General features: G+C 74.7%; 81 protein-coding genes and 3 tRNA genes (1 of these 84 cut by a window edge). 62 read left to right on the top strand and 22 right to left on the bottom strand.

Annotation, left to right across the window (positions count from 1 at the left end; translation table 11 throughout):
* Positions 1–1,501 carry the 5' portion of a glycogen debranching protein GlgX gene (glgX, locus tag ACI79Y_RS01585; protein WP_457156805.1) on the bottom strand. Its footprint begins 674 nt before the window's first position, so 1,501 of the gene's 2,175 nt are visible here — the first part of the coding sequence; the start codon lies at positions 1,499–1,501; its stop codon lies beyond the left edge, outside the window.
* Between the two features lie 62 nt (positions 1,502–1,563).
* Here glgX and ACI79Y_RS01590 point away from each other — a divergent pair, with 62 nt between their 5' ends.
* From ACI79Y_RS01590 to ACI79Y_RS01630, 9 genes are all read left to right on the top strand, one after another.
* Positions 1,564–2,361 carry an ABC transporter ATP-binding protein gene (locus tag ACI79Y_RS01590; protein WP_457156806.1) on the top strand — a complete coding sequence of 266 codons (798 nt, stop codon included), beginning with the start codon at positions 1,564–1,566 and terminating at the stop codon, positions 2,359–2,361.
* Between the two features lie 74 nt (positions 2,362–2,435).
* Positions 2,436–3,221 (top strand): enoyl-CoA hydratase/isomerase family protein, encoded by a 786-nt coding sequence (locus ACI79Y_RS01595; RefSeq protein WP_457156807.1) that lies wholly within the window; start codon positions 2,436–2,438, stop codon positions 3,219–3,221.
* Positions 3,218–3,631 carry a VOC family protein gene (locus ACI79Y_RS01600; protein WP_457156808.1) on the top strand — a complete coding sequence of 138 codons (414 nt, stop codon included), beginning with the start codon at positions 3,218–3,220 and terminating at the stop codon, positions 3,629–3,631. Before ACI79Y_RS01595 ends, ACI79Y_RS01600 begins: the two co-directional genes overlap by 4 nt.
* Before the next feature lie 32 nt (positions 3,632–3,663).
* Entirely contained in the window at positions 3,664–4,776 is a 1,113-nt protein-coding gene (gene cds1 / locus ACI79Y_RS01605; protein ID WP_457156809.1) for an L-cysteine desulfhydrase Cds1, read from the top strand.
* A gap of 105 nt (positions 4,777–4,881) precedes the next feature.
* Positions 4,882–5,661: an electron transfer flavoprotein subunit beta/FixA family protein gene (locus ACI79Y_RS01610; RefSeq protein ID WP_457156810.1), complete on the top strand. Its 780-nt coding sequence runs from the start codon at positions 4,882–4,884 to the stop codon at positions 5,659–5,661.
* A gap of 31 nt (positions 5,662–5,692) precedes the next feature.
* Complete coding sequence (locus ACI79Y_RS01615) at positions 5,693–6,655, top strand: electron transfer flavoprotein subunit alpha/FixB family protein (protein ID WP_457156811.1); 963 nt, start codon at positions 5,693–5,695, stop codon at positions 6,653–6,655.
* Between the two features lie 155 nt (positions 6,656–6,810).
* Positions 6,811–8,001, top strand: coding sequence for a cysteine desulfurase family protein (locus tag ACI79Y_RS01620; RefSeq protein ID WP_457156812.1), 1,191 nt, complete (start codon positions 6,811–6,813; stop codon positions 7,999–8,001).
* Between the two features lie 2 nt (positions 8,002–8,003).
* Positions 8,004–9,077, top strand: a complete 1,074-nt coding sequence (gene mnmA / locus ACI79Y_RS01625) for a tRNA 2-thiouridine(34) synthase MnmA (protein ID WP_457156813.1) — start codon at positions 8,004–8,006, stop codon at positions 9,075–9,077.
* A 48-nt stretch (positions 9,078–9,125) separates the two neighbouring features.
* Complete coding sequence (locus tag ACI79Y_RS01630; protein WP_457156814.1) at positions 9,126–10,184, top strand: methionine synthase; 1,059 nt, start codon at positions 9,126–9,128, stop codon at positions 10,182–10,184.
* A gap of 11 nt (positions 10,185–10,195) precedes the next feature.
* Here ACI79Y_RS01630 and ACI79Y_RS01635 read toward each other — a convergent pair whose 3' ends face one another.
* On the bottom strand, positions 10,196–10,576 hold the full coding sequence (locus ACI79Y_RS01635; RefSeq protein ID WP_457156815.1) for a hypothetical protein: 381 nt from the start codon (positions 10,574–10,576) through the stop codon (positions 10,196–10,198).
* 155 nt (positions 10,577–10,731) lie between these two features.
* Here ACI79Y_RS01635 and ACI79Y_RS01640 point away from each other — a divergent pair, with 155 nt between their 5' ends.
* Positions 10,732–12,000: a DUF222 domain-containing protein gene (locus tag ACI79Y_RS01640; protein ID WP_457156816.1), complete on the top strand. Its 1,269-nt coding sequence runs from the start codon at positions 10,732–10,734 to the stop codon at positions 11,998–12,000.
* Between the two features lie 150 nt (positions 12,001–12,150).
* Positions 12,151–14,319 (top strand): NAD-dependent DNA ligase LigA, encoded by a 2,169-nt coding sequence (gene ligA / locus ACI79Y_RS01645; RefSeq protein ID WP_457156817.1) that lies wholly within the window; start codon positions 12,151–12,153, stop codon positions 14,317–14,319.
* A 10-nt stretch (positions 14,320–14,329) separates the two neighbouring features.
* Here the strand turns inward: ligA and ACI79Y_RS01650 are convergent, their stop codons facing one another.
* Positions 14,330–14,989, bottom strand: a complete 660-nt coding sequence (locus ACI79Y_RS01650) for an ACT domain-containing protein (protein ID WP_457156818.1) — start codon at positions 14,987–14,989, stop codon at positions 14,330–14,332.
* Positions 14,990–15,182: 193 nt separating this feature from the next.
* Between ACI79Y_RS01650 and gatC the strand changes: the two genes are divergently transcribed.
* From gatC to ACI79Y_RS01675, 5 genes are read left to right on the top strand one after another with little or no spacing between them, the layout of a single operon-like run.
* Complete coding sequence (gene gatC, locus ACI79Y_RS01655) at positions 15,183–15,482, top strand: Asp-tRNA(Asn)/Glu-tRNA(Gln) amidotransferase subunit GatC (protein ID WP_457156819.1); 300 nt, start codon at positions 15,183–15,185, stop codon at positions 15,480–15,482.
* Positions 15,482–17,026 carry an Asp-tRNA(Asn)/Glu-tRNA(Gln) amidotransferase subunit GatA gene (gene gatA / locus ACI79Y_RS01660; RefSeq protein ID WP_457156820.1) on the top strand — a complete coding sequence of 515 codons (1,545 nt, stop codon included), beginning with the start codon at positions 15,482–15,484 and terminating at the stop codon, positions 17,024–17,026. The genes gatC and gatA overlap by 1 nt, the downstream gene beginning before the upstream one ends.
* Positions 17,023–17,238, top strand: coding sequence for a hypothetical protein (locus tag ACI79Y_RS01665; RefSeq protein ID WP_457156821.1), 216 nt, complete (start codon positions 17,023–17,025; stop codon positions 17,236–17,238). The genes gatA and ACI79Y_RS01665 overlap by 4 nt, the downstream gene beginning before the upstream one ends.
* Entirely contained in the window at positions 17,235–18,746 is a 1,512-nt protein-coding gene (gatB, locus tag ACI79Y_RS01670; RefSeq protein ID WP_457156822.1) for an Asp-tRNA(Asn)/Glu-tRNA(Gln) amidotransferase subunit GatB, read from the top strand. Before ACI79Y_RS01665 ends, gatB begins: the two co-directional genes overlap by 4 nt.
* A gap of 18 nt (positions 18,747–18,764) precedes the next feature.
* The gene (locus tag ACI79Y_RS01675; RefSeq protein ID WP_457156823.1) at positions 18,765–19,310 is read left to right on the top strand and encodes a GNAT family N-acetyltransferase; all 546 of its coding nucleotides are present in this window, start codon (positions 18,765–18,767) and stop codon (positions 19,308–19,310) included.
* 8 nt (positions 19,311–19,318) lie between these two features.
* Here the strand turns inward: ACI79Y_RS01675 and ACI79Y_RS01680 are convergent, their stop codons facing one another.
* Positions 19,319–20,482, bottom strand: a complete 1,164-nt coding sequence (locus ACI79Y_RS01680; protein ID WP_457156824.1) for a PQQ-dependent sugar dehydrogenase — start codon at positions 20,480–20,482, stop codon at positions 19,319–19,321.
* Between the two features lie 83 nt (positions 20,483–20,565).
* Between ACI79Y_RS01680 and ACI79Y_RS01685 the strand changes: the two genes are divergently transcribed.
* Entirely contained in the window at positions 20,566–21,522 is a 957-nt protein-coding gene (locus ACI79Y_RS01685) for a 2-hydroxyacid dehydrogenase (protein ID WP_457156825.1), read from the top strand.
* Positions 21,419–22,093 (top strand): branched-chain amino acid ABC transporter permease, encoded by a 675-nt coding sequence (locus ACI79Y_RS01690; protein WP_457156826.1) that lies wholly within the window; start codon positions 21,419–21,421, stop codon positions 22,091–22,093. The genes ACI79Y_RS01685 and ACI79Y_RS01690 overlap by 104 nt, the downstream gene beginning before the upstream one ends.
* 28 nt (positions 22,094–22,121) lie before the next feature.
* Here the strand turns inward: ACI79Y_RS01690 and ACI79Y_RS01695 are convergent, their stop codons facing one another.
* A complete protein-coding gene (locus ACI79Y_RS01695; protein ID WP_457156827.1) occupies positions 22,122–22,484 on the bottom strand; it encodes a PH domain-containing protein in 363 nt (120 codons plus the stop codon).
* A gap of 25 nt (positions 22,485–22,509) precedes the next feature.
* Entirely contained in the window at positions 22,510–23,334 is an 825-nt protein-coding gene (locus ACI79Y_RS01700; RefSeq protein ID WP_457084575.1) for a helix-turn-helix transcriptional regulator, read from the bottom strand.
* A gap of 100 nt (positions 23,335–23,434) precedes the next feature.
* Between ACI79Y_RS01700 and ilvD the strand changes: the two genes are divergently transcribed.
* The 6 genes from ilvD (at position 23,435) to ilvC (ending at position 33,849) form a co-directional block, all read left to right on the top strand.
* The gene (gene ilvD / locus ACI79Y_RS01705; RefSeq protein WP_457084577.1) at positions 23,435–25,144 is read left to right on the top strand and encodes a dihydroxy-acid dehydratase; all 1,710 of its coding nucleotides are present in this window, start codon (positions 23,435–23,437) and stop codon (positions 25,142–25,144) included.
* An 89-nt stretch (positions 25,145–25,233) separates the two neighbouring features.
* Positions 25,234–27,165, top strand: coding sequence for a putative bifunctional diguanylate cyclase/phosphodiesterase (locus ACI79Y_RS01710; RefSeq protein ID WP_457156828.1), 1,932 nt, complete (start codon positions 25,234–25,236; stop codon positions 27,163–27,165).
* Positions 27,162–29,927, top strand: a complete 2,766-nt coding sequence (locus ACI79Y_RS01715; protein ID WP_457156829.1) for a putative bifunctional diguanylate cyclase/phosphodiesterase — start codon at positions 27,162–27,164, stop codon at positions 29,925–29,927. Before ACI79Y_RS01710 ends, ACI79Y_RS01715 begins: the two co-directional genes overlap by 4 nt.
* Positions 29,928–30,200: 273 nt before the next feature.
* Positions 30,201–32,135, top strand: coding sequence for an acetolactate synthase large subunit (locus ACI79Y_RS01720; protein ID WP_457156830.1), 1,935 nt, complete (start codon positions 30,201–30,203; stop codon positions 32,133–32,135).
* 96 nt (positions 32,136–32,231) lie between these two features.
* Positions 32,232–32,759, top strand: a complete 528-nt coding sequence (gene ilvN, locus ACI79Y_RS01725) for an acetolactate synthase small subunit (RefSeq protein ID WP_457156831.1) — start codon at positions 32,232–32,234, stop codon at positions 32,757–32,759.
* A gap of 64 nt (positions 32,760–32,823) precedes the next feature.
* A complete protein-coding gene (gene ilvC / locus ACI79Y_RS01730; protein ID WP_457140245.1) occupies positions 32,824–33,849 on the top strand; it encodes a ketol-acid reductoisomerase in 1,026 nt (341 codons plus the stop codon).
* Positions 33,850–33,942: 93 nt separating this feature from the next.
* Here ilvC and ACI79Y_RS01735 read toward each other — a convergent pair whose 3' ends face one another.
* On the bottom strand, positions 33,943–34,686 hold the full coding sequence (locus ACI79Y_RS01735; protein ID WP_457156832.1) for a hypothetical protein: 744 nt from the start codon (positions 34,684–34,686) through the stop codon (positions 33,943–33,945).
* Between the two features lie 174 nt (positions 34,687–34,860).
* Between ACI79Y_RS01735 and serA the strand changes: the two genes are divergently transcribed.
* The 13 genes from serA to ACI79Y_RS01800 all read left to right on the top strand — a co-directional run bounded on the left by serA (position 34,861) and on the right by ACI79Y_RS01800 (position 51,106).
* Positions 34,861–36,474 carry a phosphoglycerate dehydrogenase gene (gene serA / locus ACI79Y_RS01740; protein WP_457156833.1) on the top strand — a complete coding sequence of 538 codons (1,614 nt, stop codon included), beginning with the start codon at positions 34,861–34,863 and terminating at the stop codon, positions 36,472–36,474.
* Positions 36,475–36,920: 446 nt separating this feature from the next.
* The gene (locus tag ACI79Y_RS01745; RefSeq protein WP_457156834.1) at positions 36,921–40,334 is read left to right on the top strand and encodes a S8 family peptidase; all 3,414 of its coding nucleotides are present in this window, start codon (positions 36,921–36,923) and stop codon (positions 40,332–40,334) included.
* A gap of 163 nt (positions 40,335–40,497) precedes the next feature.
* A complete protein-coding gene (locus tag ACI79Y_RS01750) occupies positions 40,498–41,520 on the top strand; it encodes a 3-isopropylmalate dehydrogenase (protein ID WP_457156835.1) in 1,023 nt (340 codons plus the stop codon).
* Between the two features lie 300 nt (positions 41,521–41,820).
* Positions 41,821–43,476 carry a citramalate synthase gene (gene cimA, locus ACI79Y_RS01755; RefSeq protein WP_457156836.1) on the top strand — a complete coding sequence of 552 codons (1,656 nt, stop codon included), beginning with the start codon at positions 41,821–41,823 and terminating at the stop codon, positions 43,474–43,476.
* Positions 43,473–44,687, top strand: coding sequence for an FAD-dependent monooxygenase (locus tag ACI79Y_RS01760; RefSeq protein ID WP_457156837.1), 1,215 nt, complete (start codon positions 43,473–43,475; stop codon positions 44,685–44,687). Before cimA ends, ACI79Y_RS01760 begins: the two co-directional genes overlap by 4 nt.
* A 9-nt stretch (positions 44,688–44,696) precedes the next feature.
* Complete coding sequence (locus ACI79Y_RS01765) at positions 44,697–45,509, top strand: fumarylacetoacetate hydrolase family protein (RefSeq protein WP_457156838.1); 813 nt, start codon at positions 44,697–44,699, stop codon at positions 45,507–45,509.
* Positions 45,506–46,975 carry a glutamate--tRNA ligase gene (gltX, locus tag ACI79Y_RS01770; RefSeq protein ID WP_457156839.1) on the top strand — a complete coding sequence of 490 codons (1,470 nt, stop codon included), beginning with the start codon at positions 45,506–45,508 and terminating at the stop codon, positions 46,973–46,975. The genes ACI79Y_RS01765 and gltX overlap by 4 nt, the downstream gene beginning before the upstream one ends.
* A gap of 128 nt (positions 46,976–47,103) precedes the next feature.
* Complete coding sequence (locus tag ACI79Y_RS01775) at positions 47,104–48,399, top strand: CPBP family glutamic-type intramembrane protease (RefSeq protein ID WP_457156840.1); 1,296 nt, start codon at positions 47,104–47,106, stop codon at positions 48,397–48,399.
* Between the two features lie 85 nt (positions 48,400–48,484).
* Positions 48,485–48,556, top strand: a tRNA-Gln gene (locus ACI79Y_RS01780).
* A gap of 43 nt (positions 48,557–48,599) precedes the next feature.
* Positions 48,600–48,672: transfer RNA gene (locus ACI79Y_RS01785), tRNA-Glu, on the top strand.
* Positions 48,673–48,780: 108 nt separating this feature from the next.
* Positions 48,781–48,853, top strand: a tRNA-Glu gene (locus ACI79Y_RS01790).
* A 221-nt stretch (positions 48,854–49,074) separates the two neighbouring features.
* Complete coding sequence (locus ACI79Y_RS01795; RefSeq protein ID WP_457156841.1) at positions 49,075–50,751, top strand: sodium:solute symporter family protein; 1,677 nt, start codon at positions 49,075–49,077, stop codon at positions 50,749–50,751.
* A 31-nt stretch (positions 50,752–50,782) separates the two neighbouring features.
* On the top strand, positions 50,783–51,106 hold the full coding sequence (locus tag ACI79Y_RS01800) for a hypothetical protein (RefSeq protein WP_457156842.1): 324 nt from the start codon (positions 50,783–50,785) through the stop codon (positions 51,104–51,106).
* 64 nt (positions 51,107–51,170) lie between these two features.
* Here the strand turns inward: ACI79Y_RS01800 and ACI79Y_RS01805 are convergent, their stop codons facing one another.
* Genes ACI79Y_RS01805 through ACI79Y_RS01815 form a run of 3 tightly spaced genes read right to left on the bottom strand, consistent with a single transcriptional unit; the run spans position 51,171 to position 53,229 of the window.
* Positions 51,171–51,980, bottom strand: a complete 810-nt coding sequence (locus ACI79Y_RS01805; protein WP_457156843.1) for a peptidoglycan DD-metalloendopeptidase family protein — start codon at positions 51,978–51,980, stop codon at positions 51,171–51,173.
* The gene (locus tag ACI79Y_RS01810; protein ID WP_457156844.1) at positions 51,977–52,486 is read right to left on the bottom strand and encodes a hypothetical protein; all 510 of its coding nucleotides are present in this window, start codon (positions 52,484–52,486) and stop codon (positions 51,977–51,979) included. The genes ACI79Y_RS01805 and ACI79Y_RS01810 overlap by 4 nt, the downstream gene beginning before the upstream one ends.
* 41 nt (positions 52,487–52,527) lie before the next feature.
* Entirely contained in the window at positions 52,528–53,229 is a 702-nt protein-coding gene (locus ACI79Y_RS01815) for an IclR family transcriptional regulator (RefSeq protein ID WP_457084614.1), read from the bottom strand.
* Between the two features lie 67 nt (positions 53,230–53,296).
* On the opposite strand from ACI79Y_RS01815, the gene leuC reads away from it, so the two are divergent.
* On the top strand, positions 53,297–54,718 hold the full coding sequence (gene leuC / locus ACI79Y_RS01820) for a 3-isopropylmalate dehydratase large subunit (protein WP_457156845.1): 1,422 nt from the start codon (positions 53,297–53,299) through the stop codon (positions 54,716–54,718).
* 19 nt (positions 54,719–54,737) lie between these two features.
* Positions 54,738–55,343: a 3-isopropylmalate dehydratase small subunit gene (gene leuD / locus ACI79Y_RS01825; protein WP_457156846.1), complete on the top strand. Its 606-nt coding sequence runs from the start codon at positions 54,738–54,740 to the stop codon at positions 55,341–55,343.
* Positions 55,344–55,461: 118 nt separating this feature from the next.
* Here the strand turns inward: leuD and ACI79Y_RS01830 are convergent, their stop codons facing one another.
* The 3 genes from ACI79Y_RS01830 to cofC are packed head-to-tail and all read right to left on the bottom strand — an operon-like array spanning position 55,462 to position 59,172.
* Positions 55,462–56,445, bottom strand: a complete 984-nt coding sequence (locus tag ACI79Y_RS01830) for an NUDIX hydrolase (RefSeq protein ID WP_457156847.1) — start codon at positions 56,443–56,445, stop codon at positions 55,462–55,464.
* The gene (locus ACI79Y_RS01835) at positions 56,429–58,504 is read right to left on the bottom strand and encodes an RNA degradosome polyphosphate kinase (RefSeq protein ID WP_457156848.1); all 2,076 of its coding nucleotides are present in this window, start codon (positions 58,502–58,504) and stop codon (positions 56,429–56,431) included. Before ACI79Y_RS01835 ends, ACI79Y_RS01830 begins: the two co-directional genes overlap by 17 nt.
* Before the next feature lie 14 nt (positions 58,505–58,518).
* Positions 58,519–59,172 (bottom strand): 2-phospho-L-lactate guanylyltransferase, encoded by a 654-nt coding sequence (gene cofC, locus ACI79Y_RS01840; RefSeq protein WP_457156849.1) that lies wholly within the window; start codon positions 59,170–59,172, stop codon positions 58,519–58,521.
* 91 nt (positions 59,173–59,263) lie between these two features.
* Here cofC and ACI79Y_RS01845 point away from each other — a divergent pair, with 91 nt between their 5' ends.
* The 7 genes from ACI79Y_RS01845 to ACI79Y_RS01875 all read left to right on the top strand — a co-directional run bounded on the left by ACI79Y_RS01845 (position 59,264) and on the right by ACI79Y_RS01875 (position 67,132).
* Complete coding sequence (locus ACI79Y_RS01845; RefSeq protein ID WP_457156850.1) at positions 59,264–60,685, top strand: serine hydrolase domain-containing protein; 1,422 nt, start codon at positions 59,264–59,266, stop codon at positions 60,683–60,685.
* Positions 60,682–62,220 carry an amidohydrolase gene (locus ACI79Y_RS01850; RefSeq protein WP_457156851.1) on the top strand — a complete coding sequence of 513 codons (1,539 nt, stop codon included), beginning with the start codon at positions 60,682–60,684 and terminating at the stop codon, positions 62,218–62,220. Before ACI79Y_RS01845 ends, ACI79Y_RS01850 begins: the two co-directional genes overlap by 4 nt.
* A gap of 91 nt (positions 62,221–62,311) precedes the next feature.
* Positions 62,312–63,112 (top strand): lysophospholipid acyltransferase family protein, encoded by an 801-nt coding sequence (locus ACI79Y_RS01855; RefSeq protein ID WP_457156852.1) that lies wholly within the window; start codon positions 62,312–62,314, stop codon positions 63,110–63,112.
* Positions 63,109–64,104, top strand: a complete 996-nt coding sequence (locus ACI79Y_RS01860; protein WP_457156853.1) for an NAD(P)H-dependent glycerol-3-phosphate dehydrogenase — start codon at positions 63,109–63,111, stop codon at positions 64,102–64,104. Before ACI79Y_RS01855 ends, ACI79Y_RS01860 begins: the two co-directional genes overlap by 4 nt.
* 45 nt (positions 64,105–64,149) lie before the next feature.
* Positions 64,150–65,322: a cystathionine gamma-lyase gene (locus tag ACI79Y_RS01865; RefSeq protein WP_457156854.1), complete on the top strand. Its 1,173-nt coding sequence runs from the start codon at positions 64,150–64,152 to the stop codon at positions 65,320–65,322.
* A 23-nt stretch (positions 65,323–65,345) separates the two neighbouring features.
* Positions 65,346–66,464 (top strand): D-alanine--D-alanine ligase family protein, encoded by a 1,119-nt coding sequence (locus ACI79Y_RS01870; RefSeq protein ID WP_457156855.1) that lies wholly within the window; start codon positions 65,346–65,348, stop codon positions 66,462–66,464.
* Positions 66,461–67,132, top strand: coding sequence for a hypothetical protein (locus ACI79Y_RS01875; protein ID WP_457156856.1), 672 nt, complete (start codon positions 66,461–66,463; stop codon positions 67,130–67,132). Before ACI79Y_RS01870 ends, ACI79Y_RS01875 begins: the two co-directional genes overlap by 4 nt.
* 78 nt (positions 67,133–67,210) lie before the next feature.
* Here the strand turns inward: ACI79Y_RS01875 and ACI79Y_RS01880 are convergent, their stop codons facing one another.
* On the bottom strand, positions 67,211–67,726 hold the full coding sequence (locus tag ACI79Y_RS01880; protein WP_457156857.1) for a DUF3515 family protein: 516 nt from the start codon (positions 67,724–67,726) through the stop codon (positions 67,211–67,213).
* Positions 67,727–67,828: 102 nt separating this feature from the next.
* Positions 67,829–68,188, bottom strand: coding sequence for an Lrp/AsnC family transcriptional regulator (locus tag ACI79Y_RS01885; protein ID WP_457156858.1), 360 nt, complete (start codon positions 68,186–68,188; stop codon positions 67,829–67,831).
* Positions 68,189–68,190: 2 nt separating this feature from the next.
* On the opposite strand from ACI79Y_RS01885, the gene ACI79Y_RS01890 reads away from it, so the two are divergent.
* The 4 genes from ACI79Y_RS01890 (at position 68,191) to ACI79Y_RS01905 (ending at position 71,240) form a co-directional block, all read left to right on the top strand.
* Positions 68,191–69,192 (top strand): thiamine-phosphate kinase, encoded by a 1,002-nt coding sequence (locus ACI79Y_RS01890; RefSeq protein WP_457156859.1) that lies wholly within the window; start codon positions 68,191–68,193, stop codon positions 69,190–69,192.
* Positions 69,176–69,715 carry a GNAT family N-acetyltransferase gene (locus tag ACI79Y_RS01895; RefSeq protein WP_457156860.1) on the top strand — a complete coding sequence of 180 codons (540 nt, stop codon included), beginning with the start codon at positions 69,176–69,178 and terminating at the stop codon, positions 69,713–69,715. The genes ACI79Y_RS01890 and ACI79Y_RS01895 overlap by 17 nt, the downstream gene beginning before the upstream one ends.
* Complete coding sequence (locus ACI79Y_RS01900; protein ID WP_457156861.1) at positions 69,703–70,329, top strand: cytidylate kinase-like family protein; 627 nt, start codon at positions 69,703–69,705, stop codon at positions 70,327–70,329. The genes ACI79Y_RS01895 and ACI79Y_RS01900 overlap by 13 nt, the downstream gene beginning before the upstream one ends.
* A gap of 125 nt (positions 70,330–70,454) precedes the next feature.
* Entirely contained in the window at positions 70,455–71,240 is a 786-nt protein-coding gene (locus ACI79Y_RS01905; protein WP_457156862.1) for a transglutaminase-like domain-containing protein, read from the top strand.
* Here ACI79Y_RS01905 and ACI79Y_RS01910 read toward each other — a convergent pair.
* A complete protein-coding gene (locus tag ACI79Y_RS01910; protein WP_457156863.1) occupies positions 71,225–72,178 on the bottom strand; it encodes an NAD(+)/NADH kinase in 954 nt (317 codons plus the stop codon). The genes ACI79Y_RS01905 and ACI79Y_RS01910 overlap by 16 nt on opposite strands.
* A 3-nt stretch (positions 72,179–72,181) precedes the next feature.
* Entirely contained in the window at positions 72,182–73,603 is a 1,422-nt protein-coding gene (locus ACI79Y_RS01915; RefSeq protein ID WP_457156864.1) for a dihydrolipoyl dehydrogenase family protein, read from the bottom strand.
* 35 nt (positions 73,604–73,638) lie between these two features.
* On the opposite strand from ACI79Y_RS01915, the gene ACI79Y_RS01920 reads away from it, so the two are divergent.
* The 6 genes from ACI79Y_RS01920 to ACI79Y_RS01945 all read left to right on the top strand — a co-directional run bounded on the left by ACI79Y_RS01920 (position 73,639) and on the right by ACI79Y_RS01945 (position 80,416).
* A complete protein-coding gene (locus ACI79Y_RS01920) occupies positions 73,639–74,157 on the top strand; it encodes a flavin reductase family protein (protein ID WP_457156865.1) in 519 nt (172 codons plus the stop codon).
* Between the two features lie 134 nt (positions 74,158–74,291).
* Complete coding sequence (locus ACI79Y_RS01925; protein ID WP_457156866.1) at positions 74,292–74,834, top strand: sigma-70 family RNA polymerase sigma factor; 543 nt, start codon at positions 74,292–74,294, stop codon at positions 74,832–74,834.
* The gene (locus ACI79Y_RS01930) at positions 74,818–75,912 is read left to right on the top strand and encodes a hypothetical protein (RefSeq protein ID WP_457156867.1); all 1,095 of its coding nucleotides are present in this window, start codon (positions 74,818–74,820) and stop codon (positions 75,910–75,912) included. The genes ACI79Y_RS01925 and ACI79Y_RS01930 overlap by 17 nt, the downstream gene beginning before the upstream one ends.
* A 38-nt stretch (positions 75,913–75,950) precedes the next feature.
* The gene (locus ACI79Y_RS01935; protein WP_457156868.1) at positions 75,951–76,877 is read left to right on the top strand and encodes an ABC transporter ATP-binding protein; all 927 of its coding nucleotides are present in this window, start codon (positions 75,951–75,953) and stop codon (positions 76,875–76,877) included.
* A complete protein-coding gene (locus tag ACI79Y_RS01940; protein WP_457085354.1) occupies positions 76,874–77,707 on the top strand; it encodes an ABC transporter permease in 834 nt (277 codons plus the stop codon). Before ACI79Y_RS01935 ends, ACI79Y_RS01940 begins: the two co-directional genes overlap by 4 nt.
* Before the next feature lie 108 nt (positions 77,708–77,815).
* Positions 77,816–80,416: a bifunctional FO biosynthesis protein CofGH gene (locus ACI79Y_RS01945; protein WP_457156869.1), complete on the top strand. Its 2,601-nt coding sequence runs from the start codon at positions 77,816–77,818 to the stop codon at positions 80,414–80,416.
* 30 nt (positions 80,417–80,446) lie between these two features.
* Here ACI79Y_RS01945 and ACI79Y_RS01950 read toward each other — a convergent pair whose 3' ends face one another.
* Positions 80,447–81,451, bottom strand: a complete 1,005-nt coding sequence (locus ACI79Y_RS01950; protein ID WP_457156870.1) for a class I mannose-6-phosphate isomerase — start codon at positions 81,449–81,451, stop codon at positions 80,447–80,449.
* Between the two features lie 244 nt (positions 81,452–81,695).
* Between ACI79Y_RS01950 and ACI79Y_RS01955 the strand changes: the two genes are divergently transcribed.
* From ACI79Y_RS01955 to ACI79Y_RS01965, 3 genes are read left to right on the top strand one after another with little or no spacing between them, the layout of a single operon-like run.
* Positions 81,696–82,661, top strand: coding sequence for an ABC transporter substrate-binding protein (locus ACI79Y_RS01955; protein ID WP_457156871.1), 966 nt, complete (start codon positions 81,696–81,698; stop codon positions 82,659–82,661).
* Between the two features lie 29 nt (positions 82,662–82,690).
* On the top strand, positions 82,691–84,244 hold the full coding sequence (locus ACI79Y_RS01960) for a sugar ABC transporter ATP-binding protein (RefSeq protein WP_457156872.1): 1,554 nt from the start codon (positions 82,691–82,693) through the stop codon (positions 84,242–84,244).
* Positions 84,241–85,260 carry an ABC transporter permease subunit gene (locus tag ACI79Y_RS01965; protein ID WP_457156873.1) on the top strand — a complete coding sequence of 340 codons (1,020 nt, stop codon included), beginning with the start codon at positions 84,241–84,243 and terminating at the stop codon, positions 85,258–85,260. The genes ACI79Y_RS01960 and ACI79Y_RS01965 overlap by 4 nt, the downstream gene beginning before the upstream one ends.
* Positions 85,261–85,330: 70 nt before the next feature.
* On the opposite strand, the gene ACI79Y_RS01970 is transcribed toward ACI79Y_RS01965, so the two are convergent.
* Entirely contained in the window at positions 85,331–86,173 is an 843-nt protein-coding gene (locus ACI79Y_RS01970; RefSeq protein WP_457156874.1) for an SRPBCC family protein, read from the bottom strand.
* 164 nt (positions 86,174–86,337) lie between these two features.
* Here ACI79Y_RS01970 and ACI79Y_RS01975 point away from each other — a divergent pair, with 164 nt between their 5' ends.
* From ACI79Y_RS01975 to ACI79Y_RS01985, 3 genes are all read left to right on the top strand, one after another.
* Complete coding sequence (locus ACI79Y_RS01975) at positions 86,338–88,017, top strand: DUF885 domain-containing protein (protein ID WP_457156875.1); 1,680 nt, start codon at positions 86,338–86,340, stop codon at positions 88,015–88,017.
* 380 nt (positions 88,018–88,397) lie between these two features.
* The gene (locus ACI79Y_RS01980; protein ID WP_457085013.1) at positions 88,398–88,730 is read left to right on the top strand and encodes a WhiB family transcriptional regulator; all 333 of its coding nucleotides are present in this window, start codon (positions 88,398–88,400) and stop codon (positions 88,728–88,730) included.
* Between the two features lie 47 nt (positions 88,731–88,777).
* Complete coding sequence (locus tag ACI79Y_RS01985) at positions 88,778–89,791, top strand: NADPH:quinone reductase (RefSeq protein ID WP_457156876.1); 1,014 nt, start codon at positions 88,778–88,780, stop codon at positions 89,789–89,791.
* 59 nt (positions 89,792–89,850) lie between these two features.
* On the opposite strand, the gene ACI79Y_RS01990 is transcribed toward ACI79Y_RS01985, so the two are convergent.
* From ACI79Y_RS01990 to ACI79Y_RS02000, 3 genes are all read right to left on the bottom strand, one after another.
* The gene (locus ACI79Y_RS01990; protein WP_457156877.1) at positions 89,851–92,079 is read right to left on the bottom strand and encodes a metallophosphoesterase; all 2,229 of its coding nucleotides are present in this window, start codon (positions 92,077–92,079) and stop codon (positions 89,851–89,853) included.
* A gap of 335 nt (positions 92,080–92,414) precedes the next feature.
* A complete protein-coding gene (locus ACI79Y_RS01995) occupies positions 92,415–93,569 on the bottom strand; it encodes an acyl-CoA dehydrogenase family protein (RefSeq protein ID WP_457156878.1) in 1,155 nt (384 codons plus the stop codon).
* Between the two features lie 6 nt (positions 93,570–93,575).
* A complete protein-coding gene (locus ACI79Y_RS02000) occupies positions 93,576–95,567 on the bottom strand; it encodes an acetyl/propionyl/methylcrotonyl-CoA carboxylase subunit alpha (protein WP_457156879.1) in 1,992 nt (663 codons plus the stop codon).
* Positions 95,568–95,719: the final 152 nt, after the last annotated feature.

The following is a 95,719-nucleotide window of genomic DNA, read 5'->3' on the forward strand; positions in this document are numbered from 1 at the left end:
CGACGCCGCAGTTCCAGTTGCGGTTGTGGCTCTCGCCGTCCCGGTTCTCCTCGCCGTTGGCCTCGTTGCACTTGGTCTCGTAGGTGACCAGGTCGGCCATGGTGAAGCCGTCGTGGGCGGTGACGAAGTTGACCGAGGCGAACGGGCGGCGGCCGTCGGAGCGGTACAGGTCGGAGGAGCCGGTGAGCCGGTAGGCCAGGTCGCGCACCCCCACCCGGGCCCCGGACCACACGTCGCGCACGGTGTCGCGGTACTTGCCGTTCCACTCCGTCCACGGTGGCGGGAAGTTGCCCACCTGGTAGCCGCCCTCCCCGACGTCCCAGGGCTCGGCGATCAGCTTGACCGTGCTGACCACCGGGTCCTGGTGGACCACGTCGAAGAACGCCGACAGCCGGTCGACGTCGTGCATCGAGCGGGCCAGCGCGGAGGCGAGGTCGAACCGGAACCCGTCGACGTGCATCTCGGTGACCCAGTAGCGCAGCGAGTCCATCAGCAGGCCGAGCACGGCCGGGCGGCGGACGTCGAGGGTGTTCCCGCAGCCGGTGTAGTCGGTGTAGCGGGACGGGTCCTCACCGCCCAGCCGGTAGTAGCCACCGTTGTCGATGCCCTTGAACGACAGGGTCGGGCCGGTGTGGTCGCCCTCGGCGGTGTGGTTGTAGACGACGTCGAGGAGCACCTCGATGCCCGCGGCGTGCAGCGCCTTGACCATGGCCTTGAACTCGGTCACCTGACCGCCGCGGGAGCCTGCCGAGCTGTAGGCCGCGTGCGGGGCGAAGTAGCCCAGCGTGTTGTAGCCCCAGTGGTTGGTCAGCCCGCGCCGCAGCAGGTGCGGCTCGCTGACGAAGTGGTGCACCGGCAGCAGCTCGACCGCGGTGACGCCCAGGGAGACCAGGTGCTCGACGAAGGCCGGGTGTGCCAGGCCCGCGTAGGTGCCGCGCAGTGCCGGGGGCACGTCGGGGTGCAGCTGGGTCGCGCCCTTCACGTGCACCTCGTAGATGACCGTGTCCGACCAGGGCGTGTCCAGCCGGGTGTCGCCGTCCCACGGGAAGGAGTCGTGGATGACCACGCCCCGCGGCACGTACGGCGCGGAGTCCCGGGGGTCGGCGAGGTTCGGGTCGTGCCGGTCGTGCCCGAACAGCGCGTCGTCGAGGACGAGCTCGCCGTCGACCGCCCGGGTGTAGGGGTCCAGCAGCAGCTTGGCCGGGTTGTACCGGGCGCCGGACGCCGGGTCGTGCGGCCCGTGCACCCGGTAGCCGTACCGCTGCCCGGGGCCGACGCCGGGCAGCCGCCCGTGCCACACCTGGTGGGTGGTCTCCTGCAGCCGTTGGCGGTGCTCGGTGCCGTCGGCGTCGAACAGGCACAGGTCGACCGCCGACGCGCCGGCCGACCACAGGGCGAAGTTGGTGCCGGTGCCGTCCCAGTGCGCTCCGAGGGGGGCCGGCCGCCCCGGCCACACCTCCGCCGTGCCGCCGGACCACCGTGCCCCCGTCGAAGCGCTCACCCCGAGCATGGTGCCCGACACGGCCACGCCCCGTCCGTCGCGACGCCCGGCGGGTTGGTTGGATGGCCTCCGTGGAGAACGAGGCCGTCGTCGAGATCCGGGGTGTGGACGTCGTCCGGGGCCAGGCGCACCTGTTGCGCGGGGTCGACTGGACCGTCCGGGCCGACGAGCGCTGGGTGCTGCTGGGGCCCAACGGGGCGGGGAAGACCACGCTGCTGCAGCTGGCGGGTGCGCAGATGCACCCGACCCGCGGCGAGGTGCAGGTGCTGGGGGAGACCCTGGGCGCCGTCGACGTCTTCGAGCTCCGGCCGCGGATCGGGCTCACCAGCGCCGCGCTCGCCCAGCGGATCTCCCCGAGCGAGCGGGTCGGTGACGTCGTCGTGAGCGCCGGCTACGCGGTCATGGGCCGGTGGCGCGAGCGCTACGACGTCCACGACCTCACCCGGGCGGCGATGCTCATGCAGCAGTGGGGCATCGCCCCGATGGCGCACCGGCCCTTCGGCACCCTCAGCGAGGGTGAGCGCAAGCGCACCCAGATCGCCCGCGCGCTGATGACCGACCCCGAGCTGCTGCTGCTCGACGAGCCCGGCGCGGGGCTGGACCTGGGCGGCCGGGAGGACCTGGTCACCCGGCTCACCGGCCTGGCCCGCGACCACTACGCGCCGGCCCAGGTGCTGGTCACCCACCACGTCGAGGAGATCCCGCCCGGGTACACCCACGCGCTGCTGCTGCGCGCCGGGGAGGTGGTCGCCGCCGGCCCGATGGCCGAGGTGCTCACCGCGCCGCTGCTGTCGGAGGCCTTCGGCGTCGGGCTCGACGTGCAGCTGGACCGCGGCCGGTTCGCCGCCCGCCGCGCCTGAAGGACCCCCTCGCCCCCCACCGCTCGCACGCTCGCGGCGGGCCCCTGCGAGGGGGCCGGTCGTAAGGTGCGGGCATGAGCGAGCCGGAGTTCGTGACCCTGCAGGTCGACGGTCCGGTCGGCACGATCCGGCTGGACCGGCCGAAGATGAACGCGATCGACGAGCAGGTCCACCGGGAGGTCCGCGCCGCCGCGCTGGAGGCCGGGTCACGGGAGGACGTGCGCGCCGTCGTCCTCTACGGCGGGGAGCGGGTGTTCGCCGCCGGCGCCGACGTGCGGTCGATGGCGGGGCTGGCCGGCGCGAGCATGGTCGCCTGGGGGCGCGAGCTGACCGCGTCCTTCACCGAGGTGGCCCGGATCCCCAAGCCGGTCATCGCCGCGATCACCGGCTACGCGCTGGGCGGCGGGTACGAGCTGGCGCTGTGCGCGGACTTCCGGGTGATGGGCCACGGGGCGAAGGTGGGGCAGCCGGAGATCCTGCTGGGCGTCATCCCCGGTGCCGGCGGCACGCAGCGGCTGGCCCGGCTGGTCGGCCCGGCCAAGGCCAAGGACCTGGTCTTCACCGGCCGGCACGTGGGTGCCGAGGAGGCGCTGGAGATGGGGCTGGCCGACGCCGTCGTCCCGGACGAGGACGTGTACGCCACCGCCGTGGCGATGGCCCGCAAGTTCGCCGCCGGCCCGCCGCTGGCGTTGGCAGCGGCGAAGCGGGCGATCGACGAGGGGCTGGACGGGTCGCTGGCCGCCGGCCTGCAGCTGGAGAGCCGGCTGTTCGCCGAGCTGTTCGACACCGAGGACCAGGCGGCGGGGATGCGCTCGTTCCTGGAGCGGGGGCCGGGCAAGGCCACCTTCACCGGCCGGTGACCGTTCCGCAGCGACTGTCGTTCATCACCCTCGGCGCCCGCGACGTGGGCCGGCTGCGCGCCTTCTACGCCGCCTGGGGCTGGCAGGAGCGGGACGGCGGCAGCGACGCCTTCGCCCAGTTCGACCTCGGCGGCGTGCGGCTGGCCCTGTACCCGCTGGCGCGGCTGCGCGCCGAGGCCGCCCCCGACGCGGCGCTGCCGGAGCCGGGCGGCTGGAACGGGGTGACCCTGGCGGTCAACGTGGCCACCCGCGCGGAGGTCGACGTGGCGTTCGCCGCCGCGCTGGCCGCCGGGGCCGCCACGGTGGCCCCGCCGGTGGCGCGGGACTGGGGCGGCTACAGCGGCTACGTCGCCGACCCCGAGGGCACCCGGTGGGAGCTGGCCTGGCTGCCCGGCCTCCTGGAGGGCTGAGCCGGACGGCGGAGGTGCGGGATCATGCCCGGGTGACCGCACCGGGCCCCGCCGCTGACGTCGACCGCTCCGACCGCGCCGGTCGGGCCTGGGCCGAGCGCGCGGTCGCGCTGGTCGAGGCCGACGCGCACCGCAGCGCCGACACCCACCTGCTGGTGTTCCCGCTGCCGCCGGAGTGGGGGATCGACCTCTACCTCAAGGACGAGTCGACCCACCCCACCGGCAGCCTCAAGCACCGGCTGGCCCGCTCGCTGTTCCTCTACGCGCTGTGCTCCGGCCAGCTGCACGAGGGCAGCACGGTCGTGGAGGCCTCCAGCGGGTCGACCGCGGTCAGCGAGGCCTACTTCGCGCGGATGCTCGGGCTGCCCTTCGTCGCGGTCATGCCGGCGGCCACCAGCCCGGAGAAGATCGCGCTCATCGAGTTCCACGGCGGCCGGTGCCACCTGGTCGCCGACGCCGGCAGCGTGTACGACGAGGCGCGCCGGATCGCCGCGGAGTGCGACGGCCACTACCTGGACCAGTTCACCAACGCCGAGCGGGCGACCGACTGGCGCGGCAACAACAACATCGCCGAGTCGGTGTTCGACCAGCTGGCCCGGGAGCGCCACCCGGTGCCGGAGTGGGTGGTCGTCGGGGCGGGGACCGGGGGCACGAGCGCCACGATCGGCCGGTACCTGCGCTACCGCCGGCTGCCCACCCGGCTGGCCGTCGTCGACCCCGAGGGGTCGGCCTTCTTCGCCGGCTGGCGCGACGGCGACCCGGCTGCCACCGCGCGCGGGTCGCGGATCGAGGGGATCGGCCGCCCGCGGGTGGAGCCGTCGTTCGTGCCGACGATCGTCGACCGGATGGTGTGCGTCCCGGACGAGGCGTCGCTCGCGGCGATGCGGCACCTCCAGCGGGTCACCGGGCGGCGGGCCGGCGGCTCGACCGGCACCAACCTGTGGGGCGCCTTCGGGCTGGTCGCGGAGATGCTCGCCGCGGGCCGCACCGGCAGCGTCGTGACGCTGCTGTGCGACGGCGGCGAGCGCTACGCCGACACCTACCACTCCGATGCCTGGGTGGCGGGCCAGGGGCTGGACCTGGCGCCGTGCACCTGGACGCTCGAGCACTTCACCGCGACGGGGGAGTGGCACCCTCCCACGTGACGGGGACCACCCGTACCGGCGTCGTTACCGATGAGTAACCTCGATGATCGGCGCGAGGCGGGCCCCGCCCGCGCCCCGACGAAGCACCGCGGAGGTCGTCTGACGATGGACATCGTCGTTCTGGTCAAGCAGGTCCCCGACTCCGGCAGCGAACGGAAGCTGGACCCGGCGGACAACACCGTCGCCCGGGCCGCCGCCGACAACGTCATCAACGAGATGGACGAGTACGCCATCGAGGAGGCGCTGACCCTCAAGGAGGCGCACGGCGGCGAGGTGACCGTGCTGACCGTCGGCCCGGACACCGCCACCGACGCGATCCGCAAGGCGCTGTCGATGGGCGCGGACAAGGCGGTGCACGTCAGCGACCCCGCGATCCACGGCGCCTGCGCCCCGCAGACCAGCGCCGTGCTCGCCGCCGCGCTCTCCCGGCTGTCGTACGACCTGGTGCTCTGCGGTGCCGCGTCGACCGACGGACAGGTCTCGGTCATGCCCGCGCTGCTGTCCGAGCGGCTGGGCATCCCGCAGCTGTCCGGCGCCCGCAAGCTCACCGTGGAGGGCGCGACGGCCCGGGTCGAGCGGCAGACCGACGGCGGCTACTGGGAGCTGGAGGCCCAGCTGCCGGCGATCGTCTCCACCTGGGACACGATCAACGAGCCCCGGTACCCCTCGTTCAAGGGGATCATGGCGGCCAAGAAGAAGCCGGTGGAGACGCTGACCCTCGCCGACCTGGGCATCGACCCGGCGACGGTCGGTCTGGCCACCGCCACCAGCGCCGTCGTCGACTTCGCCGGCCGCCCGCCCAAGGGCGAGGGCGTGAAGGTGACCGACGACGGCGACGGCGCCGAGAAGCTGGTCGGCTTCCTCGCCGAGCAGAAGATCGTCTGAGCCGGACCTCGAGGAAGAGGAGCAGCAGAACATGGCAGAGGTACTGGTCCTGGCCGAGCTGGACCCGGCCGGCGGTGGCGCGCGCAAGACGACGCTGGAGGCGCTGACCGCGGCCCGCGCCCTCGGTGAGCCCTCGGCGGTCGTGCTCGGCGCCCCCGGCGCCGCCGCATCGGTGCGCGAGCAGCTGGCCGAGTACGGCGCGGCGAAGGTCTACGTCGCGGAGTCCGACGACGTCGACGCCTACCTGGTCGCCCCCAAGGCCGAGGTGCTGGCGCAGTTGGTCGCCGACAAGCAGCCGGCGGCGGTCGTCATCCCGTCCTCGTCGGAGGGCAAGGAGATCGCCGGCCGGCTGGCTCTCAAGACCGGCAGCGGCTTCCTCACCGACGTCACCGAGATCGCCCCCGACGGCACCGCCACCCAGGTGGCCTTCGCCGGGGCGACGATCGTGCACTCGAAGGTCACGGTCGGCACGCCGATCTACACCCTGCGCGGGAACTCGGTCACCGCCGAGCCCGCCCCCGCGGCCGGCGCCGAGGAGTCCGTGGCGGTCTCGATCACCGAGCAGGCCCGGCAGACCCGCGTGGTCGACCGGGTGGTGGAGCAGAAGAGCAGCCGCCCCGAGCTCACCGAGGCGTCGGTCGTCGTCTCCGGTGGCCGCGGTGTGGCCAGCGCGGAGAACTTCGCCGTCATCGAGGGGCTCGCCGACGCCCTCGGCGGCGCCGTCGGCGCCTCGCGCGCGGCGGTCGACTCCGGCTTCTACCCGCACACCTTCCAGGTCGGGCAGACCGGCAAGACCGTCTCCCCGCAGCTCTACATCGCGGTCGGGATCTCCGGGGCGATCCAGCACCGCGCGGGGATGCAGACCTCGAAGACGATCGTCGCGGTCAACAAGGACCCCGAGGCGCCGATCTTCGAGCTGGCCGACTTCGGTGTGGTCGGCGACCTGAACACCGTCGTCCCGGCCGCCACCGAGCAGATCGCCGCCCGCAAGTAGTCGTTCCAGCATGCCTCTCGCTCGTCGGGCACCGACCTGGGGTCGGTGCCCGACGAGCGTGCGAGGCATCCGCTTTCCACCAGCCGGGCGCCCGGCGACGGGGCCCGTTCCCCGGCGCCTACGCTTGCCGGTGCCATGACCTACCAGGACCAGCCATGACCTACCTGGACCACGCGGCCACCACCCCGATGGTGCCGGCCGCCGTCGAGGCGATGGCGGCACAGCTGGGCCGGGTCGGCAACGCCTCGTCGCTGCACGCCAGCGGGCGCGAGGCCCGGCGGGTGGCCGAGCAGGCGCGCGAGCAGCTCGCCGCCGCCCTGGGCGCCCGCCCCTCGGAGGTGCTGTTCACCGCCGGTGGCACCGAGGGCGACAACCTCGCGGTCAAGGGCCTGTACTGGGCCCGGCGGGGCACCGACGACCGGCGGCGCCGGATCGTGGCCAGCCCGGCCGAGCACCACGCCGTCCTGGACAGCGTGGAGTGGCTGGAGAAGCACGACGGCGCCGAGGTCACCTGGCTGCCGGTCGAGCCCAGCGGCCGGATCACCCCCGGGGCGCTGGCCGACGCCCTCGGCGAGGGCACCGACGTGGCGCTGGTCAGCGTCATGTGGGCCAACAACGAGATCGGCGCGGTCAGCGACGTCGCCGCGCTGGCCGAGGTCGCGCACGCCGTCGGCGTCCCCCTGCACACCGACGCCGTCCAGGCCGTCGGCCAGCTGGCCGTGGACTTCACCGCCAGCGGCGTCGACGCGCTGACCATGACCGGGCACAAGCTCGGCGGGCCGATGGGCGCCGGCGCACTGCTGCTGCGCCGGGACGCCGAGTGCACCCCGCTGCTGCACGGCGGGGGCCAGGAGCGCGACGTGCGGTCGGGCACCCTCGACGTCGCCGCCATCGTCGGGCTGGCCACCGCGACGCAGCTGGCCGTCGCCGACCGGGAAGAGCGGGGCACGCGGATCGCGGCGCTGCGCGACCGGCTGGTGACCGGCGTCGTCGCCCAGGTGCCCGACGCCCAGCTCAACGGCCCGGCGCTGGACGACGTCGTGGCCGGTGGCCCGGGCCGGCTGCCCGGCAACGCGCACCTGTCCTTCCCGGGCGCGGAGGGCGACGCGCTGCTGATGCTGCTCGACGCGCGCGGCATCGAGTGCTCGACCGGGTCGGCGTGCAGCGCCGGCGTCGCGCGCCCCAGCCACGTGCTGCTCGCCACCGGGGCGGACGCCGCCCGGGCGCGCAGCTCGCTGCGGTTCAGCCTCGGCCACACCTCCACCGACGGCGACGTCGACGCCGTCCTCGAGGTCATCGCGCCGGTCGTCGAGCGGGCGCGCCGGGCCGGCACCGGGCGGTCCTGACCGTGCGGGTCATCGCCGCGATGAGCGGGGGAGTGGACTCGGCGGTCGCCGCCGCGCTGGCGGTGGAGGCCGGGCACGACGTCACCGGCGTGCACCTGGCGCTCTCCCCGGACCGCCAGCAGCTGCGGAGCGGGTCGCGGGGGTGCTGCAGCGTCGAGGACGCGCACGACGCCCGGCGGGTGGCCGACGAGCTCGGCATCCCGTTCTACGTGTGGGACCTGGCCGAGCGGTTCCGGGAGGACGTCGTCGAGGACTTCGTCGCCGAGTACGCCGCCGGTCGCACGCCCAACCCCTGCCTGCGCTGCAACGAGAAGATCAAGTTCTCCGCGGTGCTGGACCGGGCGCAGGCGCTCGGCTTCGACGCCGTCGTCACCGGCCACCACGCCCGGCTGACCGACGGCGAGCTGCGCCGCTCGGTCGACGCGGCGAAGGACCAGTCCTACGTGCTGGGCGTGCTGACGCCCGCGCAGCTGGCCGGTGCCGCCTTCCCGCTCGGGGGCATGACCAAGGAGCGCGTGCGCGAGCTCGCCGCCGAGCGTGGGTACGCGGTGGCCGCCAAGCCCGACTCGCACGACATCTGCTTCATCGCCGACGGTGACACCCGCGGCTTCCTCGCCCGCCGGCTGGGCGAGCAGCCCGGGCCGGTGGTCGACGCGCTGACGGGGGAGACCGTCGGCACCCACGCCGGCGCCTACGGCTTCACCGTCGGTCAGCGGCGCGGGCTCGGGATCAGCACCGGCGACCAGCGGCCGCGCTACGTGCTGGGCATCGAGCCGGTGAGCCGCACGGTGACCGTCGGCACCGCCGAGCAGGCCGAGGTCGGCGAGGTGCGCACCGGGGCGCCGACGTGGACCGGACCCGCGCCCGTGGTGCCGTTCACCGCGGAGGTGCAGCTGCGCGCGCACGGCACCCCGGTGCCGTGCACGGTCACCGCGGCCGGCGACGGCGGCCTGCAGATCGAGCTGGGCCGCCCGCAGCGCGGCGTCGCGCCGGGTCAGTCCGCGGTGCTGTACGAGCCGGACCCGGTGCGGGGTGACCGGGTGCTCGGCCAGGCAGCCGTCCGCCGCGCGCAGTGACGACGGCGGTCGGCGGGTGCCCGGGAGGGGCGGGCTACCGTCGGCGCCGTGGCCTCGCCGAGTGACTCCCCGGACGACAGCAGCACCTCCGGCCCGGCCGTGCCGGGCCAGGACGGCCTGACGGCTGGTCCCTTCCCGTGGGGGCCTGCCTCCGGGGTCGGGTCGCTGCCCGGCACCGACCCGGTGGAGGCGATGCGGGTGGTGCTCGGTGAGCTGCCGGACTTCCCGCACCTGCCCGAGCTGCCCGGTCGGGGCGCCGGGGCCGACATGATCGGCCGTTCCGCCGGCCTGCTGGTCGACCTCGCCGTCGACCTGGTCCCGGCCGGCTGGCGGCTCGTCCCGCGCCCCGGCGCCGACCAGCGCCGCGCGCAGGAGCTCCTGGCCCGCGACCTCGACGCCCTGCACGAGGTCGCCGACCGCTATACCGGCCCGTTCAAGGTGCAGGTCACCGGCCCGTGGACGCTGGCCGCCGGGCTGGAGCGCACGCGGGGTGACCGGGCCGTCGTCGACGCCGGCGCCCGGCGCGACCTGGCCCAGTCGCTGGCCGAGGGCGTCGCCGCCCACGTCGCCGCGGTGGTCGGGCGGGTGCCCGGCGCCCGGGTCGTCGTCCAGCTCGACGAGCCCTCGGTGCCCGCGGTGCTGCAGGGTGGGCTGCCCACGGTGAGCGGATTCGGCAAGCTGCCCGCCGTCGAGGCGCAGGTGGTCGAGGAGGAGCTCGCCGACGTGGTGGGCCGCATCGCGGCACCCGTGGTCGTGCACTGCTGCGCCAACCGGGCGCCGCTGGAGCTCTTCCGCGCCGCCGGGGCCGCCGCCGTCTCCTTCGACCTCGGCATGGTGCAGGACCTCGACGACATCGGCACCGCGGTCGAGGCGGGCACCCACCTGCTGGTCGGTGTCGTGCCGGGGACCGACGCGACCCTGGCTGCACCGAAGGTGACCGCCAGCCGGGTGCAGTCGTGGTGGCGGGAGCTGGGTTTCCCGGTCGAGCACCTGCACGAGGCGGTGGCCCTGACACCGGCCTGCGGCCTGGCCGGGGCCAGCCCGGCCTACGCCCGGACGGCGATGGAACACGTCCGGGAGGCGGCGAAGTACCTGCTGCCCGAGTGAGCGGGCTCGGCTCAGCCGAGCCCGCCGACCGGTGACACCACGCCGGTGTCGCGCGGGCAGGCCCACACCGCCTCGCCGTCCTGCAGTGTTGGGGTGAGCGGGTGCGTGGTCGGGTGCCGCGGGCAGGGTGGCCAGTTCGTCGGCCGAGAGCCCCACAGCGCCTCGATGGCCCACTCCTGCACCCGGTCGGCCACCTCGACCACCTGCTCGTCCAGCGGCTGCCCGAGGGTGACAGCCACCCCCTGGCCGCTGCCGTCGGCGCGCCACAGCATGGCGCCGGCGCGGCCGGGGTCACCCGTCCAGTCGCTCGCCTCGATGCGCGGCAGGGGGACGCCGGTCGCGACCAGGTCGGCGAGCACGGGGGCCAGCGCCCGGGTCAACTGCTCGTCCACGGGTCCATGGTGGCCCACTGGTGAACGGTTCGCCCGGCTGTCGTCAAGGTCCTCGTCGCATCTGTGGACGGGCCTTTGACCTGGACATTCGGCTGGTCGATGTTGTCGGTTGCCGGTAGGCTTCGAACACACGTTCGGATTGGTGGGAGGTGTCCGTGAGCCGTTCGGCGACGCTGGACGCCGTTGCGCCGAATGTGGTCGCGGAGCTGCGGGCCGAGGGCCTGAGTGAGCTGGATGCGGCGTTGGCTGCGTTGGCTGGGGAGGGGCTGCACGGGCTGTCCGACGGTCAAGTGTTGGACCGGACGGCGCTGCTGGTGGCGGCGCGGAACCGGTTGGACGCGGAGCTGACCCGCACGGTTCGGCACGCCGAGCTCACGCAGGCCGCGGAGCACGACGGGCTGAAGTCGATGCGGTCGTGGATGATCGGACACGTGCGGTTGGCCCCGGCCCAGGCGTCGCGGATCGTGCGGGCCGGGCGTGCGCTGGAGTCCTTCCCGGCGCTGGCGGCGGGGTTCGCCGCGGGGTCGGTGACCGCGGCGCAGGTGAACGTGGTGGCGGAGGAGGTCGGCCCCGGTGAGGTGGCGCAGGCCCAGGAGCAGGGCATCGACCTTGCGGAGTTCGATCAGACCTGGGCGGTGATCGCCGCCGGTGCGCCGCATGAGTCGTTGAAGGCCGCGGTGCGGCTGTTCGAGGCCGCGCTGGACCCCGACGGTCCCGAGCCCGACCCGACCGAGGGCCGGCGGCTGACGATCGCCAAGCACGCCGATGGTTCGGTGACCGGGCGGTTCGGTCTGGACGCGGTGGGTGGGGAGAAGGTGCAGGCGGCGATCGAGTCGATCCTGCAGGCCGACCGCCCCAGGGGCGATGAGCGGACCCGCGCCCAGCAGCAGGCCGACGCGTTCGTGCAGGTGTGCGACAACCAGCTGGCGTCGGGGAACCTGCCGACGCTGCGGACGGTGAAGCCGCACGTGGTGGTGGGGATCGACCTGGAGGACCTGGTCGACGACACCGTTGGCCCGGGTGTGGCACAGCTCGGGTTCGGGGCGATGATCTCTGCCGCCCGCGCCCGGTACCTGGCCTGTGACGGGAGCATCTCCCGGATCGTGATGGGCCCTGACGGGGTGCCGCTGGACCTGGGCCGGGACCACCGGGTGGTCACCCCGGGGTTGCGCAAGGCGGTGGAGCGCCGCGACAAGTCCTGCGTGTTCGCCGGCTGTGGCGCCCCGACCTGGTGGTGCGACGTCCATCATCTGATCCACTGGCTCCACGGCGGCGAGACGTCACTGACCAACTCCGCACTGTTGTGCGAACGGCACCACACCAAGGTCCACCACGGATTCCGGGTCGAACGACAACCCGACGGGCGATGGCGCACCTCCCGGCCCGACGGCACCGAGATCCTCATCGGACCCCGGCTCACCTGACGTCGACGATCGCCCGCTGCCCCTGCCCGCTGCTCGCTGCCTTGGCAGGGCCGGGCGGCTGCGGGCACCACCGGCGACCGCGCGCACCCGCGCGGGTGACGCGGCGGCGACCGCCGTGTCCCGTCGGACCCGCCGGTTACGGTTTCCTGCGTGAGCACCGAGGCAGGGGTGGAGCAGGACGCGGTGGACGGGCGCGACCAGCCCGCGGTCGAGGCCGCCGTCGACCGGGCGGACCTCACCGAGGTCCCCGACGAGGTCCGCACCCGGCACCGCGACCTGTCCGAGGAGCTCGACCGGTACGCCTTCGCCTACTACGTGCAGGACGCTCCGCTGGTCAGCGACGGCCAGTACGACGAGCGCCTCGCCGAGCTGAAGGCCATCGAGGCGGCCCACCCGGCGCTGGTCACCCCCGACTCGCCGAGCCAGAAGGTCAACGGCGGCTTCGCCGCCACCTTCGCCCCGGTCCAGCACCTGGAGCGGATGCAGAGCCTGGACAACGCCTTCTCCTCCGACGAGCTGTCGGCCTGGGCCGCCCGCGTCGAGCGCGACGCGGGCGCCGGTGTCAGCTGGCTCTGCGAGCTCAAGATCGACGGCCTGGCCGTCGCGCTGCTCTACGAGAAGGGCCGGCTGGTGCGGGCGGCCACCCGCGGTGACGGCACCACCGGTGAGGACGTCACCGCCAACGTGCGCACCATGCGCGACGTCCCGCCGCAGCTGAGCGGTGACGACCTGCCCGACCGGCTCGAGGTCCGCGGGGAGATCTACTTCCCGGTCGCCGCCTTCGCCGACCTCAACGCCGCGATGGTCGAGCAGGGCAAGCCCCCCTTCGCCAACCCGCGCAACGCCGCGGCCGGCTCGCTGCGCCAGAAGGACCCGAAGGTCACCGCATCCCGCCCGCTGCAGCTGATCGTGCACGGCATCGGTGCGCACGACGGCTGGCAGCCCGCGCGGCAGTCCGAGGCCTACGCCCGGCTGCGTGAGCTCGGCCTGCCCACCAGCGGACGGTACGAGGTCGTCGACGACCTCGAGGCCGTCTGGGGTTACATCGAGCGTTACCGCGACCAGCGGCACTCGGTCGAGCACGAGATCGACGGCGTCGTCGTCAAGGTCGACCAGGTGGCCCTGCAGCGGCGGCTCGGCTCGACCAGCCGCGCCCCCCGCTGGGCGATCGCCTTCAAGTACCCGCCGGAGGAGGCCACCACGACGCTCCTGGACATCCGGGTCAACGTCGGCCGCACCGGGCGGGTCACGCCGTTCGCCTACATGGAGCCGGTCAAGGTCGCCGGCTCCACCGTCCAGCTGGCCACCCTGCACAACGCCAGCGAGGTGCAGCGCAAGGGCGTGCTGATCGGCGACACCGTCGTCATCCGCAAGGCCGGCGACGTCATCCCCGAGGTGCTCGGCCCCGTCGTCGCGGCGCGCACCGGCGACGAGCGGGCGTTCGTCATGCCCACCCACTGCCCCGAGTGCGGCACCGAGCTGCGGCCGGAGAAGGAGGGCGACGCCGACATCCGCTGTCCGAACTCCCGCTCCTGCCCCGCCCAGCTGCGGGAACGGGTCTTCCACGTCGCCGGCCGCGGCGCCTTCGACATCGAGGTGCTCGGCTACGAGGCGGCGGTCGCGCTGCTGGAGTCACACCTGCTGACCGACGAGGGCGACGTCTTCTTCCTCGACGAGGAGGCGCTGTGCCGCACCGACTTCTTCACCAAGAAGGACGGCACCCTCTCGGCCAACGGTCAGAAGCTGCTGGCCAACCTGCAGACCCGCAAGGACGTCCCGCTCTGGCGGGTGCTCGTCGCCCTCTCCATCCGGCACGTCGGGCCCACCGCCGCACAGGCGCTGGCCCGGGAGTTCCGCTCGATCGACCGGCTGATGGCCGCCGGTGAGGACGAGCTGGCCGCCGCCGAGGGCGTCGGCCCGACCATCGCCGCCGCGGTCCGCGACTGGTTCGCCGTCGACTGGCACCGCGAGGTGGTGGAGAAGTGGCGCCGGGCCGGGGTCCGGATGGCCGACGAGGGGGAGGACGCCGGCCCCGGTCCGCTCACCGGGGTCACCGTCGTCGTCACCGGGTCGCTGCGCGACCACAGCCGCGACCAGGCGATCGCCGCGATCCAGCAGCGCGGCGGCAAGGTCACCGGGTCGGTGTCGAAGAAGACGGGGTTCGTCGTGGTCGGCGCCGACCCGGGCAGCAAGTACGACAAGGCCGTGCAGGTGAAGGCGCCGATCCTGGACGACGACGGGTTCCAGGTGCTGCTCGAGCAGGGCCCGGACGCGGCCCGCGAGGTCGCCACCATCGGCGAGGGCACCGACCAGGCCTAGGGATCTCGCGTCAGGCCGGGGGCATCCGGGCGACGGTCGCGGCGAGGCCGGTGAGGTGTGCCAGCCGCAGCAGCTCCGAGCGCCGGAACGCCGGCCCGCCGGACCGGCCGAGCAGCACCGCCTGACCGCCGTCCAGCGGGGCGGCCATCATCTCGACCGCCAGCTCCTGCCAGCGGCTCGGCACCCACTCCGCCTCGCTGGGCAGCAGCAGCGGCCCGGTCAGCGGCAGCCAGGGCATCGAGACCCCGTCCAGCGAGGGTGCGGCGTCCGATGCCGCCAGCACCTGCACGTCCCCCGCCGAGCCGGTGAGCACCACCGCCCAGCCGCTGCGGAAGACCCGCGGCAGCTCCGCGGCCAGCGTCTTCGCCGTGCCCTCGCCGGCCGGTGCGAGCGCCTCCAGCAGGTTCAGCTCCCGATGGGTGTCCAGCGGCCCGGCGAACGGGCGCAGCGACTCCACCTGCACCCCGTCGACCGCGGTCGCCGCGGTGATCAGGCTGTCGGCCACCCGGTCGGGCGGGAGCTCGACCACGATGTCGTCGACGGCCACACCGTTGCCGCGTTCCAGGACGTCGACCGAGACGATGTCGATGCCGGCCTCGCCCAGTGCGGTGGCCACCGCGCCGAGGATGCCGGGCCGGTCGGGCACGACCAGCCGCAAGAGGTAGGACACGTCGATCCTCCGGTGCCGTCCGGGTGCGGGCCGATCTCCGTCGATCGCGGGCAGGTGCAGCCTCCCGCATGGAGGGCCCGGGCTCCAAGCCCGGCTCGCACGGGCGCCCGTCGCCTCCCACGTACAGTGGCGGGGTCGTGGACGTGGGCCCCAGCGGGCCCGGCCGGCTGACGGAGTGGGGTCGCAACAGAGCATGAGCAGCATCTCGCGGGACGACGTCGCGCACCTGGCGCGCCTGGCCCGGTTGGCGGTGACCGACGACGAGCTCGACCGGTTCGCCGGCCAGCTCGACCAGGTGCTCGCAGCGGTCGCCCGCGTCGGCGAGGCCGCCGTCGGCGACGTCCCACCGATGACCCACGCCGTGCCGCTGACCAACGTGCTGCGCGCCGACGAGGTCACCCCGAGCCTGCCCCGCGAGGCCGTGCTGGCCGCCGCGCCCGCCGCCGAGGACGACCGCTTCCGCGTGCCGCGCATCCTGGGGGAGAGCGCGTGATGGCAGCCGCAGGAGCATCGCAGGGCGCGCTCACCGCGCTGGACGTCGCGGAGCTGTCCCGCCGGCTCACCGCCGGTGAGGTCAGCGCCGCCGAGGTCACCCGTGCCCACCTCGACCGGATCGCCGCCGAGGACGGCGCCCTCGGCGCCTACCTGCACGTCGACGGCGACGCCGCGCTGGCCGCCGCCACCGTCGTCGACGAGGCGCGTGCCGCCGGCGCCGAGCTGGGCCCGCTGGCCGGTGTCCCGGTGGCGCTGAAGGACCTGGTCGTCACCGAGGGGGTGCCCACGACCAGCGCCTCGAGGATCCTCGAGGGCTGGCGGCCGCCCTACAGCGCGACCATCGCCACCCGGCTCGCCGAGGCCGGCACCGTGCTGCTCGGCAAGACCAACATGGACGAGTTCGCCATGGGCTCCTCCACCGAGAACTCGGCCTACGGCGTCAGCCGCAACCCGTGGGACCGCGACAGGGTCCCGGGCGGCTCCTCCGGTGGGTCCAGCGCCGCCGTCGCCGGCTCCCTGGCGCCCTGGGCCATCGGCACCGACACGGGTGGCTCGATCCGCCAGCCGGCTGCGCTCACCGGCCTGGTCGGGCACAAGCCCACCTACGGCTCGGTCTCCCGCTACGGCCTGATCGCGTTCTCCTCCAGCCTCGACCAGGCCGGGCCGATGGCCCGCACGGTCCTGGACGCCGCCCTGATGCACGAGGTCATCGGTGGCCACGACCCGCGCGACTCGACCAGCATCGACAGCCCGCTGTCCGGGCTGGCCGACGCCGCGCGCGCCGGTGCGGCGGGCGACCTGCGCGGTGTCCGCGTCGGTGTCGTCCGCGAGTTGGGCGGGGACGGGCACGCCGAGGGCTACGACCCCGGGGTGCTGGCCCGCACCCGGGAGGCGGTCGAACTGCTCGCGAGCCTGGGCGCCGAGGTCACCGAGGTCTCCTGCCCGTCGTTCGACCTCGCGCTCCCGGCTTACTACCTGATCGCCCCCAGCGAGGCCTCCAGCAACCTGGCCCGCTACGAGGGCGTCCGGTTCGGGCTGCGGGTCGGCGACGACGGCAGCCGCGACCTCGACGAGGTCATGGCGCTCACCCGGGAGCAGGGCTTCGGCCCGGAGGTCAAGCGGCGGATCATCCTGGGCACCTACGCGCTGTCCAGCGGCTACTACGACGCCTACTACGGCCAGGCGCAGAAGGTCCGCTCGCTGATCGCCCGCGAGTTCACCGCCGCGTTCGCCGGGGTGGACGTGCTGGTCAGCCCGACCAGCCCCACCGTCGCCTGGCCGCTGGGCGCCCGGGTCGAGGACCCGATCGCGATGTACGCCGCCGACCTGTGCACCCTGCCGGCCAGCCTGGCCGGCCTGCCGGCGATCTCGGTGCCCAGCGGCCTGTCCGAGGGGCTGCCCGTCGGCCTGCAGGTCATGGCGCCGGCGCTGGCCGACGACCGCTGCTACCGGGTCGCCGCCGCCCTCGAGGCCGCGCAGGACGCCGCCCGCGGCCACCGCCTGCTCGACGAGCTGCCGACGGCCGCCGGGACCCCGGCGTGAACGGCCCGCTGAAGGCAGCCTGGGGGCTGACCGCCTTCGTGATCGTCGCCGGGATCGTGCTGTGGGCCGTCACCGGCCGCGCGATCTTCGCCGTCTTCATCGGCCTCGGCCTGCTCACCGCGGTCGGCGCCTGGTTCACCGGGCGCACCGCGCCCACCTCGAAGCAGACCCGGGTGCAGGGCGAGCTCAGCTACCCGGAGGAGAAGGAGTGACCGCCACCATGTCGGACCGGCTGGTCGAGTTCGACGACGCCGTCGCCCGCTACGAGCCGGTGATCGGCCTGGAGACCCACGTCGAGCTGGGCACCGCCTCCAAGATGTTCTGCGGCTGCTCGACCACCTTCGGCGCCGAGCCGAACACCCAGACCTGCCCGGTCTGCCTCGCGCTGCCCGGCTCGCTGCCGGTGGCCAACGTCGCGGCGATCGAGGCGACCATCCGGATCGGGCTGGCGCTGGGCTGCCGGATCGCGAACTGGTCGCGGTTCGCCCGGAAGAACTACTTCTACCCGGACATCCCCAAGGGCTTCCAGACCAGCCAGTACGACGAGCCGCTGTGCACCGCCGGCCACCTCGACGTGCAGGTCGACGGGCAGACGTACCGGGTGGAGATCGAGCGGGTGCACCTGGAGGAGGACACCGGCAAGAACCTGCACGTCGGTGGCGCCACCGGGCGGATCCAGGGCGCCGACCACTCGCTGGTCGACTTCAACCGCGCGGGCATCCCGCTGGTCGAGATCGTCACCCGGCCGGTCCCGGGCGCCGGCGCCAAGGCCCCCGAGGTCGCCCGCGCCTACGTCACCGAGCTGCGCGAGATCCTGCTGACCCTCGGCGTCTCCGAGGTGCGCATGGAGCAGGGCAACCTGCGCTGCGACGTGAACACCTCCCTCGCCCCGGTCGGCAGCCTCGAGTGGGGCACCCGCACGGAGACCAAGAACGTCAACTCCCTGCGCTCGGTCGAGCGCGCCGTCCGGTACGAGATGCGCCGTCAGGCCGCCCTGCTGGACGACGGCGGGACCGTGCGCCAGGAGACCCGGCACTTCCACGAGGACACCGGGTCGACCTCGCCCGGGCGCAGCAAGGAGGAGGCGACCGACTACCGGTACTTCCCCGAGCCCGACCTGGTGCCGCTGGCGCCGGACGCCGACTGGATCGAGCGGCTGCGCGCCGCCCTGCCGGAGCTGCCCGCTGCCCGCCGGGCCCGCCTGCAGGAGGAGTGGGGCGTCTCGGCCACCGAGATGACCTGGCTGGCCAACGCCGGCGCCCTCGGCCTGGTCGAGCAGACCGTGGCCGCCGGGGCCACCCCGGCCGACGCCCGCAAGTGGTGGCTGGGTGACCTCGCCCGCCGGGCCAACGAGCTCGGGGTCGAGCTCGGCCAGCTGGCGATCACCCCGGCCCAGGTCGCCGAGCTCACCGGGCTGGTCGCCGCCGGCACGGTGAACGACAAGCTCGCCCGGCAGGTGCTCGACGGGGTGCTCGCCGGCCAGGGCGGTCCGGCGCAGGTCGTGGAGGCGCAGGGGCTGGCGGTGATGGGGGAGTCCGACGAGCTCGTCGCCGCCGTCGACGCCGCCATCGCCGGTGCCCCCGACGTCGTGGAGAAGGTCCGCGGCGGCAAGGTCCAGGCGCTGGGTGCGCTCGTCGGGCAGGTCATGAAGGCCACCCGCGGCAAGGCCGACGCCCCGACCGTCAAGCGCATGCTCGAGGAGCGCGTGCTCGGCTCCTGACCGGCCTACCGTGGCCGCGTGGCGCTGCCGGCCGTGGAGCTGCGCCCGCTGACGCGGGCGGACTTCGGGCTGCTCGGCCGGTGGCTCGCCGACCCGCTGGTCGCCCGCTGGTGGCACCACGAGTGGGGGCCGGACGCCGTGGAGCGGGACTTCGGTCCCTGCGTCGACGGCACGGAGCCCACGCAGGTGCACCTGGGGGTGCACGCCGGCGACCCGTTCGGCCTCGTCCAGCTCTACGCGTTCGCCGCCTACCCGGAGTACGTCGTGGAGCTGTCCCCGGTCTGCCCCGTCCCGCCGGGCGCGCTCAGCATCGACTACCTGGTCGGCGAGCCGGCGGCCCGCGGCCGCGGGCTGGCCGCCGCGATGATCGCCGCCGCGGTCGCCCGCGGGTTCGCCGAGCACCCCGACGCGCAGGACGTCCTGGTGCCGGTGGTGCTGGGCAACACGGCGTCCTGGCGGGCGCTCCAGCGGGCCGGCGCCAGGTGGTACGCGGCGGGTGAGCTGGCGCCGGACAACCCGGTCGACCCGCCGCACCACGTCGTCCACCGTTTCACGCGGCGGTAGCCGGCCGGCTACAGCGGCGAGCTGGCTCCCGACGACGGCGGGGTCACCCGCAGCACCTTGTCGTCGTCCTCGGCGGGCTGACCGATGCCGTCCCGGTTCGAGGTGGTGATCCACAGCGCGCCGGCCGGGTCGACGGCGACGCTGCGCAGCCGCCCGTAGCGGCCCTCCAGGAACGACTCCGGCTCCTCGACCGGCCGGCCCGTCTGGTCCAGCTGCACGATGGTCACCCGTTCGCCGTCCAGCGCGCCGAGGAACACGTACGGCCCGCTGACCGCGCAGCCGCCCAGCCCACCCTCGGCCGCCGGCACCTCCAGCACCGGGCGGGTGCCCTGCGGACCGACGTCGCCGTCGGGGCGCACGGCGTCCAGCGCGTCGGGGCCGGTGGGCGCCTCGTCGGTGGCGAACACCCGCTCGTCGGCGCCGACGCACAGCGCGGTGACGTCCCGGTGGCCGCGGGAGGTGACCGGCCCGGCGCCCACCGGCTGACCGAAGACGTCGACGGCGAGCACCTTGCCGGCCAGCGACGCGGGGTCGGCGGCGAGCGCCGGGTCACCCGTGTCGCCGGTGCCCACGTAGAGCGCGCCGTCCGGGCCGAAGACCAGACCGCCCCCGTTCCCGGCCTCGCCCCGCGGGATGCCGGTGAGCACCGGGTTGGGCGTGCCGCCGATCGGGAAGCGGACCACCCGGTTGTCGGTGGCCGTCGAGACGTACGCGTAGAGCAGCCCGTCCTCGGGGAAGGTGGGCGACAGCGCCAGCCCGAGCAGCCCGCCGTCGCCGGTGGCGTCGACCGGCAGCACCATCAGCTCGCGGGCCGGCGAGCGGTCGGGGAACACCTGCAGCAGCCGGCCGCTGTCCCGTTCGCCGACCACGGCGGTGCCGTCGGGCAGCACCACCAGCCCGGTGGGGACGGCGAGCCCGGTGGCCACGACGTTCGGGTCGCCGGCGGCCTCCTCCTGCTGGGTGCCGGGCGTGGAGGGCTGCCCGGGGACCGGGGCGGGAGGGCTGTCCCGCGGCGGTCCGACCTGCGGCGGCTGCCCCTGGGGGATCTCCCGGAACGGCCCGGACGGGGTGTACCCGCCGCCGCACCCGGTCAGCGCCGCGCCGCCGAGCAGGGTGCCGGCGAGCAGGGCACCGGCCAGCCGGGTGCGCGCACGCGCCGTCCGCCGTCCCACGCCAGCCACAGTACGGCCCGCCGGTCCGCGGTGCGGTCGCCCGAGCGGGCCGCCGGGGCCGCTGCGCCCTAGGGTCGAGAGCCGTGCCGGAGACGTCCCCGCCCCTGCTGGAGCTCGGCCCCGACGAGACGCTGCACGTGCTGGTGCCCTCGCGGGCGCTGGCCGGTGCGGTCGAGGCGCTGTCACCGCGGGTGACGGCGCACCGCTTCGACCCGGCCGACGGCCTGCCCACCGGGGCGGCCACCCGGGCCCAGGTCCTCGTTCCCCGCGGTGGGTCCGAGCCGACCCGGGAGCTGCTGGACGCGCTGCCGGACCTGCGCCTGGTGCAGCTGCTCAGCGCGGGTGCGGAGAAGTTCGCCGGCCGGCTGCCGGACCGGGTGGTGCTCTGCAACGCCCGCGGCGCGCACACCCCAGCCACCGCCGAGTGGGCGGTGGCGGCCACGCTCGCCGCCCAGCGTGGGCTCCCGTCCTTCACCCGGGCGCAGGACGCCGGCCGCTGGGCGCCCGCCACGCACCACTCACTGGTCGGCGCCCGGGTGCTGGTCGTCGGCGCCGGCGACATCGGCCGGACCATCGGCCGGATGCTCGCCGGCTTCGACGTCGAGCTGACCTGGGTCGCGCGCACCGCCCGAGCGGGCGTGCACGGCATGGACGAGCTGCCCGGGTTGCTGCCGCACGCCGACGTCGTGGTGCTCATCGTGCCGGTCACCCCGCAGACCACCGGCATGGTCGACGCCCGCTTCCTCGCCGCGATGCGGGACGGTGCCCTGCTGGTCAACGCCGCCCGAGGCGTGGTCGTGGACACCGACGCCCTGCTGGCCGAGCTGCACCGCGGGCGGCTGCGCGCGGCGCTGGACGTCACCGACCCCGAGCCGCTCCCCGACGGGCACCCGCTGTTCGCCGCCCCGGGGCTGCTGCTGACCCCACACGTGGCCGGTGACGTCCCCGTCACCGAGGCCCGGGCGACCGCGGCGGTCACCGAGCAGCTCGCGCGCGTGCTGGCCGGCCGGCCCTTGGCGAACGTCGTCCACGACTACTAGAAGGACCCGACTGCCCCCCCCCGCCCGCCGGGTTCAGCTTCAGCGACAACGAGCCCGACCACCTGGCCGTGGCCGGCGTGGAGTTCGGGTCGCCCGGGCGAAGGCGACCGCGTTCATCGTCTCCTCCGCCTACGCCGGGATCGGTGGCGCCCTGATGGCGCTGGCCTACGGCCGCATCTCACCCGACGTCTTCACGTTCCAGCTGTCCATCGACTTCCTGATCATGATCGTCCTGGGCGGCGTGGGCACCATCGCCGGCGCGGTCATCGGGGCCGTCTTCGTGGTGACGCTGCCGCTGGTGCTCACCCAGTACAGCTCGGTGCCGCCGTCCCTGACGCTGCCCGGGTCCGGTGGCGTCGACGCCGGCACGCTGGCCCGGTTCCTCTACCCGATCGCGATCATCCTCGTGCTGCTGTTCCTCCGCGGCGGCCTCATCGGGGGGATCAACCGGCTCCGCCGCCGGCCGCCGGACAGCAGCGGCCTGCCCCCGGTGGCCGGGCCGACCGGTCGCCCGGACGACGCCGGGACCGCGGTCCGACCCGGTGTCCCGACCGCGTCGGAGAGCTCCTGAGGTGCCGCTGACGGCCCGGGTCCCCGGCTCAGGGCGCCGGGATCCGGCCGTCGGTCAGCGCGGCCAGCCGGGGCAGGTCGCGGGCGCGCAGCACCGGGAGGCGCACCTGGCTGCCGCCGGCCGTCACCAGCCACAGCGCGCGGTCCTCGGCCACCCGCACGCCGGCCAGCTCGGCCCAGGTGACCAGCCGCCGGCCCACCAGGGAGCGGACGGTCATCCCGTCGGGGCCGACGTCGACGCCGACCCGCAGCACCCACGCGGCGAGCACCAGCGGCACCACCAGCAGGAGCAGCAGCCAGGGTGTGGCAGCGGCCAGCGGCAGCACGCCGACGGCCAGCAGGCCCACCGGCAGCAGCGCCGTCCGGCTCATCCGCATCCGCGCCGTCCCCACGTCCGTCGATGCTCCCAGAGCCCGGTCAGCCCGCGGCGAGCCGGGCCAGCCGGTCGGCGGCGTCGGTGCCGGGCGCGGCGGTGTAGACCACCAGGTGGACCCCGGGGGCGTCGGCGGGGGTGAGCTGGTGGTGCTCCAGCACCAGCTCACCGACCTCCGGATGGGCGAAGCGGCGCTCTCCGGAGGTGAACCGGTCGACGTCGTGACTGGCCCAGCCGGCCCGGAAGTGCTCGCTGGCCGCCTCCAGCCGGGCCACCAGGCGCACCACGGCCGGGTCGTGCAGCCGGCCGCCCACCTCGGCCCGGAACTGGGTGAGGAAGCGACGGCTGTCGGTGGTCCAGTCGGCGAGCAGCCCGCGCACCCGGGGGTCGGTGAAGACCAGCCACAGCAGGTTCCGGTCGCCGTCCGCGGCGTCGGCGGCGCCGGGGTAGAAGCGTTCGTAGGCACGGTTCCAGCCGACGATCGACCAGTCGGGCGTGATCGCGTAGGCGGGGGAGGGGCCCAGCGCGTCCAGCAGCCGCTGCAGGTGCGGGGGCAGCCCGCCGGCGCTGCCGGCCGGGACGGCGGCGGCGTGCCCGGCCAGGCGCAGCACGTACTCGTGCTCGGCCGCCGACATCTGCAGGGTGCGGGCCACCGCGTCGACCACCTGCCGGGACGGGCGGATGTCGCGGCCCTGCTCCAGCCACGTGTACCAGGTGTGGCTCACCCCGGCGAGCAGCGCCACCTCCTCCCGGCGCAGCCCGGGTGTGCGGCGAGCGCCGGCTCCGGGCAGCCCGACGGCGGCCGGGTCGACCTGCCGGCGGCGCGACCGCAGGAAGGCGGCGAGCTCCTCGCGCGGGGTGCCGGGCACGGGTGTCCTCCTCGGGGCGGGCGACCACCTGGGTGGTGGTGCTGATACCAGCATGGACTGCATCTGGGGGAGGCGGACGGACCCGCCTAGCATCGCCGGCGTGACGACCGTCGAAGACCGACCCGAGCAGACCCCCGCCGTCGACATCAAGCCGCGCAGCCGGGCGGTGACCGACGGCGACGCCAAGGCCCCGGCCCGGGCGATGCTGCGTGCGGTGGGCATGGGCGACGACGACTTCGCCAAGCCGCAGATCGGCGTGGCCTCGTCGTGGAACGAGATCACCCCCTGCAACCTCTCCCTGGACCGGCTGGCCAAGAGCGCCAAGGAGGGGGTGCACGCCGCCGGCGGGTTCCCGCTGGAGTTCGGCACCATCTCGGTCTCCGACGGCATCTCCATGGGCCACGAGGGGATGCGCGCCTCGCTGGTGTCCCGCGAGGTGATCGCCGACTCGGTGGAGACGGTCATGTTCGCCGAGCGGCTGGACGGCTCGGTCCTGCTGGCCGGCTGCGACAAGTCGCTGCCCGGCATGCTGATGGCCGCCGCCCGGCTGGACCTCGCGAGCGTCTTCCTCTACTCCGGCTCCACCCTGCCGGGGAAGCTGGGCGACAAGGACCTCACGATCATCGACGTCTTCGAGGGCGTCGGCGCCTGCGCGCGGGGGCTGATCACCCGCGAGGAGCTGACCGCGATCGAGAAGGCCGCCTGCCCAGGTCAGGGCTCCTGCGGTGGCATGTACACGGCCAACACCATGGCCAGCGTCGCCGAGGCGCTGGGCATGAGCCTGCCCGGCAGCGCCGCCCCGCCGGCGCCGGACCGCCGCCGCGACGACTACGCGGTGAAGTCCGGCGAGGCGGTGGTCGAACTGCTCCGCAAGGGCATCACCGCGCGGCAGATCATGACCCGCGAGGCGTTCGAGAACGCGATCACCGTCGTCATGGCACTGGGCGGCTCCACCAACGCCGTCCTGCACCTGATGGCCATCGCGCACGAGGCGCAGGTCGAGCTGACGCTCGAGGACTTCAACCGGATCGGCGACCGCACGCCGCACCTGGCCGACGTGAAGCCCTTCGGCCGGTTCGTGATGACCGACGTCGACCGGGTCGGCGGTGTGCCCGTCGTGCTGCGCGCGCTGCTGGACGCCGGCCTGCTGCACGGTGACACGCTGACCGTCACCGGCAAGACCATGGCCGAGAACCTCGCCGAGCTCTCCCCGCCGGACCCCGACGGCGCGATCATCCACGCGATGGGCGAGCCGATCCACCGCACCGGTGGCCTGACGATCCTGCGCGGGTCGCTGGCCCCCGACGGCGCGGTGGTGAAGTCCGCCGGCTTCGACACCGACGTCTTCGAGGGCACCGCCCGGGTCTTCGACGGCGAGCAGGGCGCGATGGACGCCGTCACCGACGGCACGCTGCAGGCCGGCGACGTCGTGGTCATCCGCTACGAGGGACCCAAGGGCGGCCCGGGCATGCGGGAGATGCTCGCGGTGACCGGTGCGATCAAGGGCGCGGGGCTGGGCAAGGACGTCCTGCTGCTCACCGACGGCCGCTTCTCCGGGGGCACCACCGGTCTGTGCGTCGGGCACATCGCGCCCGAGGCCACCGACGGCGGCCCCATCGCGTTCGTGCGGGACGGCGACCCGATCCGCCTGGACCTGGCCAACCGCACCCTGGAGCTGCTGGTCGACGACGACGAGCTGGCCCGCCGCCGGGAGGGGTGGGCCCCGCCCGCCCCGCGCTACACCACCGGGGTGCTCGGCAAGTACGCCAAGCTGGTCGGCTCGGCCGCGCAGGGGGCAGTCTGCGGCTGACGCCGACCGGACGGTCTGCCGCCCCCATGGGGTGAGACCCGCCCGATGAGCCGTTCGGTCGGGCGGGTCCGGGGCCGACAGTTCCCGGTGTGGAGGAGACGTGCCGGCGTGCACCCGGCTGGTGGCCGCCGGCTGCCCTGGCGCTGACCGGGCGGGCCACCGGCCTGCTGCTGGCTGCCGGCGTCGCCGCGGTCGCCCTCGCCCTCCTCGCCGGTCTCCTGCCGTCCCGGGCGGCCGGGGCCGCGCTGCTCGGCTGCCTGGCCCTGGAGCTGTGGCGCCGTCAGCGCGCCGTCCGCGACCGGCCGCGTGCGCTGGCCCGGCTGCTGCGCTCGGAGTCGTTCGCCCGGTCCCTGGTGCACGCCGGCAGCGATGCGGCGCTGGTCCTCGACGGCACCCTGCGGATCGTCTGGGCCGCCCCCGGGCTGGCGACGACGACGGCGCGGGGCGCTCCGCTCACCGGCTGCCGCCTGGTCGACGCGGTGCACCCGGACGACGCGGCGGGGGTGGCCTCCTGGCTGACCGGCCCGGCGTCCGGCGGTGGCGGGCCGACCGGGCGGTGCACGTTCCGGCTGCCCGCGCCCGGGGTGGGCTGGCGGGTGCTCGAGGCCGGGGCCACCGACCTGCGCGCCGACGCGGAGGTGCGGGCGCTGGTGCTGCACTGTCGGGACGTGACCGCGCGCCGGGACCGGGAACGGGAGCTGAGCTCGCTGGCGTTCACCGACCCGCTCACCGGGTTGCCCAACCGGGCCGCGCAGCGGGAGGCGCTGGAGCGGCTGCTCGGCCGGTCGGGCCCCGAGGCCGACGCCGACGAGGTGGCCCTGCTGGTCGTCGAGGTGCACGGGCTGCGGGAGGCGGGCGAGCTGGCCGGCCGGGACGTCCTGGACGTCGCCGTCGCCGAGGTCGCCCGCCGGCTGCGCGCCACGGTGCGCACCGAGGACCAGGTCGCCCGGGTCTCCGCCGAGTGCTTCGGCGTGCTCGCGCACGGCACGGGCGACGAGCCGGACCGGCTCGCCGCGCGCTGCCTGGCCGTCATCGAGGCCCCGATCGGCACCGACGCCGGCCTGGTCGACCTCACCGCCGCGGTCGGGGTGGTGCCGCTGATGCCCGGGCTCACCGTCGCAGAGGCCAGTGACCGGGCTGACCTGGCTGTGCTCGACGCCCGCGCCACCGGCCCGGGCTCGGTGCGGCGCTACCGCCCGGAGCTGACCGCCACCCGGGACCGCCGCGACCAGCTGCGCCGCGACCTGGTCGGCGCCCGCGAGCGCGGTGAGCTCACGCTCGTCTGGCAGCCCATCGTGTCGCTGGCCGACCACCGGGTCACCGGGGTGGAGGCGCTGCTGCGCTGGCGGCACCCGGTGCACGGGGAGGTGCAGCCCGAGGAGTTCCTGCCGGTCGCCGAGCGCGCCGGGCTGCTGGTGGAGCTGCAGCGCTGGCTGCTGCACTCGGCCACCACCGGCGTGCAGCAGCTGCCCCAGCACGGCCCGGCGCCGCTCAGGCTCGGGGTCAACGTCTCCGCCGCCCACCTGGCGGCCGGCACGCTGGTCGGGGACGTGACCGCGGCCCTGGCCCAGAGCGGCCTGGCCCCCGAACGGCTCGTGGTGGAGATGTCCGAAGCGGCCCTGGACGGGTCGCAGGTGATCGACGACGTGCGGGCGTTGCGGCTGATGGGGGTGCACCTGGCCCTCGACGACTTCGGCAGCGGCCGGTCCGCCCTGCCGCGGCTGGGCCGGCTGCCGGTCGACGTGCTGAAGCTCGACCGGGCGATGCTGGCCGCCGTCGACCGGGACGCCTACACCCGGGTGGTGTGCGAGTCCGTCGTCGGCCTGGGGGCGTCGCTGGGCATCGACGTGGTCGCCGAGGGCGTGGAGACCAGCAGCCAGCTCGCCGTCCTCGAGGGCATCGGCTGCGGCTACGCGCAGGGCTTCCTGCTCTCCCGGCCGGTCTACCTCGGCGTTCTCGCCGAGCTCCTGGACGCCGGCTCGGGCCTGCTGTGGCCCGGGCTCGTGGGACGGGTGGGGTGACCGTGCTCCCGGCCGCGCGGTGGCGCGCGAGCGCCGCGCTGCCGGCGGCGGGGGACTGGCCACGCACCGCCGTCCTGCTGCTGCTGGCCGTCGTCGCCGGTGGCGTGGCCCTGCTGGCCGCGCTGGTCCCCGGGCGGTCGGCGCACGCCGGTCCGCTGGTGCTCGGTCTGGCCACCCTGGTGCTGGGCGCGCTGGTGCACCGGCACGGCCGCCGTCCCGACGCCGTCTCCGCCGACGTGTGGCGCACCGTCGCCGTGATCGCCGCGCTGCTCGGCCTGGGGCAGGTGGTCCGTGGGGTCACCGGTGCGGGGATCAACCCGACGGCGCTCGGCCCGGGCGACCTGGCGCTGGCCGCCACGGCGCCCGTGACGCTGCTGCTGTGCTCCCGGCTGGTCCGTGCCACGGGCAGCCGGCTCCGCGCCTCGGTGGCGCTGGACGCCGCGGTCGCGCTGGTCGCGCTCGGCGTGCTGGCCGAGGTGCTGCTGCCGGCGGTCGGAGGACCCGACGCCGACGGCGTCGACCGGCTGCTGACCGCCGGCTACCCGGCGCTCGGCGCGGTGCTGCTGGCCGGCGGGCTGGTCACCTTCGCGGCCGTCGGCCCGGCCCGGCGGGCCGCGGCCGGCTGGCTGCTGCTGGCGCTGGGCTCGTTGGCGGTGGCCGTGGTCAGCGGATCGCTCGCCGCCGTGCACCCCGCGACCGGCTGGGACGTGCTGACCGCCACGACGCTCCTGGGCATGCTCGCGGCCGTCACCCTGGCGTTGGAGGCCGACCCCGGCCCGGGCGCCGACGAGGGCGCCGACCCGGTGACCACGCCGCTGCTCGGGGTGCTGGTCAGCTACTGCCTGGCCTTCGGCGTGGTGCTGCTGCTGCTCGCCGGCTGGGCCGGTGGGCGGCCGGTCAGCGCACCGGAGGCGCTGGCCACCGGGCTGCTGCTGGCCGCCACCCTGGTCCGGACGCTGCTCTGGGCCGCCGACGCCACCCGGCTCACCCACCAGGTGCTGCGCACCGAGGCCTACTTCCGCACGCTGGTGCACAGCGCAGCGGACATCACCATCGTGCTGGACCAGCGCGGCGACATCACCTGGGCGTCCGGCGCCGGCCAGGGTCCGGGGGCCTGGGCCGCGCGGGACCTGGAGGGCCGGCCGCTGCTGGACTTCGTCCACCCCGACGACCGTGCCGACCTCGTGCGCGTGCTGGCCACCGCCGACCTCGAGGACTCCCGCGGCCGCTCCTTCCGGCTGCGCACCCGGGACGGGGGCTGGCGGCCGTTCGAGTCGGTCCGGGTCATCCCGTCGGCGGCGCTGCACGCCGCCCCCGAGGGAGCCCCGCGCGGCGCGTCCCGGAGCGGGAACGGCCTGGTGCTCCACCTGCGCGACGTCGACGGCCGGCGCGCCGGCGAGCTGGAGCTCGAACGGCTGGCCTACACCGACTACCTGACCGGACTGCCCAACCGGGCCCGGCTGATGGCGGCCCTGGCCGGGGCGCGCAGTCGCGCCGCCGGGGGCGAGGCCGCCTGCCTGCTGCTGCTGGACCTGGACGGGTTCAAGGCGGTCAACGACATCGCCGGGCACGAGGCGGGTGACCTGCTGCTGGTCGAGGTCGCCGACCGGCTGCGCGCCACCGTCCGCGACCGGGACCTGGTGGGCCGGCTCGGCGGCGACGAGTTCGCGGTCGTCGTGCGCGGCGCGCTGTCCGAGGCGACGGCGCTGGCCGAGCGGGTCGTCACCGAGCTGGCGGGGGTGCACCGGTCGGTGCCGACGCCCGGCGCGGACCCGGACCTGGTCTTCGACGTCTCCTGCAGTGTCGGGGTGACCGCGCTGGACCCGGCCGACGAGGTGTCGGCGACCATCCGCTCCGCCGACCTGGCGCTGCGCGCGGCGAAGGCGGCCGGCAAGGGGTGCGTGCGCCGCTCCGGCGAGGCGGCCGACAGCGCGACCGGACGGCGCACCCGGCTGGCCAGGGACCTGCCCGACGCGCTGTCCCGCGGTGAGCTGCGGCTGGAGTACCAGCCGGTCGTGGGCACCGTGGAGCGGCGCGTGCTGGGCCTGGAGGCCCTGCTGCGCTGGGACCACCCCGTGCTCGGAGCGGTCCCGCCGGCGGAGTTCGTCCCGCTCGCGGAGGACGACGGGCTGATCGTCCCGCTGCAGCGCTGGGTGCTGGAGCAGGCCACCGCGGAGCTCGCCGGGCTGCTGCGCCAGGGGCGGGACCTGCAGCTGGGGGTGAACATCAGCGTCCGGCACCTGCAGTCGGGCAGCCTGGTCCCCGACGTCGCGGCGGCGCTGGCCCGGGCCGGGCTGCCGCCGCGCCGGCTCATGCTGGAGGTCACCGAGTCGCTGTTCCTCGGCCAGCCCGACCGCGCCGACGGCGACCTGCAGACGCTGCACGACATGGGCTGCGTCATCTCCCTGGACGACTTCGGCCGCGGCTACTCGACGTTCGCCTACCTGACCCGGCTCCCGGTCGACGTGCTGAAGATGGACCGGGAGTTCCTGGCCGGCATCGAGTCCGACGAGCGCAGCGCCGCCCTCGTGTACACGGTCATCGAGCTGGGCCGGCGGCTGTCCATCGACGTGGTCGCGGAGGGGGTGGAGACCCCCGGGGAGCTGGCCGCGCTGCAGGCGCTGGGCTGCCGGTACCTGCAGGGCCACCTGATCGGGCGGCCCGTCGCCCCCGGCCGGCTGGCCGAGGCCATCGACGCCTTCGACGCCGGCCTCCTCGATCGCCATCCGGCCGCCGTGACCGGCGGGCCCGGGGGGCGCTGACCGCCGTCCCACGTTCGCTCTCACTGCTGTCCACTGAGTGGGACGCCGGTGTTGACGCCGAGACGGGAGGGGGCGCACAGTGGTGCCGTGCCCCGCACCCGTCTGCTCCGTGCTCCTGGTCTCGTAGCGATCCGCTAGCGCGCCGGTCCCTCCCGACCGACGCGCCACCCCTCCGTGCCACGGCACGAGGGGTTTTTTGTTGGCCGGGCACCGCTCGGCCGGACCATCGAGCGACCGCCGCAGCACCCCACCCGCCCAGGGAGATCGTCGAAGATGAGCACCAGCACCGGCCGCACCGCTGCAGCCCCCGGTCCCACCGCTGCGCCGGGAGCCGGTCCCGCACCGGCCGCGCCGGTCGCCCCCACCGAGGCCGCCGCCGCGGCCACGCTCGGCGTCGAGGCCACCGAGCGGTCGATCGCCGAGGCCGCCGCGGAGCCCGCCACCGGGATCACCGGCGCGCAGAGCCTGGTCCGCGCGCTCGAGGCGGTCGGGGTCGAGGTCGTCTTCGGCATCCCGGGCGGGGCGATCCTGCCGGCCTACGACCCGCTGTTCGACTCCGCCGTCCGGCACGTGCTGGTGCGGCACGAGCAGGGCGCCGGGCACGCCGCCACCGGGTACGCCCAGGCCACCGGTCGGGTCGGCGTCTGCATGGCGACCTCCGGGCCGGGGGCGACCAACCTGGTCACCCCACTGGCCGACGCCTACATGGACTCCGTGCCGGTGGTGGCCATCACCGGCCAGGTGCCCAGCGCGGCGATCGGCACCGACGCCTTCCAGGAGGCGGACATCCGCGGCATCACCATGCCGATCACCAAGCACAACTTCCTGGTGACCGACCCGGCGGACATCCCGCAGGCGATCGCCGAGGCCTTCCACCTGGCCGGCACCGGCCGGCCGGGCCCGGTGCTGGTCGACATCAGCAAGGACGCTCTGCAGGCGACCACCGACTTCAGCTGGCCGCCGCGGCTGGACCTGCCCGGCTACAAGCCGACGACGCGACCGCACGGCAAGCAGGTGCGCGAGGCGGCCGCGCTCATCGCCCGGGCCAGCCGGCCGGTGCTCTACGTCGGCGGCGGCGTGCTCAAGGCCGGTGCCAGCCCCGAGCTGGCCGAGCTGGCCGAGCTCACCGGCGCCCCGGTGGTCACCACCCTCATGGCCCGCGGTGCCTTCCCCGACAGCCACCGGCAGAACCTGGGCATGCCGGGCATGCACGGCACCGTCGCCGCGGTGACCGCGCTGCAGAAGTCCGACGTGCTGGTCGCCCTGGGCGCGCGCTTCGACGACCGGGTCACCGGCCAGCTGTCGAGCTTCGCGCCCGAGGCGCAGGTCGTGCACGCCGACATCGACCCGGCGGAGATCGGCAAGAACCGCAAGGCCGACGTCCCGATCGTCGGTGACGCGAAGGAGACGATCGCCGAGCTGGTGACCGCGCTGCGCGCCGAGCAGGCCGCCGGGCGGACCGCCGACCTGACCGCGTGGTGGGCGCAGCTGGACGACTGGCGGACCCGGTACCCGCTGGGCTACGACTGGCCCGAGGACGGCGCCCTCTCCCCGCAGTACGTGATCGAGCGGCTCGGTGCGATCGCCGGGCCCGACGCGATCTACACGTCCGGGGTGGGGCAGCACCAGATGTGGGCCGCCCAGTTCATCCGCTACGAGAAGCCGGGCACCTGGCTCAACAGCGGCGGGCTGGGCACCATGGGCTACTCGGTCCCGGCCGCGATGGGCGCGAAGTACGGCTGCCCGGACACCACGGTGTGGGCCATCGACGGCGACGGCTGCTTCCAGATGACCAACCAGGAGCTGGCCACCTGCGCCATCGAGGGCATCCCGATCAAGGTCGCGGTGATCAACAACGGCAACCTCGGCATGGTCCGGCAGTGGCAGACCCTGTTCTACGAGGGGCGCTACTCCAACACCCACCTGAACACCCACGGCGGCAAGCCGGGCTCGGGTCGACCGGTGCGCATCCCGGACTTCGTCGCCCTGGCCGAGGCGCTGGGCTGCGTCGGGCTGCGCTGCGAGAGCAAGGACGACGTGGACGCGGTGATCGAGAAGGCGATGGCGATCGACGACGCCCCCGTGGTGATCGACTTCGTCGTCGGCTCCGACGCACAGGTGTGGCCGATGGTCGCCGCCGGTGCGAGCAACGACGAGATCCTGGCCGCGCGCGACGTGCGCCCGGTCTTCGGCGACGGGCAGGTGTAGCGGGAGGACCCCGTCCCTCTCACCCCTCGCAAGCTCGGGGCGAGCCTCTGGACGGGGCCATCGGTTCCCCGGTCTCCTCTGAAAGGAACGTGTGCAATGCCACGCCACACGCTGTCGGTGCTGGTCGAGAACAAGTCCGGTGTGCTCGCCCGGGTCTCGGCGCTGTTCAGCCGGCGCGGGTTCAACATCGAGTCCCTCGCCGTCGGGCCCACCGAGAACCCGGACCTGTCCCGGATGACGATCGTCGCCGAGGCGGAGAGCCAGCCGCTGGAGCAGATCACCAAGCAGCTCAACAAGCTGATCGAGGTGATCAAGATCGTCGAGCTGGAGTCCGATGCCGCCGTCCAGCGCGAGCTCCTCCTGGTCAAGGTCCGCGCGCCGATGGCCGACCGCGCCCAGGTGCTGCAGACCGCGGAGCTGTTCCGTGCCCGGGTCATCGACGTCAACACCGAGACGGTCACCCTCGAGGCGACCGGCACGCCGGACAAGCTGCAGGCGCTGCTGGCCGTGCTCGCCCCGCTGGGGATCAAGGAGATGGCCCAGTCCGGCACGGTCGCGCTGGCCCGCGGCCCGCGGTCGATGAGCGGTGCCGGTACCTTGCGCCCCGTCGAGCGCTCCGCCTGAAGCTGCACCACCCCACCCGCGCTTTATCGCGATAAAGCACCGACCGAAGGAGAGCATCACCCGCATGGCCGCCGAGATCTTCTACGACGACGACGCCGACCTCTCGATCATCCAGGGGCGCACCGTCGCCGTCCTGGGCTACGGCAGCCAGGGGCACGCCCACGCGCTCTCGCTGCGCGACTCCGGCGTCGACGTCCGCGTCGGCCTGCCCGAGGGCTCGAAGAGCCGGGCCAAGGCCGAGGCCGAGGGGCTGCGCGTGGTCACCCCCGCCGAGGCCTCCGCCGAGGCCGACCTGATCATGATCCTGGCACCGGACCACGTGCAGCGGAAGCTGTACGCCGAGTCGGTCGAGCCCAACCTGCAGGCCGGCGACGCGCTGTTCTTCGGCCACGGGTTCAACATCCGGTTCGGCTACATCAAGCCCCCGGCCGACGTCGACGTCGCCATGGTCGCCCCCAAGGGCCCCGGTCACCTGGTGCGCCGGGAGTTCGCCGACGGCAAGGGCGTGCCCTGCCTGATCGCCGTCGAGCAGGACGCCAGCGGCAAGGCCCAGGCGCTCGCGCTCTCCTACGCCAAGGCGATCGGCGGCACCCGTGCCGGGGTCATCAAGACGACCTTCGCCGAGGAGACCGAGACCGACCTCTTCGGTGAGCAGGCAGTGCTCTGCGGTGGCATGTCGGCCCTGGTCACCGCCGGGTTCGAGACGCTCACCGAGGCCGGCTACCAGCCGGAGATCGCCTACTTCGAGTGCCTGCACGAGCTGAAGCTGATCGTCGACCTGATGTACGAGGGCGGCATCGCCAAGCAGCGCTGGTCGGTGTCCGACACGGCCGAGTACGGCGACTACACCTCCGGCCCCAAGGTCGTCGACGCCCGGGTCAAGGAGTCGATGAAGGACGTGCTCACCGCCATCCAGGACGGCTCGTGGGCCGCGGCGTTCATCGCCGACCAGGACGCCGGTGCCCCGGACTTCCAGGCCAAGCGGGCCGCCGCCGAGGCGCACCCGATCGAGGCCACCGGCCGCCAGCTGCGCGGCCTGATGAGCTGGGTGTCGGCCAGCGACGACTACACCGGTACCGCCGCGCGCTGACGCGGGACCTCCTGCCCCCCCCCGGTTCGCGGCGGGGGGCAGGAGGGCCTGGGACCACGGCCCCCGCAGCCTGCGCTGCGGGGGCCGTCGTCGTCACCGGTGGGTGGCGCGCCGGGCGCGGTGCGCGGCGAAGTACTCCGCCGCCGGGCGCAGGCACAGCAGCACCAGGATGGCCAGCGCCCCGAGGAAGAGCACCAGGGAGAAGACGAGGGCGCCGCCCGTCCCCGGCTCCCCGGAACCGGCGGTCGCGACCGTGGAGACCAGGACGAAGCCGGTGGTCACCACCGAGATCGACGAGCCCACCAGCAGCAGCACCCGGCTGCGGCCGCGCAGCGCGAGGACGCCGCCCCACACCATCACCACCGTCCAGGCCAGCGCGACCACGCCCATCACCACGAGGATCCCGCGCACACCGTCGAGCTCGTTCGAGTCCAGCTCGCCGCCCAGCGTGGGGTCGGTGGCCAGCGCCGCGTCGACCAGGTCGTCGATGAAGGCGCCACCGGCGAAGAAGGCCAGGGCGACCAGCACGCCCAGCGAGGCGTAGACGAGAGCCAGCACCGCCGCGGTGACGACCGCACCGGGCCGGGCCGGCGGCAGGGCCGGGTCGACGCCGCCGGGAGCGCCGCCGTAGGGCCCGTACCGGCCGTGGGTCGGCTGCTGGCCGTACTGCCCCCAGGGCACCTGCTGCGGTGCCTGCTGGGGTGACTGGCCGTACGGTCCCCAGGGCGCCGGCTGCGGTGACTGGCCGTACTGCCCGTAGGGGGACGGCTGGCCGGACTGCGGCTGCTGGCCCCACCCGGGCTCCTGCCGGCCGGGGACGTCCGGGTCGTTGCTCATGATCTCCTCCGCACGGGCCGGTGGCACCGGCGCTGCGGTCAGGATGGCGGCGCCGGGCGGCGGGGGGCAAGCAGCCCCACCCGGTCGCCAGACGCGCCCGCCCGGCGTCCACCCAGTGGGACCGGCGACACCGGCCCGACCAGCGGGGCGGCCGCGCTCCTAGGCTGTTGACCCGTGACCGCCACCACGCCCGGGACCGCGCCCGTCGTCCTCATCGCCGAAGAGCTCGCACCCAGCGTCCTGCAGGTGCTCGGGGACGACGTGGAGATCCGCCACGTCGACGGCGCCGACCGCGCCGCGCTGCTGCCGGCGCTGGCCGAGGCCTCCGCCGTCCTCATCCGCTCCGCCACCCAGATCGACGCCGAGGCGCTCGCCGCGGCCCCCCGGCTGAAGGTCGTCGCCCGGGCCGGCATCGGCCTGGACAACGTCGACGTCCCCGCCGCCACCGAGCGCGGTGTGCTGGTGGTCAACGCGCCGACGTCGAACATCGTCAGCGCCGCCGAGCACGCGGTGGCCCTGCTGCTGGCCGCCGCCCGGCACATCCCGGCCGCCGACGCCTCGCTGCGCGCCGGGAAGTGGGCCCGGTCGAAGTTCACCGGCGTCGAGGTCACCGACAAGACCGTGGGCGTGGTCGGGCTCGGCCGCATCGGCGTGCTGGTGGCCCAGCGGCTGGCTGCCTTCGGCGTCACCCTGGTCGCCTACGACCCCTACATCCAGCCCGGCCGTGCGGCCCAGCTCGGCGTCCGGCTGGTGAGCCTGGACGAGCTGCTGCGCGAGTCGGACTTCATCACCGTCCACCTGCCGAAGACCCCGGAGACCCTCGGGCTCATCGGCCGCGACCAGCTGGCCGCCACCAAGCCCGGCGTGATCATCGTCAACGCGGCGCGCGGCGGGCTGGTCGACGAGGCGGCGCTGGCCGAGGCGCTGCAGTCGGGTCAGGTGGGCGCGGCGGGCATCGACGTCTACGCCAAGGAGCCGTGCACCGACAGCCCGCTGTTCGGGCTGCCCAACGTCGTCGTCACCCCGCACCTGGGCGCCTCCACCACCGAGGCGCAGGACAAGGCCGGCACCGCGGTGGCCCGGAGCGTGCGCCTGGCGCTGCAGGGCGACTTCGTGCCCGACGCGGTCAACGTGCAGGCCGGTGGTGTGGTGGCCGAGGACGTCCGCCCCGGGCTGCCGCTGGCGGAGAAGCTCGGCCGGGTGTTCACCGCCGTGGCCGGTGGGCTCGCCCAGTCGGTGCACGTCGAGGTGCAGGGCAAGATCGCCGAGTACGACGTCTCGGTCGTCCAGCTCGCCGTCCTGCGCGGGGTCTTCACCGACGTCGTCGAGGAGCCGGTCACCTACGTCAACGCCCCGCTGCTGGCCGACCAGCGCGGCCTGGACGTGGGGCTGTCCAGCAGCACGGAGAGCCCGGACTACCGCAACCTGATCAGCATCCGCGGGGCGATGGCCGATGGCACGGAGGTCGCCGTCTCCGGCACGCTGTACGGGAAGAACCAGGTGCCCAAGCTGACCGAGGTCAGCGGCTTCGACCTGGACCTGACCGCCGACGGGTACCTGCTGTTCTTCGTCTACGCCGACCGGCCCGGGGTGGTCGGCGCCGTCGGTGCCGCGCTGGGGGAGGCGGGGATCAACATCGCCGGCGCCCAGGTCAGCCGGACGAACCAGGGTGGCGACGCGCTGATGGCGGTCACCGTCGACAGCCCGGTCAGCGGCGAGCTGCTCGCCGACATCGCCGGCCGCATCGGCGCCCGCCAGGTGCGGGCCGCGGACCTGAACCCCAGCTGATCCCACCGCGACCCCCGAGGCCGCGCCGTCCCACCCGGACGGCGCGGCCTCGCTGCGTCCGGGGTCGGGAGCGTCCGGGGTCTGGGGCATCCGGGGTCCGGGGCATCCGGGGTCCGGAGCATCCGGGATCGGGTGCGTCCAGGCCCGGGAGCGTCCAGGCCCGGGGGCGCCGTCCGCGACACCCGGCGAGGTCGTTGAGCGTCACCCGATCGTGTCGACCGCGCCACGAGCACTGCGCCGAATGGCCCACGCCACGACCAGCGGAACGTGTTCGGAACGTATGACGAACACCGCGGTCACCGAGCCGCGGCAGATGCCCCGCGCCGGCCGTGCGACTGCGCCGAACGGCCTATTGGCCGTTAGCCACGGCAATGACCACGCTCTGTCTGGCCCGTCTGACAGTGCGTGCAGCCGGGCCTGGCGCAAGGACACTGACAGGGGTGCACGTGGGTTCCAGGAGCACACACACGAACCGGGCGGGACGCCGGCGCGTCGCCGTCCGGACGGGGGTCGTCGCCGTCGCGGCGGCCCTCGCGACCACCGGGGGGACGACCGGGGCGCTCGCCGCGCCGGCGGCGCCGATCGCCGACCGGGCGCAGGCGGAGCTGACCGCCGGGCAGCTGGCGCAGGTCCAGGCCGCGGTGGCCGCCCGGGGTGCGGGGGCCGTCCCGGCCGGACTCCCCGAGAGCGGGCCGGCCTCCTTCTTCCTCCAGCTGGACACGCCGGCGACCTCGCAGGTCTACGCCGACGCCCTGGCCGCCGGGAGCCCGGCCCAGGCGGCCGACGCCGCCCGCGCGGCGAAGCCCGGGGTCGAGGCCGCGGCCGCGGACGTCGTCGGGGAGCTGCCGGCCACGGTGCCGGACGCCGAGGTGCTGTACACCGCTTCGACCGTCGTCTCCGGCGTGGCGGTCGCCGCCGACGCCGCCGACCGGGCCGCACTGAGCGCGCTGCCCGGCGTGACCGCGGTCCTCCCGATCACGCCGAAGACGGTCAGCAACACCGGTGCCGCCCGGGTCGTCGACGCGGTCGCCGCGTGGCAGGACCTGGGCAACACCGGCGAGGGCGTCTCGATCGGGATCATCGACACCGGCATCGACTACACCCACGCCGACTTCGGCGGCAGCGGCGACGTCGCCCAGTTCACCGCCCTCCAGGCGGCCGAGGCGGCCCCCGCCCCGGTCGGGGTGTACCCCAACGCCAAGGTCGTCGGCGGCCGCGACTTCGTCGGCGACGACTACAACGCCGACCCGACCAGCCCCGACCACCAGCCGGTGGCCCGCCCCGACGACAACCCGCTGGACTGCAACGGCCACGGCACCCACGTGGCGGGCACCGCCGCCGGGTACGGGGTGACCGCCGACGGGGCGACCTACCGCGGCGGCTACGGCGACTCCTTCGACGCCGGCAGCCTGCGCATCGGTCCCGGCATGGCGCCGGAGGCCTCCCTGTACGCGCTGAAGGTGTTCGGCTGCGAGGGCTCCACGGACGTGACCGTCCAGGCTCTCGAGTGGGCCATGGACCCCGACGGTGACGGCTCCATCGAGGACCACCTCGACGTCGTCAACCTCTCCCTCGGGTCGGACTACGGCCTGGCCGACGACGCCGACGCCGTGGTCGCCAACGAGGCGATGAAGCACGGCATGCTCGTGGTGATGTCGGCCGGCAACGCCGCGGACAGCTTCGACATCAGTGGCTCGCCGGGCAACGCGCCCCGCGGCATCGGCGTGGCCGCCTCCAACGACGGCTACGGGATCTTCGACGGCTGGCAGGTCGTCGCCGGCGGCGGTCCCGAGGGCGTCCGCCCGGGGCTGCGGTCGATCGCCTACAGCGACCTGGACGAGTCCGGGGCCGTCGAGCCCGACGTCACCGCTCCGGTCGTGCTGCCCGAGGCAGGGGACGACCCGACCGGCTGTGCCCCCTGGAGCGGGGACTACAGCGGCGAGATCGTGCTCGTCCAGGCGGCCGGCTTCGCCTGCGGCTCGGTGGCCAAGGGCGGCAACGCCCGCGACCACGGCGCCGCCGGCTTCATGATCATCGGTGACGACGACCTGCTGGAGACCGGCATCACCGGCGTCCCGCAGATCCCGGGCATCCTCACCACGGCCACCGACGGCGCGGCGCTGGCCGACGCGGTCGCGGCCGGCCCGGTCACCGTGACCTTCGGGCCGAGCCTCAAGGACGCCGCCACCGTCGACTACCCGGCGCAGGTCGACCTGCTCGCGTCGTTCTCCTCCCGGGGCACCCGCCAGGCAGGCGGGCTCAAGCCCGACGTCTCCGCTCCCGGCGTGACCCTCTACTCCGCCGCGGTCGGCACCGGCACCCAGGGGGTCAGCGAGTCCGGCACCTCGATGGCCGCGCCGACCGCCGCCGGAGTCACCGCGCTGGTCCGTGCGGCGCACCCGGACTGGACGACGGAGGAGGTCAAGGCCGACCTGATGAACACCGCGGGCGCCGACGTCCACACCGCCGACGGCACCGTGTACGGCCCGAACCGGCAGGGCGCCGGCCGGATCGACGCGCGGGCGGCGCTGGCCAACCAGGTCCTCGCCTACGCCGACGCCGGCTCCGGGGTCGTCTCGGCCTCCTTCGGCGTGGTCGAGGCGGTCGACCCCAAGGTCGTGCAGAACCGCCAGGTGACCGTCTCGAACAAGAGCGACCGGACGGTCACCTACACGCTCGCCTACCAGGGGCTGGCGCAGCAGCCGGGCGTCACCTACCGGGTGGAGCCCTCCGTCGTCTCGGTCGCCCCGCGCACCGAGACGGTGGTCAACGTGGTCATGACCGTGACCCGCGACCAGCTGCGCAAGGTCGCCGACCCGACCGTGGTCACCGACGACGGGCGGCAGTTCCTCGGCGAGGCCAGCGGCCGGCTGGTCCTCACCCCGAAGACCGCCGGTGCGCCCGCGCTGCGGGTCCCGGTGCACGCCAACGCGAAGCCCGCGTCGAACCTGGTCGCCCAGGACCGGCAGCCGGGGCAGACGATCGCGCTGGTGGGCCGGGGCGTGGCCAACGGACCGTTCGGAGAGCCGTCGTCCTACACCTCCCTCGGGAGCGCGTTCGAGCGGCTGGGCGTGAGCCCGCAGCTGCCCAAGTGCACGACCGAGGCCCGGTCGGACTGCTACAAGTCCGAGCTCGAGCGGTCGGTGGACCTGGCCCAGGTCGGGGTCGCCTCCGACGTCGCGGCCAGCCCGGACGACCCGTGGCTGTACGTCGGCGTCTCGGCGCACGGCCGGTACACCTCGCCGGAGACGGCGGTGAACTACGGGGTGTACCTCGACGCGACCGGTGACGGGGTCTGGGACTACCAGGTGACCACCACCCGGATCGCCGACTACGACGCCCCGCTGGTCGTGGTCACCGACCGGGAGTACGGCCTGCTCCCGAGCGACGACGACCCGTGGATCGGCTACCTGAACGTGGCCGACGGCACGGTGGACACCAACGCCTTCGACTCCGACGTCCAGCTGCTCGGCGCGCCGCTGTCCGTGATGCCCCTGGTCACCACGGACGCCAGCCGGATCACCTTCGGCGTCCAGTCGACCAGCGCCTACGGCACGGTCGACGACCTGGGCACGGTGACCGGGCCGAACGGCGGCGCAGAGCTCGCCCCCGAGCGGATGAGCTTCGACCCGCTGCACCCGGGGCTGTCGTTCACCGCCGCCGACGGGCCGGCGGTGCTCGTGCCGGTCACCGGGGGCAGCACCATCGCGGTGACGCAGAGCCCGGCCTACGCCCAGGACACCGCCGTCGGCGGGCCCAAGGGCGCGATGGTCGTGCTGCAGCACAACAGCAGCACCGGACCGGGCCGGACCCAGTTCGTCCCGGTGGCCGTGCGGCCAGGCGCACCGGCCGCGCCGTGACGGTGCCGGCCGGCCCGGCGCGGCGCCGGGCCGGCCGGCCCTGACCTCCCGCACCACCACCGCTCGACCACCGGCGCCCCCCGGCGAGGACCTCCCTCGCCGGGGGGCGTCCGGCGTGTGCGGGTGGTGGTGGGCCGGACCCCGCCCACTAACCTCAGGCCTCATGCGGCTGGCAGTGGTCCCTGGAGACGGCATCGGTCAAGAAGTGGTGGCGGAGGGCCTCAAGGTCCTGGGCGCGGTGGCGCCGGACGTCGAGACCACCCGGTACGACCTGGGCGCGGCCCGCTGGCAGCGCACCGGCGAGCTGCTGCCCGACGCGGTGCTGAACGAGCTCCGCCAGCACGACGCGATCCTGCTCGGCGCCGTCGGTGACCCCAGCGTCCCGGCCGGCATCCTCGAGCGCGGCCTGCTGCTGAAGCTGCGCTTCGAGCTCGACCACCACGTCAACCTGCGCCCGGCCCGGCTCTTCGACGGCGTGACCAGCCCGCTGGCCGACCCGGGCGAGATCGACATGCTGTGCGTCCGGGAGGGCACCGAGGGCCCCTACGTGGGCAACGGCGGCGTGCTGCGCCGGGACACCCCGCACGAGGTGGCCACCGAGGTCAGCCTGAACACCGCCTTCGGCGTCGAGCGGGTGGTCCGCTACGCCTTCGAGCGGGCCACCGCCCGCCCGCGCAAGCACCTGACGCTGATCCACAAGACCAACGTGCTCACCCACGCCGGGTCGCTGTGGTCGCGCACCGTGGAGGAGGTGGCCGCGGAGTTCCCCGAGGTCTCCGTCGCCTACCAGCACGTCGACGCCGCGGCGATGTTCTTCATCACCGACCCGGGCCGGTACGACGTGATCGTCACCGACAACCTCTTCGGCGACATCGTCACCGACGTCGCGGCCGCGGTCACCGGCGGCATCGGGCTGGCGGCCAGCGGCAACCTCGACGTCTCGGGCACCAACCCGAGCATGTTCGAGCCGGTGCACGGTTCGGCGCCGGACATCGCCGGGCAGGGCATCGCCGACCCGACCGCCACCGTGCTGTCGGTGGGCCTGATGCTGGAGCACCTGGGTCGCCCGGAGCTGGCGAAGAAGGTCAACGCGGCGGTCGCCTTCGACCTGTCCACCCGTGACCCGAAGGCGCAGGTCCGCACCGCCGAGGTCGGCGACCGGCTGGCGGCACTCGCCGGCGGCTGACGGGCGTCGGCCGGCGGGCCGGAACGACGTGCGCTGAGGGCCAGTTCGGGCGTGCCGAACTGGCCCTCAGCGCACACTGTCGTCTCCCGTGGAGCGGCTGACAGTGGACGGCGTCGTCGTCCCAGGCAGTGGACGCGGCGTTCCACCTCGGCGGCCACCGTGGTCTACTCGGCGTGATGGACGCCACCGGCACGATCATCATCGCCTAGCGCGCAGCCCCCTCCCCGACTGCGCGCGACCTCCCGTACCCCGGGAGGTTTTTTCGTGTCTGGGGAGGATCCACCTGACCCGGGAGAGCACGTGCCCACCGAACTGGACCACCACGACTTCGACACCGATGCCTTCCACGTCTTCGACACGACGCTGCGCGACGGCGCCCAGCGGGAGGGCGTGACCTACTCCGTCGCCGACAAGCTCGCCGTCGCCCGGCTGCTGGACGAGATCGGCGTCGGGTTCATCGAGGGCGGCTGGCCCGGGGCGCTGCCCAAGGACACCGAGTTCTTCGCCCGCGCGCGCACCGAGCTGCAGCTGCAGCACGCCCAGCTGGTCGCCTTCGGCGCCACCCGCAAGGCCGGCGTCCGCGTCGAGGACGACCCGCAGGTGCAGGCGCTGCTGGACTCGGGGGCGCCGGTGGTCTGCGTCGTTGCCAAGTCCGACGTCCGGCACGTCCGCGAGGCGCTGCGCACCTCGCTGGAGGAGAACCTGGCGATGGTGGCCGACACCGTCAGCCACCTGGTGGCCGCCGGACGCCGGGTGTTCGTCGACTGCGAGCACTTCTTCGACGGGTACGCCGTCGACCCCGACCACGGCGTGCGGGTGCTGGCCGCCGCCTTCGCCGCCGGCGCGGAGGTCGGCGTCCTCTGCGACACCAACGGCGGCATGCTGCCGACGGGGGTCGCCCGGGTGGTGGCCGACGTGCGCTCGCGCGTCGTCGGCCGGCTGGGCATCCACTGCCAGGACGACACCGGCTGCGCCGTCGCCAACTCGCTGGCCGCGGTCGAGGCCGGCGTCACGCACGTCCAGGGCACCGCCAACGGGTACGGCGAGCGCGCCGGCAACGCCGACACCTTCGCGCTGATCGGCAACCTGGTCACCAAGATGGGCCTGCCGGTGGTGCCGGCGGAGTGCCTGCCGGAGCTGACCCGGGTCAGCGCGGCGATCGCCGAGCTGGCCAACATCGCCCCCGACGACCACCAGCCCTACGTCGGCGCCTCGGCGTTCGCGCACAAGGCAGGCCTGCACGCCAGCGCGATCAAGGTCGACCCCCAGCTGTACAACCACCTGGACCCCGCCGTCGTCGGCAACGACATGCGGATCCTCGTCACCGAGATGGCCGGCCGCGCCTCGGTCGAGCTCAAGGGCCGCGAGCTGGGCGTCGACCTCGACGGCCAGGGCGACGCCATCGGCCGGGTCGTGGACCAGGTCAAGGTGCTCGAGGCCGACGGGTGGTCGTTCGAGGCCGCCGACGCCTCCTTCGAGCTGCTGCTGCGTGCCCAGCTGGCCGGCGCCCCCGAGCCGCTGTTCGAGCTGGAGAGCTACCGCACCTCGGTCGAGCACTGGGGCAACGGCGTGGTGGTCAGCGAGGCCACGGTGAAGGTGCACGTGCGGACGGCGTCGGGGGAGCGGGAGCGGATCATCAGCACAGCTGAGGGCAACGGACCGGTCAACGCCCTGGACAACGCGCTGCGCCAGGCCCTCGTCGGCCAGTTCCCGGCGCTCGCCGGGGTGTCGCTGGCCGACTACAAGGTGCGCATCCTCGGCTGGAACGGCGGCACCAGCGCCACCACCCGGGTGCTCATCGACAGCACCGACGGCGCGGGGGAGTGGACCACCGTCGGCGTGCACGACAACATCGTCGAGGCGTCCTGGCACGCCCTGGTCGACGCGCTCACCTACGCGGTGCGGCACCGGCCGGGAGCGCCCGCGGCGGTCCACCCCGCCTCCGGTCCCGCATGACCGGACCGGGCTCGGCGGTCGTGGTCGGCGGCGGGGTCGCGGGGCTGGCCGCGGCGGCCTCCCTGACCCGGGCCGGCTGGCGCGTCCGCGTGCTGGAGCGCGCCACCGCTTTCGGGGAGGTCGGCGCGGGGCTCGCGGTCACCCGGAACGGGATGGCGGCGCTCGACGCCCTCGGGGTCGGCGACCGGGTGCGCGCCGCCGGGCACCGGACCGCGGCGGCCGGCACCTGCGACCGGCACGGCCGGTGGCTGCTGCGGATCCCCGAGACCCCGGATGCGATGAACGTCGCCTGGGGCGTGCACCGGCAGCGGCTGCACGCGGCGTTGCTCGATGCCGCCGCGGCGGCCGACCTCGCCCCCGGCGCCCGCGTCGTCGGCGTGCAGCCGGGCGACCCCGAGGGCGCCCCCGCGGTGGTCACCTGGCTCGACGACGCCGGGGAGCACGCCACCACCGCCGATCTCGTCGTGGCGGCCGACGGCGTCCGCAGCACCGTGCGCAGCGCGCTGTTCCCGGGGCGCCGGGCAGCACTGCGCTACAGCGGGCGGACCAGCTGGCGGGCCGTGGTGGACGACGACAGCACCCCGGACGCCGGGTTCGCCGCCCACTGGGGCCCCGGCGCCGAGTTCGGCACCGTGCGGATCAGCCCCACGCAGGTGTACTGGTACGGCTACGTCCGTCACCCGGAGCGGACCCCGCTCGCCGACGAGCTGGCGGCGGCGGTCGACCGGTTCTCCGGCTGGTCCGCCGAGGTCCGGGCCACGATCGCCCGCACCACCCCCGGGCAGCTGCTGCGGCACGACGTGCACTCCCTGCCGCGTGGGCTGCCGGCCTACGTGCGCGGGCGCACGGTGCTCATCGGCGACGCGGCCCACGCGATGCTGCCCACCATGGGCCAGGGCGCGAACACCTCCCTCGAGGACGGGGTCTGCGTCGGGCGGCTCATCGGCGGGCCGGTGGGTGCGGGCACGGCCCTGCGCGCCGCGCTGGCCGCCTTCGACCGCGCCCGCCGTCCCCGCTGCCGGCAGATCGCCCGCCGCTCGGCGCAGACCGCGCGGTTCGGCGCGCACGTGCCGGGCGGGCTGCCCCAGACGCTGCGCAACGCCGCCCTGCGGGCGGTCCCGGTGGGGCCGGCCGTGGCGGCGGGCACCGCGGTGCTGCGCTGGGAGCCGCCGCCCGGCGGGGCCGCGTCGGCGCCCGGCGGCCCCGGCTAGCCTGACGACGTGCGCATCGTCCGTTACGCCCACCCAGCCGGCATGTCCTTCGGGGTCCTCGACGGGGACGGCCAGGTCGCCCAGATCGAGGGCCACCCGTTCGGCCAGATCTCCTTCACCGGCCAGCGGTTCGCCGCCGCCGACGTCCGGCTGCTCTCGCCCATCCTGCCGAGCAAGGTGGTCGGCGTCGGCAAGAACTACGCCGAGCACGTGAAGGAGATGAACACCGGCGACGCCCCGGCCGAGCCGCTGATCTTCCTCAAGCCCTCCACCACGGTGATCGGCCCCGGCGACGCGATCCGCATCCCGCCGGGCAGCAGCAACGTGCACCACGAGGTCGAGCTCGCCGTCGTGATCGGCGCCCGCGGCGCCCGCCAGGTGACCCCGGAGCAGGCCCCGGCCAGCATCTTCGGCTACACGATCGGCAACGACGTCACCGAGCGGGACATGCAGCGCGGCGACGGGCAGTGGACCCGGGCCAAGGGCTTCGACTCGTTCTGCCCGCTGGGCCCCTGGATCGAGACCGACCTCGCCGGCCTGGGGAAGGACCCGGCCGACCTGGAGCTCAGCTGCAGCGTCGACGGCGAGCGCCGCCAGTCCGGCCGTACCAGCCAGCTGCTGTTCGACGTCCCGCGGCTGATCTCGCACATCTCCCAGGTCATGACGCTGCTGCCCGGCGACGTCGTGCTCACCGGCACTCCCGCGGGCGTGGGGCCGATCCGCCCCGGCCAGCGCGTCGAGTGCACCATCGAGGGCCTGGGCACGCTGACCAACTCCGTCGCCGGCGCCGACCCGGCCTCCACCGCGGGTGGCGCCCGATGAGCGTCAAGACCCGCTTCTGCCCGTCCCCGACCGGGCTGGTGCACGTCGGGGTGATGCGGGCGGCCCTGTTCAACTGGGCGCACGCCCGGCACACCGGCGGCCGGTTCCTGTTCCGGATCGAGGACACCGACGCCGCCCGGGACTCCGAGGAGTCCTACCGGCACCTGCTGGACTGCCTGCGCTGGCTCGGGCTGGACTGGGACGAGGGCCCCGAGGTCGGCGGGCCGAACGGCCCGTACCGCCAGTCGGAGCGCGCGGAGGTGTACCGGGAGGTCGCGGCGAAGCTGCTGGCCGCCGGGCACGCCTACGAGTCCTTCTCCACCAACGAGGAGGTCGACGCGCGACGGCGGGCCGCGGGCCAGGACCCCAAGCTCGGCTACGACAACGCCGACCGCCACCTCACCGAGGAGCAGAAGGCCGCCTTCCGCGCCGAGGGCCGACAGCCGGTGCTGCGGCTGCGGATGCCCGACGAGGACATCAGCTGGACCGACCTGGTGCGCGGTGAGGTGCGCTTCGCCGCCGGCTCCGTCCCGGACTTCGTGCTCGTCCGCGGCAACGGCGCCCCGCTGTACCCCTTCGTCAACCCCGTCGACGACGCGCTGATGGGCGTCACCGACGTGCTGCGCGGTGAGGACCTGCTGCCCTCCACCCCGCGGCAGCTCGCGCTCTACCGCGCGCTCACCGACATCGGTGTCGCCACCGGGACACCGCGCTTCGGCCACCTGCCGCTGGTCAACGGCGAGGGCAACAAGAAGCTGTCCAAGCGCGACCCGCAGTCGAACTTCGACGTCTACCGGGAGCGCGGCTTCCTGCCCGAGGGGCTGGTCAACTACCTGGCGCTGCTGGGCTGGTCGATCGCCGAGGACCGCGACGTCTTCTCCGTGCAGGAGATGGTCGAGGCCTTCGACGTCACCCGGGTCAGCGCCAACCCCGCGCGCTTCGACCTGAAGAAGGCCGAGGCCATCAACGCCGCCCACCTCCGCGCGCTGCCGGCCGGGGAGTTCCTCACCCGGGTCGTGCCCTTCCTGGCCGCGGCCGGGCTGGTCGCCGACCCGCCCACCGCCGAGCAGCAGCGGGTGCTGGAGGCGATCGCACCGCTGGCCCAGGAGCGCATGATCGTGCTGTCCGACGCCGTCGGGCTGCTCGGCTTCCTCTTCACCGAGGACGTCGAGATCGACCAGGCGGCCGCTGACAAGCAGCTGGGCGCGGGGGCCGGCGAGGTGCTCGACGCGGCCACGGCCGCCCTGCGCGACCTCGCCGACTGGAGCACCCCGGCCATCGAGGCGGCGTTGAAGGAGGCCCTCGTCGACGGGCTGGGCCGCAAGCCCCGCCAGGCGTTCGGCCCGGTTCGGGTGGCGGTCAGCGGCCGCACCGTCTCCCCGCCGCTGTACGAGTCGATCGAACTGCTCGGCCGTGAGCGCACCCTCGCGCGGCTGGCCGCCGCCCGCGGGATCGCGACGGGATGACCGGCTGGGGTGGTGTCCCGGCCGGGCAGCCGAACCGGCCCTACACGGGCCCGCCACCCACGGGCCCGCACGGGGCGCCACCGGTGGTGCCCCGGGTCGCTGCCTGGTACCCGCCCCCGGGTCAGCCGGTGCCCGCCGGGCCGGTGCCGTCCGGTCGGCGCTCCCGGCCGGTCACCCCGCCGGGAGCGCCGCCGCACGACACCCCACAGCCCTACGCCCTGCTCATGCGGGCCCGCGACTGGGCGTGGTGGCGGCCGGTGCTCGGGCTGCTGCTGCTCTGCGTCCTCTACCTGGTCGCCGGGGTGGTGATCGCCGGGGTCGCGCTGGTCACCGGGCTCACCGTCGACCTGTACATGGACCTCACCGACGCCGGTGTGCTGCTGCTGACCAACATCTCGCTGATCGTCGCGATCCCGATCATCTGGCTGTGCTGGGCGGTGGCGCACGGCATGCGGATCGGCTGGTCCTCATCGGTGCTGGGCCGGCTGCGCTGGCGGCTGTTCGCACCGCTGGGCTGGCGTGGCCTGGCCAGCCTGGGCGTCGCGGTGGCCGTGCTGGTGGTCATCGACACCGTGACCGGGCCCGGCGGCGTCACCGGGCCGTCGGCCTCCTACGGCTGGCTGGTCCTCGTCGTCGTGCTGACCACCCCGCTGCAGGCCGCGGCCGAGGAGTACGGCTTCCGCGGCTACCTCAGCCAGGCGATCGCCGGCTGGATCGGTCGGCCGCGGGCCGGTGCGCTGGTCGCGGCCGTGGTGACCGCGACGCTGTTCTCCGTCGCCCACCTCCCGCCGGACGCCGAGTCCTTCCTCTACCGGTTCGCCATGGGCCTGTCGTTCTCCGCCCTCGTCTGGTGGACCGGCGGCCTGGAGGCGGCGATCGTCGCCCACGCGGTGAACAACATGGTGATCTTCCTGCTGGGCGGCGCGCTGGGCGGAGCGGTCCAGGCCGACGCCTCCGGCGACCTGCTCGGCTGGTGGGCGGCGCTGCTGGGGACCGCCGGCATGGTCGCCTACGTGCTGTGGGTGCGGGCCCTGAGCCGCCGGCTGCGCCCGGAGCTGCTGAGCCCGGCCCTGGACCTGCGGGGTGCGGCCCAGGGCCCGAGCGGCCCGAGCTGGCCGCCCGCCGGCCCGCCCCCGTACGTGGTGCCGCCCGCCCTGCCGGCGCCGGCCCATGGCCCGTCTGGCTATGGCCCACCCGCTTACGGCCCACCGGGGTACGGCCCACCCGCTTACGGCCCACCGGGGTATGCGCCACCGGGGTACGCGCCACCGGGGTACGGCCCACCCGCTTACGGCCCACCGGGGTACGCGCCACCGGCCTACGGACCTGCCTACGGGCCGCCACCGGGGTACGGGCCGACGGCGGCACCTGCCGGGTCACCGCCCCCGCCGGACGACCGCTGGGCACGGCCACCGGGGGGCTGACGCGCCGGGCAGGGGGGTGCCTCCGCACGCTCGCCGCGCATCGGGTATCGTTTCTTCCCGTCGCCGCAAGGCGGTGCACGGCCAATGGGGTATGGGGTAATTGGCAGCCCGACGGTTTCTGGTTCCGTTAGTCTAGGTTCGAGTCCTGGTACCCCAGCGAGGAAGCACCATCTCCTCCAGCACCACCCAGCACCACGCACGGCCCCGTCGTCTAGCGGCCCAGGACGCCGCCCTCTCACGGCGGTAGCGAGGGTTCGAATCCCTTCGGGGCTACAGCGGAGAGCCCCCGACCCACCCGGGTCGGGGGCTCTCGTCGTTCCCGGGCCGGGCCACCCCGGGTCCACCGCCCCGGACCCGGTGTGGCAAGATCTCTGCGCGCACGGCCCCGTCGTCTAGCGGCCCAGGACGCCGCCCTCTCACGGCGGTAGCGAGGGTTCGAATCCCTTCGGGGCTACAGCGGAGAGCCCCCGACCCACCCGGGTCGGGGGCTCTCGTGTTCTCGGTCACCGGGGTCACCCGTCCCGGTGACCACCGAAATGTTTGGCCCGCGCAACGGTGTTAGCGTCCCGTTGCTGTTCACCGCGCCGCACCACCGTGCCCCGCCCTGACGGCAGGAAATGGCCACCCGCCGCACCCGTGCCGGTGGCCGTCACCCCAACCAGGAGGGACCCCTCGGTGGTGCTCGCTGCTGACGAGACCTTGCGGCTCGACGCCAACGTCGTCGACTACCTGCTCGTCGTCGCCTACTTCGCTGTCGTGCTGCTCATCGGCTTCGCCGCCCGGCGCCGGGTGTCCGACAGCCTCGACTTCTTCCTCTCCGGCCGGTCGCTGCCGGCCTGGGTGACCGGGCTGGCGTTCATCTCGGCCAACCTCGGCGCCGTCGAGATCATCGGCATGTCGGCCAACGGCGCCCAGTTCGGCATGGCCACGTTCCACTACTTCTGGATCGGCGCCGTCCCGGCCATGCTCTTCCTGGGCGTCGTGATGATGCCCTTCTACTACGGCTCGAAGGTCCGCTCCGTGCCGGAGTTCATGCGCCGGCGCTTCGGCACCGGGGCCCACCTGGTGAACGCGCTGAGCTTCGCGCTGGCCCAGGTGCTCATCGCCGGCATCAACCTGTACCTGCTGGCCACCATCGTGAACGCGCTGCTCGGCTGGCCGCAGTGGATCTCGCTGATCGTCGCCGCGGTCATCGTGCTCAGCTACATCACCCTCGGCGGGCTCTCCGCGGCCATCTACAACGAGGTCCTGCAGTTCTTCGTCATCGTCGCCGCGCTGCTGCCGCTGACCCTCATCGGTCTGCACCGCGTGGGCGGCGTCGGCGGGCTGATCGACGCGGTCCGCGACAGCGGCAACGAGAACGACCTCAGCTCCTGGCCGGGCTCGGACCTGACCAGCATCGACAACCCGGTGCTGTCGGTCATCGGGATCGTCTTCGGTCTGGGCTTCGTGCTCTCCTTCGGCTACTGGACGACGAACTTCGTCGAGGTCCAGCGGGCGATGGCCACCAAGAACATGTCCGCGGCCCGGAGCACTCCCATCATCGGGTCGTTCCCGAAGATGTTCATCCCGTTCATCGTGATCGTCCCCGGCATGATCGCCGCGGTGCTGGTCAACGAGACCGCGGACCTGAAGGCCGGCGGGGACCCGGGCGTCACCTACAACGACTCGATCCTGCTGCTCATCCGGGACGTGCTGCCCAACGGCTTGCTGGGCGTGGCGATCGCCGGTCTGCTGGCCTCCTTCATGGCCGGCATGGCGGCCAACATCTCCGCCTTCAACACCGTCTTCAGCTACGACCTGTGGCAGCAGTACGTGAAGAAGGACCGCCCCGACGAGTACTACCTGCGGGTCGGTCGGCTGGCCACCGTCGGCGCCACCGTGGTCGCGATCTTCACCGCGCTGATCGCGGCGAACTTCGACAACCTGATGGACTACCTGCAGACGCTGTTCGGGTTCTTCAACGCCCCGCTGTTCGCCACGTTCATCCTGGGCATGTTCTGGAAGCGGATGACGCCCACGGCCGGGTGGACCGGCCTGGTGTCCGGCACGCTCGCCGCGGTGCTGGTCTGGTCGCTGAGCGAGACCGGCGTGATCGGCCTGGAGGGGCAGGGCGCCAGCTTCGTCGCCGCCGGTGCCGCGTTCGTCGTCGACATCGCCGTCAGCGTCGGGGTCAGCATGGTCACCCGGCCCAAGCCGGTCGCCGAGCTGGCCGGGCTGGTCTACTCCGAGACGCCCAAGGAGGTGCGCACCGACCCGGACGCGCACCTGCTGCCCTGGTACCAGTCGCCGACCAAGCTGGCCGGCATCGCCCTGGTGCTGGTCATCGTCCTGAACCTGATCTTCCGCTGACCGTCGCCAGCGTTCCCCAGAGGAGCAACCCATGAGCACTGCAGACAACGGGCAGGACGCGGGCCAGGCGTCGGCCGGCACGAAGCGGCACACCGCGGGCGCGTACGACGTCCGGACGGTCATCGCCGGGCTGATCGGCTTCTACGGCGTCGTCCTGGTGGTCCTCGGCATCGTCGACTACGGCGACGCCGAGGCGGCCAAGACCGGCGACTGGAACGCCAACCTCTGGGTCGGCATCGGCATGGTGGTCTTCGCCCTGGCGTTCGCCGCCTGGACCCGGCTGCGGCCGGTCGTCGTCGAGGACGACCACGCGGTCGAGGACCCGACCGGGGGCGCGGACACCGCGGGCCGGTAGCCCGGAGCCGAACCAGACGACGGCCCGCAGCGGGAGCTCCGCTGCGGGCCGTCGCGCGTCCGGGTCAGCCGGCGGCCGGCTCGAGCAGCTCGCCGTCGGCCGGCAGGCCGTCGGCGCCGTCGGTGCCCCCGGCCCGGAAGGCCATCGGGATCCCGGCCGCCCCGGCCACCCCGGCCGAGTCGCACAGCTGGACGTGCAGGTGCGGCTCGCTGCTGTTGCCGGAGTTCCCGCACTCGGCCAGCTGCTGGCCGGCGACCACCCGCTCGCCCAGCCGGACGAGGACCGAGCCGCGCCGGAGGTGGCCGAGCGCGGCGTGCACCCCGTCGTCGGCCCGGACGACGACGTGGTTGCCGAAGATCACGCGGGTTCCGCCGAACATCCGGACGAGGCCCTCGGGGCCCAGCAGGTACAGCACCGACAGCCAGCCGCTGCGGGCCCGGTGGTCGCGCTGCCGCTGGTGCACGCGCACCACGACGCCGTCGACCGGGCTGAACAGCGGCTGGCCGAACGCCGGGTACTCCTCCGGCCGGCGCCACTGCCCGCCGGACCCGAACCCGGGGCGGCTGCCATCCGGCGGGTCGAGCACCAGGTCGATGGCGTAGGTCTGGCCCAGACCGTTCGTCCCGTGCGAGGGGGTCTTCGTGGCGGGGGAGTTGAGCGCCCGCCACGGGCCACGCACCGGTGACTCCACGACCCGCAGCGGCGCCTCGGGCGGCCGCACCCGGTCCAGCAGGCTCAGGCCGACCAGGACGACGATCGCGGCCAGTGCACCCCCCGGGACCAGGCGCGTGCCCTCGGCCAGGATCAGCAGGAGGGCCAGCGCCGGCAGCGACGACCGGACCCGGGCTGCCAGCCGGCGCACCGTCGGGCTCACGACGCCACCGCGGCGAGGACGACGTGCAGCGGGACGACCCGCTCGGGCGGGACCCCGTACGCGCCTCGCGCGGTCGTGCGCAGCCAGCCGGCGGCGGTGAGCTGGCGCAGGTGGTGGTGCAGCTGGCCGGTGGTGCCCAGGCCCGGGAGGGCGGCCAGCGCCGCGGTCGTGGTGGTGCCGCCCAGCACCTCGCGCAGCAGCCGGAGGCGCACCGGGTGGGCTAGCGCCGACAGGGTGGAGGCGAGGGCGTCGTCGACTTCGGGGCCGGTCGAGCGGATCTCCTCGGCCCCGTGGGTCCGCTGCCAGGCGTACTCCTCGCCGCCGGGCAGGCGCACCTGCCCGCCGTAGGCGACTGCGCCACCGGGCAGCTCCGCCGCGTCGCCGGCCAGCCCGGTCAGCAGCCAGAACCGCTCCTCGTCGGGGAGGGCCGGACCGGGTGGGGTCGGTCGGCGGCGCTCCAGGGCGGTGAGCCGTTCCTCGATCCGGGTCAGCCGAGCGTCGTCCATGCTCGGCACTCTACGGAACTACGTAGCAACGATCCAGCGTCTCAGCGCGCGGCGCGGGAGATCGCCAGCGCGGCGTCGAGCACCGCGGCGACCACCTCCGGGCTCGGCCGGCGGCCCAGTCGCTCGATCGGGCCGGAGATCGACACGGCGCCGAGCACGCCGCCGGTGCCGTCCCGCACCGGCGCGGACAGCGACGCGACGCCCGGCTCCCGCTCGGCGATGCTGTGCGCCCAGCCGCGGCGGCGGACGTCGAGCAGCGTGCGGGCGGTGAAGCTCGCCGAGGGCAGCAGGGCGTTCACCTCGTCGGCGGGGGTGAACGCCAGCAGGGCGTGGGCGGCCGATCCCGCGGTCAGTGGCAGGCGGGCGCCCACGGGGACGGTGTCGCGCAGGCCGCTCAGCCGCTCGGCCGCGGCGATGCAGACCCGGCTGCTCCCGTCGCGCACGTAGAACTGGGCGCTCTCCCCGGTGGCGTCGCGCAGCCCGGGCAGGTGGCGGCCGGCCAGGTCGGCCAGGTCGGCGCCGCCCCGGCCCAGCTCGGCGAGTGCCGGGCCGGGCGCCCAGGCCCCGCCGGCGGTCCGCCGCAGCAGGCGGTGTCCCTCCAGGGCGGTGGCCAGCCGGTGCGCGGTCGCCCGGGGCAGGCCGGTGCGGTTCACGAGCTCGGCGAGGGTGGCGGGCTCCTCGGTCACCGACCGGAGGATGGCCACTGCTTTGTCCAGCACGGCAACGGGGTTAGGCTGTCCCACGTAGCAATACTCGCATCCCAGTGGGTGAGACGGTCAACCGCCGTCGCCCGATCGAGGAGGACGCACCGTGGGCAGGACCCTGGCGCAGAAGGTGTACGAGCAGCACGTCGTCCGGCGGACGGCGGGCGAGCCCGACCTGCTCTACATCGACCTGCACCTCGTGCACGAGGTGACCAGCCCCCAGGCGTTCGACGGCCTCCGTGCCGCCGGCCGCACCGTCCGCCGGCCGGACCTGACCATGGCGACCGAGGACCACAACGTCCCGACGCTGGACATCCTCAAGCCGATCGCCGACCCGGTGTCCCGCGCCCAGGTCGAGGCGCTGCGGCGCAACGCCGCGGAGTTCGGCATCCGGCTGGCCCCGATGGGCGACCGCGACCAGGGCATCGTGCACGTCATCGGCCCGCAGCTGGGTCTCACCCAGCCGGGGATGACGATCGTCTGCGGCGACAGCCACACCTCCACCCACGGGGCGTTCGGGGCGCTGGCCTTCGGCATCGGCACCAGCGAGGTCGAGCACGTGCTGGCGACCCAGACCCTGCCGCAGCTGCCGGCCAAGCAGATGGCGGTGACCGTCGACGGCGAGCTGCCGCCCGGCGTCTCGGCGAAGGACATCATCCTCGCGGTCATCGCCGAGATCGGCACCGGCGGCGGCCAGGGTCACGTCATCGAGTACCGGGGCAGCGCGATCGAGGCGCTGTCCATGGAGGCCCGGATGACGATCTGCAACATGTCGATCGAGGCCGGCGCCCGCGCCGGGCTGATCGCCCCCGACCAGACCACCTTCGACTTCCTGGCCGGCCGCCCGCACGCCCCGCAGGGCGCCGACTGGGACGCCGCGGTCGCGGAGTGGCGCACGCTGCGCACCGACGACGACGCCGTGTTCGACCGCGAGGTGCGCATCGACGCCGCGTCGCTGACCCCCTACGTCACCTGGGGCACCAACCCCGGCCAGGGGCTGCCGATCGGCGCCAGCGTCCCCGACCCGGCGCAGATCGCCGACGAGAGCGAGCGCCGGGCCGCCGAGTCCGCACTGGCCTACATGGGCCTGACCGCCGGCACCCCGCTGCGCGAGATCGACGTGGACACCGTCTTCCTGGGCTCGTGCACCAACGGCCGGATCGAGGACCTCCGGGTCGCCGCCGCACTGCTGAAGGGCAAGCGCGTCGACGCCAGCACCCGGATGCTCGTCGTCCCCGGCTCGGTGCAGGTCAAGCAGCAGGCCGAGGCGGAGGGCCTGGACCGGGTCTTCCTCGAGGCCGGGGCCGAGTGGCGGGGCGCGGGCTGCTCGATGTGCCTGGGCATGAACCCCGACCAGCTCAAGCCCGGCGAGCGGTCGGCGTCGACCAGCAACCGCAACTTCCAGGGCCGGCAGGGCAAGGGCGGGCGCACCCACCTGGTCTCCCCGGCGGTGGCCGCGGCCACCGCGCTCACCGGCCGGCTCACTGCCCCGGCCGACCTGCCCGACGCCGTTCCGACGACCGTCTGACCCGCTGGAGAGCTGCATCATGGACGCCTTCACCACGCACACCGGCACCGCGGCGCCGCTGCGGCGCAGCAACGTCGACACCGACCAGATCATCCCGGCCGAGTACCTCAAGCGGATCACCCGCACCGGGTTCGAGGACGGGCTGTTCGTCGCCTGGCGCACCAACGAGCCGGACTTCGTGCTCAACCAGCCGCAGTACGCCGACGCCTCGATCCTGGTCGCCGGCCCCGACTTCGGCACCGGCTCCTCGCGTGAGCACGCGGTGTGGGCGCTGCTCGACGGCGGTTTCCGGGTGGTCATCAGCTCCCGGTTCGCCGACATCTTCAAGAACAACTCGACCAAGTCCGGGCTGCTCACCGTGCTGCTCCCGCAGGCCGACGTCGAGGCGCTCTGGACCGCGATCGAGGCCGACCCGGCCACCGCGGTGACCGTCGACCTGCGGGCCAGGCAGGTCACCTACGCCGACGTCACGGTGCCGTTCGACATCGACGACTACACCCGCTGGCGACTGCTGGAGGGGCTCGACGACGTCGGGCTCACCGAGCGCCACCTGGACGACGTCGCGGCGTTCGAGGCCCGCCGCCCGTCCTGGAAGCCGGCGGCCCTCCCTGCCCTCCCTGCCTGACGGCAGTGGGACAGGCAGTGATCAGGTGACCTGATCACTGCCTGTCCTCCCGCGGCGACGTTGGTGCGGGAGGACGGTCACTGGTGCGGGGGACGGGCGCCGGACCGGTGGTCCTTCGTCAGCTGCTGGCGGCGGCGACCCGGCCGGCGGCGCCGGTCGCCCGGCCTGCGGGAGCCGCCGGGTCGGCGCTGAAGTCGCGGTAGTAGTCGGCGGCGAGCGTGCCGGGGCGGCCGCTGAGCGCCCACACGCTGCCCTTGGCCGCCGGTGGCCACAGCGCCCCTGCCGTGCCGTGCCAGCGCACCCCCAGCGACAGCAGCACCGAGGGGATCGCCCCGCCCTGGCTGCAGACGACGGTCACGCCGTCGTCCGGCGCGTCGGTGGTGAGCAGCCGTTCGACGAGGGCCAGCCCCGCCTGCGGGTCGGCGTCGAACCCGTCCTCGCCGAGCTCGGGCGCCTCGCCCACCGGCAGGCCCAGCTCCTCGGCGAGCGGCGCCACGGTCTCCCGGCAGCGCAGCGGCGGGGCGCTGAGCACCCGGACGGGGTTGAAGGCCGGCAGCACCGCGGCCAGCGCGGCCGCCTGACCGCGGCCCCGGCGGTCCAGCGGCCGCTCGTCGTCCGGGCCGGCCCAGTCGCCGCGCTCGCCGGCCGACGCGTGCCGGACCAGCAGCAGCTGCGGCATCCGCGGGACGTCGGTGCGGGCCAGGTCGTGGAGCACCGCGCGGTCGTGGTCGTGGGTGACCAGCCGGCCGGCGTCGGGCAGCGGGAGCCAGCGCAGCTCGTCGACCTCCCCGTTGGGCGTGAAGTCCCCGCCGGCGGCGCGCATCACCCAGTAGTCGACCCGCTTGGGGCCGTGCCGGTGCTCGTAGCGGGTCTGCACGCTGCGCCGGCCGACGACGGTGCGCAGGCCGGTCTCCTCCTCCACCTCTCGGACGGCGGCCAGCAGCGGGTGCTCCCCGGCGTCCAGCTTGCCCTTGGGCAGCGACCAGTCGTCGTACTTCGGCCGGTGCACCAGGGCGGTCTCGAGCACGCCGCCGGGGCCGGGGCGCCACACGGCACCGCCGGCGGCCGGGATCAGCGGGGCGGCCTCAGGCAGCGTGCTCACCCCGCCCGGTGAGCAGCTCCAGCTGGTGGTCCCGCTCCCCGGTCCGGGTCCAGGCGCCGTCGGCGGACAGCTCCCAGCAGCGCACGTCGGGCGCCAGTGCCCGGTCGAAGACCTCCTGCAGCTGACGCTGCGCGGCCGGGTCGTTGACCCGCAGCAGCACCTCCACCCGGCGGTCGAGGTTGCGGTGCATCAGGTCGGCGCTGCCGATCCACCACTCCGGCGACCCGTCGTTGACGAAGCTGATCGCCCGCGAGTGCTCCAGGAACCGGCCGACGATCGAGCGCACCCGGATGTTCTCGCTCAGCCCCGGGACGCCCGGCCGCAGCGCGCAGATGCCGCGGATGAGCAGCTCGACCGGCACGCCGGCCAGCGATGCCTCGTAGAGCGCGTCGATGATCTGCTCGTCGACCAGCGAGTTCACCTTGATCCGGATGCCCGAGGGGCGTCCCTCGGCGGCGTGCCGGGCCTCGCGGCGGATCCGCTCGACCAGCCCGGTCCGGACGCCGCGGGGCGCCACCAGCAGCGACCGGTAGGTGGTCTGCCGCGAGTAGCCGGTGAGGGTGTTGAACAGGTCGGTGAGGTCGGCGCCCACCCGCGGGTCGGCGGTGAGGATGCCCATGTCCTCGTATATCCGCGCGGTCTTGGGGTTGTAGTTGCCGGTGCCGATGTGGCAGTAGCGGCGGATCACCCCGTTCTCCATCCGGACCACCAGCGCCGTCTTGCAGTGCGTCTTCAGGCCGACCAGCCCGTAGACGACGTGGCAGCCGGCCCGCTCCAGCGAGCGGGCCCAGCTGATGTTGGCCTCCTCGTCGAACCGCGCCTTGATCTCGACCAGGACGACGACCTGCTTGCCCGCCTGGGCCGCCTCGATCAGCGCCGAGACGATCGGGGAGTCGCCGGAGGTGCGGTAGAGGGTCTGCTTGATCGCCAGCACGTGCGGATCAGCGGCCGCCTGCTCGATGAACCGCTGCACGCTGGTGGCGAAGGAGTCGTAGGGGTGGTGCACCAGCACGTCGCCCTCGCGCAGCGTGGCGAAGACGCTCTTGGGCGTCTCGCCCTCGCTCAGCCGCGGGTGGGTGGCCGGCACGAACGGCTCGTCCTTCAGCTCGGGCCGGTCCAGGTCGTAGAGCTCCATCAGCGAGGCCAGGTCCAGCAGGCCGGGCACCGAGACGACGTCGGCCGGGCTGATCTCCAGCTCGGAGACGAGCACGTCGAGGATCTGCGGGTCCATCGCCGCGGTGACCTCCAGGCGCACCGCCGGCCCGAACCGGCGCCGGGCGAGCTCCCGCTCCAGCGCCTGCAGCAGGTCCTCGTCCCGGTCCTCCTCGACCTCCAGGTCGGCGTTGCGGGTCACCCGGAACAGGTGGTGGTCGAGCACGTCCAGGCCGGGGAACAGCTGGCCGAGGTGGGCGGCGATCAGGTCCTCCAGCGGGAGGAAGACCGCCGTCGCGTCGCTGTGCTGCCCCCCGGCCGGGGACACCGGGATGAACCGGGGCACGTTGTTGGGCACCTTCACCCGCGCGAACCGGGGCGCGCCGGTGTCCGGGTCGCGGACGGAGACCGCCAGGTTCAGCGAGAGCCCGCTGATGTAGGGGAAGGGGTGCGCCGGGTCGACCGCCAGCGGGGTGAGCACCGGGAACACCTGGTCGCGGAAGTACTCGCGCAGCCGCATCGCGTCGGCGTCGGCGAGGTCGCTCCAGTGCAGGATCCGGATGCCCTGCTCCTCCAGCAGCGGGGTGACGTCCTTGGTGAAGACCCCGGCGTGCCGGTGCATGAGGTCCTGGGTGCGCTCGGTGACCCGGGTCAGCTGCTCGCGGATGGTCAGCCCGTCGGGGGACCGGACGGTGAGCCCGGTGCTCTGCCGGCGCTTGAGGCCGGCGATCCGGACCATGAAGAACTCGTCGAGGTTGCTGGCGAAGATGGAGAGGAACTTCACCCGTTCCAGCAACGGCAGGCTGTCGTCCTCGGCCAGTTCGAGCACCCGGGCGTTGAAGTCCAGCCAGGAGAGCTCGCGGTTGAGGAACCGGTCGGCGGGCAGCGTCGGGTCGGCGGCAGGCACGGGTCGATCCTGCCTCACCGAGGTGACCAGCAGGTGGCCGACAGGAGTGCCGTGCTCCGCGGCCCCAGCCCGAGCCGTTCGGCGGCCCGCAGGTCGGCAGGCGTGTCGACGTCACGGCGCAGCCCCGGCCGGCTGCCGCTGAGCGGGACGGCGCCGCTCGCCGCGTGCGCGACGGCCGAGGCCGGCCCGAAGCGCGGGTCCAGCCCGACGCCGGGGCCCGCGCACAACAGCGTCGTCCCGGTGCCCGCGGCGTCGGCGACGAACGCCCGCGGCTGCGCCACCGCCTCCTGCAGGGCGGCGGTCAGCTCCGCCGGGCGCAGCGCCGGCAGGTCGGAGGAGAGCGCCGCGACGGCGGCCGCCCCGGTGCGCCGCGCATGCGCCGCGCCGTGCGCCAGCGCGGCGTTGAGCCCGCGGTCGGGTTCGTCGCCGACGGTGGCCGCCCCCAGGGCGGTGGCGACGGCGGCGGCCCGCGGCTCGTCGGTGACCACCAGCACCCCGGCGACGGCGTCCGCGGCAAGCGCGGCGGCGACGGTGTCGGCCAGCAGGGCCAGCACCAGCTCCTCGTGCCGGGCGGTGGCCTCCGAGCCGAGACCGGTGGTCAGCGGGGCCAGCCGCGTCTTGGCCGACGCCAGCCGCTTGGCCGGCACGACCACGGACCACTGCTGCACCGGGCCATGTCAGCACACCGCCCGTGCGACCGCCGACCGGCCCGTGTGGTGGGCTGCTGCCGCACCGTCCCCTCCCGAGGAGCGCCCGAGGATGAGCAGCACCCCCGACCGCACCGCCGGCCGCACCGCTGATGTCGTCGCGGCGGCCGCGCCGTACCTGGAGTCGTGGCTGGAGCACCAGCGCCGGCGGGGCCGGGTACCCGGTGTGCAGGCGGCGGTCCGGGTGGGGGGCCGGCTGGTCCTCGACGTCGCGCTCGGGGTCGCCGACGAGACCACCGGTGCACCGCTCACGCCGCGGCACCTGTTCCGGATCGCCTCCCACTCCAAGACCTTCACCGCCACTGCGGTGCTGCAGCTGGTCGAGGCCGGCCGGCTGCGGCTGGACGACCCGGTCGGCTCCTGGGTGCCCGACCTGCCCGCGGCGGTCGGGGCGGTGACCGTCCGGGAGCTGCTGGGGCACCAGTCCGGCCTGCTCCGCGACGGCGCGGACAACGACTTCTGGCAGCTGCTGCACGCCTTCCCGGACGCGCCGCGGCTGCGGGAGCTCGTCGGCGGCCCGGACGCCGTCGTCTTCGGGCGCAACGAGCACTTCAAGTACTCCAACGTCGGCTACTCCCTGCTCGGCCTGGTGATCGAGGCGGTCACCGGTGTGGGCTACGCCGAGCACGTCCAGGGCGCGGTGGTCGACCCGCTCGGGCTGGCCGACACCGGACCGGAGTGGGACCCGGCCCGCGCCACCGAGTACGCCGCCGGGCACACCGCGCTGCTGGAGGGCGAGCCGACCCGGCTGCGCATCCCGCACGTCGACACCCGGGCGATGGCCGCGGCCACCGGCTTCTGGTCGACCGCCCGCGACCTGTCGGCGTTCTTCGCCGCGCACGCGACCGGGAACGACCGACTGCTCCCCGAGGCGGCCAAGCGGCTGATGCGCCGGCCGGAGTCGGAGATCCGCGCCCACGGCCAGGAGGCCCGCTGGTACGGGCTGGGGATGGACCTGCGCACTGTGGGGGAGCGCCGGCTGGTGGGCCACAGCGGGGGCTACCCGGGGCACATCACCCGCACCTGGCTCGACCCGGAGGCGGAGCTGGTGGTCAGCGTGCTGACCAACTGCCTGGAGGGCCCGGCCGACGTGCTGGCCCGGGGTCTGATCGGGTTGGTCGACCTGGCCCTGGCCGCGCCGGGCGACACCGCCGGCGGGGACCTCGCCCGCTTCGCCGGCCGCTTCGCCAACCTGTGGGGGGTCACCGACGTGGCCCTGCTCGGCGGCCGCCTGGTGCTGCTGCACCCCGGCTCGCCGGCGCCGGCCGAGGAGCACCTGGAGCTCACCGCGGTCGACGGGGCGACGCTGCGCCAGGAGTCGGTGGCCGGCTTCGGCTCCGCAGGGGAGCGGGTCGAGTACGAGTGGGCCGACGATGGCACGGCCGCCGCCGTCCGGATCGGCGGCATCACCTCGTGGCCGGTGGAGGTGTTCCGCGCCCGCCGCGCCGCGCAGCTGGCCGGGGAGCCGGGGTGAGCGGGCTGCTGCTGCGCCGCGCCCGGCTGGGGCGGGCCGTGCGGGACGTGCTCGTCTGTGGCGGCCGGGTGGTGGCGATCGCCGACGAGCTCACCGCCGCCACCCCCGGGCTGGACGGGTGGCCGGGCGACGGCGCACCGCCGGAGGTCGTCGACCTCGACGGGGCCGTGCTGCTGCCCGGGCTGCAGGACGCGCACGTGCACCTGGAGCAGTGGGCCGCGGCCCGCCGGCGGATCGACGTCTCGACCGCCGGGTCGCCGGAGCAGGTGGCGGCCCAGATCGCCGCGGTGCTGGCCGCCGCGCCGCCCGCGGAGGGCGCCGTCGTGGTGGCCCAGGGCTTCCGGGACGCGCTGTGGCGCACGCCGCCCGACGCCGCGGTGCTGGACGCCGTCCTGCCCGGTCTGCCGGTGGTGGTGGTCAGCGGGGACCTGCACACCGCGTGGTGCAGCAGCGCGGCCGTGCGGCGGCTGGGGCTGCGCACCGCCGACGGCGTGGTCCGGGAGCACGAGGCGATGGAGGTCTACGCCGCCGCGGAGTCCGCCGGCCCGGAGGTCCGCGACGAGTGGGTGCTGGCGGCCACCGACGCGGCGGCCGCCCGCGGGGTGACCGCGGTGGTCGACCTGGAGTACGACGACCTGGTCACCGCGTGGGCGCGGCGCGCGGCCCGGCGCCCGGGTGGGCCCGCGGTGCGGGTGGCCGCTGGTGTCTACGTCGACCGGCTGGCCGGGGTGCTGGCCGCGGGCCTGCGCAGCGGCGACCCGCTGCCCGGGGTGGCCGACCCGGTGGCCGCCGACCGGCTGCGGCTGGGCCCGCTGAAGGTCTTCGTCGACGGCTCGCTCGGCACCCGGACGGCGTACTGCTCGCACGCCTACCCCGGGGTCTCCGGGCCCGGGGCGCACGGCGTCCTGCGCACCGAGCCGGCCGAGCTGGAGCGGCTGCTGCGCCGGGCCGGCTCGGCCGGGCTGGACCTGGCGGTGCACGCCATCGGCGACCGCGCCGCCGCTGTCGCGCTGGACGGGTTCGCCGCCGCGGGCGTGCGCGGGCGGATCGAGCACGCCCAGCAGGTGGCCGAGGTCGACCTGCCGCGCTTCGCCGAGCTCGGCGTGGTGGCCAGCGTGCAGCCGCGGCATGCGCTGGACGATCGGGACGCCGCCGACCTGCACTGGGCCGGTACGACCGGCTCGGCCTTTCCCTACGGCGCGCTGGTCGCCGCCGGTGCGCGGCTGGTGCTGGGCTCCGACGCCCCGGTGGCGCCGCTGGACCCCTGGGACGGGATCGCCGCCGCGGTGCACCGCTCGCTGGACGAGCGGGCCGCCTGGCACCCCGAGCAGCACCTGGACCTGGCGGTCGCGCTGCGCGCCGCCAGCGGCGGTCGCGGCGCGGTGCGGGTGGGCGACGTCGCCGACCTGGTGGTCGTCGCCGAGCCCCCGGCCACCGTGCTGGCCCGCGACGGCGCCGCCGGCCTGCGCCGCACCGAGGTGCTCGCCACCCTGGTCGGCGGCCGGTTCACCCACCGCGGGGGTGGGCCGGCGTAGGGGCGCTTGCGCACCGCCGGGGGGCGGGGGGCACGATCATGAGCTGGGTCACCAGCGCGATGTGCGCCGGCCCCGGGACAGGAGGGTGCACGTGTCGCAGGACGAGGGGGCCCCGGACCGCTGGGCGGGCGGCACCCGGCCGCCGCGGCGGACGACCCGCGGGTCGGTGCCGTTCGCGTTCTGGCTCTGCGTGCTCGTCGTGTACCCGACGGCGTCGCTGGTGTTCCGGCTGCGGTACCGGCACGTCGAGCGGATCCCACCGACCGGCGGCGTGCTGCTGGTGGCCAACCACGTCTCGGTGCTCGACCCGCTCGGCTGCGCCCGGCTGGTCTGGGACGCCGGACGGGTGCCGCACTTCCTCGCCAAGGACACGCTGTTCTCCGGCCTGGCCGGCACCATCCTGCGCGCCGCCGGGCAGATCCCGGTCTCCCGCGGGTCGGGCACGGCCAGCTCCTCGGTGCAGGCGGCCAGGGACGCGCTCGACGCCGGTGCGGTGGTGGTGATCTACCCGGAGGGCTCGGTCACCCGCGACCCGGACTGGTGGCCGATGCAGGCGCGCACCGGGGTCGCCCGGCTGGCGCTGTCCACCGACGCCGTCGTGCTGCCGGTGGCCCAGTGGGGGCCGCAGCGGGTGCACGACTACCACGCCAAGAAGCTGCACCTGCGGCTGCGGACCCCGGTGGAGTACCGGGTGGGGGAGCCGGTCGACCTCGCCGGGCAGCGAGCCGAGGTCCGCGCCGGCCGGGCGCTGAGCCCGGAGCTGCTGCGCGAGGTGACCGACCTGGTGATGTCCCGGGTCCGCGACGAGCTCGGCGAGCTGCGCGGCCAGACCCCGCCGACCGCCTTCACCCCCCGCCCGGCCGGGCGTGCGCTGCCCGGGAACGCGGCGTGACCCGGGCCGCGGTGCTCGGCGCCGGCTCCTGGGGCACCACCTTCGCCAAGGTGCTGGCCGACGCCGGCAGCGCGGTGACGCTGCACGCCCGCCGTCCCGAGTTGGCCGAGGCGATCGCCGACACCCGGGAGAACGCCGAGTACCTGCCGGGGGTGCGGCTGCCCGATGCGGTACGGGCCACCGGCGACGCGGCGGAGGCGCTCGCCGGCGCCGACGTCGTCGTGCTGGCCGTGCCCAGCCAGACGCTGCGGCAGAACCTGACCGACTGGGCCGCCCTGCTCCCGGCCGACGCCACGCTGCTGTCGCTGATGAAGGGCGTGGAGCTGGGCACCACCAAGCGGATGAGCGAGGTGATCTGCGAGGTCACCGGCGCCGGCGCCGACCGGGTGGCCGCGTTGTCGGGGCCCAACCTGGCCCGGGAGATCGCCGAGGAGCAGCCCTCGGCCACCGTGATCGCCTGCGCCGACACCGGGCGGGCGGAGGCGCTGCAGGCCGCCTGCCACACCCCGTACTTCCGGCCGTACACGAACGCCGACCTGGTGGGCTGCGAGCTCGGCGGCGCGGCGAAGAACGTCATCGCGCTGGCCTGCGGCATCGCCGCGGGGCTGGGCTACGGCGACAACACCCGCGCCTCGCTGATCACCCGCGGGCTGGCCGAGACCACCCGCCTGGGCCTGGCGCTCGGCGCCGACGCCGCCACCTTCGCCGGGCTGGCCGGGCTCGGTGACCTGGTCGCCACCTGCTCCTCCCCGCTGTCCCGCAACCGCACGTTCGGTGAGCACCTGGGGCAGGGCATGTCGGTGGCGGAGGTCGAGCAGATCACCCGGCAGACCGCCGAGGGGGTCAAGAGCTGCCGGTCGGTGCTCGACCTGGCCCGCGCGCACGGGGTCGACGTGCCGATCACCGAGGCCGTCGTCCGGGTGTGCCACGAGGGCGAGTCGGCGGGCCGGATGGTGCGGGAGATGATGTCCCGCGAGGCGAAACCCGAGTAGACCCCGCCGGGTCGCCGCCGCCCGCCACCCGGAGAGGACTTCCCCGTGACCACCCCTGATCTGCCCACCGGGCTCGGCGACGGCACCCGGCTGGTGCACGCCGGCGACGAGCCCCCGTTGCCGGGGACACCGCTCCGTCCGTCCCCGGTGTTCGCCGCGCCGTACCACCTGGGCGACGAGGCCCCCGGCTGGCAGGGCGCCGACGGCTACGCCCGCCCGGACAACCCGACGCTGCGGGTGTTCGAGCGAGCGGTCGGCGAGCTGGACGGCGGTGACTGCCTGTCCTTCGCCACGGGGATGGCCGCGATCAGCTCCGCCGTCCTCGCGCTGGTCGCCCCCGGTGACCGGGTCGTGCTGCCCTCGGACGGCTACTACGCCACCCGGGTGCTCGCCCGGGACGAGCTGGCCCGGTTCGGCGTGCGGGTGGAGCTCGTGCCCACCCTGGAGATCGCGGACGTCGCCGCCCGCGGGGACCTCGACGGCGCCCGCCTGGTGCTGCTGGAGACGCCCAGCAACCCGCAGCTGGACGTCTGCGACATCGCCGCCGTCGCGGCGGCCACCCAGGCGTCGGGGGCGGTGCTGGTGGTCGACAACACCACGGCCAGCCCCATCGGGCAGCGCCCGCTCGCCCTGGGCGCAGACGTCACCGTCGGCTCGGACACCAAGGCGCTGACCGGGCACAGCGACGTGCTGCTCGGCCACGTGAGCACGGCCCGCACCGAGCGGGGCCGGGAGCTCCACACCCGGATCGCCGCCTGGCGCAAGACCACCGGCAACACCCCCGGGGCGTTCGAGGCCTGGCTGGCGCACCGCTCGATGGGCACCCTGGACCTGCGGCTGGCCCGGCAGGCGGCCAACGCCGCCGCGCTGTCGGAGCTGCTGGCCGGGCACCCGGCGGTCCGTGGGGTCCGGTGGCCGTGGCGCCCGCAGGACGCCTCCTACGCACTGGCGACCCGGCAGATGCTGCGCCCCAACGGCGTGGTCTCTGCCGAGCTCGCCGACGAGGCCGCGGTGGCGCACCTCGTCCGCAGCAGCCGGCTGATCGCGGCCGCCACCAGCTTCGGTGGCATCCACACCACCGTCGACCGGCGGGCGCAGTGGGGCGGGGACGCCGTACCGGCGGGCTTCGTGCGCTTCTCCTGCGGGATCGAGGACACCGCCGACCTGGTCGCCGACCTCGAGGCCGGCCTCTCCGCGCTGCCTGCCGTGGCCGGCTGAGTGCTCGGCTAGGGTCGGCGGCGATGACGGGGAAGCCGGGCAAGACGAGGGTCGCGGTCGTGTTCGGCGGGCGGAGCGCGGAGCACGCGATCTCCTGCGTCTCGGCCGGCAGCGTGCTGGCCGCGCTCGACCCGGAGCGGTACGAGGTGGTGCCGGTGGGCATCACCCGGGACGGCCGCTGGGTGCTGCACGACGGCAAAGCGCTGGCCATCGAGGGCGGCCGGCTGCCCGAGGTCACCGACGGCACCGCGGTCTCCCTGGTGGGCGACCCGGCCGGGCGGGGCCTGGCGGTGCTCGACGCCGGTCAGGCGATCGGCCGGCTGACCGAGGTCGACGTCGTCTTCCCGGTGCTGCACGGTGCCTACGGCGAGGACGGCACCATCCAGGGCCTGCTGGAGATGTCCGGGCTGCCCTACGTGGGCTCCGGGGTGTTCGCCAGCGCGGCGTCGATGGACAAGGAGTTCACCAAGAAGCTGCTCTCCGCCGCCGGCATCCCGCAGGGCGACCACGTGGTGCTGCGCGACGCCGCCGGTGCACTCCGCGCCGACCCGGAGCTGCTCGACGCCCCGGCCAGGGAGCGGCTGGGGCTGCCGGTGTTCGTCAAGCCCTCGCGGGCCGGCTCCAGCATCGGCATCACCAAGGTCACCGACTGGGCGCAGTTCCCCGACGCGGTGGCGACGGCGGCCGCGGTCGACCCGAAGGTGATCGTGGAGGCCGCCGTCCCCGGCCGGGAGATCGAGTGCGGCGTGCTCGCCCGGCCCGGCTCGCCGGTGCCCGACACCAGCCTGCCGGCGGAGATCCGGCTGCGGCCGGGAACCGACTGGTACGACTTCGACGCGAAGTACCTCGACGAGGCCGTGGAGTTCGACGTCCCGGCCGACCTCACCCCGGCGCAGACCGCCGCGGTGCAGGAGATGTCCCGGCGGGCCTACCTGGCGATGGACTGCCGGGGGCTGGCCCGGGTCGACTTCTTCGTCGCCCCCGACCCCGACACCGGTGCCGACCGGCTGGTGGTGAACGAGGTGAACACGATGCCCGGCTTCACCCCGATCTCGATGTTCCCGCGGATGTGGGCGGCCACCGGCGTCAGCTACCCGGAGCTGGTCGACCGGCTGGTGCGCAGCGCCCTGGACGCCGGATGACCTCCCGGCTGCTGCCACGCTCCGCGCTGGCGGCGGTCCTGCTGGCGGTCGCTCCGGTGTCCGCCGGCTGCGCCGACCCCGGGACGCCCCCGGAGGCGTCCACGGGTCCGGCCGTGAGCAGCACGATGGCGGCGCTGCCGACCGACGCCCGGGGGCTGGAGCGGCTGCTGGTCGACGAGGTGCCCTCCGGGCTGCCCCGGGTGCCCGACGGCGACCTCGACCCGCCGGCGGGGGAGAAGACCGTCGACGACGTCGCCGGGTACGGCGAGGACGCCGCGCGGCAGCAGGAGGTGCTCGGCGAGTACGGGTACCTCCGCGGCTGGGAGCGGTTCTGGCGCGACGGCCCGCGGATCACCAGCGTCTTCATCGACCAGTTCGACGGCCCGGACGGCGCGGCGGCCTACGCCGAGGACCTGGCCCGCAACGACGCCGAGTACTACGGCGGCACCCTGGACCGCTCGCCGGCCGGCCTGCCCGAGGACTGCGTGCTGATGGCGATGCCCGCGGCGGTGCCCGAGCACGGGCTGGAAGGCCCCCCGGCGTTCGCCTGGTGCACCCGCGGGGCGTTCACCGTCGCGGTGGCCTCGGTGCAGTCGACGGCGGAGGAGGCGCGGTCCGAGCTGTCCGCCGTCGTCGCCGACCAGCTCGCCCGCCTCCCCGCCGGCTGACGACGGGTCCTGAGCCGATGGCCGCCGTGCAGGGGCCCGCCGCGAGCTCGCGAGTGGCGGGGGCACGGGGGTCCTTCCTCAGTCGGCGGGGGCCGGGTCGGTGTAGGGCAGCGTGGTCGCGATGATCGGGCTCAGCGCCTGCGGCAGCGAGCTGTCGGCGCTCGCCGGCACCCGCACCTGCACCGGCACCAGCCGGTCGATCGTCGTCCACACGTAGACGTCGGGGTCGGAGGTGTCGACCAGCCACTGGACGCCGCTGAGCTGGAACGCGGTGGTGTCCTCCTGCCCGGCGGTCACCGGGTCGACGCCGCACACGAGCACCTGCGCCGGGTCGCCCCAGGCGTAGGCGAACAGCGAGTCGGAGTCGACCATCCGCGAGGTCTCCCCGGCCAGCTCCAGCGGCAGCTGGTCCATCAGCACCGGGCAGGCGAGCTCCGCCTCCGGCGTCACCTCCGGGGTGTCGACCTGTACCGGCGGCAGGTCGCCGCGCGGCGCCGACGTCGTGCCGGTGACCTCGGCCACCGCGTCGTCGTCCGGCTCGTCGTCATCGCCGAGCACGTTGACCAGCACGAGCAGCACGATCAGCAGCGGCACCGCGACGGCCAGCGCGATCAGCGCGGCCCGGCGCAGCGGGTCGGGCCCCGGCGCCGGGGACGGCGCGGGGTCGGCGGGGGAGTGCGGTGCGGTGCTCAGGGCTCAGATGTTGACGACGGGGCAGGTCAGCGTGCGGGTGATGCCGTCGACAGACTGGACCCGGGCCACGACCAGCCGGCCGAGCTCGTCGACGGTGTTCGCCTCGGCCCGCACGATCACGTCGTAGGGGCCCGTGACGTCCTCCGCCTTGGTCACGCCGGCGATCTCGCTGATGCTCGCGGCGACCGCGGCTGCCTTGCCGACTTCGGTCTGGATCAGGATGTAGGCGTGGACCACGGGTTGACCTTCCTCGGGCGTCACCACGTCGGCAACGGCTGGGGGCGATACCGGCCTGCCGATCAGCAGGCCGACCGGCAACGTACCCCAGCGACCGGTGGTGCCCGGTGACTCGGCCCCGTCCACTGGTGCCCCGCCCCGACCCGGCCGACAACGTCGGTGTGGTCGGGGAGTTCGGGGTGATCGCCCGGGTGCTCGCCCGGTCCGGGTCGGCGCGGGTGGCCGAGGTCGGCCCCGGTGACGACGCCGCGGTGCTGCGCGCCCCCGACGGGCGGGTCGTGGCCTGCACCGACGTCCTGGTGGAGGGCCGGCACTTCCGCCGCGACTGGTCCTCGGCCGAGGACGTCGGTCACAAGGCCGCCGCGGCCAACCTGGCCGACGTCGCCGCCATGGGCGCGGTCCCCACGGCGCTGCTCGTCGGCCTGGCCTGCCCGGCCGACACCCCCGCCGTGTGGCTCGAGGGCGTCGCCGACGGGATGGCGGAGGAGTGCGCGCCCTTCGGCGCGGCCGTCGTCGGCGGGGACACCACGGCCTGCGCCCCGGACTCCGCCTCCGTCGTCCTCTCGGTGACCGCGCTGGGCGATCTGGGCGGGCGGGCACCGGTGCGCCGGGACGGCGCCCGCCCGGGTGACGTGGTCGCCGTCGCCGGCCGGCTGGGCTGGTCGGCGTGTGGGCTGGCGGTGCTGCGCCGCGGCTTCCGCGCCCCGGCCGCGGCGATCGCCGCGCACCGCCGTCCCACCCCGCCCTACGCCGCGGGCCCGGCCGCCGCCGACGCCGGTGCCACCTCGATGTGCGACACCAGCGACGGGCTGCTCGCCGACGCCGGCCACCTGGCCGCCGACAGCGGTGTGGGCATCGACCTGGACCGCGCGGCGCTGGCCGCGTTCGTCACCGGTCCGCTGCCGCAGGTCGCCGCGGCGCTGGGCGGCGACCCGCTGGGCTGGGTGCTCACCGGCGGGGAGGACCACGCCCTGGTGGCCACCTTCCCGCCCACCGCGGTGCTGCCGGCGGGCTGGACCGTCATCGGCCGGGTGCACGACGACGCGTCGGGGGTCGAGGTGGACGGCGTGCCCGCCGCGCAGGTGGCCGCCGACCTGGGGGAGGCGACGGGGCATGTCCACTTCGGCTGAGCCGGCGGCGCTGGACCAGGTGCGGCTGCGGCCGGTGGGATACGAGGACCCGGTGGCCCAGCAGCTGATCGAGCGGGTGCAGCAGGAGTACGTGCTGCGCTACGGCGGCCGGGACGACGCGGTCGTCGACCCGGCCGAGTTCGCTCCGCCGCGGGGGTTGTTCCTGGTCGCCGAGGTCGACGGGGTGCCGGCGGCGTGCGGCGGCTGGCGGGTGCACGACGCGGCGACGGGCACCGTCGAGCTCAAGCGGATGTACGTGGAGCCGGGCTTCCGGCGGCGGGGACTGGCCGCCCTGGTGCTCGCCGCGCTGGAGCGCAGCGCGGCCGACGCCGGGCACCGGCACCTGCTGCTGAACTCCGGGGACCGGCAGCCCGAGGCGCTCGCGCTGTACGCGCGGCACGGCTACACCCCGGTCGCGGGTTACGGCATCTACGCCGACTCGCCCGAGGCGGTCTTCCTCGGCAAGAAGCTGTCGGGTGCCGACCCGACCGACGGCACGGAGGAGGGCGCATGGGCGTCGTGACGGTGTCGGCGTCGTTCGGCGCGGGCGGGGCGGAGATCGCCCCCGCCGTGGCCGAGCGGCTCGGGCTGGCGTTCCACGACCGGGTGATCCCGGCGCAGGTCGCCGGCCGGCTGGGGGTGCCCGTCGCCGAGGCGGAGGCCAACGACGAGACGGTCACCCGGGGCCTGTGGCGGCTGGTCAGCTCGCTGGGCACCATGCCGGACCCGGTGGGCGGGGTGCTGCCCACCTCGTCGCTGCCCGACGAACGCGCCTACCGGGCGCAGACCGAGCGGGTGCTGGGCGAGATCGCCGACGGTGCCGGGGGCGTGGTGCTGGGCCGGGCGGCGGCGATGGTGCTGCGCGGCCGGCCCGACGTGCTGCACGTGCGGCTGGACGGGCACCCCGACCGGCGGCTGGCCGCCGCGGTGGCGCACCTGGGCCTGCCCGAGGACGAGGTGCGCCGCGAGCGGGACGCCGCCGACGCCGCCCGCACCGCCTACGTGCGGCACTTCTACCGGTGCGACCCGGCCGACGCCCGGCACTACCACCTGGTGGTCGACAGCACCGAGCTCGCGCACGACACCGTCGTCGACCTGGTGGTCACCGCCGCGCGGGCCCGCGGGATCGGCGGCTGACCCGGGTGTCCTCCCGCGGAGGTCGTGGTCTGCCCACCCGGGGTGGGCAGAGCACGACTCCCCGGGTGGGCAGAGGCGAGCGGCGGCGCCACACGGCTGACACACGAGCCGGTCAGGATGCGTGCATGCGCACCGACGTCGCCTGCCGGCTCACCGTCTCCTCCCCCGCCCCGGCGACGGCGCTGCTGCAGGTCGCGCTGGCCGCACCGGCCGGTGAGCAGCTCACCGTGCTCTGCGACGGGCAGCCGGTGGCGGCCGAGGAGATCGCCGTCCCCGGCGCGCGCGTGCACCGGCTGCAGCTGCCGGCCGGCGAGACGACGATCGCCTACACCGGGCACGTGACCGGGGACGGCCGGCCGCGGGAGGTGACCGCGGCCGACTGGGCGGAGTTCGTCCGCCCCAGCCGCTACTGCCCCTCGGACCAGCTGGAGGGCTACGCCGGCACCGAGTTCGACCGGTCGGCGCCCCGCGCCGAGCTGGTCGCCACCGTGGCCGCCTGGGTGCACGACCGGCTGGTGTACACCGCCGGCTCCAGCCGGCCGGTGGACACCGCGGTCGACACCCTGCTCCTCGGCCAGGGCGTGTGCCGGGACTACGCGCACCTGACCGTCACGCTGCTGCGCGCGCTGGAGGTGCCGGCCCGGCTGGTCGCCGTCTACGCCCCGGGGCTGTCCCCGATGGACTTCCACGCCGTGGTCGAGGCCGACGTCGACGGCGTGTGGCAGACCGTCGACGCGACCCGGCTGGCGCCGACGTCGGCGCTGGTGCGGATCTGCTCCGGGCGCGACGCCGCCGACACCGCCTTCCTGTCGCTGTTCGGCGGGCAGGCCACCCTCGGCGCGATGACGGTCACCGCCACCGTCGACGGCGAGCTGCCCGCCCCCAGCGCGGAGCCCTACGCGCTGGCCTGAGGGCCCCGGCCCGGTACGGACGCCCCACCCGGCTGGCGGCGGCGCAGCTCCTCGGGCACCAGCTCGACCAGCTCCTCGGGCAGCAGCGGCAGGTCCAGCAGGGAGAGCTTGACCCGGCTGCGGTCGGCTGCGGCCCAGTCGTCCAGGCGCACCAGCAGCCCGGCGTCCGCGCGGGAGGAGACGTGCAGCTCGTCGCCCGGTGCGAGCCGGCCGCGGACCAGCCCGTCGACCTCCACCGCCGGCCGGCCGGCGGTGGCCGGGAGGGTCAGCACGAGCGGCTCCTGGGGGCCGAGGACGACGGTGCGGTCGATGCCGTTCAGCGGCGCCGACGGCGTGACCAGCACCCCCTGGGCGCCCGGGGACATCACCGGACCACCCGCGGCGAAGTTGTAGGCGGTCGAGCCCATCGAGGTGGCGATGATCACGGCGTCGCTCCGGTAGTGCCCGTACCGGCGGCCGGCCACCGAGAGCGTCGCGTCGACCATCCCCTCCCCCGGCACCCGGGCGAGGACGACGTCGTTGAAGGCGACGGTCTCCCAGCCGGGTCCGCGCACCACCAGACAGCTGCGCGACTCGATGGTCGAGCGCCCCTCGGCCATCGCGGTCAGGGCGGCATCGAGCTCGCGGCCCTCCACCTCGGTGAGGAACCCCAGCCGCCCGAAGTTGACCCCCAGCACCGGCACCGGCCGGCCGACGACCAGCCGCATCGCCCCGAGCAGGGTGCCGTCGCCGCCGAGGGCGATGATCCCGTCGCAGGTGTCGCCGAGCTCGCTCACCGGGACCGGGGTGACCCCGGTCAGCCCCAGCCGGGCGACGTCCTCGACAGCGGCGACCAGCTCGACGTCGTGGGTGTCGGTCCAGGCCGCGACCTGCCCAGCCGCACCCGCGCAGTCCCGGTGCGGGTGCAGGACCAGCCCGATCCGGCTGCCGTCGTGCACCCCTCAGCCCCGGTAGCTCTCGAGCAGGCGCAGCCAGATCTCGCTGATCGTCGGGTACGACGGGACGGCGTGCCACAGCCGGCTGATCGGCACCTCCCCGACCACCGCGATGGTCGCCGAGTGCAGCAGCTCGGCCACGCCCTCGCCGACGAAGGTCATCCCGAGCAGCACCTCCCGGTCGGTGTCCACCACCGCGATCGCCGTCCCGGAGTAGCCGTCGGCGAAGACGGCCGCACCGGCCACGCTGCCGATCGGGTACTCGACCACCCGGTGCGGGAGCCCGGCGTCGGCCGCCTGCGCGGCGGTCAGCCCGACCGCGGCCACCTGCGGGGAGGTGAAGACGACGCTGGGCGTGGCCCGGCGGTCGGCGGTGGCCACGAACGGCGACCAGTCGGACAGGTCGGCCTGCGCACCGCGCGCCCGGGCGACGATCGCCGCGCCGGCCTGCCGGGCCTGGTACTTGCCCATGTGGGTGAGCTGGGCGCGCCCGTTGACGTCACCCACGCCGTACAGCCAGGGCAGGCCGGCGACCTGCAGGGTGTCGTCGACGTCCAGGTACTCCCCCGGCGTCAGCCCCACGGTGTCCACGCCGACGTCGTCGGTGTTGGCGGCGCGGCCGGTGGCGACCAGCACCTCGTCGCCGCGGAACTCCCCGGTCGAGCAGGCGAGCACCACCTCGTCGCCGTCGCGGCGGGCGGTGCGCACCTCGGTGCCCAGCCGGACGTCGACGCCGAGTTCGCGCAGGGAGTCCACGACCGCCTCCCCGGCCGCCGGCTCCAGGTGCGGCAGCAGCCGCTCGCCGTGCTGGAGCAGCGTGACCTGGGAACCCAGCTGCTGCCAGGCGGTGGCCATCTCGCAGCCCACGTAGCCGCCGCCGACCACGAGCAGCCGGCCGGGCGCCTCCTTCGCGCTGGTCCCCTCGCGCGGGGTCCACGGCCGGACGTCGGCCAGCCCGTCGACCGGCGGGACGGCGGCCCGCGACCCGGTGCAGACCGCCACCGCGTGCCGGGCGGTGAGCACCAGCTCGTCCCCGTCGTCGGTGGTGACCACCACCCGCCTCTCCCCCGCCAGCCGGGCGTGGCCGCGGACCAGCGCGATGCCCGCGCCGTCGACCCACTCCACCTGGGAGGCGTCGTCCCAGTGGCTGGTGAAGTCGTCGCGCCGGGCCAGGGTGGCCGCCACGTCCTGCTCGCCGGTGACCGCGGCCGCGGCGCCGGGCACCGCGCGGGCCTGGCCGAGCACCTCGCTGCCGCGCAGCAGGGTCTTGCTGGGCATGCACGCCCAGTAGGAGCACTCGCCGCCGACGAGTTCGGACTCGACGAGCACGGCGCTCAGGCCGCCGCGGACGACGATGTCGGCGACGTTCTCGCCGGTCGACCCGGCGCCGAGGACGACGACGTCGAAGGACTGCTCTGCATCGGTCACCCGGCCATCCTGGCGGTTGTGGTCGACTGGCCGCCATGTCGGTCGATGCGCAGGAGTTCGCCGCCGCCCTCCGCCAGTACGCCGCCGGGGTGGTCCTGCTGACCGTGCGCGACGACATCGACGACGTCGGGACGACGGTCACCTCGCTGATGAGCGTCTCGGCCGACCCGCCGCTGGTCGCGATCGGCCTGGCCGCCGACGGCTACCCGGCCGAGGTGCTCCAGTCGGTGGGCTCGGCGGTCGTCAACGTGCTGGCGGCGCCGCAGGCGATCCTGGCCAGCCGGTTCGCCTCCGCCGGGCGGCCCAGCGCCCGGCACCTGCTGGAGTCCGTGCCCTGGCACCGGGCGCCGGTCAGCGACGCGATCGTGCTCGACGGCGCTCTGGCGGCGCTGGACTGCCGGGTGCACTCGGTGGTCGAGGCCGGCAGCCACGTCGTCGTCCTGCTGTCGGTGGAGGGGGTGCCGGTGCTCGGCGACGGCGACCCACTGGTGCGGCTGCGCGGCCGCTGGACCGACGGCGCCGGACGGCTCGCCGGCCGCCGGGAAGGCTCGTGACGGCCCCGTCCGGAGGCTCGCCCTGAGCTCGGGAAGGGTGAGAGGGACGGGCTCCTCTGTCACATCCGCGGCGTCGGCGGTGCTGTAGAGGTGTGGACGTCGTTGGGCAGGGCCGGGTCGCACCGTTCAGCGCGGTGCGCACGGCCGCACGGGTCAACACGGCCGTGAGGGGCGCGCGCCAGGCGGTGCACCCCGACCTCGAGCAGGTGTTCCGCGACGGCTACCCGCGGGTGGTCGCCGTGGCCGCCCGCGTCCTCGGCTCGCGTGACGAGGCCGAGGACGTCGCCCAGGAGGTGTTCCTGGCGTTCAGCCGGTCCGCGGTGCCCGCCGCCGAGGCGCCGGGGTGGCTGTCGGTCGCCGCGGCGCACACCGCGCTGAACCTGATCCGGTCGGGCCGCCGCCGCTCGACCCGGGAGGCGGCCGTCGCCGACCGGGACGACCTGGTCCCCGACGTCGCCGACACCGTCGTCGCCCGCGACGACTCCCGCCGGGTGCGCGCCGCCCTCGCCCGGCTCCCCCGCCCCCAGGCGCTCGCCCTCGTGCTGCGCCACAGCGGCCTCAGCTACGCCGAGGTCGCGGCGGCCCTCGGCCTCTCCCCCGGCAGCGTCGGCACCACCGTCCGACGCGCCGAATCCGCCCTGCGCAAGGAGTTGACCCACGATGCGTCTGCGAACTGACCCCCACCCGGCCGACGGCATGCTGCGCCGGCTGGTCGACGAGCCCGCCGGCGTCCCCGACGCCGACCGCGCCCACGTCGCCGGCTGCCCGGCCTGCCTGCAGCGGCTGGACGCCGTCCGGGCCGACGCCACCGCCGCCGCGACGGCCCTGTCCACCACCGACGCCACCCCGGACGTCGACCGCGCCTGGCTGCGGCTGCAGGCGGCGACCCGGCCGACCGCGACCCCCTCCACCGCGGCCCGCACCGCCGCACCGGCCCGCAGCTGGCGGAACCGGCTGCGCAGCCCCGTGGTCGCCGCGTTCGGCGTCGTCCTGGTCGTGGGGGGTGCGGGTGCCGCGGCCGCGGGCGACTGGGTGCAGGTGTTCCGCACCGAGGAGATCGCCCCGGTCGCGGTCACCCAGGCCGACCTGGTCGGCCTGCCCGACCTCTCCGGGTACGGCACGCTGCGGCCGGTCGCCGAGCCGGACGTGCGGGAGGTCGCCGACGCCGCGGCCGCCGAGGAGGTCACCGGCCTGACGGTGCCGCAGGTCGACGAGCTGCCGCGCGGCGTCACCGGTCGGCCCACGTACACCGTCGGCGACCAGCTGGTCGCCGAGTTCACCTTCTCCGCCGACCGGGCGGCGGCCGCGGCCGGTGAGCAGCTGCCCCCGGTGCCCGCCGGGCTCGACGGCAGCACGTTCCGGCTGACCGCCGGCCCGGGGGTCGCCGCGGTCTGGTCGGAGGCCCGCGGGCTGCCCGCCCTCGCGGTCGGCCGGGTGAACGCCCCGACCGCGGAGTCCAGCGGCGTCCCCTTCGACGTGGCCCGCGACTACCTGCTGTCCCTGCCGGGGCTGCCGGACTCCCTCGCCGACCAGCTGCGCACCTTCACCGCCGACGGCACGACCCTCCCGCTGCCGGTGCCGGCCGAGCTGGCGACGACCTCCACCACCGAGGTCGACGGCGCCGAGGCGACCGTGCTGGCCTCCCGCGACGGCCTGCTGCACGGCGTCGTCTGGGTCGCCGACGGCGTCGTGACCGGCGTGGCCGGGACGATCAGCGAGGACGAGGTGCTCGACGTCGCCCGGGGGCTGCGCTGACCGCGCCCCAGGCCGGCCTGGCCGCCGCCGAGGGGCTGGTGGCCGGTCTGCCGCCCTCGGCGGCGGTCTGGTGCTCGGGGCTGCGCAAGCGCTACGCCAAGCGCACCGCGGTCGACGGGGTCTCGTTCACCGTCGGCCGCGGCGAGGTGGTCGGCCTGCTCGGCCCCAACGGCGCCGGCAAGACCAGCGTGATCAAGATGCTGCTGGGTCTGGTCCGGCCCGACGCCGGCGAGGTCCTCCTGCTCGGCCGGCCGGGCAGCGACCCGCAGGCCCGGGCCGCGGTCGGCTACCTGCCCGAGCTCTTCCGGTACCAGCCGTGGCTGACGCCCACCGAGGTGCTCGCGTTGCACGTGCGGCTGGCCGGGGCCCGGGTGCCCGACGCCGAGCGCCGCGAGTGCCTGGCGCTGGTCGGCCTGGCCGACCGGGCCGGGGACCGGGTGGGCGGGTTCTCCAAGGGCATGCAGCAGCGGCTGGGGCTGGCGGTCGCGCTGGTGGCCCGCCCGGAGCTGGTGGTGCTCGACGAGCCCACCAGTGCGCTGGACCCGGTCGGCCGGGTCGACGTCCGGGACCTGGTGCTGGACCTCAAGGCCCGCGGGGTGGCGGTGCTGCTCAACTCCCACCTCATCGGGGAGGTCGAGCGGGTCTGCGACCGGGTGGTGGTGCTCAACCACGGCCGGGTCGCCGCCGCCGGCACGCTGGCCGAGCTGCTGGGCCAGCAGGAGCTGCGGCTGCACCTGGACGGCGTCACCCCCGCCGCCGAGGCCCGGCTGGCCGCGCTCGGTCAGGTCGCCCGCGAGGGCGAGTGGTGGACCGTGACCCTGCCGGCCGACGACGACGGGACGGCAGTGCCCGACCTGGTCGCCGACCTGGTGGCCCTGCGGACGCGGGTGCACGCCGTCGAGCCGGTGCGGATCAGCCTGGAGGAGCGGCTGCTGGGCATCCTGCGCGAGGAGGACCGACCGTGATCGTGCTGACCCTCGCCGGGCTGACGCTGCGCGAGGCGTCGCGGCGCAAGGTGCTGCGGGCGCTGGCGCTGCTCACCGCGGCCCTGCTGCTGCTCAGCGGCTGGGGCTTCTCCCGGCTGGACGCAGAGCTCGGCACGCTCACCAGCGGCGAGGCGCGGCTGGTCTCCTCCCAGCTGCTCAACCTGGTGATGTTCGGGTTCAGCCTGATCGGCGCCCTGGGCACGGCCTTCCTCGCCGGCCCGTCGCTGGCCGGGGAGGTCGAGTCGGGCACCGCGCTGGCGGTGCTCGCCCGCCCGGTGCGCCGCTGGCAGGTGCTGCTGGGCAAGTGGCTGGGGCTGGTCGCCTTCGGCGCCGGCTTCGTCGTGGTCGCCGGGCTCGCGCAGTTCCTCGTCGTCCAGCTGACCGTCGGGTACTGGCCGCCGCAGCCGGTCGTCGGCCTCCTGCTGCTCGCCCTGCAGACGACCGTGCTGCTCACCCTGGTGCTGCTGCTGGCGACCGCGATCTCCCCGATGGCCTCGGGCATCGTCGCGGTGGGCCTGTTCGGCTCCACCTGGGTGGCCGGCGTCGTCGGTGGGGTGGGCGAGGCGATCGGCAACGACGGCGTCGCCCGGGTGGGCAGCGTCTCCCGGATGCTGCTGCCCACCGACGGCCTGTGGCGGGGTGCCATGTACGCCTTCCAGGACCCGACGGCGCTGCGCGTCTTCGGCGAGGTCGGCTTCCCGTTCCTCGGCCAGGCCCCGCTGACCGCCACCTACCTGGGCTGGGTGGCCGTGTGGGTGCTGCTGGTGGGCGGGCTGGCGGTGCTCTCCTTCCGCCGCCGCGACGTCTAGGCCCGGCCATCGTCGATCGCCAAGATGGCCATTCCGGCGGTGGGGGACGTCGGCCGGGCGGAACCTGGGACGCGCGGGCGTCACCGGGCGGGGCTAGCGTCGTCGCTGATGAGCACCGCCCTGCCCGCGCCGTCCGAGTCCGCCGTCCGTCGTGCACTGACCCGCGCGGAGCGCGGGGTGACCCTCGACGCCACCGAGGCCGAGACCCTGCTGCACGCCCGCGGGCTGGGCGAGGGCGAGCCCCTCGACCGGCTGCTGACCGCCGCCGGCCGGGTGCGCGACGCCGGGCTGGCCTCGGCCGGCCGGCCGGGCGTGGTCACCTACAGCCGCAAGGTGTTCATCCCGCTCACCCACCTGTGCCGCGACCGCTGCCACTACTGCACGTTCGTCACCACCCCCGGGCAGTTGCGCGCCGAGGGCAAGGCGCCGTTCCTCTCCCCCGACGAGGTGCTGGAGATCGCCCGCCAGGGCGCCGCGCTGGGCTGCAAGGAGGCGCTGTTCACCCTCGGCGACCGCCCGGAGGACCGCTGGCCGGTCGCCGCCGAGTGGCTGGAGGCGCACGGGTTCGACTCCACGCTGGGCTACCTGCGGGCGATGGCGATCCGGGTGCTGGAGGAGACCGGGCTGCTCCCCCACCTCAACCCTGGCGTGCTGAGCTGGGAGGAGGTCCAGCGGCTCAAGCCGGTCGCCGCCTCGATGGGGATGATGCTGGAGACGACGGCCACCCGGCTGTGGTCGGAGAGGGGCGGCCCGCACTTCGGCTCCCCCGACAAGGAGCCCGCCGTCCGGCTGCGGGTGCTGGAGGACGCCGGCCGCTCCGCCGTCCCGTTCACCACCGGCGTGCTGCTGGGCATCGGCGAGGACTACGCCGAGCGGGTCGACGCGATCGCGGAGATCCGCGCCTCGGCCCGGCGGCACCAGCACGTGCAGGAGGTGATCGTGCAGAACTTCCGGGCCAAGCCGCGCACCGCGATGGCCGCGCACGACGACCTCGGCCTGCAGGAGTACGTCGCCGCCGTCGCCGTCACCCGGCTGCTGCTCGGGCCCGCGGCCCGGGTGCAGGCGCCGCCGAACCTGTCCGACTCCACCGAGCTGGGCCTGCTGCTGCGCGCCGGGGTCGACGACTGGGGCGGTGTCTCCCCGCTGACCCCGGACCACGTCAACCCCGAGCGGCCCTGGCCGAACATCGACAAGCTCGCCGAGCTCACCGCCGACGCCGGGTTCACGCTGCGCGAACGGCTGGCCGCCCAGCCCGGCTACGTGCTGCAGCCCGAGCCCTGGCTGGATCCGCGGGTGCGCCCGCACGTCGCCGCGCTCGCCGGCCCCGACGGCCTGGCAGTGGAGGGGCGGCTGCCGGTGGGCCTGCCGTGGCAGGAGCCGGACGAGTCGTGGACGGCGTCCGGGCGGGTCGACCTGCACGTCGAGGTCGACACGGTCGGGCGCACCGGTGACCGTCGCAGCGACTTCGACGCCGTCTACGGCGACTGGGCCGAGCTGCGGTCCCGGACCGAGAGCGCCCGCGACGGCTCCTCGACCGCGCTCACCGCCGGCGACCCGGAGGTGCGGGCCGCGCTGCGGCACGCCGAGGCCGACCCGGCCGGGCTCTCCGACGCCGAGTACCTCGCGCTGCTGGGCGCCGACGGGGAGGACCTGGAGGCACTCGCCGCGCTCGCCGACGGCTTCCGCCAGCAGGTCAACGGCGACGACGTCACCTACGTGGTGAACCGGAACATCAACTTCACCAACGTCTGCTACACCGGCTGCCGGTTCTGCGCGTTCGCCCAGCGGCGCACAGACGCCGACGCCTTCACCCTGTCGATGCAGCAGGTCGGCGACCGGGTCGACGAGGCCTGGGCCGGCGGGGCCACCGAGATCTGCATGCAGGGCGGCATCCACCCCGACCTGCCCGGCACCGCCTACTTCGACCTGGCGCGCGAGGTGAAGTCCCGGCGCCCCGACATCCACCTGCACGCGTTCTCGCCGATGGAGGTGGTCAACGGCGCCGCGCGCACCGGGCTGTCGTTCCGCGACTTCCTCACCGCGGCCCGCGAGGCGGGCGTGGACAGCCTGCCGGGGACGGCGGCGGAGATCCTGGACGACGACGTGCGCTGGGTGCTGACCAAGGGCAAGCTGCCGGCCGCGACCTGGCTGGAGATCGTCCGCACCGCGCACGAGGTGGGCCTGCCGACGACGTCGACGATGATGTACGGCCACGTCGACACCCCCGCCCACTGGGTCGCACACCTGCGCACCCTCAGCCGCCTGCAGGACGAGACGGGTGGTTTCCGGGAGTTCGTGCTGCTGCCGTTCGTGCACCACAACGCGCCGATCTACCTGGCCGGGGTCGCCCGGCCCGGGCCGACGAACCGGGAGAACCGGGCGGTGCACGCCGTCGCCCGGCTGCTGCTGCACGGGCGGATCGACAACGTCCAGACCTCGTGGGTGAAGCTCGGCGACGTCGGCACCCAGGCGATGCTGACCGGCGGCGCCAACGACCTGGGCGGCACGCTGATGGAGGAGACGATCAGCCGGATGGCCGGCTCGGGCAACGGGTCGCTGAAGACCATCGCCGAGCTGGAGTCCATGGCCGCCGCGATCGGCCGCCCGGCCCGCCAGCGGACCACCGAGTACGGCACGCCGACCGCCGAGCGGCTCGCCACCGCCCGCTCCGAGTCCGGCCGCGCCGCGCTCACCCTCAAGCTGGTCTGAGCGTCGCGCCGGAGGTTCCGGGCGCGGCGGTCAGCGGGCCTCCGGCGGCCGGCACCACAGCGCCTCGAACATCTCGTCGGCGTCCACGACCAGCGTTCCCGCGGCGTGCGGCACGACGACCGTCTGCCCGTGCCGCACGGCCGTCCCCTCCCGGGTGTCGGCCCGCCGCAGCTCGCCCTGCCCGCCGGTGACCACCAGCACGCCGAAACCGGCCTCGAGCACGTCACGACCGGTGACGCGGTGCACCCGGAAGAAGTCCGCCGCCCGGTCGGGCAGCACCCACCCCCGGCCGGGGCGTCGCACCACCAGCTCGCCGATCCGCTCAGCGGGCCACGCGGTGCGGTCCATCGCCTGCAGGGCGAGGTCGAACCCGAGCCCGAGGTGGCCCTCCCGGTCGCCGTCGATGGCGAAGCCCCGCCACTCCAAGAGGATCGACAGGTCCTCCGGCTCCTGCACCTCGACGAGGAAGACCCCGGCGCCGATCGCGTGTGGCATCCCGGCGGGCACCAGGACGGCGTCTCCCGGGGCCACCTCGACCCGGTGCATCGCGGCGAGCAGCCCGTCGACGTCCTGCTCCTCCACCAGCCGGCGCAGCTGCTCCGCCGACAGCGAGCGGCGCAGGCCGAGGTGCACCGCGCCGCCCCGCAGGATCACCCACGCCTCGGTCTTGCCGTGGGCGCGCCCCAGGTGCTGAGCGGCGAACGGCCCGTCCGGGTGGATGTGCACCGGCAACCGCTGACCCGCATCGAGGAGCTTGGTCAGCAGCATGGTGTCGGCACCGAACCGGGCGACGTGTCCCGCGCCCAGCCAGGCCTCGGGGTCGGTCGCCACCGCATCGCGCAGCAGCCGACCGTCGGGCAGCTGCGACAGGCCCAGCGAGCTCTCCCCGAACAGCGGCGTGGTCGCCGCCACCCAGTCCTCCGGGAGGTTCCCGCCGGTCCACGGGCGACCGCGGAACTCGGCGATCTGCCGGCCACCGGCGTAGAAGCGGTCGGCGGGCTGGTTGGCGTCCACCACGATCGGGACGAGCGTCATGCGGCTGCCTCGGGTCCAGAAGAGGGGTGCCGCGCAGCGGCGGCTCCGGTCAGGGTGCGGTCAGGATGCCGGGTCGCCGCGACGATCCGGTCGGCCACCCCCTGGGCCGCGACCCGCCGGGGGACCATGTAGTCAGTACAAGTTGTCCGGAGCTACATTCTCCGGACCCCGAGCCACTGTGTCCCGCGACACGGAGCAGAGCTCAGGGTGCACCACCAGTGCTCGTTCCAACGGAGGAGACAGCATGTCGGCCAGCTCACGGTTCCGGACGACGTCCACGGCCATCGCCCTGCTCGGCGCGCTCACGCTGAGCGGTTGCAGCAACGGCGACGAAGCCGGCGGGGGCGGAGGCGGCGGGGGCGGTGAGGTGGAGCGCGTCGGCCTGATGCTCCAGGACATCTCCAACCCGTTCTTCGCCTCGATGCAGAACAGCATGGAGCAGGCCGCGCAGGAGCAGGGCTTCGACCTGAACGTGCAGGACGGGCGTCAGGACCTCGCCGCGCAGAACGACCAGATCGACGCCTTCATCCAGCAGGGCATGGACCTGATCCTCCTGAACGCCGTCGACAGCTCCGGGATCGCCTCCGCGGTCGCCCGGGCGCAGGCCGCCGGCATCCCCGTGGTCGCCGTCGACGTGGATGCCGAGGGCGCCGACGCCGCGGTCACCACGGACAACGTGGAGGCCGGTCGGCAGTCCTGTCAGGCACTGGTCGACGCCCTGGGTGGCCAGGGGAACATCTTCGTGATCGAGGGCACCCCCACGACGGCGCCGCAGGACCGGGTCAAGGGCTGCGAGGAGGTGCTCGCGGACAACCCGGACATCCAGGTGGTCGCCCGGCAGGCCGGGAACAACGACCGCGCCAGCGGCCTGTCCCTGACCACCGACATGCTCACGGCCAACCAGGACGTGCAGGGCATCTTCGCCATCAACGACCCTGAGGCGCTCGGCGCCGACCTCGCGGTCCAGCAGGCCGGACGCAGCGGCGTGACGATCGTCGGTGTCGACGGCTCCCCCGAGGCCGTGAAGGCCCTGGAGGACCCGAACTCCAACTTCGTGGCCAGCGCCGCGCAGGACCCCGGTGGCATGGCGCTGGAGGCGCTCGAGGTCGGCAAGGACATCGTCGCCGGCAACCCGCCGGCCGAGCGCGTCACGCTGCTCGAGCCGACGCTGGTGACCAAGGACAACGTCAGCTCGTACGAAGGCTGGTGACCCACGGCCGGCTGGTGGGAGGACCTGTCATGAGTGACACCACGGCTCCGCTGCTCGAGGTCGAGGGCATCAGCAAGCGGTTCGGCGCGACCCTCGCCCTGTCGAACGTGAGCTTCGACGTCCGCCCCGGCGAGGTGCACGCCCTCATGGGCGAGAACGGCGCCGGCAAGTCGACGCTGATGAAGATCATCTCGGGCAACTACCAGCCGGACACCGGCTCCATCCGGATCGCCGGTACCCCGGTGGTCATGGCCTCGCCGCGCGATGCCATGGCCGCCGGGGTGGCGATCATCCACCAGGAGCTCAACACCATCCCCGAGATGACCGTGGCCGAGAACCTGGCCACCGGCAACGAGCCGCTGCGCTTCGGGATGCTGGACCGCAGGACGATGGTCGCGCAGGCCCGGGAGAAGCTGGCCCGGGTCGGTGCCGACATCGACCCCAACCGGCCGATCGGCCGGCTCAGCGTCGGTATGCAGCAGATGGTCGAGATCGCCCGCGCCGTCGCCGAGGACGCCCGGGTGCTGGTGCTCGACGAGCCGACGGCCGCGCTCTCGCGCACCGAGAGCGAGCAGCTCTTCGCCCTCATCCGGTCCATGCGCGCGCGCGGTATGGGGCTGGTCTACATCAGCCACCGCATGGAGGAGGTCTGGGAACTCGCCGACCGGGTGACCGTGTTCCGCGACGGGCAGCTGATCGGCACCCGCGAGATGCGGACGACCGGCCCCGACCAGGTCGGCCCCGGCGACATCGTGCGGATGATGGTCGGTCGCGACATCGACGACCTGTACGTGCGCACCCCCCACCCAGCAGGTGACGTCCGGCTCTCCGTCCGCGAGTTGACCGGGGACGGGGGCATCGGACCGGTCAGCTTCGACGTGCGCGGCGGCCAGGTCGTGGGGATGGTCGGCCTGATCGGTGCCGGCCGGACGGAGGTGGCGCGCCTGATCTACGGCGCGGACCGCCGCACGGGGGGCACCGTCTTGCTGGACGGCGAGCCGCTGGAGGTGCGCAACCCCATCGACGGCATGCGGGCCGGCGTCGGTCTGCTGCCGGAGAGCCGCAAGGACCAGGCGCTGTTCCTCGACCTGTCGGTCAAGGACAACATCGGCATGTCCACGCTGAAGGACCACAGCCGCGCCGGCGTCGTCCGTGGGGGCTCGCTGCTCAAGGCCGTGCGCGGCGTCATGGACCAGCTGAAGGTGCGGTCCAACGCGCTGGGGCTGGAGTCGCGGGCGCTGTCCGGTGGCAACCAACAGAAGCTGGTCCTGGGGCGGCTGCTGCTCCAGCGGCCCAAGCTGATGATCCTGGACGAACCCACCCGCGGGGTGGACATCGGCGCCAAGAGCGAGATCTACCGGTTGATCAACGACATCGCGGCGACCGGGACCGCAGTGCTGGTCATCTCCTCCGACCTGCCCGAGGCGCTCGGCATCAGCGACCAGCTGCTGGTCATGCGTGCCGGGCGGATCGCGGCGACCCTCGACGCCCGCGAGGCGACCGAGGAGAACGTCATGCAACACGCCACCGGCGTCTCCGCTGAGGACGCCTCCACGACCGAGAACGCTGGGACTGCCCGATGAACCCGAACACCGTGACGTCCCCGGACAACCCCATTCCCGACACCCGGGTCGCCCCCGAGACCGCACGGCAGGGATCGGTCATCGCCTACTGGTGGGACCGGGTCGGCATCTTCGCCGTGCTGCTGGTCCTCATCGCGCTCATGGCTGCGCTGGCGCCGAACTTCCTCTCGGTGGACAACGCCATCAACGTGGCGCGATCGGTGTCGATCAACGCGATCCTGGCCGCCGGGCTCACGGTGGTCATCCTGACGGCCGGGATCGACCTGTCGGTCGGCTCCATCCTGGCGGTGGCCGGGGTGGGCAGCGTCCTGCTCGCGGTCGAGGGGGTGCCCACACCACTGGCGCTGCTCGGCGGCATCCTGATCGGCGCGGTCTGCGGTGCCCTCAACGGCGCCTTCGTCGCCTGGCTGGCCCTGCCCGCGTTCATCGTGACCCTCGGGTCGATGACGTACCTGCGTGGCCTCGCCTACTCGCTGCTCGACGGCCAGCCGCTCGTCGCCAGCGACCTCGGGTTCCGTGGGATCGGCAACGGCAGCATCGCCGGCATCCCGCAGCCGGTGGTCGTGATGGTGGTGGTCTACGCGATCTTCTGGTTCCTGCTGGAGCGGACGCGGTTCGGCCGGCACGTGTACGCCGTCGGCGGGAACATGGAGGCCGCGCGGCTGGCCGGCATCAACGTCAAGCGGGTGCTGCTCTCGGCCTACATGCTCGCCGGCGCTGCCGCCGGCGTTGCCGGCCTGATCTTCTCCGCCCGCGTGCTGTCCGCCCAGCCGACGGCGGGTCAGGGCTACGAGCTGGACGCGATCGCCGCCGTCGTGCTCGGCGGGACGTCCCTGGCGGGCGGTCGAGGGCGGATCTTCGGCACGCTCGTCGGCGCCGTCATCATCGGCGTGCTGTCCAACGGGCTGATCCTCCTCGACGTGCCGTTCTTCTACCAGCTGATCATCAAGGGCGTCGTCATCATCATCGCCATCGCGCTGGACAGCCTGAAGCGCTTCTCCCGCGCCAGCGGCTGACCGCAGAGCACCAGCCGGGCTCTCGGGGAGGGGCGGCCCCCGCTCCTCCCCGAGAGCCACAACGGCCCGGTCAGCTGCGGCTGCCGCCACCGATCATCGGGTCGTCACCGGTGTCCCGGCCGGCCTCCGTGGCGCCGCCGCCCGGGGTGGTCCGGTTGTCCGCGTCGGACTCCTCGGTGACCACGTCGGCGCGCACCTCGCCCGCCGGCGGCTGGTCGACGACGGTGACCGGCTGCTCGGTCACCGGGGGCGCCGGGGTCACCGGCGGAGCAGCCGGCACCTCCTGCGGCTGCTCGCTCTCCGAGCCGCTCTTCGACCCGGCCACCGCCGCACCGGCGGCGGCCACCCCGGCCACCGCGGCCGCGCCGGCGGCGACACCCTTCGCCGACAGCCCGGCCTTGCCGCTGTCCCCGCGGGAGAGGGCGGCGTCCTCGACGCCAGGGGTGCCGACGTCCATGCCGTGGCGGATCTCGCCGCGCCACGCACCGCTCGCGTAGCCCTCGTCCTCGATCAGGTCCTTGAACTTCTTCAGGTCCGACTTCGCCTGCCGGCCCACGATGCCGAGCTTGTCCCCGGCCTGCTCGACCAGGCCCTCGGGCTCGTACTCCAGGGTCAGGTGCACGATCGTCGACGCGGGCCCGGCAGGCTCGAACCGGACGGCGCCGGCGTTGGTCGCACCGCCGGTGGCGGCCCAGGCGATCTTCTGGTCCGGGACCTGCTCGACGATCGCGGCGTCCCACTCCCGCTTCACCCCGGCGATCTCGGCCACCCAGTGCAGCCGCTGGTCACCGCGCTGCTGCACCTTCTTCACCCCGCTCATGAAGTGCGGGAAGTCCTCGAACTGGGTCCACTGGTCGTACGCGGTCCGTACCGGCACGTCGACCTGGATCGACTCCTCGACCTTGGTGCTCATCGTCGGTTCCTCCCTCGTCGCAGACACTGACTGCCCTCCGCACTACCCCCTCGCACCGCTGATGCACGTCTGGTCAACCGCAACAACGGGGCGCCCTGTTCGGGTCCCGGCGCACGCCGCCGACCGGTCCCGGGCGAGGCACCCCCGGGGTTAGCGTGGCGGGTGTGACCGAGCTGCAGCGTCCGCCGTCCGACCTCGACCAGCTCGCCGACCGGTTCGTCGCCGCCTACGCCGCCGACCAGCCGACCCGGGCGACCTACATGGGCGTCGCCGGTCACGACGACCGCTGGCCCGACCTCACCCCCGACGGCCGGACGGCCACCGCGGAGCTGCTGCGCCGCACGCTGGCCGAGGTCGAGCGCACCGGGTCCGCCGACCGCCGGGACGACGTCGCCCGCAGCGCGATGGTCGAGCGGATCGGCGCCGAGCTCGCCCTGCACGAGGCGGGCTGGAGCCAGGCCGCGCTGAACACCATCGACAGCCCGCTGCAGGAGTTCCGCTCGACCTTCGACCTCATGCCCACCGCGACCGAGGACGACTGGGCCACCATCGCCCGCCGGCTCGCCGCCCTCCCGGACGCGCTGGCCGGCTACACCGCCGGGCTCACCGACGCGGCGGGCCGGGGGCGGGTCTCCGCCGTCCGCCAGGTCCGGCTGGCCGCCGGCATCGCCCGCCGCTGGGCCGGGGCGGCCGGGCAGCCCGGCTTCTTCACCGAGTTCGCCGGGCGGGCCCCGGTCGACGGCGCCCTGCGGGCCGACCTGGACCGGACGGCGCACGGGGTGAACGCCGCGCTGGTGACCTTCGCCGACGCGCTCGAGCGCGACCTGCTCCCCCGCGCACCCGAGGCCGACGCCGTGGGCCGGGAGCGGTACGCGCTGGAGTCCCGCCTCTTCACCGGCATGGACCTCGACCTCGACGAGACCTACGCCTGGGGCTGGGACGAGCTGGCCCGGGTCGTCGCGGAGAAGGCCGCGGTCGCCGAGCAGATCGCACCCGGGCAGGGCATCCCCGGCGCGATGGCGGCGCTCGACGCCGACCCCGCCCGGCAGGTGCGCGGGCGCGACGCGCTGCAGGCCTGGCTGCAGGAGACCGCCGACCGGGCCATGGCCGCCCTCGACGGCGTGCACTTCGACATCCCCGACCCGGTGAAGCGGATCGAGGGGCGACTCACGCCGACCTCCGGCGAGGGGGTGTACTACACCGGCCCGACCGAGGACTTCTCCCGGCCCGGCCGGATGTGGTGGTCACTGCCCGAGGGCGTCACCGACATGACCACCTGGCGGGAGACGACGACCGTCTTCCACGAGGGCGTGCCCGGCCACCACCTGCAGATCGCGCAGAACGTCCACAACGCCGGGCTGCTCAACCGCTGGCAACGGCTGATGGCCTGGTGTTCGGGGCACGGCGAGGGCTGGGCGCTCTACGCCGAGCGGCTGATGGGCGAGCTCGGCTTCCTCGACGACCCGGGCGACCGGCTGGGCATGCTCGACGCCCAGGAGCTGCGGGCGGCCCGGGTGGTGCTCGACATCGGCGTCCACCTGGACCTGCCGATCCCGGCCGGCCGCGCCGCCGGTGACCGGTGGACCTACGACGTCGCGCTGGCGTTCCTCCGCACGCACGTGAACTTCGCGGACGCGATGCGCATCGACGAGCTGCACCGGTACCTGGGCTGGCCCGGCCAGGCGCCGTCCTACAAGGTCGGCGAGCGGGTGTGGCTGGTCTGCCGGGAGCAGGCCCGGGCGCGCGCCGGGGCCGACTTCGACCTCAAGGCCTGGCACCGGGCCGCGCTCGACCTCGGCCCGCTCGGCCTGGGCCCGCTGGCCGCGGAGCTCGCCCGGATGTGACACCCGGCCGCACCGGCCCGGTGCGGCCGGAGATCGGTACTGCCGAGGATGAGCGACGGACGGCACACCGCCGCGGTACTGGACGAACGGTCACGGGATCGTCCATCCCGGCCGCTGCCGATCTGGACGAAGCTCCGCACCCCCGTGGGCAAGACCTGCTGTGGACCCCGGCGTGTCGGACGGTTCGTCGCACACGACTGCGGCGCCCGTGACGAGTGGTGCGGATGGGGCCCGCCGTCACGCGGACGACATTTGACCGGTTGTGAAGGACAGCCGTGTAATTCATGGCGTTGTCACAGGTCGTGACAAACCGGCAACCGCGAGTACGGCTGGCCGGAGCGAGACGCAGGGGGACGATCGTGATGGCTGAGGTTTCCTGGATGAGCGAGTACCGGAGCGCGGCGGCAGCGGCGGCGCCGGTCGACTGGGCCGGGCAGGACGTGCTGGGCCTGGCCACCGTCCACCAGGGCGGCTTCCCCGGCTTCGACGGCGAGGAGCAGGGCTGGCAGGAGAACGCCCTGTGCGCCGAGACCGACCCCGAGGCCTTCTTCCCGGAGAAGGGCGGCTCGACCCGCGAGGCCAAGAAGATCTGCACCGGCTGCGAGGTCCGCGCCGAGTGCCTGGAGTACGCGCTCGCCAACGACGAGCGCTTCGGCATCTGGGGCGGGCTCTCCGAGCGCGAGCGCCGCCGGCTGCGTCGCCGCGCTTCCTGAGCACGCGGCGAGGGTGACCGACGTCGGCCCGGGGTAGGGCCCGGGCCGTGCGAGCGATCACCTACACCCAGCCCGGCGGCCCCGACGTCCTGCAGCTCGTCGACCGCCCCACCCCCGAGCCCGGCCCCGGCGAGGTCCTGGTCCGCCTGGCCTTCTCCGGGGTGAACCCCACCGACTGGAAGTCCCGCAGCAGCGCGCAGCCCGGCCCCGACGGGCAGGTGCCCAACCAGGACGGCGCCGGCACGATCGAGGCCGTCGGCCAGGGCGTCGACCCGGTGCTGACCGGCGAGCGCGTGTGGATCTGGGAGGCCGCCTGGCAGCGGCCACACGGCACGGCGGCGGAGTACACCGTCGTCCCCGCCCGCCAGACCGTGCTGCTGGGCGCCGACCCCGCCTTCGAGCTCGGTGCGAGCCTGGGCATCCCCTTCCTCACCGCGCACCGCTGCCTCACCGTGGCCGAGTCACTGCCCGACCGGCTGGCCCCCGGCTCGCTGAACGGCCGTACCGTGCTGGTGCAGGGCGGCGCCGGCGCCGTGGGCAACGCCGCCATCCAGCTCGCCCGCTGGGCCGAGGCCACCGTGATCGCCACGGTCAGCAGCCCGCAGAAGGCGCAGCTGGCCGCCGCGGCCGGTGCCAGCCACGTCATCAACTACAAGCAGCAGGACGTCGTCGCCGAGGTGCGCAAGATCGTGCCGGCCGGCGTCGACGCGATCGTCGAGGTCTCCGCCGCGCAGAACGCCGCCACCGACGCCCAGGTCATCGGCATGCACGGATCGATCGCCATGTACGCCGACGACGGCGGCGCCGAGGTGACGATCCCGGTGCGCGCCCAGATGGGCCCCAACGCCCGCTGGCAGTTCGTGCTCGTCTACACCGAGCCCACCCGCGCGAAGGACCTCGCCGTGGAGGACGTCAACGCCGCGGTGCTCGACGGCGCCATCCGGGTCGGCGAGGACGCCGGGCTGCCGCTGCACGTCTACCCGCTCGCCGAGACGGCAGCCGCCCACCAGGCGGTGCAGGACGGCGCCGTCGGCAAGGTGCTCATCGACGTCACCGCCTGACGCGCACACGGGTGCGGCCCCGACTCCACCTGGAGCCGGGGCCGCACGCGTCGATCAGGTCAGCGCACCACGGTGAAGGGCACGCTCACCGGGTCGGCCGACCGGTCGCCCAGCGACTGCGTCGCGACCAGCTCGTAGGTGCCCGGCTGGAGCGTCCCCATCGCCGCCCGCCAGGTGCCGTCCCTGCCGACGGTCACCGTGCGGGTGATGCCGGCCTGCACCGTCACCGTGGCGCCGGGGGTGCCGGTGCCGGTGGCGGTGACCGCGGGCTTCGTCGTCGCGTCGGCCCCCGGCGAGGTGACCGTGAGCCCCTCGATGTCGGCCCGGGCGGTCAGCCACTGGTCCTGGCCGATCGGGTGGTCGACCACGCGGGTCTCACCGATGCAGCCGTTCCAGCCGTTGGTGGCCTTGTCGTCGACCCAGTCGGACCCGAAGATCCACGGCATCGCGCCGTCCAGCCCGTGGCCCACGGTGTCCGAGGCGTTGCGCAGCACCGGGGCGCCGTCGACGTACATCGTGGTGGTGGCCGACTCCGGGTCGTTCACCAGCGCGACGTGCGCCCACGTGTCGACCATGATCTCGCCGGACCAGGCGGTGCGGTCACCCTTGGCGGTGTCGATCGGCACCTCGGTCCACTGGAACTCCTTGAGGTTCGACAGGCCCAGCGCCACCGGCGACGCCGTCCAGTCCCAGCGGCTCCACGGCACGCCGATCTGCGACCGGTTGCCCGAGCGCACGATCGCCTTCATCCAGGCGTTGTCCGACTGGTTCCAGCTGGGGTCGATCTTGAGGAACGTCTCGATCGTGTAGCCGTTCTCCAGCGCCTCGAGGTTCACCGGCGCGTCCGCGCGGGTGGTCAGGTAGCTGAACCGGTTGGTCTGCTTGTCGGCGTTGGTGAAGCAGACCGCCGCGCCGTCCGAGGAGTACGGGTGCGCGTCCTGCGAGAAGTTCACGTCCCGCAGCTGGGCGGTCGGCGAGCCGGACTGCCTGATCGGCACGCGCATCAGGTTGTTGCGGTTGTTGCCCTCGACGTCGCGGATGACGCCGCCCTGGGCGACCACGCCGCGCAGCCCGTTCATCCGCCAGTGCGCCAGCGTGCCCTCGACGCGGGGGTAGTCCGCGGGCGAGCCCGGCAGCTCGGTGGTGACCGGGTCGGGGGCGACGAAGCCGTCGAGCAGGATGTCGCGCGCCGCCTGGGTGAGCGAGGGCTCGTCGGCAGAACCGGCGGTGAACCCGGGGTTGAACCCGGCGAAGCGCTCCGAGAAGTCGATGTCCAGGGTGAACTGCTGGTTCGGGCCCTCGAGGAACGCCTGGTCGTAGGAGGTGAGCTTCTCCGCCGGCTTCGCGACCACCCACGGCGACCCGGTCTGCGCCGAGACGGTGTCGTTGGTGAGGTCGAACTCGAACAGGCCCAGGTAGCCGTTCCCGCCCTCGTAGGCCATCTGGTAGTCCATCAGCACCTGGGTCACCGGGTGCCCGAAGTCGTTCTGCTTGACCAGCCGGGTCGCGCCGTGGAAGTGGCCGTTCAGCGTCATGAAGATCTGGTCGTTGCCCTTGATGAGCTTCTCCCAGAGCCGAAGGCCGTAGCCGGTCTCCTGCGGGGAGACCCCGTCGTTCTGGATGCCGATGATGTCGTGCGAGGTGAGGATGACCGGCACGGTCGGGTGGGCGTCGATCACCTCGTTCGCCCAGCGGAGGGTGGCGTCCGAGGCGCGCCAGGACAGCGCCAGGACCATGAACTGCTGACCCTCGGCCTCGAAGACGTGGTACTGGTTCATCCCCGTCGGGTCACTGCCGCCGTAGGTGGACTGCTCGGCCGCGCGGTCGGGGCCGAACCAGCGCAGGAAGGGCTCAGCAGCCAGGTCGTACTGGTCGTCGTACCAGTTGTCCGAGCTGTTCCGGACGTCGTGGTTGCCGGCGAGCACCGAGTAGGGCAGGTCCGCGTCCTCCAGCGTCCGCATCGCTGCGTCGGCGGTGCGCCACTCGCCCTCCTGGTTGACCTGGTCCACGACGTCGCCGAGGTGGGCGACGAACGGGATCCGCAGCTCGTCGGCGTGCTCGGCGAGCCAGCTGGTCTGGGCGGCGTAGGGGTTGTTGCCGTCGCCGTAGCGGTCCGGCCGCTCGAACTCGGACTCCGCGTAGCGCGAGTAGAACTGCGTGTCCGGGAGCACGGCGAGGGTGAACCGGGAGGCCGGCTCGGTGGGCGCCGCCTGCGCGGGGGCGGCGGTGGCCAGGCCACCGGCGGTGGCGAGAGCGGCCACCGTGGTGACGACGCCGGCGCCGGCCACGGCCCGCAGGCGGGACCTCCGGGCAGGTCGGTCCCCGCGGTGCGCGGGCCGTGATCTGAGCAGGTGCATGGAAGCTGACCTCCGACTGTCCTGGGAGCGGTGGGGGGGTCCCACCGCCGCAGGAACGCTGTCGATCAGCTGTGGCCAGCGGGTGTCGCGGTTGTGTACGGCACGCCAGCCGAGCATGAAGCTGTAGTCACTACACTCTGCAGTTCCGTTACCGGGGAGGCCAGCCCGCCCACTCCCGTTGATCATCGGCAGATGGTCGACGGGCACGCCGGGTACCGGCGCGTCACCCGGCAACACGCCGATGATCAACTGCCGGGAGACGGCCCTCAGCCCACGCCGAGGGAGCGGGCGATGAGCATCCGCTGCACCTCGCTGGTGCCCTCGCCGATCTCCAGGATCTTCGCGTCCCGGTAGAACCGGCCCACCGGGAACTCGGTCATGAAGCCGTACCCGCCGTGCACCTGGGCGGCGTACCGGGCGTTCTCCATCGCCACCTCCGAGCTGTACAGCTTGGCGATCGACGCCTCCCGCTTGAACGGCTCGCCGCGCAGCATCTTCTCCGCCGCCCGGTAGTACGCCAGCCGCGCGGTGGAGGCACGCACCTCCATGTCGGCGATCATGAACTGCACCGCCTGGTTGCGGCCGATCGGCTGCCCGAACGCCTCCCGCTCCGCGGCGTACTTCACCGACTCGTCGACGCACCCCTGGGCCAGCCCGACGGCGAGTGCGGAGATGGCGATCCGGCCCTCGTCGAGGATGGACAGGAACTGCGCGTACCCCCGGCCGCGCTCCCCCACCAGGTTCCCCGCCGGCACCCGGACGTCGTCGAAGGCCAGCTCACGGGTGTCCGAGGCGTTCCAGCCGACCTTCGCGTAGCGCTTGCCGACGGTGAACCCCGGGGTGCCCGAGGGCACGATGATCGCGGAGATCTCCTTGCCACCGTCGGCCTTCGTGCCGGTGACCGCGGTGACGATGACCAGGTCGGTGAGGTCGGTCCCGGAGTTGGTGATGAAGGCCTTCGAGCCGTTGATCACCCACTCGTCGCCGTCCAGCCGGGCGGTGGTCCGGGTGGCACCGGCGTCCGAGCCGCCGCCGGGCTCGGTGAGCCCGAAGGCGCCCAGCGCCTCACCGGCGCACAGCCGGGGCAGCCACTGCTGCTTCTGCGCCTCGGTGCCGAACCGGAAGATCGGCATCGCCCCCAGCGAGACCCCGGCCTCCAGGGTGATCGCCACCGAGGAGTCGACCCGGGCCAGCTCCTCCAGCGCGACGCAGAGGGTGAAGCAGTCGCCCCCCGACCCGCCGTACTCCTCGGGGAACGGCAGGCCGAACAGCCCCAGCTCGCCCATCTGCCGGACGATCGCGGTGGGGAACTCGTCTCGTTCGTAGAAGCCGCCGATCTGCGGGGCGATCACCTCCACGGCGAACTCCCGCACCAGCTTCCGCAGCGCCTCGGTCTCCTCGTCGAGCCGGTAGTCGAGCACCGTCGCTCACTCCCCCTCCGCGGGCGCCGGTGGGGTCACCACGGCCACCCGTTCGTCGAGCCGGACCGACTGGCCGGCCGTCACCGGGAGCTCGGTGACCACCCCCGCGACGGGGGCGGTCAGCACGTGCTCCATCTTCATCGCCTCGACGACCAGCAGCGGGGTCCCCGCGGCCACCTCGTCGCCGAGGGAAGCCCGCAGCACGGTCACGGTGCCGGGCATCGGGGCGGTCACCGCACCGCCGACGGCGGCCGCCGCTGCGGCGCCGGTCAGCCGCTCGTGCTCGCGCAACCCGATCACGTGCCCGTCGGCGGCGAGCCAGACCGTGCCCTCGGCGTGCACCACGGTCCACCGGGTGGCCACCCCGCCGAGCGTGACGTGCAGCTGGTCGCCGTCCCGGACGGCGGTGACCGGCTGCGGGTCGCCGTCGCCGACGCGCACCTGCGCCGACGCCGCCCGGCCGCGCACCCGCACCTCGACCGGCTCCCCTCCCGCCGCCTGCAGCCGGCGCAGCGTCCACGCGGGCTCCCCCAGCCGCCAGCCGCCCGGGTCGTCCCACGGGTCGACGACCGGGCCGGCCGGCTCGGCCTCCAGCAGCAGGGCGAGCGCCGCCACGGCGTGGGCGTGCGGCGGCGGGGCGGCCACGGTGAGCTGCTCGCCCCGCCGCTCGATCAGCCCGGTGTCCAGGCGGCCGGCGACGACATCGGGGTCGGTGAGCAGGTCGCGCAGGAAGGTGGCGTTGGTGGGCGCCCCGAGGACCGCGGTCTGGCCGAGCGCACCGGTCAGCCGGGCGCGGGCGGTCTCCCGGTCCGGCCCCCAGGCGACCAGCTTGGCCAGCATCGGGTCGTAGTCGGTGCCGACGACGGTGCCCACCGCCAGTGCGCTGTCGACCCGGATGCCGCGCCCGGCCGGCTCGACCAGCCCGACCACGGTGCCGGTCTGCGGCAGGAACCCGCGGGCCGGGTCCTCGGCGTAGAGCCGCGCCTCGATGGCGTGCCCGTCGAGCACGACGTCGTCCTGGTCGACGGGGAGCGGCTCCCCGGCGGCCACCCGCAGCTGCAGCTCGACCAGGTCCAGGCCGGTGACGCACTCGGTCACCGGGTGCTCGACCTGGAGCCGGGTGTTCATCTCCAGGAAGAAGAAGTCACGCGGTGAGTCCGCGTCCACGATGAACTCCACCGTGCCGGCGCCGGTGTAGCCCACTGCGCGGGCGGCGTCGACGGCGGCGCTGCCCATCGCGGCCCGGCCGGCCGCGTCCAGCAGCGGCGACGGCGCCTCCTCGATCACCTTCTGGTGCCGGCGCTGCAGGCTGCACTCCCGCTCACCAAGGTGCACCACGTTCCCGTGCGCGTCGCCGAACACCTGCACCTCGATGTGCCGGGACCGCGCCAGGTACCGCTCGACCAGCAGGGTGTCGTCGCCGAAGGAGCCGCGCGCCTCCCGCCGGGCCGCGGCGATCTGCTCGGCCAGCTCGTCCGGGCCGTGCACCACCCGCATGCCCTTGCCCCCGCCGCCGGCGCTGGGCTTGAGCAGCACCGGGAAGCCGACCTCCACCGCGGCGGCGGCGACCGCGTCGTCGTCCATGCCCGGCTCGGCGCGGCCGGGGACGACCGGGACCCCGGCGGCGGCGACGGTCCGCTTGGCGCGGATCTTGTCGCCCATCGCCTCGATCGCGGCGACCGGCGGCCCGATGAACACCAGGCCGGCCCGCTCGCAGGCGCGGGCGAAGTCGGCGTTCTCGGACAGGAACCCGTAGCCGGGGTGCACCGCCTGGGCGCCGGTGCGCCGGGCGGCGTCGAGCACCCGGTCGATCGAGAGGTAGCTCTGCGCAGCGGGCGCCGGGCCGATCGGGACGGCGACGTCGGCCAGCCGGGTGTGCAGGGCGCCGGCGTCGGCCGCGCTGTGGACCGCGACCGAGCGGATGCCCATCGCCCGCAGCGTCCGGATCACCCGGACGGCGATCTCCCCGCGGTTGGCGACCAGGACGGTCCCGAACACCGCTCAGCACCCCCCGCCGACGGCAGCGGGGGGGGGGGGGGGGGGGGGGGGGGGGGGGGGGGGGGGGGGGGGGGGGGGGGGGGGGGGGGGGGGGGGGGGGGGGGGGGGGGGGGGGGGGGGGGGGGGGGGGGGGGGGGGGGGGGGGGGGGGGG

It is taken from the genome of Modestobacter sp. SYSU DS0875 (genome assembly GCF_054050915.1).

What these genes read in the sequence shown, in the direction of transcription:
- ACI79Y_RS01590 (WP_457156806.1), top strand. Translation starts at nt 1,564, where the DNA reads ATGGCCTCCGTGGAGAACGAGGCCGTCGTCGAGATCCGGGGTGTGGAC.
- ACI79Y_RS01595 (WP_457156807.1), top strand. Translation starts at nt 2,436, where the DNA reads ATGAGCGAGCCGGAGTTCGTGACCCTGCAGGTCGACGGTCCGGTCGGC.
- ACI79Y_RS01610 (WP_457156810.1), top strand. Translation starts at nt 4,882, where the DNA reads ATGGACATCGTCGTTCTGGTCAAGCAGGTCCCCGACTCCGGCAGCGAA.
- ACI79Y_RS01615 (WP_457156811.1), top strand. Translation starts at nt 5,693, where the DNA reads ATGGCAGAGGTACTGGTCCTGGCCGAGCTGGACCCGGCCGGCGGTGGC.
- ACI79Y_RS01620 (WP_457156812.1), top strand. Translation starts at nt 6,811, where the DNA reads ATGACCTACCTGGACCACGCGGCCACCACCCCGATGGTGCCGGCCGCC.
- gatC (WP_457156819.1), top strand. Translation starts at nt 15,183, where the DNA reads ATGAGCAGCATCTCGCGGGACGACGTCGCGCACCTGGCGCGCCTGGCC.
- gatA (WP_457156820.1), top strand. Translation starts at nt 15,482, where the DNA reads ATGGCAGCCGCAGGAGCATCGCAGGGCGCGCTCACCGCGCTGGACGTC.
- ACI79Y_RS01720 (WP_457156830.1), top strand. Translation starts at nt 30,201, where the DNA reads ATGAGCACCAGCACCGGCCGCACCGCTGCAGCCCCCGGTCCCACCGCT.
- ilvN (WP_457156831.1), top strand. Translation starts at nt 32,232, where the DNA reads ATGCCACGCCACACGCTGTCGGTGCTGGTCGAGAACAAGTCCGGTGTG.
- ilvC (WP_457140245.1), top strand. Translation starts at nt 32,824, where the DNA reads ATGGCCGCCGAGATCTTCTACGACGACGACGCCGACCTCTCGATCATC.
- ACI79Y_RS01735 (WP_457156832.1), bottom strand. Translation starts at nt 34,686, where the DNA reads ATGAGCAACGACCCGGACGTCCCCGGCCGGCAGGAGCCCGGGTGGGGC.
- ACI79Y_RS01750 (WP_457156835.1), top strand. Translation starts at nt 40,498, where the DNA reads ATGCGGCTGGCAGTGGTCCCTGGAGACGGCATCGGTCAAGAAGTGGTG.
- ACI79Y_RS01760 (WP_457156837.1), top strand. Translation starts at nt 43,473, where the DNA reads ATGACCGGACCGGGCTCGGCGGTCGTGGTCGGCGGCGGGGTCGCGGGG.
- gltX (WP_457156839.1), top strand. Translation starts at nt 45,506, where the DNA reads ATGAGCGTCAAGACCCGCTTCTGCCCGTCCCCGACCGGGCTGGTGCAC.
- ACI79Y_RS01800 (WP_457156842.1), top strand. Translation starts at nt 50,783, where the DNA reads ATGAGCACTGCAGACAACGGGCAGGACGCGGGCCAGGCGTCGGCCGGC.
- ACI79Y_RS01810 (WP_457156844.1), bottom strand. Translation starts at nt 52,486, where the DNA reads ATGGACGACGCTCGGCTGACCCGGATCGAGGAACGGCTCACCGCCCTG.
- leuD (WP_457156846.1), top strand. Translation starts at nt 54,738, where the DNA reads ATGGACGCCTTCACCACGCACACCGGCACCGCGGCGCCGCTGCGGCGC.
- ACI79Y_RS01845 (WP_457156850.1), top strand. Translation starts at nt 59,264, where the DNA reads ATGAGCAGCACCCCCGACCGCACCGCCGGCCGCACCGCTGATGTCGTC.
- ACI79Y_RS01870 (WP_457156855.1), top strand. Translation starts at nt 65,346, where the DNA reads ATGACGGGGAAGCCGGGCAAGACGAGGGTCGCGGTCGTGTTCGGCGGG.
- ACI79Y_RS01875 (WP_457156856.1), top strand. Translation starts at nt 66,461, where the DNA reads ATGACCTCCCGGCTGCTGCCACGCTCCGCGCTGGCGGCGGTCCTGCTG.
- ACI79Y_RS01895 (WP_457156860.1), top strand. Translation starts at nt 69,176, where the DNA reads ATGTCCACTTCGGCTGAGCCGGCGGCGCTGGACCAGGTGCGGCTGCGG.
- ACI79Y_RS01900 (WP_457156861.1), top strand. Translation starts at nt 69,703, where the DNA reads ATGGGCGTCGTGACGGTGTCGGCGTCGTTCGGCGCGGGCGGGGCGGAG.
- ACI79Y_RS01905 (WP_457156862.1), top strand. Translation starts at nt 70,455, where the DNA reads ATGCGCACCGACGTCGCCTGCCGGCTCACCGTCTCCTCCCCCGCCCCG.
- ACI79Y_RS01920 (WP_457156865.1), top strand. Translation starts at nt 73,639, where the DNA reads ATGTCGGTCGATGCGCAGGAGTTCGCCGCCGCCCTCCGCCAGTACGCC.
- ACI79Y_RS01930 (WP_457156867.1), top strand. Translation starts at nt 74,818, where the DNA reads ATGCGTCTGCGAACTGACCCCCACCCGGCCGACGGCATGCTGCGCCGG.
- ACI79Y_RS01945 (WP_457156869.1), top strand. Translation starts at nt 77,816, where the DNA reads ATGAGCACCGCCCTGCCCGCGCCGTCCGAGTCCGCCGTCCGTCGTGCA.
- ACI79Y_RS01950 (WP_457156870.1), bottom strand. Translation starts at nt 81,451, where the DNA reads ATGACGCTCGTCCCGATCGTGGTGGACGCCAACCAGCCCGCCGACCGC.
- ACI79Y_RS01955 (WP_457156871.1), top strand. Translation starts at nt 81,696, where the DNA reads ATGTCGGCCAGCTCACGGTTCCGGACGACGTCCACGGCCATCGCCCTG.
- ACI79Y_RS01960 (WP_457156872.1), top strand. Translation starts at nt 82,691, where the DNA reads ATGAGTGACACCACGGCTCCGCTGCTCGAGGTCGAGGGCATCAGCAAG.
- ACI79Y_RS01965 (WP_457156873.1), top strand. Translation starts at nt 84,241, where the DNA reads ATGAACCCGAACACCGTGACGTCCCCGGACAACCCCATTCCCGACACC.
- ACI79Y_RS01970 (WP_457156874.1), bottom strand. Translation starts at nt 86,173, where the DNA reads ATGAGCACCAAGGTCGAGGAGTCGATCCAGGTCGACGTGCCGGTACGG.
- ACI79Y_RS01980 (WP_457085013.1), top strand. Translation starts at nt 88,398, where the DNA reads ATGAGCGAGTACCGGAGCGCGGCGGCAGCGGCGGCGCCGGTCGACTGG.